This is a genomic window from Trabulsiella odontotermitis (genome assembly GCF_030053895.1).
In the GTDB taxonomy this organism is placed as follows: Bacteria; Pseudomonadota; Gammaproteobacteria; order Enterobacterales; family Enterobacteriaceae; genus Trabulsiella; species Trabulsiella odontotermitis_C.
On the sequence record NZ_CP125781.1, the window covers coordinates 4,018,028 to 4,133,370 of the forward strand.

A 115,343-nucleotide genomic window follows, 5' to 3' on the forward strand; every position below is an offset into this window, starting at 1 on the left:
ATCTCTGGCCTGATGTCGAACCACAATCCGCTGGCGCATGAGCTGATCGGCGCGTCCGAGCAGTCCGGCGATCGCGCGTGGCGCCTGCCGCTTGGCGATGAGTACCAGGAACAGCTGGACTCCAACTTTGCGGATATGGCAAACATCGGTGGTCGTCCTGGCGGGGCGATTACCGCCGGCTGTTTCCTGTCGCGCTTTGCCCGCAAGTACAACTGGGCGCATCTGGACATCGCCGGTACCGCGTGGCGTTCCGGTAAAACCAAAGGTGCTACCGGTCGTCCGGTCGCCCTGTTGTCACAATTCCTGCTGAACCGCGCCGGTTTTAACGGCGAAGAGTAATTGCCGTCTGATGCCCGGCAAGCGTAGCGCCACCGGGCATCGTATTTAAATTCAGACAAGAAGCCCCATATATGAAGAATGCAACGTTCTATCTTCTGGACAACGACACGCAGCAAGATGGCTTAAGCGCCGTCGAACAACTGGTGTGTGAACTTGCCGCAGAACGTTGGCGCAACGGTAAACGCGTCCTGATCGCCTGTGAAGATGAGGCGCAGGCAGTGCGCCTTGATGAAGCACTGTGGACGCGCCCACCCGACAGTTTTGTGCCGCATAACCTGTCGGGCGAAGGCCCGCGTGGCGGCGCACCGGTGGAGATAGCCTGGCCGCAAAAGCGCAACAGCAGCCCGCGGGATCTGCTGATTAGTCTGCGTACCGGCTTTGCAGATTTTGCCACCGCTTTCACAGAAGTGATAGACTTCGTCCCCTACGAAGATTCTTTGAAACAACTGGCCCGCGAACGTTACAAAGCGTACCGCGTAGCCGGTTTCAACCTGACCACGGCAACCTGGAAATAATGGAAAAGACATACAACCCACAAGATATCGAACAGCCGCTTTACGAGCACTGGGAAAAGCAGGGCTATTTCAAACCGAATGGCGACGAAAGCCAGGAAAGTTTCTGCATCATGATCCCGCCGCCGAACGTCACCGGCAGTTTGCATATGGGTCACGCTTTCCAGCAAACCATCATGGATACCCTGATCCGCTACCAGCGCATGCAGGGTAAAAACACCCTGTGGCAGGTCGGTACTGACCACGCAGGTATCGCGACGCAGATGGTGGTTGAGCGCAAGATTGCCGCCGAAGAAGGTAAAACCCGTCACGATTACGGTCGCGATGCCTTCATCGACAAAATCTGGCAGTGGAAAGCGGAGTCTGGCGGCACGATTACTCGTCAGATGCGTCGTCTGGGTAACTCCGTCGACTGGGAGCGCGAGCGCTTCACCATGGACGAAGGCCTTTCCAATGCCGTGAAAGAAGTCTTTGTCCGTCTGCATAAAGAAGATCTGATCTACCGCGGCAAGCGCCTGGTCAACTGGGACCCGAAACTGCGCACCGCCATTTCTGACCTCGAAGTGGAAAATCGTGAGTCCAAAGGCTCGATGTGGCACATCCGTTACCCACTGGCCGATGGCGCGAAAACCGCAGACGGTAAAAATTATTTAGTTGTCGCCACTACCCGCCCGGAAACCCTGCTGGGTGATACCGGCGTGGCCGTTAACCCGGAAGATCCGCGTTACAAAGATCTTATCGGCAAATTTGTGATGCTGCCGTTGGTTAACCGCCGCATCCCGATTGTTGGCGACGAACATGCGGATATGGAAAAAGGCACCGGCTGCGTGAAAATCACCCCGGCGCACGATTTCAACGACTATGAAGTCGGCCGTCGTCATGCGCTGCCAATGATCAACATCCTGACTTTTGACGGTGACATCCGTGAAAGCGCGCAGGTGTACGACACCAATGGCGTAGAAACTGACGCATATTCCAGCGATATCCCGGCAGAGTTCCAGAAACTGGAACGTTTTGCCGCGCGTAAAGCTGTTGTTGCCGCCATCGACGCGCTCGGTCTGCTGGAAGAGATTAAACCGCACGATCTGACCGTCCCGTACGGCGACCGTGGCGGCGTGGTAATCGAGCCGATGCTGACCGATCAGTGGTACGTCCGCGTTGCGCCGCTGGCGAAACCGGCGATTGAAGCGGTTGAGAACGGTGATATCCAGTTCGTTCCAAAACAGTACGAAAATATGTATTTCTCCTGGATGCGCGATATTCAGGACTGGTGTATCTCTCGCCAGCTGTGGTGGGGTCACCGCATCCCGGCATGGTACGACGAGCAGGGCAACGTGTACGTTGGTCGTAGCGAAGCGGAAGTTCGGCAGGAAAACAACATCGCCGCCGACGTCCCGCTGCGTCAGGACGAAGACGTACTGGATACCTGGTTCTCCTCTGCGCTGTGGACCTTCTCCACCCTCGGCTGGCCGGAAAACACCGATGCGCTGCGTCAGTTCCACCCGACCAGCGTGATGGTTTCAGGCTTCGACATCATCTTCTTCTGGATCGCCCGCATGATCATGATGACCATGCACTTCATCAAAGATGAAAACGGCAAGCCACAGGTACCGTTTAAGACCGTCTACATGACCGGTCTGATTCGTGACGACGAAGGCCAGAAGATGTCTAAATCCAAGGGCAACGTGATTGACCCGCTGGATATGGTTGACGGCATCTCTCTGCCGGATCTGCTGGAAAAACGCACCGGCAACATGATGCAGCCGCAACTGGCGGAAAAAATTCGCAAACGCACCGAAAAACAGTTCCCGGAAGGCATTGAGCCGCACGGTACCGACGCCCTGCGTTTCACGCTGGCGGCGCTGGCTTCCACCGGCCGCGACATCAACTGGGACATGAAACGTCTGGAAGGTTACCGCAACTTCTGTAACAAGCTGTGGAACGCCAGTCGTTTCGTGCTGATGAATACTGAAGATCAGGATTGCGGCTTCAACGGCGGCGAAAAAGTGCTGTCGCTGGCTGATCGCTGGATCCTGGCGGAATTCAACCAGACCGTGAAAGCGTACCGTGAAGCGCTGGATGGCTTCCGTTTCGATATCGCCGCCGGCATTCTGTACGAGTTCACCTGGAACCAGTTCTGCGACTGGTATCTGGAGTTGACCAAGCCGGTGATGACTGGCGGTACTGAAGCGGAACTGCGCGGCACGCGCAACACGCTGGTGACGGTGCTGGAAGGTCTGCTGCGTCTGGCGCATCCGATCATCCCGTTCATTACCGAAACCATCTGGCAGCGCGTGAAGGTGATTTGTGGCATTACCGCCAACACCATCATGCTGCAGCCGTTCCCGCAGTTCGATGCAGCGAAAGTTGATGACGCCGCGCTGGCCGATACCGAATGGCTGAAGCAGGCGATCGTTGCGGTGCGTAACATCCGTGCGGAAATGAACATCGCGCCGGGTAAACCGCTGGAGCTGCTGCTCCGTGGCTGCAGTCCCGACGCCGTACGCCGTGTGAACGACAACCAGAGCTTCCTGCAGACGCTGGCCCGTCTGGAAAGCATCACCGTGCTGCCAGCTGATGATAAAGGCCCGGTTTCCGTGACCAAAATCATCGACGGCGCCGAGCTGCTGATCCCGATGGCAGGCCTCATCAATAAAGAAGATGAGCTGGCGCGTCTGGCGAAAGAAGTGGCCAAAATCGAAGCGGAAATCGGCCGCATCGAAGGCAAACTCTCTAACGAAGGGTTTGTGGCCCGCGCCCCGGAAGCGGTGATCGCCAAAGAGCGTGAAAAGCTGACCGGCTATGCCGAAGCGAAAGCGAAGCTGATTGAGCAACAGGCAGTGATTGCTGCGCTATAATTCGTATCGTGAATAACACAGGCTGGAGGGGAAACTCTCCGGCCTTTTTATTATTAATTTAAAAAAGCTTTAACCGTCTATCAGGCATGACCATCCAGTAGTGTTCGCAGTCATAAAAAGTAAATTTTTCAGAACGCCCCTTGTCCAGATCTATACTCAGCAATAAATTTTTCTCCAGGCAATCAACACCTGTCTCTGTTTTATTAATGCAAATTAAATCCCCATCACTAGATTTATTTCCATCAATAAATCCGCTACCGATATCCCAAAAAGTAATATGGTAAGACGATGAATTGGGGATATGGTATTTTTCCTTCAGCACTTGCTTATGTTCAAGATACCAGTTTATGCGCCCCCACTCGGAGAGCGGCATATGATCCACCACGATATTGTAGAAATTATTGTCCGTAAAACCACGCAAGCTGTCACGATTAAGTCCGTGCATAAAGCGAGGGTCATATTCAAATGAGTCAACAGCACGAATAATAGTAACCGGTCGTTGCTCCCATAATAAGCAGGCGCAAAAGATCATTACCATACTGCTAAAAAAAACACTTCGTTTAGTTACTTTCATCTCGACATAGCCCCTTTAATATTTGCATGAGCACTAAAATTAGTAAGAAACGGTTTATATGCATAGTCCCTGTGACACTGAAGTAAAAACCAAATACGGAAAAAGCGAAAATTCTTGTAAACAGAGTCCGTAATATCTTCTTTACCAAGACCAAAATGATCTTGCGCTTTAAAAGAGAGTAAAGCATCCCATGATATGGCATAGCGATGAAAATTCACGAGTGAAATTTCCTGCGCATAAACATCATGTACGCTGATACCAAGGCCGTTATACTTATCTTCAAACCTAATAAATTTAGAGAGTTTTGTTTTATTAACTTTTTCCATCATAATAGTCATAAAATCAAAATCAAAACTTGCATTCTGTTTATAGATCAAATGATCATTTATTAATTTTTTTAGTAGCTGTAAAGTATCGTTCGTACCAATCCCTGTTAAAATATCCCGGTAGGCTAAATCAAGCTTTACATTACGCCATGGTAACCCATGCCCATAATGAAAATGATGAATTAACTCACCAATAATCGGTGCATATTTACCGTGGGCAAAAGTAGCCGACAATTCTGTCATCTCGTCAAAAAGTATATCGGCACAGCGTTGACGACTGATCCTTTTCCCTTTTGGAACCTGATTTTCAAAACCTAATGTGGGAGCACGAAAAGAACGATAAAAGTCATATTCTATTAAATTGAAGGGATCGACACGTGTCGATATATCATTAAGCCCTAACGCACTGAAATCATGATCGTCCATATCTCCATATTGCATATCGTCCGTATAGTAATTTTCAAACCGGTGAAATGTTGAAAAGATTACACTCGGCATATTCATTGACAGTGCCATACCAATGTTCATGACAAATAATCCTGATAAATAACTCATTAAATAACGAACTCGATCGTAACCAAATTTCCGGTCATAAATAATGACGTACCATCCACTTTGTGTTTATTATCATGTGTTATTTAGAGAATTATATGCATTGAACATATAAAATATTTACCAATAATTTCTCCGAATTATACTGCCAGAGATGGAACTCAATATCATTTTCACAATGTCATAAAACCGAGCCGTTAACCGTGTTACTGACCGAGCAGAACGGCAGGAATCCTGAACTTGCGCGCACAAAAAGAGAGTGGTATTACATATTCTTATGAACACTGATATTCAATTGAGTAAAACTATGAGTGCAACTACGCCGCAGCGGGCTTTGCTGCGTCGAATTTCTGTAGAAGATAATCAGGCCATCGCCAGTGTCATCCGTCAGGTTTCCGCCGAGTATGGGTTAACCGCCGATAAAGGCTATACCGTGGCGGATCCTAACCTTGATGAGCTGTATGAACTGTACAGCCAGTCTGGTCATGCCTACTGGGTGGTTGAGCAGGCGGGGAAAGTCGTTGGCGGTGGCGGTATTGCGCCGCTCTCCTGTAGCGAACCGGATATCTGCGAACTGCAGAAAATGTATTTCCTGCCGTCGATCCGCGGTCAGGGGCTGGCGAAAAAGCTGGCGCTGATGGCGCTCGATCACGCCCGTGAGCAGGGTTTCACCCGTTGTTATCTGGAAACCACCGCGTTTCTGAAAGAGGCGATTGGGCTGTACGAGCATCTCGGTTTTGACCACATCGACGCGCCGCTGGGCTGCACCGGTCATGTGGATTGCGAAGTGCGGATGCTGAAAACGCTGTAACCGGCCTGCTTTCACGCCGGTACGCCGCTGTGAAAGCGAAACTCCTCATCAGGCGTTGTGATCAACGACGCCTCCACCTCACCAAAGAATTTCACCCGTGGGGAAATGTCCTCTTTTGCCACCTGCTGCGCCAGCGTCAGGTAGTCCTGGTAATGACGCGCTTCTGAGCGCAACAGTGACAGGTAAAATTTCTGCAGATCCGCTTCAAGGTACGGCGCCAGCGCGGCGAATCGCTCGCAGGAACGCGCTTCGATGTACGCCCCGCAGATGAGCTTGTCGATGAGCGTTAGCGGTTCGTGGGTGCGCACCTCTTTCAGCATCCCTCTGGCGTAGCGGCTGGCGGTAATCTTCACGTAGGGGATATCGCGCACCAGCATCATTTCCCGCACCTGCCAGAAATGGTGCAGTTCCTCTTTAATGAGTAACACCATGCTGTCGATGAGCTGCCGCCCCCAGGGATCGTCGGTTTTCGGCATCACACTTTTGCCAATCAGCTTATGCAACGCGACGAAATCCGGCTCCGGCCCGTCGCGAAAGGTGAAGGCTTCGTAGGGTTTCAGCCACTCAAGCAGCGCTTCTGCACCCTGCTTATCGGCAATGTATTTGCGCACCAGCAGCATCGCGGTTTGCGCGGCTTTCAGTTCGCAGACCATATGATCAGTGAGCAGCAGCGGCAAGCGGGCGGGTTTGCGCGCTTCGGCGATCCACGCCGCGGGCGTCGGGCAAAGGAGGAAATCTAAAACGGGGGCGAGTTGTTGCGGGTAATCCATACCTGAATCCTGCCGTGCGGCGGAGAGCCCGCCGCACAGGTCATTACTTAGTGGCGAACGCCGTCATCATCTTCGTCGACGTAGTCTTCGTCATCGTCTTCGCCGTCTTCACCGTTGGGATCCTCATAGTATGTTCCCCAACCGTCGTACTCGACGTCATGTTTTTCCGCCAGGTTCATCAGCTGTTCAACCTGCGCATCAATCAGTTCTGCTTTCAGTGCGCATTCGCTGAGGATGTCACAGCAGATCACCACGTCGCCCTCTTCCACTTCCAGCTCTTCCGGCTCGGTCACTTCGTAACCCAGCTTGAAAGCCTCTACAGCCATTTTCTCCAGCGTTTCTAAGTCATCGGCGGAAAGATGGTGCTCGATGGTGTACAGCGCGTCCGGATCGCTACCGTCTTCCAGTAATTCTTCAATGATGAGACGCGTCTCTTCACGTTGCTCTTCCAGGTGTTCCGGGTTTGCCATTGCTCGTTCCTCATAATGTGCGGCAGTCACTCTTATTGTCACATACCGCTGACAATGCCTCCACCTTTGTGAAAAAGATTTGTGATGCAGGGTTGCAAGTGAATATTAATACATATAAAGTGAATTTTAATTCAACAAGTGGCATGAGCCATGAGAGGCAAACATGACGTCGTTACATCACAAGCATTTCCTGAAATTACTCGATTTCACCCCTGCACAAATCATCTCCCTCGTGCAGCTCGCTGCAAGCCTTAAAAAAGATAAAAAACAAGGCGTTGAGCAGAAAAAACTGGTTGGTAAAAACATCGCGCTCATCTTCGAAAAAGACTCTACCCGTACACGATGCTCTTTCGAAGTTGCCGCACACGATCAGGGCGCTCACGTCACTTATCTGGGGTCAAACGGCAACCAGATTGGGCATAAAGAATCAATTAAAGATACCGCGCGCGTACTGGGCCGGATGTATGACGGCATTCAGTATCGTGGCTGGGGGCAGGAGGTGGTTGAAACACTGGCGGAATTTGCGGGCGTGCCAGTGTGGAACGGGTTGACGGATGAGTTCCATCCGACGCAACTGCTGGCTGACTTGCTGACCATGCAGGAGCATCTGCCAGGCAAAGCCTTCAACGAGATGACGCTGGTGTACGCCGGAGACGCGCGTAACAACATGGGCAACTCGATGCTGGAAGCGGCCGCGCTCACCGGACTGGATCTGCGTCTGGTGGCCCCGAAAGCTTGCTGGCCGGAAGCCGGACTGATCACCGAATGTACCGCGCTGGCGAAGAAAAACGGCGGTAACGTCACGGTCACTGAAGATATCGCGGCTGGCGTGAAAGGCGCTGACTTCATCTATACCGACGTGTGGGTGTCGATGGGCGAACCGAAAGAAAAGTGGGCTGAGCGGATTGCGCTGCTGCGCGACTATCAGGTGAACAGCCAGATGATGAAGCTCAGCGGCAACCCGAACGTCAAGTTCCTGCACTGTCTGCCGGCGTTCCATGACGATCAAACCACCGCCGGTAAGAAAATGGCGGCAGAGTTTAATCTGCATGGCGGTATGGAAGTGACGGATGAGGTATTCGAATCACCCGCCAGCATCGTGTTCGACCAGGCGGAAAACCGGATGCACACCATCAAAGCGGTGATGGTGGCGACGCTCGGCGAGTAAATCAACATACCCGGCGGCACAATGTCGCCGGGCATCCGCTTTATTCCACCTGCATTTTCACCACGGCTTTGCGCACTTGCGCGGGCGCACCGACCGCACACAGCGGTTTATGCACTTCTCCCGGCCAGAACACCACGAAATCCCCTTCATTCAGGATCACCGTTTTTTCCTGCGCCCCTTCGGCCAGGAAAGCGATGTCTTTATCTGCCAGCCAGTCAGTTTCCGGCGTACCGTTCGGCAGAGTGCTAAACGTCATTCCTTCCTGACCCTTCAACAGGATCTGAATATCCAGGTAACGCGCATGAAACTCTGCCCGACGCGCGGCGAGCGGTTCTGTCATATCCTCTGAAAGCAGATAAAACAGGCGGCTGCCGTCGATATCATGCTTACCCGGCGGTGTGGCGGCGGTGACATTCGCTTTGACGAATTCGATAGCGTCGCGAAGCTCAGCTGGAAGCCAGGGCTGAAGGTGATGGATGTTGCCAACGATCATGATAATTCCCTCAATTAAAACGATGTTTCAATTTCATTGTTATACGCAAGACACTGCTGTCCTACCACCCCTTTGTGTCACACTTTTGCGCCAGCGCATGTTTATCGCTGAAGGTGTTAATTAACGGTTAACTCCCCGCCGCATCTTATGCAGTAAATATGCATAACCGCTGATTTTCTGCCTGAAAGGTCCCGCCTAAGCACCTGAATGCTCACGAATAAAGCAAATACTCCGCGCTCGCTCACAATTTAATCATCCGTCTGAAATGCGTGCCCATTCAATAATTATTTCGAGAAAATTCTTACCTGCAAAATAATAAAGTGATAATTATGCATAACCATACCAGATAAAAATAAAACCATCACTTATTCAATGAGTTATACAAAACAACATTAATTGAAATTATCTACACACTATTAACAATTAAAAATAACAACCTGCCCTTCTGCTTACTCATTCATTTAAGAAAGACGGCAAAATAAATAATCCCTGACCTTTATCATATAATCAGAATTTGTTTTATTTTCTCCAGGCCGCTGTGAGAGCAATCACATTTTACCGTCAAAAAAGCATCGACTATTAGCCGCGAAAGCATTCACCCAAACGACTACGAATTAAATTTCGCAGCCACCCTTTTTATTCTAAAAAAGTTAAAGGAATAATTATGGAAAAGCATTATGTCGGTTCCGAAGTGGGCCAGTTGCGCAGCGTGATGTTACATCGCCCTAATTTAAGTTTAAAAAGACTGACGCCCTCAAATTGCCAGGAATTGCTGTTCGATGATGTGCTCTCAGTCGAGCGCGCCGGGGAAGAACACGACGTTTTCGCCAATACATTACGCCAGCAAGGCGTGGAAGTTTTGCTGCTTACCGACCTGCTGACTGAAACGCTGGACATCCCGGATGCCAAGGGCTGGCTGCTGGAAACGCAGGTTTCTGACTACCGCCTCGGGCCGACCTTCGCTGCCGATGTGCGCGGTTGGCTGGCTGATCTACCGCATCGCGAACTGGCGCGGCATTTAAGCGGCGGCGTCACCTACGGGGAAATTCCCGCCAGCATTAAAAATATGATCGTGGATACGCATGATATCAATGACTTTATTATGAAGCCATTACCCAATCATTTATTTACCCGCGATACGTCATGCTGGATCTATAACGGGGTGTCAATTAATCCGATGGCCAAACCGGCCCGTCAGCGTGAAACAAATAATCTGCGCGCGCTTTATCGCTGGCATCCGAAATTCGCCAATGGTGATTTTATTAAATATTTTGGCGACGAAAACATTAATTACGATCACGCCACGTTAGAAGGCGGCGATGTGCTGGTGATTGGTCGCGGCGCGGTATTGATCGGCATGTCTGAGCGCACCACACCGCAAGGGGTTGAATTTCTTGCCAGCGCCCTGTTCAGGCACCGCCAGGCAGAACGCGTGATTGCGGTTGAACTGCCGAAACACCGCTCCTGTATGCATCTCGATACCGTGATGACCCACATCGACGTCGATACCTTCTCTGTCTACCCGGAAGTGGTGCGCAAGGATGTCCAGTGCTGGACGCTGACGCCGGACGGCCGCGGCGGCATCAAACGCCTGCAGGAGCGCGATCTGTTGCACGCCATCGAAAAAGCGCTGGGGATCACTCAGGTCAATATCATCACCACCGGCGGCGACGCCTTCGAAGCCGAACGCGAGCAGTGGAACGATGCCAACAACGTGCTGACGATCCGGCCCGGTGTGGTTATTGGTTACGAGCGAAACATCTGGACCAACGAGAAATACGACAAAGCCGGGATCACCGTCCTGCCCATTCCTGGCGACGAGCTGGGACGCGGACGCGGCGGCGCACGCTGCATGAGTTGCCCGCTGGAACGCGACGGAATTTAAGGAGATGAGCATGACGAAACCCACACTGGTCGTCGCCCTGGGCGGCAACGCGCTGCTGAAACGCGGCGAACCGCTCGAAGCTGACATCCAGCGCAAGAACATTGAACTTGCCGCAAAAATTATCGCCCGGCTGACGCAGAACTGGCGCGTCGTGCTGGTACACGGCAACGGCCCGCAGGTTGGCCTGCTGGCGTTGCAGAACAGCGCTTACGAAAAAGTCACGCCTTATCCGCTCGACATTCTCGGGGCGGAAAGTCAGGGAATGATTGGCTACATGCTGCAACAGGCGCTGAAAAATCAGTTGCCGCAGCGCGAAATCAGCGCGCTGCTGACTCAGGTGGAAGTGGATGCGAACGATCCCGCCTTCAGCAACCCCACTAAATACATTGGCCCGGTCTATGACCGTGGGCAGGCCGACGCCCTGAAAGCCGAAAAAGGCTGGGTGTTTAAGGCCGACGGACCGTACTTCCGCCGCGTGGTGCCGTCACCACAACCGCAGCGCATCGTCGAACGCGACGCCATCAGCGCGCTGATCGCCCGAGACCATCTGGTCATCTGCAACGGCGGCGGCGGTGTGCCGGTGGTGGAACAGGTCGATGGCTACCGCGGCATTGAAGCGGTGATCGACAAAGACCTGTCTGCGGCGCTGCTGGCGCGCCAGCTCAACGCCGATGCGCTGTTGATCCTCACCGACGCCGACGCCGTCTATCTCGACTGGGGTAAACCCACCCAACGCCCGCTGACGCAGGTCACCCCGGAACTACTGAACACGCTGTCGTTTGACGCCGGTTCGATGGGGCCGAAGGTCGCCGCCTGTCGCCAGTTTGTTGTGCAGTGCAACGGAATCGCCGGGATCGGCGCGCTGGCCGATGGCCCGGACATCCTGGCGGGCGAAAAAGGCACGCTAATTCGTAATGAACACGCCCCGGTGCTGCCGGTTTGCTGAGAAATACAAAGGATTTATTCATGACTATCAATTTGAAAAAGCGCAACTTTCTGAAACTGCTGGACTACAAACCTGCCGAAATTCAGTACCTGATCGATCTGGCGAGGGAACTGAAAGCAGCGAAAAAAGCGGGACGCGAAAAGAAAACGCTGGTGGGCAAAAACATCGCGCTGATTTTTGAAAAAACCTCCACCCGCACCCGCTGCGCGTTTGAAGTCGGAGCGTTCGATCAGGGCGCGCAAGTGACCTATCTCGGCCCAAGCGGATCGCAAATCGGCCACAAAGAGTCGATGAAAGACACCGCCCGCGTACTGGGCCGCATGTACGACGGCATTGAATATCGCGGTTACGGCCAGGCGATCGTCGAAGAACTGGGCGCGTTTGCCGGGGTGCCGGTCTGGAACGGGCTGACCGACGAGTTCCACCCGACCCAAATCCTCGCAGACCTGATGACCATGCTGGAGCACGCGCCGGGCAAAGCGCTGCCGGAACTCAGCTTTGCCTATCTGGGCGATGCCCGCAACAACATGGGCAACTCGCTGATGGTCGGGGCCGCAAAAATGGGAATGGACATTCGCCTCGTGGCGCCGCGCGCATTCTGGCCGGACGAAGCGCTGGTGAAACAGTGTGTCGCCATTGGTGAAGAGACCGGCGCACGCATTCTGTTAACGGAAGACATTGAAGAAGGCGTTCATGGCGTGGATTTCCTCTACACCGATGTCTGGGTGTCGATGGGCGAACCGAAGGAGGCCTGGGCCGAACGCGTCAGCCTGATGACCCCCTATCAAATCAACCAGCGCGTCATCACGGCGACGGGAAATCCGAACGTCAAGTTTATGCACTGTCTGCCCGCGTTCCACAACGCGCAGACCACCATGGGTCGCGAAATCGAAATCGCGTATGGCCTGGCCGGACTGGAAGTCACCGAAGAGGTGTTCGAGTCGGCGCACTCCATCGTGTTCGATGAAGCGGAAAACCGCATGCATACCATTAAAGCCGTCATGGTTGCCACGCTTGGCGAGTAATGCCTGAGAAGGGATGCCGCCGGGTGCGGCGCCCTTCCCTCTGCGCAACCAGACAGGAGGATAATACGATGACTGATTTAACGAAGGACGACGCAACAGCCGCCAGTACCGGCGAGAAAAAGCTTGGGCTGAGCGCGCTGGTGGCGCTGGTCGTGGGATCGATGATTGGCGGCGGCGTGTTCAGCCTGCCGCAGAACTTTGCTTCTGTTGCCTCACCCGGCGCGCTGATGATCGGCTGGGTGATCACCGGCGTCGGCATGCTGTGCCTGGCGTTTATTTATCAGAACCTGAGCGCCCGCTGCCCGGATCTCGATGGCGGTATCTACAGCTATGCCAGAGCCGGATTTGGTGATTTCATTGGCTTTCAGGCGGCATGGGGTTACTGGTTTTCGGCCTGGCTCGGCAACGTCTCCTACGCCGTGCTGCTGTTCAGCGCCGTGAGCTTTTTCATTCCTGTGTTTGGCGATGGCAACAACCTGGTTTCAATCATTGGCGCATCGGTGGTGCTGTGGCTGGTCCACACGCTGGTGCTGCGTGGCGTCAGGGAAGCGGCGTGGATCAACACCATTCTCACCGTCGTCAAAGTGCTGGTGCTGATTATTTTCATCATCGCCGTGCTGATCGCCTTCCGTCTGGGGGTGCTGACCGCCGATTTCTGGGGTCGCATGATGCGCGTCGATGGCACCGCGCCTGAGCTGTTCAATCAGGTGAAAAATACCATGCTGGTCACCACCTGGGTGTTTATCGGAATTGAAGGGGCAACGGTGGTTTCCGCGCGGGCGGCAAAACGCAGCGATATCGGTAAGGCGACGGTCGTCGGCCTGCTGGGGGCGCTGGCTATCTATGTGCTGGTTAGCGTGCTGTCGATGGGGATCCTTGACCAGGCGACGCTGGCAGGCTTAAAAAATCCCTCAATGGCCGGTGTGCTGGAAAGCGTTGTCGGGCCGTGGGGCGCGAAATTCGTTGCCGGTGGCGTGATCTTCTCGGTCGCCGGGGCGCTGCTGGCATGGACGCTGTTTGCGGCCGAACTGCCGAGAGTCGCTGCGCAGGATGGCGTTTTCCCGTCAGTGTTCGGTCGTGAAAACAGCCGCAATTCTCCGTCGGTCTCCCTGTGGATCACCAACGGTCTGGTACAGCTTTTCCTGCTGCTGGCGCTGTTTTACCAGGCGGGTTACCAGGTGCTGTTTTCCATTGCGACAGCGGCAATCCTGCCACCCTACCTGTTCAGCGCGGCGTATGGCCTGAAGCTGGTGATGACGCGGGAACATTATCAGTCTGACGAGAAAACCCTGCGCGATGGCATTATTAGCGTTATCGCCACACTGTATGGTTTCTGGCTCTGTTATGCCGCGGGCGATTCCATGTTGCTCAGCTCGCTGTTGTTTATTCCGGGTGCGGCAGTCTATATCTGGAAGAAAAAAACCAGCCAGCAGCGCTGCTTCAATACGCTGGAATGGGGCGTCCTGGCCTTGCTGGTGGTGGTGGCGTTGTATACCCTCATGCAGATCGCTGCGGGCACCATGTCTATCACCTGATGAATAACCCCGCCCCGAAAGGGGCGATTTATCTGGGTAAACAATAAATAACCAATAAAATCGGCACGTAAGTTATTGATTGTTCAAAAACGTTCGTTTTATCAACATGGAAACTGAAATCCGATGATGAAATTTGACCAACCCACCAGTGATAAAGAGCAACTCCAGCTCGCCGTTTGTCAGCGCCTGATAGGTGAAAAAAGTTATTTATCCCAGGAAGAGCTTCGCCGCGATTTGCAGCGCCACGGCTTTGACAGCATCAGCCAGTCGACGGTGTCCCGCCTGCTGAAATTGCTTGGCGTCATAAAAATAAGAAATGCCAAAGGACAAAAAATTTATTCTGTGAATCCCCAGTTACGTCCTGCGCCTAACGCGGCGCGTTCGATTGCCGAAATGGTGGTGAGCGTCGAGCACAATAGCGAATTTATCCTTATCTACACCGCGGCGGGATACGGACGTGCGGTGGCGCGAATTCTCGATTACCACGCTCTGCCTGAAATCCTCGGCGTGGTGGCAGGCAGCAGCATTGTCTGGGTCGCCCCGCGTGATGTTAAACGCACGGCGCTGGTGCACAAACAGATTAATTATTTACTTATGATGAATTGATATGCAGAGATAACCGTTTCCCCTGGCAAATTTGTGCATTAATCGCTTGATCCGAAAATGCAGCTGCGTATAATCCCGGACAATTTGCCGGGAGGAAGTATGGTTCAGTGTGTACGACAAACTGTCTCACCGCGTCTGAAAAAGGGCGCAGGCCTGCCGTTTTTCTTCCCGTTGATCATTCATTCTCAAAGCCCCTTATTTAAGGGGCTTTTTTTTGCCCAGCGATCAGGAGATAAACATGGCTAACCCGCTATATCAAAAACATATCATTTCCATAAACGATCTGAGTCGCGAGGACCTTGAACTGGTACTGGCGACCGCGGCGAAACTGAAAGCAAACCCACAGCCGGAGCTGCTGAAGCACAAGGTCATTGCCAGTTGCTTCTTCGAAGCCTCGACCCGCACCCGCCTGTCGTTTGAAACCGCGATGCATCGCCTTGGCGCGAGCGTGGTCGGTTTCTCTGACAGCGCTAACACGTCGCTGGGCAAGAAAGGGGAAACCCTCGCCGACACCATTTCGGTCATCAGCACCTACGTTGACGCCATCGTGATGCGTCACCCGCAGGAAGGCGCAGCGCGTCTGGCGACCGAGTTTTCCGGCAAGGTGCCCATTCTGAACGCCGGCGATGGCTCCAACCAGCACCCGACGCAGACGCTGCTGGATCTGTTCACCATTCAGGAAACCCAGGGCCGTCTGGAAAACCTCAGCGTGGCGATGGTTGGCGACCTGAAATATGGCCGTACCGTACACTCACTGACCCAGGCGCTGGCGAAATTCAACGGCAACCGCTTTTACTTTATCGCCCCGGATGCACTGGCGATGCCGCAATACATCCTCGACATGCTGGACGAAAAAGGCATTGCCTGGAGTCTGCACAGCGCCATCGACGAAGTGCTGGCCGAAGTAGACATTCTGTACATGACCCGCGTGCAGAAAGAGCGTCTCGATCCGTCGGAATACGCCAACGTCAAAGCGCAGTTTGTGCTGCGCGCCAGCGATCTGGAACATGCACGCAGCAATATGAAGGTACTGCACCCGCTGCCGCGTGTTGATGAAATCGCCACTGATGTCGACAAAACGCCGTACGCCTGGTACTTCCAGCAGGCAGGCAACGGGATTTTCGCGCGCCAGGCGTTACTGGCACTGGTACTGAATAGCGATCTGGTTCTGTAAGGGGGAAACGACAATGACACACGATAATAAACTTCAGGTTGAAGCCATCAAATGCGGCACCGTAATTGACCACATCCCCGCGCAGATCGGCTTTAAACTGCTGACGCTGTTCAAACTGACCAAAACCGACCAGCGCATCACCATCGGTCTGAACCTGCCATCCGGCGAGATGGGGCGCAAGGACCTGATTAAAATCGAGAATACGTTTCTGACCGACGAGCAGGTGAACCAACTGGCGCTGTACGCTCCGCAGGCCACCGTCAACCGTATCGACAACTATGAAGTGGTCGGCAAATCACACCCGAGCCTGCCGGATCGCATCGACACTGTGCTGGTATGCCCGAACAGCAACTGCATCAGCCACGCAGAGCCGGTCAGCTCCAGCTTTGCCGTGAAAAAGCGCAGCAGTGATATCGCTCTGAAATGCAAATATTGTGAGAAAGAATTCTCTCATCATGTGGTACTGGCTAACGATTTCTGACTGGTAATGACGGTCCCGGTCCTTATAATGACCAGGACCCTAATTACCGCTGTATTCAGGAGATAACATGAGCAAAATTATCGCGACGGAAAATGCACCCGCAGCTATCGGCCCGTATGTCCAGGGCGTTGATCTTGGCAGCATGATCATCACTTCCGGTCAGATCCCGGTGGATCCAAAAACCGGCAGCGTACCGGATGCCGTTGCCGCACAGGCGCGTCAGTCACTGGAAAACGTGAAAGCGATCGTTGAAGCAGCAGGTCTGAAAGTGGGCGACATCGTGAAAACGACCGTTTTCGTCAAAGATCTGAATGACTTCGCGACCGTTAACGCCACGTATGAAGCCTTCTTCACTGAGCACAACGCCACTTTCCCGGCGCGCTCCTGCGTTGAGGTTGCGCGTCTGCCGAAAGATGTGAAGATCGAAATCGAAGCTATTGCGGTTCGTCGCTAATCGCTGTGCCGGGTCACGAAGACCCGGCAAGTGTTTTCACCGCATCAGGCTCATGGCGCATCAGTAGAGCGTCACCCTTTCAAGAATTTCCCGCGTTTGCGGTGCCGCGTCCGGCCATGGCTGGCTACTGCCGAGCATGATGTTAGGTTTGTTTTTGCCGTGGAAGTCGCTGCCACAGGTCGCCAACAGCGAGTTATCCAGCGTGTACTGATAAAGCTCGCGGCGAAGCGCCTCATCATGATAGCTGGAGAACACCTCCACTCCCTGCACGCCGAGCGGCAGCATCTGCTCAATCACCGACAGATGTTTTTCTTTCACGTTGGCACCGATATGCGCAATCACCGGAATGCCGCCGTTATCGATAATCAGCGCCGCCATTTCTGCCATCGGCGGGAGTTCAACCGTCACATGACAGGGTTTGTCTCTGCCGAAAAAATCCCAGAAAAAGTTTATCAGCGGCATATCGCTGCGCGCATTCCCGGCCCGATAAGGCAACAGTAGATCGTGGTTCGCGTTACGCGCATCCTCTAAAATCAGCTCTGCCATCTGCTCTTCCTGCGGGATGCGGTCACCCGCCATGGCGTACAGGCGCACTTCATCGAGATGGAATCCGAGCGCCCGTAACTTGCTGAGTTTCAGCGGCGTCGCCGCACGTTCCAGTTGCTGAAAGTTCTGCTCGACAGCGGCAAAATCGCGACTGTCACGACGAAAGCCGTAGCCCAGCAAGTGGTAATTATTACCGGCAAACGCACAGTCAATTTCGATTCCCGTCATCACGCTGACGCCATTCGCTTTGCCGCCACAAATGGCCTCTTCCACTGAACGCGCGGAGTTGTGGTCGGTGATCGCCAGCACCGCAAGATCTGCCGCTTTCGCCATCGTTAACAGGTCACCGACGGCGAAATCGGCATCGTCGCTGTACGCCGAATGGGTATGTAAATCAATACGTTCCATCACCTTCTCCTTAAGCTGATAATCATGTACTGACAGGCACTATACCGGACGGCGTACCGGGAAAAATTGCGCTCGAATAATAATTACTGCCAGCCGTAACGACGGCTGTAAAACCCTTTCACCAGTTGCGTCAGCGTCATGTAGCCAACGAGAATCGCTACCAGCCACGGGAAATAGCTCAGCGGTAACGCCTGCAACTGCAAGTACCCCGCCAGTGGCGAAAACGGCAGCGCAATGCCTGCGACCATCACCACCAGCGTCATCGCCAGCAGCGGCCACGCGGCACGACTCTGGATGAACGGAATGCGGCGCGTGCGGATCATATGCACAATCAGCGTCTGCGACAGCAACCCGACCACGAACCAGCCGGACTGGAACAGGGTCTGGTGTTCCGGCGTGGTGGCGTGGAATACAAACCACATCAGGCAGAACGTCAGGATGTCGAAGATCGAGCTGATCGGCCCGAAGAACAGCATGAAGCGCCCCAGATCTCGGGGGTTCCAGCGCTGTGGTTTCTGGATCTGTTCGTCGTCCACGTTGTCGAACGGGATCGCCACCTGCGACACATCGTACAGCAGATTCTGAATCAACAGGTGCAGCGGCAGCATCGGCAGAAACGGCAGGAACGCGCTGGCGACCAGCACGCTGAAGACGTTGCCGAAATTGGAACTGGCGGTCATCTTGATGTATTTCAGCATGTTGGCGAAGGTACGACGCCCTTCGATCACCCCGGCTTCCAGCACCATCAGGCTCTTTTCCAGCAGGATGATATCCGCGGCTTCACGGGCGATATCCACCGCGCCATCCACTGAAATACCGATATCCGCCGCACGCAGCGCAGGGGCGTCATTAATGCCATCCCCCATAAAACCCACCACATGCCCTTCACGCTTGAGCAGTGTCACGATGCGCTCTTTGTGCATTGGCGTCAGGCGGGCGAACAGCGCCGTGTTGCGGGCAAGCCGCGCCAGTTCATCGTCGTCAAGACGCTCAATGTCGCTGCCGATCACCACCTCGCCAGGATCCAGCCCGACGTCGTGGCACACTTTGGCAGCCACCAGCTCGCTGTCGCCGGTGAGGATTTTGACATTGATCCCGCTGGCCTTCAGCGCATTCAGCGCCGGAGCGGTGCTCTCTTTCGGCGGATCGAGAAACGCGATGTATCCTTCGAGGATCAGATCAGATTCATCAATGCGCTGATAATCCCCTTCGCGAGCCGGCAGCACTTTACTGGCCACGGCCACCACGCGCAGTCCCTGACGATTGAGCATGTCGGTCACCCGCGTAATACGGCGCAGCATGGTGTTATCCAGCGGTACGATATCGCCGTTATGACGCACCTGCGTGGAGACGCTGAGGATCTCCTGTAGCGCGCCTTTGCAGATCAATTGATGGACGTGTTCCTGTTCAGCGACCACTACCGACATCCGGCGACGCTCAAAATCAAACGGGATCTCATCCACTTTCTGCCAGCGCTCGGCCAGCCCGCGCGCGGCATCCTGCCCGACCCCTTCCAGCACCGCCGTATCGAGCAGGTTTTTCAGCCCGGTCTGATAATGGCTGTTGAGCCAGGCGCAGTGCAGTACGCGCTCGCTGACCTTGCCGGATACATCGGTATGGTTTTCCAGCACGATTTTATCCTGCGTCAGGGTGCCGGTTTTGTCAGTGCAGAGGATATCCATCGCGCCGAAATTCTGGATAGCGTCCAGATGCTTGACGATCACCTTTTGTTTCGACAGTTTCACTGCCCCGCGCGCCAGCGTGGAGGTGACGATCATCGGCAACATTTCCGGCGTCAGGCCCACCGCCACGGAGAGCGCAAACAGCGCCGCTTCCCACCAGTCGCCCTTGGTATAGCCGTTAATCAGCAACACCACCGGCGTCATCACCAGCATAAAACGGATGAGCAACATGCTGACGCGGCTGATGCCTTTCTGGAACGCGTTCGGTTCGCTCTCCTGCTCGCTGACACGCCCGGCCAGTTGCCCGAACCAGGTATTGCCGCCGGTGGCGAACACGACAGCCTGCGCCGTGCCGCTGACCACGTTAGTGCCCATAAAGCAGAGCGTGTCGCACTCAAGCGGGTTGCTTTGCTGCGGTTCACGACTACGCACCACCTTCTCAACCGGGATGGATTCGCCGGTCAACGACGCCTGGGCGACGAACAGATCGCGGGCCTGAAAAATGCGCAGATCAGCGGGGATCATGTCGCCTGCCGACAGCTTCACCACGTCGCCCGGCACCAGTTGATCGAGCGGAATTTCGCACCAGCGGCTTTCGCCCCGATCGTTAACCACCCGCAGTACGGTGGCGGTATTGCTGACCATCGCCTTCAGCGCATCCGCCGCCCGGGTGGAGCGCGCTTCCTGAATAAAGTTCAGCAGCGTGGAAATGCCCACCATCAGAGCGATCACCACCGCCGCAAATAAGTCTTCGGTGGAGTAGGAGATGATCCCCAGCGCCGTCAGCAGCAAATTAAACGGGTTGCGATAGCACAGCCACAAATGTCCCCACCACGGCACCGGTTTCTGCGCCGGAATGGTGTTTTCACCGTACTGTTCGCGATGATCCTCAACCTCCATCACGTTCAGCCCTTCCGGGTGGCTGTCGAAAGCGCGCCAGATTTCGTTTTCATCCATCGCAGCGATGTTCAGACAATGGCGGGCAAGCGAGTCCGGGACTGGACCGCTGGCAAGCGTTTTCTCTGCGGGCATCGGATCGCGCTGAACGAGACGGCGCGGCAAGCGGCGGCCAAGCTGTGCAAGCAGCTGCCGGGTAATAGTTTTCCACATAAAAAAGTCCCTCCACGCCCATAGCAGACGGGCGCAGTATGGTTTTCAGGCAGAGCAAAGCCATACCTGAAAGGCACAAAAATTGACTACAGGGACATCAACGACGTCACTGCCTCACCGCACCGGTAAGACAGCAATCACAGCCTTACCGGAGCGAAAAAAATCCCCATCGATGGCGGGGAGTGGGATCGGGATCCATACAGCCTCCGGTAAGTGAAAGAAGAGATACCGCGCAAGTCAGCCAGATAAACAATGAAGCTTGTGCGAGGTTGGCGTTATCATACGACCGCGCAACTAAACCGGGCATCAACCAGATTTTACCCATTGCGGTTTGGTTGAATAACAGTAGTCTCTGTTTATTCTGCAGCACTGACTGACTACGGGAATTGAGGATGCAAAACCGGCTGACCATAAAAGACATCGCTCGTTTAAGCGGGGTGGGCAAATCCACTGTCTCCCGCGTGCTGAATAATGAAAGCGGCGTGAGCGAACGCACCCGGGAACGTATTGAAGCGGTCATGCTTCAGCACGGATTTTCCCCTTCCCGCTCGGCGCGCGCCATGCGAGGGCAGAGCGACAAAGTGGTCGCCATTATCGTCACCCGTCTCGATTCCCTCTCTGAAAACCTCGCTGTACAAACGATGCTGCCCGCCTTTTACGAACGCGGTTACGATCCCATCATGATCGAGAGTCAGTTTTCCCCGGCGCTGGTGGAAGAGCATTTAGGCATGCTGAGCCGCCGTAACATTGACGGTGTGGTGCTGTTTGGCTTCACTGGCGTCACCGACGCGATGCTCGCGCCCTGGCAATCGACGCTGGTGTTGCTGGCACGGGACGCCAGCGGGTTTGCTTCGGTCTGTTACGATGATGAAGGCGCCATCGAGATGCTGATGCAGCGCCTGTACGGTCAGGGGCATCGCCATATCAGCTTTCTCGGCGTGCCGCACAGCGACGTCACCACCGGCAAACGCCGCCATGCCGCCTATCTTGCCTTCTGTAAAAAACGCAAAATCAACCCGGTTGCCGCGCTGCCAGGTCTGGCGATGAAACAGGGTTATGACAACGTCGCGAAAGTCATGAACGCTGACACCACCGCCCTGCTCTGCGCCACCGACACCCTCGCCATTGGCGCCAGCAAATATTTGCAGGAACAACGCATCGACACTATCCAGCTGGCGAGCGTCGGCAACACACCGCTGATGAAGTTTCTTCACCCGGAAATTATCACGGTTGATCCCGGCTACGCCGAGGCGGGAAGCCGCGCGGCGCAACAGTTGATCGAGCAAATCAGCGGTCATGCCGAACCCCGTCAGATAGTGATCCCCGCCCGGCTCGCGTAACCCTCGCCTGTATAAAATGTGTGATCTTCGCTGCGTTTCGGGAACGTTCCCATTTACCGGATTTGAGGAAAGGCTCAGGATGCTCATCAGGTCATTACGCAACATCCTTCATCTGCCATGAGGCTTCATGATGAGCAAAGTCAATCAGCAGGATATCGACAACCTGATCGATCTGGTGGGCGGGCGCGAGAACATCGCCACCGTCAGCCACTGTATTACCCGTTTGCGCTTCGTCCTGAACTCGCCCGCGAAAGCCAACCCGAAGGCCATCGAAGCATTACCGATGGTCAAAGGCTGCTTTACCAACGCCGGGCAGTTCCAGGTGGTCATCGGCACTAACGTCGGCGATTACTACCAGGCGCTGCTGGCCACCACCGGCCAGGCGTCTGCCGATAAAGAACAGGCGAAAAAAGCCGCGCGCCAGAACATGAAATGGCACGAGCAGTTGATTTCCCATTTCGCTGAGATCTTCTTCCCGCTGCTACCGGCTCTCATCAGCGGCGGCCTGATCCTTGGTTTCCGTAACGTGATTGGCGATCTGCCGATGAGCAACGGCCAGACGCTGGCGCAAATGTACCCGTCGCTGAAAACGATCTATGACTTCCTGTGGCTGATCGGCGAAGCCATCTTCTTCTATCTGCCGGTCGGCATCTGCTGGTCTGCAGTAAGAAAAATGGGCGGTACGCCGATCCTCGGCATTGTGCTGGGCGTCACGCTGGTCTCGCCGCAACTGATGAACGCTTACCTGCTCGGTCAGCAGGCGCCGGAAGTATGGAATTTTGGCCTGTTCAGCATCGCCAAAGTGGGCTATCAGGCGCAGGTCATTCCGGCGCTGCTGGCAGGTCTGGCGCTCGGGTTTATCGAAACGCGCATGAAGCGCATCGTGCCTGACTATCTCTATCTGGTCATCGTGCCGGTCTGCTCGCTGATCCTCGCCGTGTTCCTCGCTCATGCATTGATCGGCCCGTTCGGGCGTCTGATTGGCGATGGCGTGGCCTTCGCGGTGCGCCACCTGATGACCGGCAGCTTCGCCCCGGTTGGCGCTGCGCTGTTTGGTTTCCTGTATGCGCCGCTGGTGATCACCGGCGTGCATCAGACCACGCTGGCAATTGATATGCAGATGATCCAGAGCATGGGCGGAACGCCGGTGTGGCCGCTGATTGCGCTTTCCAACATCGCGCAGGCCTCGGCGGTGGTGGGCATTATTATTGTCAGCCGCAAACACAACGAACGTGAAATTTCCGTTCCGGCCGCTATCTCCGCCTTTCTCGGCGTCACCGAACCGGCGATGTATGGTATTAACCTCAAATACCGTTTCCCGATGCTGTGCGCGATGGTGGGTTCCGGGCTGGCGGGTCTGCTGTGCGGCCTCAATGGTGTGATGGCGAACGGCATTGGTGTTGGCGGCTTGCCGGGCATTCTCTCCATCCAGCCAGCCTACTGGCAGGTTTACGCGCTGGCGATGGCCATCGCGGTAGTGGTTCCAATTGTACTGACTTCAGTGGTTTATCAGCGCAAGTTCCGTCAGGGCTCGCTGCAAATTGTGTAATGATGTTGGGGCGCGGGGCGCCCCTTTTTTAGCAGGAAAGCATAATGAATACCCTTCCCCACTGGTGGCAAAACGGCGTTATCTACCAGATTTACCCCAGAAGCTTTCAGGACACGACCGGCAGCGGCACCGGCGATTTACGCGGCGTCACCGCCCGTCTCGACTACCTGCAGACACTCGGCATTGACGCCATCTGGCTGACGCCGTTCTACGTCTCGCCGCAGATAGATAACGGCTACGACGTGGCGAACTACACTGCCATCGATCCCACTTACGGCACGCTGGACGACTTCGACGAACTGGTGGCTCAGGCCAAATCGCGCAACATTCGTGTCGTGCTCGATATGGTGTTCAACCACACGTCAACGCAACACCCGTGGTTTCGTGAATCGCTGAACCCGGACAGCCCTTACCGGGAGTTCTACATCTGGCGTGATGAGCCCAACAACTGGCGGTCGAAATTTGGCGGCAACGCCTGGCAGTGGCACCCGGAGAGTAAACAATACTTTCTGCACCTGTTCGCACCAGAACAGGCGGATCTCAACTGGGAAAATCCGGCGGTACGCGCAGAGCTGAAAAAAGTGTGCGAGTTCTGGGCCGATCGCGGTGTGGATGGTCTGCGCCTTGACGTCGTCAACCTGATCTCCAAAGACCAGGCCTTCCCGGACGATGATCGCGGCGATGGCCGCCGTTTCTACACCGATGGCCCACGCGCACATGAATTTTTGCAGGAGCTGAGCCGTGATGTCTTCACGCCCGGCTACCTGATGACGGTGGGCGAAATGTCCTCCACATCACTCGAACACTGCCAGCAATATGCCGCCCTCGACGGGCGCGAGCTGTCGATGACCTTTAACTTTCATCATCTGAAGGTCGATTACCCCGACGGCGAAAAGTGGACGCTGGCAAAACCCGATTACGTCGCCCTGAAAGCGCTGTTCCGCCACTGGCAGCAGGGCATGCATAACGTCGCCTGGAACGCGCTGTTCTGGTGTAATCACGACCAGCCGCGCATCGTCTCACGGTTTGGCGACGAAGGCGCGCTGCGCGATACCTCGGCGAAAATGCTGGCGATGGTGCTGCATGGCATGCAGGGCACGCCGTACATCTATCAGGGGGAAGAGATCGGCATGACCAACCCGCACTTCCGTCAGATAACCGAATATCGCGATGTGGAAAGCCACAACATGTACGCTGAACTGGGCGCTCAGGGGCGTAGTGGCGATGAGCTACTGGCGATCCTCGCCAGTAAATCCCGCGACAATAGCCGTACGCCAATGCAGTGGTGCGCGCAGCCGCACGGCGGTTTCACCACCGGCGAGCCGTGGATCGGGCTTTGCGACAATTATCGCGAGATCAATGTCGACGCTGCGCTGCACGATCCGGATTCGGTGTTTTACACCTATCAGCGGCTTATCGCTCTGCGTAAGTGTGAACCGATCCTGACCTGGGGAGATTATGACGATCTGTTGCCGGAGCACCCGGCGTTGTGGTGCTATCGCCGCCAGTGGCAGGGGCAGACGCTGATGGTCATCGCCAACCTGAGCAATCTGTTCCAGCCATGGTCACCCCAGAACACAGACGGCGCCTGGAAAACCCTCATCAGCAACTATACGGAAACCGCACAAAAACCCGGCGATATGACGCTTCGCCCCTTTGAAGCGGTCTGGTGGCTGCAATAAATCACCTGGATCCAGGCAGGGTAGAAACCTGATCCGGTTTTTACCCTGCCGGTTGTCGTTAAGTGACGTGAGTCCGTGTTTTTGTTGAATATTTACTCAGAAAATTCTCATCAACATTTACATTCCCACCGATTCCCTGCTGATGCCCGTCTACTGCGCCACGCGCTTTTTACTTTGTTCTGAATCAATAAAAATGCAAACTTGTTTGATGCAAATCACTATATATAGAATTTAGAATGCACCTCGACCCAACATATAGTATTAATCGTCTATTATGTCATCAGCTCCCATCGAATTATGGCGGTGATGGGTGTGGATAAAACGGGTCATGGCCGAAGGAAGTGTTTGGTTGCACTATGAATAACGCCTTCCGCCATCGTTCCGCCTCTGTGGATAACCTGTTCTTTTATATGGAGTGATCATGACACCGCATGTGATGAAACGAGACGGCTGTAAAGTGCCTTTCAAATCAGAACGCATTCAGGAAGCTATTCTGCGTGCGGCAAAAGCAGCGGGAGTCGATGACGCAGATTACTGCGCCACCGTCGCGGCAGTGGTGAGTCAACAAATGCAGGGCCGCACGCAGGTCGATATCAGCGAAATTCAGACAGCCGTGGAAAACCAGCTGATGTCTGGCGCCTACAAGCAAATGGCGCGTGCTTATATTGAATACCGACACGATCGCGACATCCAGCGCGAGAAGCGCGGTCGTCTGAATCAGGAAATTCGTGGGCTGGTCGAGCAGACCAACTCCGCGCTGCTGAACGAAAACGCGAACAAAGACAGTAAAGTGATCCCGACGCAACGCGATCTTCTGGCCGGTATTGTCGCCAAACACTATGCCCGTCAGCATCTGCTGCCGCGCGACGTGGTGCAGGCGCACGAGCGTGGCGACATTCATTACCACGATCTCGACTATTCCCCTTTCTTCCCGATGTTCAACTGCATGCTGATCGATCTGAAAGGCATGCTGACGCAGGGCTTCAAGATGGGGAACGCGGAAATCGAACCGCCAAAATCCATCTCGACGGCAACGGCGGTTACCGCGCAGATCATCGCGCAAGTGGCAAGCCACATTTATGGCGGCACCACCATTAACCGTATTGATGAAGTGCTGGCGCCGTTCGTTACCGCCAGCTTCAAAAAGCATCGTAAGGTCGCTGAAGAGTGGCAGATCCCCGATGCCGACGGCTACGCCCATGCGCGTACCGAGAAAGAGTGCTATGACGCGTTCCAGTCGCTGGAATATGAAGTCAACACGCTGCATACCGCCAATGGTCAGACGCCGTTCGTTACCTTCGGTTTTGGCCTCGGCACCAGTTGGGAATCGCGCATGATCCAGCAGTCGATTCTGCGCAACCGCATCGCGGGTCTCGGTAAAAACCGTAAAACGGCGGTCTTCCCGAAACTGGTCTTTGCGATCCGCGACGGCCTGAACCACAAGTTTGGCGATCCGAACTACGACATCAAACAACTGGCGCTGGAATGTGCGAGCAAGCGCATGTACCCGGATATTCTGAACTATGACCAGGTGGTGAAAGTCACCGGCTCGTTCAAAACCCCGATGGGCTGCCGCAGCTTCCTTGGCGTGTACGAAGATGAAAACGGCGAGCAGGTTCACGATGGCCGTAACAACCTCGGCGTCATCAGCCTTAACCTGCCGCGCATTGCGCTGGAAGCGAAAGGTAACGAAGCCGTGTTCTGGAAACTGCTCGACGACCGTCTGCAACTGGCGCGTAAGGCGCTGATGACGCGTATCGCCCGTCTGGAAGGGGTGAAAGCCCGCGTGGCGCCGATTCTGTATATGGAAGGCGCTTGCGGCGTACGTCTGAAAGCGGACGACGATATTTCCGGCATCTTCAAAAACGGTCGCGCGTCGATTTCACTGGGCTATATCGGCATCCATGAAACTATCAACGCGTTATCTGGCAACCAGCACATTTATGACAGCGCTGCACTGCGTGAAAAAGGCGTGGCGATTGTCCAGCGTCTGCGCGATGCGGTAAACCAGTGGAAAGACGAGACCGGTTATGGTTTCAGCCTCTACAGTACGCCGAGTGAAAACCTCTGCGACCGCTTCTGCCGTCTGGATACCGCAGAATTTGGCATCGTTGAAGGCGTGACGGACAAAGGCTATTACACCAACAGCTTCCACCTCGACGTGGAGAAAAAGGTTAACCCGTACGACAAGATCGACTTTGAAGCACCGTACCCGCCGCTGGCGAGCGGGGGCTTCATTTGCTATGGCGAGTACCCGAATATTCAGCACAACCTGAAAGCGCTGGAAGATGTCTGGGATTACAGCTATCAGCACGTGCCGTACTACGGTACCAACACGCCGATTGATGAATGCTACGAGTGCGGTTTTACCGGTGAATTCGAGTGTACCAGCAAGGGCTTTACCTGCCCGAAATGCGGCAACCACGACGCTTCTCGCGTGTCGGTCACCCGCCGCGTTTGTGGTTACCTCGGCAGCCCGGACGCACGTCCATTCAACGCCGGTAAGCAGGAAGAGGTGAAACGCCGCGTTAAGCATTTAGGTAACGGGCAGATTGGCTAATGCACTTTCATCAATACTATCCCGTCGATATCGTCAACGGGCCTGGTACGCGATGCACCCTGTTTGTGTCAGGGTGCGTCCATGAATGCCCCGGGTGCTACAACAAAAGCACCTGGCGGCTCAACTCCGGACAGCCGTTTACCCAGGCGATGGAAGACCAGATCATCAACGACCTGAACGATACCCGCATTCATCGTCAGGGCGTGTCGCTGTCGGGCGGTGATCCGCTACACCCGCAGAATGTGCCGGACATTCTGAAGCTGGTACAACGCGTACGCGCCGAATGCCCGGGCAAAGACATCTGGGTATGGACGGGCTACAAGCTGGACGAACTCACCGACGCGCAAATGGCGGTGGTCAATCTGATCAACGTGCTGGTTGATGGTAAATTCGTACAGGACTTAAAAGACCCGGCGCTGATCTGGCGTGGCAGCAGTAACCAGGTAGTGCATCACTTGCGGTAGTTCTTACTCATCCAGCCGTTTGTCCGCACTAGCGTAGACGGCTGATTTCTCTCGTTTTCCCACCGCAATGACCATCACCACAACAATTTCCTCTCTGACTTGATAAACCAGTCTGTAACCTGCTGTTTTTAATTTTATTTTATAGCAGTCCGGCAAATCATGCAGTCTGGCGGATTCAACGTGCGGGTGAACAAGCACCTCAGCCAGTTTCTTTTTGAACTGTGAACGGACGGTACTACCCAGCTTTTTCCACTCTTTCAAGGCGCGGGGATCAAACTCCAGTTCATAGCTCATCCAGCCTGACCTTAATGCCCTTTTGGGGATTAGCCAGCCGTTCACGCACGGTGCGCAGTAAGGCGTCTTCGGTATCGCTGACAGTCACCGTTTTCACCGGCATGCGACCGTTTTCCGCGAGGTATTGAAACAACAACCGAACGGCTTCTGTTGGGGTGAGATTGAGTTTATCCAGCACGGCGTATGCCTCTTCCTTAAGTTTGTCATCAAGTCTGACGTTAAGTGTGGCCATTATGCCTCCGGAAAAAGAAAAGATGTAATGCATTATAGCATTACATCTGCATTACATTCATTTCTGGAAAGCGGCTCGCAGAACTTATCCCGCACTCAGAAACGGCTTACACACTCCATTGCCACCGCTTTAAATTCGCTAAAGCTTTGACAGGCGGAGAGTCTCTGCATGGCGCGCTCGCGCAGGAAGGTGACGAAAATGTCGTAAATCGCCATCGCTTCTTCGTATTCGCTTTTACTGATCGCCAGCAGGAAAATCGCGTGCGCGGTTTCATCTCCCCAGCGGATACCCTGCGGCGCCAGCACGGTATAGACCACCGTTTTTTTCGCCAGCAGGCCAAGGGCGTGGGGCAACGCAATCCCTTCACCGAGCATGGTACTGACGATAGCCTCACGCTCGACCACCGAGGCATGGAATTCGGCATCGACGAAACCCTCTTCGCAAAGGCTGTCACACAACTCACGGAACAACGTTTGCTGATCCATCGGCGTGTTGATCACCCGGAAATGAGAGGCATCAAAGAATTTTTCCAGCATCCACGGGCGCGTTCTGTCCACCAGCACCAGCTTGCCGATTTGCTCCAGTTGATAATCGGTCGGGAATGGCGCAATCGTCACCACCGGCTTGTCTTTTTCGCTGATACGAACGGTCGATATCACAAAGTCTTCGGCGATGCTTTCGCGGTCTTCATAGTCGCGCAGTGAAAGCGTATCGGTAATTTCAATCTGCGGATATTTTCGCAGCAGTACCGCTTCGATCATTCTGACCATCGCATTGCCGGCGTCGCACACCAGCAAGACGCGCGGCTGCCGCTGGTAACCAATGTTGTAATGGCGCTCAAGCCCGACGCCGATATGCAGCACCAGGAAACCGATCTCGTTTTCGCTGATGACGTACGGCGTGTATTTCCCCCAACTGGAGACTGCCGCCAGCGTCATGTCCCACGCCATCGGATAGTGCTGTTTGATGTTATCGAGCAGCGGATTGGGGATCATGATCTGGTAGCGCACCCGGGTGATCATCGTTTTGATATGGGTGAGCAGATCGGCGTGTAGTTGCGCATCGTTCAACAGGTTGTAGTTATATTGCGTGTTGATATAGCGAAGAATGTAGTTCACCAACGCTTCGTCATCGTCGGCGCTAATGGTTTCCGGATCAACATCCTGTACCTGGCGTGCAGCGATGTGCACGCACAGCCACTCCTCTTCCGCCGGTGATAACGTCTTCCCTGCCAGTTGCTGCAACGATGCCGCGATATCCTGTGCCGCATCGCGCACGTTCTGCGCAACATCTTCCGCGCTGAATTCTGACAGTGGGTAACCTTCGCTGATGCGGCGAACCGCCACCGCGCAATAGATACGCACAAAGCGCTCGCCTTCCGCCGTCAGGCGCACATGGTGGCGAGTAAACGCCTCCTGTAATACTTCCGCCAGCCGCTCCGGGACCCCGGCGTTGAGCGCCTCTTCGGTGATCAGCGGGTTGGCGCTGTCGGTTTGTGCCAGCTCCCATAACAGGTCCGTCAGACAGGCGCGAATGGACACTTCGCTGCCAAACAGTTTCATGCCATGACGCGGGCGGGTTTCCAGCGTCAGTTGATAGCGCTGAAAACGTTCGCGTACGTCAACCATATCGCTTTGCAGCGTGGCGCGGCTGACAAACCATTCATCGGCTAAATCTTCCAGCTTGAGGGAAAAGGCAGAGGTGAGAAAGCGTACGGATAAGTAATTCACCCGCTCATGGGCAGTGCGCGGAATGCGCAACGCTTTCGGGCGTGAGGCATCCAGCGTCTGGTAACGTGAGGGGTCATCGATTTTCAGCTGATAACCACTGCCGCGCGTCAGAATAAACTGCGCGCCATAGTGCAGCAGCAGTGAATTCAGCGCGGTAATATCAGCGCGAACGGTACGGGTGGAAACCGACAGTCGCTGCGCCAGTTCATCCTGCGGCAGCGTTTCGTTTTGCAGCAAATCAAACAGTTGCGCTAAACGTTGGTTGGGGAATCGCACGTCAGTTTCCTCTCTGATTGGCGGGCACCTCGCGCACCCGCCTTACCACTTAGGGTTTTGATGATATGACCATTTGCGATGGGCTTCCCACCGCCGTGTAGTCCTCTGCAAAGGTTAACTTGCCATCAGTCGGCGACACGCTGAAACGGGTGATATTGTCGCTGCGCTGATTCATCACATACAGCCAGCGGCCTTGTGCGTCGAGCGTCAGCGTGCGCGGATAGTCGCCGCGCGTCCAGATATCCTGCTGGTGTGTCAGTGTACCGTCGGCCGTTACAGTAAAGTGACCAATACTGTTATGCAAACGGTTGGCAACATACAGCTGTTTTCCGTCCTGGCTTAACACCAGACCCGCAGCAAAACTGGTGCCTTTGTAACCGTCCGGTAATGCCGAAATCGTTTTACCCTCGCGCAGTGTGCCGGTGGCCGTATCCAGTTGATAGTAAGTTAGCGTAGAAGCTTCTTCGTTAATCAGCCACAGGCCGTTACCTTTCGGGGTAAAGACAAAGTGGCGCGGACCGGCGCCGTTAGAGGAAGCTGCCACAAACGGCGGATCGTTCGGCGTCAGCTTGCCGCTCGCGGCGTCAAAGCGGTATTGATAGACGCGATCCAGCCCCAGATCGGTAGAAAAAACATATTTCCCGCTGGGATCAGCGGCGATCATGTGGGCATGCGGGCCATTATGATCACTAATAGCAAAACTGCCTTCGACAGCGCCTTCAGGCTTTGCCGCGCCCGCCGGACCTTCGTCCTGATGCGTATCGCTCGCCTCGCCCAGGCTGCCATCCGCCTTCACCGGCAACACGGCAATCGAACCGCTGACGTAGTTTGCCACCAGCAAATGTTTGCCATCCGGGGTCAGCGAGAGATAAACCGGCCCGGCACCGCCAGAAGCGGCCTGATTCAGCTCGCTCAGTTCACCCTTTTCATTAATGCGCCAGGCCTGCACGACACCTTTTTCAACTTCGCTGGCGGCATACAGCGTTTTACCATCTGCGGAGACGGTGAGCTGTGCAGCGTTAGGTAGCGTGCTGACCAGCGTTTTGTCGCTGAGTACGCCGGTTTGTGGATCAACCGAAAAACGGTACAACCCTTCACCATTCGGATTGTAGGTGCCCACCCAGGCAAACTGCGTTTGCGCCGTGGCGGCGGTGGCGAGCAGAGAAAATGAAGCAACAAGCAGATGACGTGCGCAAAGCATATTAACTCCTTGATGGATCGACAGAGATTATTTTCCCTTCACTCCGGCCCTCCCCTTACGGGAGAGGGCGAAGGGGCAGGTTATTTAACCCGTTGTTTGGTCATCGCCAGCAACTGGCGTACATCGTCAGGGCGGGTATCACCACTGGCTTTATCAATGATTGAGCTATAGATGTGCGGAATGATTTTGCTGACCCCGGCGTCGAGCGCGATCTGCAGGATCTCGCCGAAGTTTTCCAGATCAATCCCCCCGGTTGGCTCCAGCCAGAAATCATGACGGGCGCAGGCTTCCGCCACGGCTTTGTATTCGTCACGGCACTTGAGGCCACCCATCGGGAAATATTTCACCGAGCTGCCGCCCATGTCTTTCAGCAGGGCGATAGCGGTGTCTACCGGCACAATACCGTCCGCTTCAGTGCTGCTTAGCGGGCCGGTGGAGATCTTCACCTTGCCTGGCGTGCCGGTCGGTGAAATCAGACCATTGACCACGGTCTGGTTCTGTCCCAGCAGCGCGCGGCTGGTCGCCACGCCGGTGAACACCTGGTTCACGTGCTGCGGCTGTACCTGACGGGAGATTTCACTGACCATTGCCGACTGATTCGGATCGCCCGCGCCCAACCCGACGGACAGCGCGTTATCGATAAGCGCCGCATAGTCACGCATATCCGCCACCGCCGTGGCGACATCCGGGTAATTTTTGGAGAGCACACCGACCAGCACGTGGCCTTCTGCCGCTTCATAAATAGCGCTGGCATTCGCTTTGCTTCCCGCCAGCACGTTCAGGCAGACACGGTCACGATAGAAATTCGGGGTCAGTTTCATGCTTTTTTCTCCTTATTTAGTACTTCGGCAATACGGCGAGCGACAATTTCAAGCTGATCGGCGTTAACGCTACGCACATCGGCTTCGATGATCCCTTCGTTCGCTTTATAACCACGGAAATAAATCGCGTACTGCCCTTGTTTGAGGGCGTTGACCAGATCGCCGGTCGCTACGTTGGTCACGGCTTCATCAAATTTGATTTCAGTACGGGCAATGTCACGTCCGGCGCTGTCCCATACCACACGGGCAGTCACCCCATTCAGGGTATTGAGCTGGTTGATGAATGGCGTCATCTTCGCCACCATCTCATCGCCGCTCTCTTTGCTGGCGGTGAGGTAATGTTCGATGGCGCAGGTCAGACCGAGAATGCCCTCTTTCCCGACTTTCATCGCCCGGCCAATGCCCGCCGTCTGGCGTTTCACCCATTCAACGTACTGCGTTTTGCCGATCACCAGACCGCTGGTTGGCCCTTCAATGGCTTTCGCGCCGCTGTAGATCACCAGATCGGCGCCCATGCGGTAGTAGCACTGCAAATCTTCCTCAGCGGCAGCGTCGACAATCAGCGGCAGATTATGCTTACGCGCCACAACGGCGGCCTGCTCAACGCTGAGCATGCTTTTCTGTACGCAGTGGTGAGATTTGATATACAAAATGGCGGCCGTGCGCGGGGTGATTGCCGCCGCCAGTTGATCGGCTGAGCATTCGTTGGCATAGCCCGCTTCCACCAGCTTACCGCCGCCGAGTGCGACCATCGTGCCCACCGGCGCGCCAAAGTTGACGTTATGCCCTTTTGGCAGCACGATTTCGTTATTTTCAATCGGTGTGACGTGCAGGTTTTCCAGTAGCCAGTCGCTGTCTTTCACCAGCACCGCCGCCACCGACTGCGCGATCCCCGCAGAAGCGCAAGAGACCACCGTCGCCCCTTCCACTTCCAGCAGTTTTGCAATGTATTCCCCGGTTTTGTTGACCAGATCTTTCATTTCAAAGTAATGGTTCATGCCGCTCATGACGGCCTCGACCACTTCCGGACGCGGCGTGGAAACCCCCAACGCCGTCATGCGGCCGGACGTATTAATGACTTGTTTTAAATTATATTTTTCAAAAATCGAAGGCATGTTCCGTTCTCCCTTGTTCGGTCATATAGCCCTTGCCCGCGCGAATGGCGGCCAGCGGCAGCAGAATGTTGTCAACCTGCAGGCTTTCGTTTTCGGCATCCACCATCACCGTGGCCTGATGTTTCAGCGTGAAGAGGGTCAGATCAGCGTCAAAGCCCTCGGCCAGACGCCCTTTGCGCGTTAAGCGCAGCCCTTCAGCCGCATGGTCGGTCACACAGGCGATCACCTGCGGTAGCGACAGACCAATGGCAAGAAATTTCGACATCACGCTCGCCAGAGAACGTACCGGGCCGTCGATACGGTTACGGCAGTAGATATCCGAGCTGATGGTGTGCGGCAGAATACCCATGCTGATGGCGCGTCGCGCTACTTCAAAGCTGAAACTGGCGGTGCCGTGGCCTACATCAAGGCGTACACCGCGCTGAATGGCGCGAGTAATAGAAGCTCGCAGTTCGCCCGCGGGCGTCAGAATGCGGTTTGGTTTGCCGTTATAGCAGTGAGTAATGATATCGCCGGAGGTCAGCAGCTCCGCGATTTCATCGAGATTCGGCGGATTGTTGCCGATATGCACCATCAGCGGCAGGTCGCCATTCTCTTTCTGGATACTTTTGGCGTGCTCCAGCGGCGTGATGCCGTTTTCGCCGACCACGCTGCTGCTCATACGCGCTTTCAGCCCGACGATAAAATCCGGGTGGCGTTTAACCGCGTCGCGAACCGCAGCGGCATCGATGTTCGCCATGTTCGACAGTTCGTTCTGGGCAATCAGCCCGACGCGGGAGATATTCAGCAACGCATAAACTTCGGTGCTGGCCTGACGGGTCAACTGGTAGAAATCGTCAATGTCGTCCGCGCCAGTGCTACCAGCGTCGATGACTGTGGTGACGCCCGTCGCGATGCCGACACTGTCAGGTTCATCATGATAAATCGGGGATTTCGGGTAGCAATGAACGTGGGAGTCAATCCAGCCTGCGCTGACATAAACCTCGCCGTGAAGCTCTACCGTCTTTTTCGCGGGTGCGGTGATGTCGCCCAGCGCGGCAATTTTACCGTCCAGAATGGCGATATCGGTCAGGGTATCGTCGACAAGGCGCGCACGGCGCAGGAGTAAATCAAACATGTTTTTCTCCTGTGAGAATGAGTAAACCTTTTGCCGGATGGCGGCGAAAACGCCTTATCCGGCCTACAAAATCGCACCGACTTGCAGGCCGGATAAGCGCTTAACTAATAGCTATCGGGAACAGGGAACCGAGGATCATGGCGCCAAGAATGGCTCCCCCGGTGATCGGCTTCTGCCAGAGGTAAAACAGCAGCGCGCCAATCAGTGAACCCACGCCAATCGGAATGGACGCGGTCATCGCGCTCAGGATAATCAACGGACCGAGGAAGCGGCCTGACGCGTTACCGGCACCCATCATGACATCGGCACCATAGGTGGAGTCGCTCTGGTTGATGGTGAACTTACGCGCCAGAATGATGACGTAACCAATCGCCAGACCAATCACCAGACCGGTCACCAGCGACGCAATAAAGTTCGTCACCGGGAACATAATCCCCGCGCCCAGCAGCAAGGCCGGAACCCCAAGACCGACACCGGTCTGAATGGCGCCGCCGATATCGAGGATCCCCACCAGAGAACCTTCGATGATACGGGCAAACAGGAAGCTCGCGCCAAACGCCGCGACCGCACCGTATACGCCGGTATCAATCCCCGCTTTCAGCATGGCCACGAAGGCCACTTCGTTAAACGCGCCGATACCGTAGAGGTAATACATGTGCGTCCCGGCGAACACGCCGGAGGAGAGCAGGCCAACAAAGATCGGGAACGACCAGTCGGCATACCAAAAACCTTTTTTCTCTTCCATTTCAGGCTCCTGTTATTTACCGCTGAGAGAGTTATGGATCACATCCAGCCAGTTCGGGACGGTCAGATGGAAAGATTCGATCATTTTCATGTCGAAGCCGCGGAAGAAGCCGCTCAGGACGAACAGCGCCACAATCGCCACCATCATCACTTTGGTCACGCGATGCCAGCCACTCTCTTCAACGCCTTTACCGATGAGAATACCCAGTACCAGACCCGGTACGGCGTTACCCATGATCAGCTGCGCTGCGCCGCCGAAGACAGTTGCCCAGAAGCCGGATTTTTTACCCGCATCGATAGCCGCCAGCCAGAAGATCACCGGCATCACGGTATTCACCAGCAGGTTTGCCGCCGGCACCAGAACCTTCACCGCCGTCACCTGCAGCGCTTCCGGTACGGACGAGGCGGTCAGGTTAAGGAAGGTCACCACGATCATGCCGATCACGCCGCAGGCGATCGCCATTTTCTTCGGATCGTGCAGTGTTTCGCCGACATTGCGGTTTTTCAGCATCAGCGCTGCCGCACCCCAGTTAGGAATAATGCGGTGGTCGACGTCCTGTGTGAAAGAGCCCGCCGCAACAGAAGAGGCCCACGCGTTGAAGAAAAAGCCTAACCCAAAGGAGAAGTGAGACGCCGGGTCCCCTTCGCAAGAGTTCAGTTCCCCCAACGTACGAAACGCGCCCATCCCCTGTGTGGTGGGCGCATGAAACATGCGTGCAGCCCCAGCACCCACGCCGACGCCCACGAGGCCACCGATGATGAGTGATTTTATTAAAATTATCAGGAACATTAGTCTGCCCTTTTAGTAAGAATCAGCGTTGCGTGACAAAATCTACCCTGTCGAGGTTGATGGCGGTCACGTTGACGGTGACATCCAGCTCCACGCTGTACGACCGTCTTTCCCGGCGCAGAAAGAAGAACAAAAATGCTTCCTTACGCACCGCTTCACGCGCATGAACAACTTGCACATCCTGTGGCTCAATACGCAGTAAAATGTGCGGTGAACTCTTCATCACCGCTGATTGCACCTGGTTAAGCGCATCGGCAAAAGCGCGTGCTTTTGAGTCGCCTTTGCCCTTAACCCTCACCGTGGTGGTGAACTGCTCTTTCATAGTTATGCGCCGTATTTCTTTTTCCAGGCTTCCACCAGGCGTTCGCCCAGCTCTTCTTTATCCATAAAGCCAAAGCCCAGAACATTGCAGCCTTCATTGATGGCCGTTACGCCCTCATCCACAGAACGCATGCCGTATTTCGCTTTGTAGCCATATTTGTTTTGCGCCGTAATGGCGCCAGCGCCACCACTACCGCAGAAAGAGATACCGAAGGTGGCGTTTTCCGCTTTCATCACATCGCCAAGCTTCATATCTGCCGCCACACCCGGAACAACCACGGCACGGCCACCGGCTTTCTCAACGCCTGCAGCCACTTTCTGTCCTTTGCCAAGGCGATCGCCAATTACAACGGTAATCTGTTCCATCATTTGCTCCTTAAAGGTTGTCTTTCGCTACTTCGAAGTGAACGGAGAGCAGCCAGGCTTCTTCCTCAGGGAGGTTGCCAAACTGCGCGACCACTTCTCGGGCAAGCGTCATTGAATCTTGTGAAATTTCTTCGAACAGGCTGGCATCCACTTCGGGCAGCGGTTCACCGGTCACTGACCGATGCGCCATCGCGCGGACATGAGAGGTCAGCATCTGCTCCTGTACTGCATTGGGGAGGATGTTGTGGCGGCTGAGCAGCGCAAAGGTCTGCTTCAGCATGGTATCGGCAAGTTTCTCTGTCTGAACTGCCTGGTCCCCAACGTCGTTCATTACCGCTCCGTTAATCACTCGTCTTACCCCGTTAATGTCTCTGAGATAAAAGTAGCGTTGGGCAACCGGAGTTTGTAGACAGTTGTTTTCCACTTCGAAGTGGAAAGGAAACAGGCAGCAGTGATCTGTGCCACATTATTGCGGTGAATAAGTTCAATTGACTGGAATTACGTGATGAATATCACAGGGATTGGTGGCAAATCATGGCGCACGATAGAGAAAAACCTTGCGAGGCTTCTCGTAAAAATGTGATGTCGATAAGGTTTGCTTATGAAAAATCGCTAAGATGCTTGCGGGTGCTTGAGACTTTCCGTCTCAGGCATGGGACGGAAAGTGGAAAGCCCCACCTGACTATAAATCAAGGTTGTGTACTGCACCCATTTTGTTGGACGATGAAATGGAATAGTCCCTGATATGTCAAAGCCAAAATACCCCTTCGAAAAGCGCCTTGAAGTCGTGAATCACTACTTCACAACTGATGATGGTTACAGGATCATCTCTGCACGTTTTGGTGTGCCTCGAACCCAGGTCAGGACGTGGGTTGCCCTCTATGAAAAACATGGAGAAAAAGGTTTAATTCCCAAACCTAAAGGCGTTAGTGCTGATCCAGAGTTGCGCATTAAGGTCGTGAAAGCCGTGACCGAGCAGCAGATGTCCCTCAATCAGGCTGCTGCTCACTTTATGCTTGCTGGTAGTGGTTCTGTAGCCAAGTGGCTGAAAGTCTATGAGGAGCACGGAGAAGCTGGTTTACGCGCACTCAAGATCGGCACCAAAAGAAACATTACAATGTCAGTTGATCCAGAAAAAGCGGCGTTAGCATTGGAGCTGTCGAAAGACCGACGTATTGAGGATCTTGAAAGACAAGTTCGATTCCTTGAAATGCGGCTTACGTATCTAAAAAAGCTGAAAGCCTTAGCTCATCCCGCGAAAAAGTGAAAGTACTCAACGAGCTAAGGCAGTTTTACCCTCTTGATGAGCTTCTCAAGGCAGCGGAGATACCGCGCAGTACGTTTTATTACCATCTAAAGGCTCTCAGCAAGCCTGATAAGTATGCGGATGTTAAAAAGCGTATTGGTGAGATTTATCACGAGAATAAAGGTCGTTACGGATACCGTAGGGTAACGTTGTCTCTCCATCGAGACGGGGAACGGATTAACCATAAAGCCGTTCAGCGCCTGATGGGAACCCTCTCGCTTAAGGCAGCGATTAAGGTCAAGCGATACAGCTCCTACAGAGGAGAGGTAGGGCAAACCGCCCCCAATGTTCTCCAAAGGGATTTCAAGGCTACACGGCCAAACGAGAAGTGGGTTACCGACGTTACTGAATTTGCAGTCAATGGGCGAAAGCTGTATTTGTCTCCAGTAATAGATCTCTTCAACAACGAAGTTATTTCTTACAGCCTGTCGGAAAGACCTGTGATGAACATGGTCGAGAATATGCTCGATCAGGCATTCAAAAAGCTTAAGCCTCACGAGCATCCTATTCTGCACTCTGACCAGGGATGGCAGTATCGTATGAGAAGGTATCAAAACATCCTTAAAGAACAAGGCATTACACAGAGCATGTCCAGAAAAGGCAATTGTCTGGATAATGCAGTCGTGGAATGTTTCTTTGGAACCTTAAAGTCGGAGTGTTTTTATCTTGACGAGTTCAGTAATATAAGCGAACTGAAGGATGCTGTTACGGAATATATTGACTACTACAACAGCAGAAGAATTAGCCTGAAATTAAAAGGTCTGAGTCCAATTGAATATCGAACCCAGACCTATGTGCCTCGTGTTTAACTGTCCAACTTTTTGGGGTCAGTACAAGGTGGGGCCCTAAACTTCACGTCGCACCGTGGAGGTTAGTGCCTTACCTGCAGAAGCAAGGAGGCATCCATGAAACGACCGCAACCAATTATACGGGCGCTGCTGATAATTGCCATAACAATCATCGCAGTGACTCTGATTACCCGGCGATCGCTTTGCGAAATTCGATATCGCAACGGTTCGCAGGAAGTTGCAGCACGTCTGGATTGCAAATCTGACAAGTAAGGAGCTATACCGGGGGGAGTTCCGAACTCCCCCCGCCCCACACAATGAGGGCGTAAGGCTCAAGCACCTATTTTAACGATACTTTTTGTGATAGGTATTGCGCGTTGTCACAAAGCCGTCAGCCGCAGCCTGCGCCTCTTTGACTTTACCTTCGTTCGCCAGCTTCAGCGCACCGTCGATTTGCCCGACCAGCGTATCCAGGCCGTGGCGGAAATCTTTCATCTCAGCGCTGTCTGCCGCTTTACCTTCCAGCTTCGGCGGCGTCTGTTTCTGCGCATCCAGTGCGGCGGCGCGCATTTTACTCAGCGCGTCCTTCATGTCTGCGGCGTTATCGGTCTTCTGAACAATTTTCAGGTTTGCGTTGAGGGTATCCATATCGTCTTCAAGATCGGCGGCAAAAACGTTTGCCGAACTGAGGACAAGGGAAGACACCGCTAACATCGCGAGGAGTTTTTTACGCATTGCTCACTTCCTTTTTTGTTATTAACGGCGCGGCAGGTCGCGCCAACAAGTGAATCATTGCCCGGCGATTTTCATCTCCGGTAACAGCACGGAACCACACTGTATATTGCTACGTGTTTCAATATCGTCGGCGATGGTGACAATATTACGCCACATGTCTTTCAGGTTTCCGGCAATGGTGATTTCACTCACCGGGTACTGAATTACGCCATTCTCGACCCAAAAACCTGAAGCACCGCGCGAATAATCCCCCGTTACGCCACTGACACCCTGCCCCATCAGCTCGGTCACCACAAGACCCGTGCCCATTTCTTTTAGCAACTTTTCAAAACTCAGGCCGCGCCCGGCAATGCGCCAGTTGTGAATACCGCCTGCGTGCCCGGTACTTCTGAGGCCCAGTTTGCGGGCTGAATAATTGGTCAGTAGCCATTGGGTGAGAATGCCGTCTTTAATAATATCGCGGCGCTCCGTGCGTACACCTTCGCTGTCGAACGGCGTCGAGGCCAGCCCTTTACGCAGATGTGGATGTTCCTCGATGGTCAGCCACTCCGGCAGGATCTGTTTGCCAAGGGAATCCAGCAGGAACGTGGATTTGCGGTACACCGCACCACCGGCAATCGCGCCGACCAGGTGACCGAACAGCCCGGTCGCCACTTCGTGGGCGAAAATCACCGGCGCTTTCATGGTCGACAATTTACGTGGCGCGAGGCGAGCCAGAGTGCGGCGCGCGCATTCTTCACCAACCCATTCCGGTGATTGCAGATCCTCAATCGCCCGGCCGATGGTATAGGCGTAATCGCGTTCCATTTCACCGTTTTCTTCCGCAATCACGCAGCTGGAAAGCGAGTGGCGGGTCGAGCAGTAGCTTTGCAGCATGCCGTGACTGTTGCCGAACACTTTGATGCCATAGTGGCTGTTAAAACTGCCGCCTTCGGTGTTGGTAATGCGCTTATCGGCCTTGAGGGCGATTTGTTCGGCACGTGCCGCCAGCTCGATGGCTTCGTCGGGTGAAACTTCTGTCGGGTGGAAGAGATCCAAATCCGGCGCGTCAAAGGCCAGCAGGTCTTTATCTGCCACCCCGGCGTAAGGATCGGCAGACGTGTAGCTGGCGATATCCAGCGCCGCCTGCACAGTGCGGGCAATCGCCTGCGGGCTTAAATCAGTCGACGAGGCACTGCCTTTGCGATTCTGGTGATACACCGTAATGCCGAGCGCGCCGTCGCTATTGAATTCGACATTCTCCACTTCACCGTAACGCGTGCTGACGCCAATACCGGTGGTTTTCGACACCGAAACTTCAGCGCCATCTGACTTGCCTGACGCCAGTTCCAGCGCGGTAGAGACCGCTTCTTCCAGTGCTTTACGCTGCTCTGCAACTTGAGTGATTACTTTCATCGTCAATGCCATAATGTAAAGAGAGTTTCAATGAAGTCTAACAGAGAACCGTTTTCCAGTGCGCGCCTTAACTGGTAACATGTGCCTCTTTTTTTAAGGAGCCTGAGATGACCAAGCAGCCCAAAGACTGGCTCGACGATGTTCCCGGTGATGACATCGAGGATGAAGATGATGAAATCATCTGGGTCAGTAAAAGTGAAATTAAACGCGACGCCGAAGAGTTAAAACAGCTTGGCGCGGAAATGGTCGATCTGGGGAAAAACGCGCTGGATAAAATCCCGCTCGACCAGGATCTCCGTGACGCCATTGAGCTGGCACAGCGTATCAAGAAAGAAGGTCGCCGCCGTCAGCTACAGCTGATTGGCAAACTGCTGCGTCAACGCGATGTCGATCCGATTCGCCAGGCACTGGATAAGCTGAAAAACCGTCACAACCAGCAGGTTGTGCTGTTTCACAAGCTGGAGCAACTGCGCGATCGCCTGATCGACGAAGGCGACGATGCCATGACCGACGTGCTGAATCTGTGGCCGGATGCCGATCGCCAGCAGATGCGTACGCTTATCCGCAATGCGAAGAAAGAGAAAGAAGGGAATAAGCCGCCGAAATCTGCGCGCCTGATATTCCAGTATCTGCGCGAACTGGCAGAAAACGAGCAGTAACCGTTTTGCCGGATGGCGCTGCGCTTATCCGGCCTACAGAATCGTAGGCCCGGTAAGCAATGCGCCACCGGGCAATAAACTACTCTTCTACCGCGTCCGCTTTTTTCGCCAGACCGTCCAGCAGTTTCTGATGGATCCCACCAAACCCGCCGTTGCTCATTACCAGAATGTGATCGCCTGGCTGCGCGGATTTGACAATCATCTCCACCAGCGCATCGACGTCCGCACTCCAGAAAGCCGGCTGGATGCAGGCTTCCGCCACTTCCGCCACCTGCCAGGGAATATGCTGCGGCTGGAGCAGATACACTTCATCCGCACGCCCCAGCGACGGCGCCAGATCGTTTTTGCTGATGCCCATTTTCATGGTGTTGGAGCGTGGTTCCAGCACCGCGATAATGCGCGCCGTGCCGCCCACTTTGCCGCGCAGCGCCTGCAACGTGGCGAGGATCGCTGTCGGGTGATGCGCGAAATCGTCATACACGCAAACACCATTCGCTTCACCACGCAGTTCAAGACGGCGACGGGCGTTGATAAACGATCCCAGCGCATTCGCGGCATCGGCAGGCGTGACGCCCACATGACGCGCGGCGGCAATCGCCATCAGGCCGTTATTCATGTTGTGTTCGCCAACCAGCGCCCACTTCACCTGACCGACAACCTCGCCATCCAGCAGCACTTCCCATTCAGAGGCGTCTGCGTTCAGCTTCTTCGCCTGCCAGTGCCCCTGCTCGCCCACCAGTTCCTGCTCGCTCCAGCAGCCCATCGTCATCACCTGTTTCAGGTTAATGTCATTTTCCGGCAGGATAATACGGCCCTGACCCGGCACGATGCGCACCAGATGGTGGAACTGCTTCTGAATCGCTTTCAGGTCGTCAAAGATGTCCGCGTGGTCAAACTCAAGGTTGTTGAGCACCAGCGTACGCGGGCAGTAATGAACGAATTTGGAGCGCTTGTCGAAGAAGGCGCAGTCATATTCATCGGCTTCGATGACAAAGAACGGGCTGTCACCGAGACGGGCAGATACATCGAAATTGCCCGGCACGCCGCCGATCACAAAGCCTGGCTTGTAGCCGCAGACGTCTAAGATCCAGGTCGCCATTCCAGCGGTGGTGGTTTTGCCGTGAGTACCGGCAATCGCCAGCACCCAACGGTCGCGCAGCACGAAATCATGCAGCCACTGCGGACCGGACATGTACGGAATATTCTTCTCCAGCACCGCTTCCACGCACGGGTTGCCGCGCGTCATAGCATTGCCGATGATCACCAGATCCGGCTGCGGATCAAGCTGTGCAGGATCATAACCCTGAATTAAATCAATACCTTGTTTTTCCAGTAACGTGCTCATTGGCGGATACACGTTGGCGTCCGAACCCGTCACGTCGTGGCCCAGGGTGCGCGCCAGCATCGCCAGCCCGCCCATGAAAGTGCCACAAATTCCTAAAATATGAATGCGCATACGTTACGTCCTTTCTTTTCGCTGGCGCGTATTTTACTCATATGTTCGACGGCAGCGAAACGCATTTCAGTTAAATCCGTATTTTGCTGGCGCGATTCACCTGTGCGCTACTATTTGAATCTTTGTTAAGATTGTTGCGGTCGCTTTACTCCACATAAAATGCAGGGAAAGTGTTATGAAAACGTTAGGTGAATTTATTGTCGAAAAGCAGCACGAGTTTTCTCATGCTACCGGTGAGCTCACTGCTTTGCTGTCGGCAATAAAACTGGGCGCCAAAATTATCCACCGCGATATCAATAAGGCCGGTCTGGTCGATATCCTGGGTGCCAGCGGTGCTGAGAACGTGCAGGGCGAGGTTCAGCAGAAGCTCGATCTGTTCGCGAACGAAAAACTGAAAGCTGCACTTAAGGCGCGCGACATCGTCGCGGGTATCGCGTCGGAAGAAGAAGACGAGATCGTCGTCTTTGAAGGCTGTGAGCATGCGAAGTACGTCGTGCTGATGGATCCGCTGGATGGCTCATCCAACATTGATGTTAACGTTTCTGTTGGCACCATTTTTTCAATCTACCGCCGCGTGACGCCGGTAGGCACCCCGGTTACCGAAGAGGATTTCCTGCAGCCGGGCAACAAACAGGTTGCTGCCGGATATGTGGTTTACGGCTCCTCCACTATGCTGGTGTACACCACCGGTTGCGGTGTTCACGCCTTTACCTATGATCCGTCGCTGGGGGTGTTTTGCCTGAGCCAGGAACGCATGCGCTTCCCGGAAAAAGGCAACACTTACTCCATCAACGAAGGCAACTACATTAAATTCCCGATGGGTGTGAAGAAGTACATCAAGTTCTGTCAGGAAGAAGATAAGGCAACCCAGCGTCCGTATACGTCACGTTATATCGGTTCTCTGGTGGCTGATTTTCACCGTAACCTGCTGAAAGGCGGGATTTATCTCTACCCGAGCACGGCCAGCCACCCGCAAGGTAAACTGCGTCTGCTGTATGAGTGCAACCCGATGGCCTTCCTCGCCGAGCAGGCGGGCGGTAAAGCCAGCGACGGTAAAGGGCGTATTCTGGATATTATCCCGGACAGCCTGCACCAACGCCGTCCGTTCTTCGTCGGCACCAATCATATGGTGGAAGATGTCGAGCGCTTTATTCGCGAGTTCCCGGACGCGTAATGTCTGCGTTTCTGACCCTCTTCCCGGTGGGGAGAGGGTCAGTGTGGCGCATCAGACCGCGCCTGCACCCTGCAGTCTGAACGAAGCCATTGCTTCAATCAGCTCCTGCGACTGCTCTTCGAGCGAGCGCGTCGCCGCAGAGGATTGCTGCACCAGCGCGGCGTTCTGCTGAGCGGTTTCATCCATCTGGCTGACGGCGATATTTACCTGCTCAATGCCACGACTCTGCTCCTGCGACGCACTGGCGATTTCACGCATCAACTTAGTCATTCGCAGCACTTCGGTAGCGATCTCATCCATCGTTTCACCTGCCTGCAACGCCAGGTCACTCCCCTCGCCTACGTGACTACGGGAATCGCTAATCAACTGACGAATCTCTTTCGCCGCATCCGCACTGCGGCTCGCCAGAATTCGTACTTCGCCTGCAACCACCGCAAACCCACGCCCCTGCTCGCCTGCACGCGCCGCTTCTACTGAGGCGTTGAGCGCCAGAATGTTGGTCTGGAAGGCGATGCCGTCGATAACGCTAAGGATGTCGGCAATACGATCGGAACTGCTGGAGATATCACGCATTTTTTCAATGACGTAGCAAACCATTTCACTGCCGCGATCGGCGGTATCAGAGACCGCTTTCGCCAGCTGGTGCGCCTGCTCTGCGTTTTCGGCGTTCTGTTTCACCGTGGCGGTGATCTCTTCCATACTGGCCGCCGTCTGTTCAAGGGAGGTCGCGGTGGATTCCGTCCGCTGCGCCAGGTGCATGTTACCCGCTGCCAGTTCGCGGCTGCCGGTATCAATTTGTGAACTGGCGTCACGCACGCGCAGCACGGAGGACATCAGCGACTGGCGCATGTCGTCAATGGCCGCGTTGAGGCGGTTAATTTCGTGGCTCGCCTGTTTGTCAGTTTCCCAGGTGAGATCCCCGGCGGCGACATGTTCCAGTTGAGCGATAGAGGCATTCAGTGGTTTGAGCAGCATCTGACGCAGCGCCATCCATGCCAGGACGATCACCCCGGCTGTCAGCAGCGCGACAATGACGATAAACATCATCACCCGCGTTTTACTGCTCTGCACCGCGCTGACCTCTGCTTTTCCGCGCTGATCGACCCACTTCTGATACGCCTGCATATTGTTGTCAAACTGACGGGAAACCGGGATCAGGCTCTTCTCAAGTAGATCGTAATAACCATCCGCGCTCTGTTTATTCAGCGCCTCCAGCATCGGCTTGATACCCTGTTCGTTATAGACGGCGTAACTGTTCGCCACCGTTTTCAACAGATTATCGCCCTGCTCGTCCTGCATCGGCGTGCTGAGTGCCGCAGCTAACACTTTCTGCGCCTGCGCCACTTCCGTATTGATATTTTTGACCGCTTTGGTGGCGTCATCCAGCATCCCGATCTCCATCAGACGCACCGCCTGACCGGCTTCGTTACGCGCGCGCAAAATCAGGGTATAGCCTTCGTTGAGATGCACCATCTGCTCGCCCTGGAGCTGGTTGATGCGCTGCAAAGAGGAAGAACTTTGAGAGAGGGCATAAATGCCCATGCCGCTCACCAGCAGGAGCAGGAGCGTCATCACGGCGAGTACAGAAAGCAGGCCGGTTCGAATCGATAGCGTTTTTAGCATGATGTTATTTCCGGTAGCAGGGGACTTTCGGCATAAAATAAATTTATCGGCTGCTACCGGAAAAAGTTTAGTTTTAATGCAATTTCAACATGTTACCGGGTTGTTGCGTTATTAACCCTTGTGACCGGCGAACTCTGACGATTTTCCCATAGCACTGTCAGGCCGCGCTGCAGGGCAATGAAAATGAACAATAAAATGCCGATGGCGATCTTGGTCCACCACGAGCTGAGCGTGCCGTCAAAGTTAATATAGGTCTGAATCAGCCCCTGAATTCCCACACCGAACAGCGTTCCCAGCACTGTACCGACGCCGCCACTGAGCAGCGTACCGCCAATCACCACCGAGGCGATCGCGTCCAGCTCCACGCCAACACCCGCCAGCGCATAACCCGCCTGGGTATACACCGAGAACACAATGCCCGCCAGCGTCGCCAGCCCGGTGGAGAGCATGTAGATGCGAATGGTGGTGCTGCGTGTTGAAATCCCCATCAGGTTGGCCGATGTCGCGTTGCCGCCGATGGCATACACCTGATTGCCAAAACGGGTACGGTGGGCGAGGAAAATCCCTATCACGACGACCAGCAACATCAGAAGCCCCATCGCACTGAGACGACCGCCGCCGGGAATCGTCCAGGCGAGATCGGAGAGGGTGTCGTACACCGGATGGTTAATCGGGATCGACTCTTCAGAAACCAGATAGCTGACGCCGCGCAGGAAGAACATCCCGGCAAGGGTGATGATAAACGCCGGAATTTTAAGCGCGTCGATCAACAACCCCATAAACGCGCCAAACGCGCAGCCCATCACCAGCACCAGCGGAAACGCCAGCAACGGCGGGATCCCCCAGAAACCGATCGCTTTCGCCAGAAAAACCCCGGTGAAAGCGATCACCGAGCCGACGGAAAGATCGATACCCCCGGAGAGGATCACAAAGGTCATACCGACGGCGATGATCCCAAGAAACGCGTTATCAGTCAGGATATTGCAGATGACGCGCGTCGAGGCGAACCCCGGGAACTGCGTCAGGCAATAGAGATAGCCAAGGATAAACACCCCGAGCGTAATCATCAGCGGTAAATTACGTTTGATCATGGCGGCGGATCCTTTTCAGTATGCTGATAAAAGACGGTGACTGGACGATCAGGACGCAGAGCACCACCACCGCTTTCACCACCTGGTTGAGCTCCGGCGGGAAGCCGGAAAGCAGGATGCCGGTATTCATACCCTGAATAATCAATGCCCCGACCACCGACAACAGCAGGTTAAAACGCCCGCCCATCAACGAACCGCCACCGATAACCACCGCCAGGATGGCGTCCAGCTCCAGCCAAAGCCCGGCGTTATTGGCATCAGCGCCGCGAATATCGGCGGCAACGATAGTTCCGGCAATCGCCGCACACACGCCGCTCAGAACATAGGTCAGCATCACCACAACGCGCGTATTCACCCCGGCGTTTTTGGCGGCGCGAATGTTGATGCCGACCGCTTCAATAAACATCCCCAGCGCAGTTTTGCGGGTGAACAGCCAGAAGACGATCAGCGTCACCAGGGCGATGATCACCGGCGTCGGGAACAACAGGAATTTGCCGCTGCCGATCCACGCCAGGTTCGGCGCATCAAAAGTGACGATCTGCCCGGCGGTGATCAGTTGCGCCACGCCGCGTCCGGCGACCATTAAGATCAGCGTGGCGACGAAAGGCTGGATTTTCAGTATCGCCACCAGAATGCCGTTCCACAGCCCCGCCAGCACGCCTGTTGCCAGCGTCGCCAGCAGAATAACCGGCAGCGAGTGTCCGGCGACGGCCATGGATGCCGCCGTGGCGCCCGCAATTGCCATCACCGCACCGACGGAAAGATCGATACCGCCGGTGGCGATCACCAGCGTCATACCAATGGCGAGCAGCGCAACCGGGGCGGCGCGGTTAAGAATGTCAATCGGGCTGCCAAACAGGCGCCCGTCCTGCAGCACCACCTGGAAGAAATGCGGCGCCACCAGGCTATCAACCACTAGCACCAGGATCAGCGCCGCGAGTTGCGGCATCCCGGTGGGCCAGCGAAAACGGCGCTTTGCGGCGTCCGTTTGCGGAAGGGATTGAGGCATCACGGTTTACTCCTTATGCCGCAATAGCATTCATAATCGCCGGGACCGAGAGTGCATCCAGCGGGATCTCCGCGACCTGCTTGCGATCGCGCATGATAATCACCCTGTCGGCGTAGCCCACCAGCTCCTCCAGCTCAGACGAGATAACCAGCAGCGCCAGGCCATCGGCACACAGGCTTTCTATCAGACGGATAATTTCTGCGTGTGCGCCCACGTCGATACCGCGCGTCGGCTCATCAAGAATGAGAAACTGCGGGCGGGTCAAAAGCCAGCGGGAGAGCAGCACTTTTTGTTGGTTGCCGCCGGAGAGAAACTCAATCGGCTGCTCCCCGCTGGGTGTACGGATGCCAAGCTGGCGAATAAAACGTTCGGTGATCTCATGTTGTTCGCGCCGTGGAATCGGTTTTAGCCAGCCACGCTGCGCCTGCAATGCCAGAATGATATTCTCCCTGACCGATGCCGCCGCAATAATGCCATCGGTTTTCCTGTCTTCCGGGCAAAAACCGATGCCGAGACAGGAGGCCTGATGCGGTGACCGCAGGAGCTGTTTTTTCCCTTTGATCCACGCCGTACCGCTGTCGGCTGGCTTAATGCCGAAGATCACTTCTGCGGTTTCGGTGCGACCGGATCCTAACAATCCCGCCAGCCCGACGATTTCTCCGGGACGAACCTGCAAATCGAAGGGGTCGATGGTACCTTTCTTGCCGAAGCCTTCAAACGCCGCCACCGGTTTTTCACTCAGCAACGTACGCCCGGCACGCTGCAATGCCTGATGCTCAAGCTCACGGCCCAGCATCATCTTCACCAGCTCAATCTGCGGCAGCTCGTGGGTTTCCCGGCAGCCGACGAAACCACCGTTTCGCAACACGGTAATACGATCGCTGACCTGATAAACCTGATCGAGAAAGTGGGTGACGAAGATCAGGCTGACGCCCTGATCGCGCAACTGGCGCATCAGGCCGAAGAGCATGTCGACCTCTTTGGTGTCGAGACTGGCCGTCGGTTCGTCGAGGATCAGCACTTTGGCGGAGAGATCGATCGCGCGACAGATAGCGACAATTTGCTGCATCGCCACCGAAAAGCGGTTAAGGGGTTCGCGCACATCGAGGGAAAAACCGTAAGACGCCATCAGTTCGGTGGCGCGTTTTTCCATCTCCTTGCGCCGCAGAAAGCCGAAACGGCGCGGTTCGCGACCAATAAACAGGTTATCCGCCACCGACATGTTCGGCAGCAGGTTCACTTCCTGGTAGACGGTGCCAATACCCAGTTGCTGAGCATGTGCGGTATTCTTCGGTGAGATTGGCTGACCTTCCAGCCAGATGGTGCCGCGATCGGCATGATAAACCCCGGTCAGGGCTTTGATGAGCGTTGATTTCCCCGCGCCGTTTTCACCCAGCAGCGCCATGATTTCACCGCGCCGCAGACTAAAATCGACATTATCTAATGCCTTCACGCCGGGGAAGTATTTGCTCAGGCCTTCTGTACGCAGGACATCCTGATGATGGATTGATTCGGTCATTATCGCCTCCCCCAAAGGTTCCCTACCCTGACCCGCTTCCTAAAAGGGAGAGCGCCTGCGACGCCTCTCCCCTCAGGGGAGAGGGCCAGGGTAAGGGGTGATCCATTATCAGTAACCCATATTTTTTTTCTTCTCTAACTCTTCTTTTGCCGTGTCAGGCAGGTAGAGCGTGGACTTGGTCAGTGTCACTTTCTGCGGCATGGTGCCGTCTTGCTTGAATTTCTCAAGCGCATCAAACGCCGGACCGGCCATGTTCGGGGTAAGCTCAACGCTGGCATTCGCTTCGCCGGCAATCATCGCTTTATAGATATCCGGCACGCCATCGATGGAGCCCGTGAGGATATCTTTGCCCGGTTTCAGGCCCGCTTCTTTGATGGCCTGAATCGCACCGATCACCATGTCATCGTTATGGGCGTAAACCATGCAAATGTTTTTGCCGTTGTTTTCTGCCTTGATGAAGCTCTCCATGACTTCTTTCCCTTTACTGCGGGTAAAGTCGCCAGACTGAGAACGGATGATCTTAATGTTCGGGGCTTTAGCGATCGCTTCCGCGAAGCCTTTTTTACGATCGATCGCGACACTCGCGCCAACCGTCCCCTGCAGTTCCACGACGTTACACGGCTTACCATTAACGGTTTTAATCAGCCAGTCGCCAATCAACTGACCTTCCAGCACGTTATTGGCCGTCACCGTGGTCATATAGAGAGAATTGTCTTTTACATCAATAGAACGGTCGAGCAGGAACACCGGGATTTTTGCCTCTTTCGCTTCTTTCAGTACCGGTTCCCAGCCAGTTGCCACAACTGGGGCGATAAAGATGGCATCCACGCCCTGAGCGATAAAGGAGCGCACGGCTTTGATCTGGTTTTCCTGTTTTTGCTGTCCGTCAGCGATTTTCAGCGTGATGCCGCGTTTCTGGGCTTCACTCTTCGCGACGTTGGTTTCAGCGGCTCGCCAGCCGGACTCAGAACCGACCTGCGAAAATCCTACGGTCAAAGGAGCAGCCATCACCATAGACGACATGGCTGCGGAAACTGCTGTGACAAGAAGTAAGCGCTTCCACATAAAGGTATCCTCGTAGGGTTATTGTTGGATAAAACTTCACCTGCGGGATAAATATAGACAAGGCGGGATGTAACAGAATGCGTTACATCACACTTCAGAAAAGTGGATAAAATGTTAATCACAAATTTGTAATCGTTTCCACTTTACTATGAAAAAAGCGGCTGAGTTTATGGATTTTCCAGTTATGAAATTCGTCTGAAAAGAACAATATCAACACGATGAACAGGAAAACAGGAAAAGACATTCTTTGTGAGTTGGCTATAATACCGGGCACCAGATTGCCACACATTTTTAAGGAAACAGACATGAGCTTACTCAACGTCCCGGCGGGTAAAGATCTGCCCGAAGATATTTATGTTGTCATCGAGATCCCGGCTAACGCAGATCCTATCAAATACGAAATCGACAAAGAGAGTGGAGCACTGTTCGTTGACCGCTTCATGTCTACGGCGATGTTCTACCCGTGCAACTACGGTTACATCAACCACACCCTGTCTCTGGACGGTGACCCGGTAGACGTTCTGGTTCCGACCCCGTACCCGCTGCAGCCGGGCTCCGTTATTCGCTGCCGTCCGGTTGGCGTGCTGAAAATGACTGACGAAGCCGGTGAAGATGCGAAACTGGTTGCTGTACCGCACACCAAGCTGAGCAAAGAATACGATCACATCAAAGATGTAAACGACCTGCCGGAACTGCTGAAAGCGCAGATCGCTCACTTCTTCGAGCACTATAAAGATCTGGAAAAAGGCAAGTGGGTGAAAGTGGAAGGCTGGGCCGACGCTGAAGCGGCAAAAGCGGAAATCATCGCCTCCTTCGAACGCGCTAAGAAGTAATTCTTACCGCCGCTGAACGTAAAACACCGCCTGATTGAGGCGGTGTTTTTGTTTTATGGGCTTATTCAATAATTGCCTGCACACTCCCACCTGCGCTCGCAAAAAACAACGCCACCCGAAGGTGGCGTGGCTTTTCAGTCCTGGTTTCTGTCTAACCAGTTTCCGCTTTCAATCAGCGTTAACCCGTCGACCGGACGTTGGTACACGTACATCCATGCGCTTCCGTACGGTGTCTGAATTAAATGACGAGCGTACTCTCCGCCCTTGGTGCGTAGCGCATCAAGCTCGGCAAGGGTCGAGGCGTCGATACGATAAACTTCACCATGTACTGTGCCCTTTCCCGGCACTGCGCCTGGATAGTGGCCCAGACTGTACAGCTGATAATCATCGACACTGTGCGCACCCAGCCACTGAGCGTTGGTCATCCAGTGGCTGTTGCCTTGTTTGCGTCGTAAACTGCCGTAAACAAATATTCGCATTGCTAAAACTCAAACTGATAGAGCAAATCCAGTGCCTGATCGACGCCAGACACGGCTTCCAGATATAGCTTAGGCATCAGGCGATAGCGTAACGTGAGCGTTGCCAGTGAGTCAAAAATACCCACGCCATATTTCACCTGTAGACCCGGCAAGACATAGCCACTGACCACCACTTGTGAGGAGTCACCGACCCCCTGGGTGTCCAGCGCCAGATTGCTTACGCCAAACGTCTCGCCGATTTTACCCACAACCTGACCACTTTGTGCAACCCCCAGACCCACAAGCATTGATGTCATTGCTGCACTATCGCTCTGTTCGCTGTCCAGACCCTGCCCGCGGAGCAGGTAGGAAAGCGCTTGCTGCTGCGACATCGCCGGATCGGAGAACACTTCCGCTTTTGGCTGATCGGCAGTTCCGGTGACGCGAACGCCGGCGATCACGTCGTTTTCTGTGGCTTCCGGGTTGCGAATAGCTTCGATGTTCAGCAATGGCTGATCCGGCGGGCCAGAGAACAGCAGTTCACCTTTGCGCACAATCAGATCCTGGCCATAAGCATGGAAGCGGCCACTCGGGATATTTATCTGCCCGTTCAGCCCGAGCCCCTGTTTATCCTGCGCGACTTTAAGATCGCCCGTCAGGCGCGCTTTCAGGCCAAACGCATCCAGACGCACGTTGTTGCCGACGTGGATATTCAGGTTGCTGTTGATGGGGATCGACGCCGTCTGCGGTTTTTCCGGCTGCAGATCATTATTCAGCATCACCTCGTCGCTGGAGACGCCAACGGCGCTTTCCGGCAACTCGTGCACCACAATACGTGCCCACGGCACATCCACGTTGCCGTCCAGCGTAAACAGGCTTGGCGTGGCGGTAAACACCACGTCCGGCGAGACATCCAGACGCACCATTGGCGGCACGGTGATCCGCACCCGGCTGCCTTTGGCGGCGATGTTGGCGCGCCAGTTATCAATCTGGCTCCAGTCCGCATCGCCGCTGAGGTTGATCTGCCCCTGCTGCGTCAGCACTGAGCCCTGTAGCGTAGAACTCGTACCGTTGAAATTCATCGCTAAATGGCTCGGCTGCATATCGAACGGCATAAAGTTGCCGTCAATATCGACGCCACTCAGTTGCATCTGACCAAACAGTTGCGGCCCCTGCAGATTACCGCCCAGGCGCAAATTCGCGCTGAGCTTCCCGGCGGCTTTCTCGCCTCGCGAGAAGATCGGGTTGATCATCGCCAGCGAGAAGTCGCGGATGTTAACGTTGCCGCCGAGATTACGGCGTCCCTGCGGATCGGTCACCTGCACCTGACCATCCAGTTGACCATTATTGGTGAGACGAATCAGCCAGCCCAGTTCCGCACGATTGTTGCGCAGTTCTGCGTTCAGATTCAGCGTGTCGAACGCCACCGGTAGCGGCGCATCGTTCACCACCTGCATCACTTTGACGTTGCGCCCGGAGAGCGTCACACTCCCCTGCGGCAGCCCTTCTTTGGTAGTGTCCCAACTGACATCGGCTTTGCCGCTAAAGACCCCGCTGGCCTGCGTCGCTTCTGGCATAAACGGTTTCAGCATCGCGAGGTCGAAACGGTTGAGATTAACGACAGCGCGGCCTTCCGCGCCGGCATCAATAGTTTGCGGCACGCACAATTCAGCATCCGGGTTGTTCCAACAGTGTGGCCCGATGCTGATTTTTTGCGCCTGATTGCGGTAATCCAGCGCAATGGCGCGGCTCAGCGACCACGGCCCGACCGGCGTCTGGAAACGGGTATTGCTCAGCTCGCCTTTCCAGCGTTCCTCTTTACGGTCAAAACTCCCTTTCAGCGCCAGTTGACCCGACACCGGCTCGCCCTGGAGGCGCAGTTGCAGGTCATGCTGCTTCTCGTTGCCTTTGGCGTCCAGTTGCACGAGGCTCATGTTGACGCCCGGCTGGACGATGTTATCAACGCGAACCTTCAGGTTGCCGCCAATTTGATCGGTCGATTTAACGTCGCCTTCCACGCGTACCTGCGTAACGGAAAGTTCCTGCCAGCGCAGGTTCCGCGCGGTGATATCTGCCAGCAACTGCGGAGCGTCGATCGTTCCGCGAACCTTCAGCAGACCTTTCGCCGTGCCGCCCAGCCCCGGAAGGGCGTTATCGAGATTGGGGGCGTCGACGGTGGCATCCAGATTGAGATCCTTCACGCCCAGCTCGCCCTTCACGTCGGCGCTGTTGCGCCCCAGCGCCAGATGCAGCCCTGGAATGGTCCACTGCATATAGCTGTTGCCTTTCAGCGAGCCTTCAACGTTGACCTTGTTCTGTTTCACATTGCCGGTGATTTTCAGTTCCGGCACGTCCATCTGCCAGCTGCCGCCGTAAAGGCTGCCGCGGGTTTTAATCAGCCCGTCCAGCTTCGACGGCCAGTCAGGCACCTCTTTCGCGGTGTTAATGCCTTTCAGCGTTAATTCGCCGTTCCAGCTGATCGCCTGCTGCCAGTCCAGCAGCGCCTTGAGTTCGGTGGTGCCTTCCAGCGCCGCCACGACGAGCTTGTCGAGATTTACCTGTTTTTCGTTGCCCTTCGCATCCAGCGTGATGGTGGCGGGCGGTACGCCCTGCCCCTTCACGGAGGTACGGAACGACAGGGTGTAATCGGTCATTTTGCCGCTGAGTTTCAGCGCCAGGTCATCGGCCTGATACTGCTTCTCGCCGGTAAAAGGCCAGTACAATTGCTGGCTCTGTACCTCGACATTCAGCGGCAACCCGACCTCCGCCAGTTGCGTCTGCGCGCGAAGCGACATATCCACCGGACCGGAAAGATTCACGCCGACGTCCAGCTGTTTACGCAGCTCACCGCCCACTTTCAGTTTGATCTTTTCACCCTTCAGCGGATCAATATTCAGTGTACTGTTGAGCGTAATGTCGACCGGCCAGTTATCCTGCAACTGCGCGGTGCCGGTGGCGTTTACCGTTCCCTGATTCGAATCGATATCCAGCGCGTCCAGCCGGGTATTGCCGTCAATGCTGCTCACTTTCAGCAGCATATTAAAGATCGTCAGGTCGGTATCCCCGGTCAGGCGCAATTGCTCACCACGGAATTCCTGAATGTTGAGATTCAGCGGCAGATGAACGTCGGTCATCTCCGGCAGTACCGGTTTCGAGAACAGTTCGGTCAGCGTTTCACCCAGCGGTTTCTCTTCCGGCTGCGGATTTTGAATTTTCGGCTCGACCACCTCTTCCTGCGCCACCTTCGCCACTTTCGGCAGGGCAATCAGCAACCCCTTAAGCGTCGTCGGCGTCAGGGTCAGATCTTTCTCCTGCCAGTTGAGCCCGGTGGAGAAATCCATCACCGACACGGTGGTATCGTCGATGTTGATATTGACGTTATTCAGCGCCACGTGGCTCAGGGTGATGGGATACGGTGTGGAAAGATTAAGCGGGCCGCTCGCTTCTTCTTCGACCGGCGCCGCCGGCGGCATTTTCTTGCTGTCGATGGCGACGTTAATGTCGCGCAACGAAATGTCATTCACGCACAGCGCGCTGCTCCACAGGCAATCCAGTTTCACCGCCAGATGCAGTTGCCCGGCATCCACCGCCACGCCGGGCTGCTGATAGCGCACGTTTTTCAGCGTCAGATCACGCCAGCCGCCAGTCACCTGGCCGATTTCCAGCCCCGGCACCCAACGGTTCGCCGCCTTGAAAATCAGATGTAACCCGGATGTGGTGCCCACGAGATACGCCACCGCCCCCAGCAGCAGCACAATAACTATCAGTACGCCGAGGCTTATTTTCTTCCATAAACTCATAATTCAGGCCCCAGACCGATGTAAAACTGCAAACCGTGCTCTTCTTTGTCGCCGACCGGTACAGCGAAATCGAGTTTGATCGGCCCGACCGGTGACTGCCAGCGAACGCCGACACCCGCGCCAGTTTTGAAATCACTCTTGCGGATATCACTGACCGCTTCACCACCGTCGACAAACATCGCGCCCCACCATTTGCCGCTTACGTTGTACTGATATTCCAGCGAGCCGGTCGCCAGTTTTGACGCACCGATCAGCTTGCCATCGTCATCTTTTGGTGCGATGGATTTATATTTGTAGCCGCGAATGCTGCGGTCGCCCCCGGCGAAGAAACGCAGATCCGGCGGCACTTTGTCGAAATCGCCGGTTTCTATCCAGCCGAGGTTGCCACGCGCCACAAAACGATGGCGATCGTAAAGCGTACGGATCCAGACGTTTTGCGCCTGCACGACAACGAAATCAACATCAGAGCCCCAGGCAGTGTTGGAATAATCCACAGAATAACGCTGCGAATCACCCCAGTTCGGCATCAGGCCGCCGCGTGAACGGGTGCGGCTAATCATCACTCCCGGGTAGAGCAGCATCGTGGTATTAGTGACGTCAGCCTGGGTAAAGTGGTCGAGACTCCAGCGCAAATTGATAGCACGCTGCCAGCCGCTGGAAAGATCCCAGTAACGTGAGACGGCGAGCGTCGTGGAGTCTGATTTGGTGTCGTTAAGATCGGTACGCTTGAGGCCGCCCTGCACCAGGTAATACTGCTCCAGCGGGTTTTTCAACAGCGGCATTTTATAGCTGAAATCGAGTTGCTGTTCCGGTGCGGAAATACTGGCGCTGGAGGTCAGGCTGTGACCGTAGGAGTTGATCCACGGTTTTTTCCACGTCGCCTTCACGCGCGGCCCAACGTCAGTGGAATAACCGACCCCGGTTTCAATGGTATTTTCACTGCGGGGAGACACCACGCCATGCAGCGGCAGCACTTTGGTTTTCCGGGATTTATCAAATTCAGGCGCCACCACTACGGAGTTAAACCAGCCAGTGGCCGACAGGCGGCGGTTCAGTTCGGCTAAATCGGCGGAGGTGTAGTAATCCCCTTGTTTGAACGGCACCAGATGCTGCAGGTAGCGATCCTGAATCTGCGAGCCTTCAAAGGTGACCGCGCCGAAGCGATAGCGTTCGCCGCTGTCGTAGTCGATGTCCCAGAAAGCCTGGTGCCGGTCGGGCGCCACGCCAAGCTGGCTTTTGTTGAATTCGCTGTCGAAGTACCCTTTGCGCAGCGCCACGCTGGTGAGATCTTTCTTGAAGCCGTCATAATCGCCATGATTCAGCACTGTGCCAACCGCCGGACGCTTCTTTAGCAGGTCGAGATAGTCCCTGTCGGTACGCGCACCGCCACGCAGGATCACCCCGGTACCGCCGATACGCACCGGCTCGCCGGGAGTGACTTTCGCCAGCAGCACCTGGCGGCCTTTTGCCGGTGGCGGCTTGAGTTCGAAATCGATCGTCGGTTCGTAATACCCCAGCGCTTTCAGGCCTTCGCGGATGGCGTCGTCCACACGCGCCTGAAAGCGGCGGTCAGGCGTCACTTCATCGCCCTGAATGGTTGAAAGCTGGGCACGAACGTTTTTTTCCAGGTTTCCTGAGAGTCCTTCAACCTGCAAACGTACATTCGCTGCACTGGCAACCCCGCTGACCATCACCAGGCTGGCCACACATAACTGGCAGATTTTTGGCACGTTTTCTCCTGAATTTCCTTGTTTCCTCCCCTACAGGAAACACAAGCGTCGATCCACGACGTAACAATCCATTATCATTGGACTGAAAAAAAGACAACTTAGCTATATTCTCGTATGTTTAAATCTAGTTGCTTATTGTGTTAAAAGACGCAGCCTGTGACAACCTTAACCACAATTTCCTTTTCCCGGAGGCCAAATCGTGAGTCTTTTCGATAAAAACCATCTTGTCAGCCAGTCGGATGCGTTACCCGGTCGCAATACGCCAATGCCAGTGGCGACGTTGCATGCTGTTAACAATCACTCCATGACCAACGTACCGGACGGCATGGAAATCGCGCTGTTTGCCATGGGATGCTTCTGGGGCGTGGAACGGCTGTTCTGGCAGTTGCCGGGGGTGTACAGCACCGCGGCGGGCTACACCGGCGGTTTTACGCCCAACCCGACGTACCGCGAAGTCTGCAGCGGGGAGACCGGCCATGCGGAAGCCGTGCGCGTAGTGTACGATCCGAAAGTCGTCAGTTACGAACAACTGCTGCAGGTCTTCTGGGAAAACCACGATCCGGCGCAGGGCATGCGCCAGGGCAACGATCACGGTACGCAGTATCGTTCAGCGATTTATCCGCTGACGCCGGAGCAGGAAACCGCGGCGAAAGCCAGCCTCGGGCGTTTCCAGGCGGCGATGCGCGCCGCGGGGGATGACCGCCAGGTCACCACGGAGATCGCTGCCGCAAAACCGTTTTATTACGCGGAAGACGATCACCAGCAGTATCTGCACAAGAATCCGTACGGCTATTGCGGCATCGGCGGCATTGGGGTTTGCCTGCCGCCACAAACGGCATAATCAGGCGTCAAGCGCCACGCGAGCCGCGTGGCGCGTGGCATTCATCACCGAACCAAAATCCCGCATTTGCCCCTGCAACAGCAGATTAAACACCGGCGCCTGCGGCCGGTTCAGACGTTGCTGTAGCAAATGCACCGCCTCAATCCCCAGATCGCGACAGGGTACCGCAATCCCGTTGACCGGCGTCGCCAGCCCATTTTCCAGATTCCACATTACATCGGTGGTAATAAGCGAAATGTCTTCCGGCACGCGGAGATTGTGCCGCGCCAGCACCCGCAATACCCCCGTGGTCATATCGCTGCAGCCAGGGAAAATCACCTCGGGCCAGAGTTCACGTGGTCGTGCGGCCAGCCACGTTTCCAGCGCCTGCTCTGCCTCCCTGGCAGAAAAGCCTTCGGTCACCAGCAAATCCTGTTGTGGATCAAACGGCACATGGCAGTCGCGGTACGCTTCTTTGATGCCGTTCAACCGCTCATACAGCGTCTCCCGGCGCAGCGTGGTAATAGACAGCACCCGCCGGTGTCCCTGCCCGAAGACGTAGCGCAGCGCGTAAAAGCCGATGGCGCGGTGATCCGGCGAAACCGCATCCAGCCGCATTTCGCGATCATGAGTATTAATTAATACGCAGGGTTTGTTCAGCGTGGCGGCAACGTTAAACAGCGTGTCGTCATCACAGCCAATGATGATGATTGCATTGATATCTTTATGATTCGCCTTTTCCAGAAAGAGCTTAACATCTGCCCGCTGCTCTTCCAGCCCACAATAGCTCAGCCAGACGTTGTGCGGTTTCAGCGCCTGCGCGATCCCGCGCGTCACTTCCAGATAAAAGATATCGCCCCGGGCGTTGAAGGTTCTGCCGGGCGCGAAGACAGCAATGCCGTTGATCAGCAGCCGACCGGACGCCAGCTCATCCAGCACGCCCAGCTCCCGCGCGCAGCGCACGATGGCCTCACGGGCTTTGTCGCTGCTGTAGGACTTACCGCTTAATACCCGGGACACGGTACTGATGGAGTAGCCGGTGAGCGCCGCAATTTCCTCCATTTTCAGCTTACCTGGCATTATGTGACCTCCCTCGCAATCAATTTCTGCAATTATTTGCAGACCCAGCGTTCTGTTTTTTAAACCAAATTTTCTTCGCGTAGTGATTTTCTTATCCGCCCTGCGAGCGTTCTCACAAATTCTCATTGTCGCTTTTTTCTCTGTTTTTTATGTTCCGCACATTCCCCTCTGACGCTGAATGAAGGTAAGAAATGGAGAAGGTACGTTTTGGCATTATTGGTGTCGGTAATATCGGTACAGTCCACGCGCGTTACCTGCTGGCAGACCAGATTGAGGGCGCCAGCCTTACTGCTGTCTGCGATCACAACCCCGAAAAACATGCCGCGATCCGCCGTCTCACCGGCACCGACGTTCCGCTGTTTGATAATGCAGAAGAGATGATCAACAGCGGTTTAATTGACGCGGTGATTGTCGCCACGCCGCACTATGACCACCCGGCGCTGTCAATGATGGCCATGCGCGCGGGCATCCACACGCTGTGCGAAAAACCGGCAGGGGTCTACACCGCCCAGGTGCAAGAGATGAACGCCTGTGCCCGCGAGTGCGACGTACAGTTTGGCATCATGTACAACCAGCGCCCGAACCCGCTGTATCAGAAAGTGAAGGATCTCATCGACAGCGGCGAACTGGGCGAGATCCGCCGTTCCAACTGGATCATCACCAACTGGTATCGCTCGCAGAGTTACTACAACTCCGGCGGCTGGCGCGCCACCTGGAAAGGCGAAGGTGGCGGCGTGCTGCTGAATCAGGATCCGCATCAACTGGATCTCTGGCAGTGGCTGGTCGGCATGCCGGTGCGGCTGCGGGCCTTCTGCCAGTTCGGCAAACACCGGGATATCGAAGTGGAAGACGAGGTGACCGCGTATGCGGAATACGCCAACGGCGCCACTGGTGTGTTCATCACAACCATTGCCGAAACGCCAGGCACCAATCGTCTGGAAATTGTCGGCAGTCGCGGCAAAGTGGTGGTCGAAGCGGGCCAGCTTCGCTTCTGGCGGCTGCGTGAATCCGAAACCGACTTCAACGCCCGCTGGCAAAACGGCTTCGGCGAGCCAGAATGCTGGGAAGTGTCGATTCCCTGTGCGCCGGAGTGCAGCGATCACCAGGTCATTACCGCCAACTTTACCGCTGCTATTCTGCGCGGCGAACCGCTGATTGCTCCCGGTTACGACGGCATTCACGGCCTGACGCTCTCCAACGCCATGCATCTTTCCACCTGGACCGACGACTGGGTCAGTCTCCCCTTTGACGAACAGCACTACTACGCCCTGCTGCAACAGCGCATCGCGGCCTCCGTCGAAAAACCGGTCGCCAGCCGCACGCTGGACGCCTCCGGTAGCTGGTAATCACAGGGGAAACAACATGCTCAATATCGCCATTGTGGGAACCGGAAACATCTCACACCACCATATTCAGGGCTATTTGCAGTTTCCAGAGCGCTGTCGGATCGTCGCGCTGGTGGATATCTATCCGGAGAAAGCGCGGGATAAAAAAGCCCGCTACGGGCTGAGTCATGCCCGCGTTTACGCCAGCCACCAGCAACTGCTGGAGGACGGCGCGAATATCGATATTGTCGACGTCTGTACGCCGCCGTATGTGCATGCGGAAATCAGCATCGCTGCGCTGCGTGCCGGAAAACATGTGCTGTGTGAAAAGCCGATGGCCGCGTCACTGGAAGAGTGCGATGCCATGATAGCGGCGCAACAGGCCAGCGGAAAACAGCTGTCGATTATTGCCCAGAACCGTTTTACCGATGCCTTCTGGCGACTGAAAGCGGCGGTGAATTCCGGGCTCGCGGGGAAATTCTGCCATGCGCAAGTGGATTCACTGTGGTGGCGCGGTCACTGTTATTACGACCTCTGGTGGCGCGGCACCTGGGAAAAAGAGGGTGGCGGCTGTACGCTAAACCACGCGGTACATCACATCGACGCCATGCTGTGGTTGCTCGGTGTTCCCGATGACGTCAGCGCCATGATGAGTAACGTGGCTCACAACAACGCTGAAGTGGAAGATCTCACGTCTGCCATTTTCCGGTACCACAATGGCGCGCTGGCGCAGCTTACCGCATCGGTGGTGCATCACGGCAAAGAACAAAAAATCGTGATTCAGGGAGAGAAGGCGCGCATTTCCGCGCCGTGGAAAACCGTGGCCTTTCAGAGTGCGGACAACGGCTTTCCCGAAGACGCACACGACACCGACCGCGAAGCGCGCCTCAACGCCCTTCATGACGCCACACCCTCGCTCCCCTGGACGCTTCATGCCGGGCAGGTAGACAACCTGCTCAGCGCCATTGAGCACAATACGCCGCCACTCGTCGATGGCCTGCAGGGCAAACGGGCGCTGGAGGTGATCACCGCGATCTATGCGTCGGCGATTACTGGTCGCATCGTGTCATTGCCCATCCCTCCTGACGATCCTTTTTACTGTACCGGCGGCCTTACCGCCCTTGCCCCGCGCTTTTACGAAAAAACCGCTTCCGTTACCCGCTTTCGCGAAGTGGGAGCGATTCCCCTCGGCCAAAATCTGGATGAGAGAACCCCCGATGAACAAAAATGATGGCATGAATTACGCCCCGACAGGGAAACCGCAGCCGGTCGTCAAACCGGGCGAATTTGTCTTTGCTGCCGCAGCCCTTGACCACGGTCATATTTACGGCATGTGCAACGGGTTGCTGGAAGCTGGCGGCACCCTGAAATGGGTCTGGGACGCTAACCGTCAGAAATGCGAAGACTTTGTGCGCCAGTATCCGCAGGTGAAGATTGCCGATTCGCTGGCAACAATTCTGGCTGACGATGACGTGCAGCTCGTTGCCGGAGCGGCTATTCCCGCGCAACGCTGCGCGTTGGGGCTACAGGTGATGGCCGCCGGGAAGGACTATTTTACCGATAAAGCGCCGCTGACCACCCTTGCACAGCTGGACGACGCCAAAGCCATGGTGGCCCGATCCGGGCGGAAATATGCCGTCTATTACAGCGAGCGTCTGCACGTTGAAAGCGCGGTTTTCGCCGGACAACTGGTGAAACAAGGGGCGATTGGTCAGGTGATACAAACCCTCGGCACCGGGCCTCACCGGGAGGGCCAGGGCCGTCCGGACTGGTTCTATGAGCGCCGCGATTTTGGCGGCATTCTCTGTGACATCGGCAGCCATCAGATTGAGCAGTTTCTGTTCTTCACCGGCAATCACGACGCCACCATCGTCGCCAGCCAGACGCGCAACGTTAACCATCCCCAGTACTCCCGTTTCGAGGATTTCGGCGATGCCCTGCTGCGCGGCGAAAACGGCGCCACTGGTTATTTTCGCTGCGACTGGTTCACGCCGGACGGCCTCTCCACCTGGGGCGACGGCCGTCTGACGCTGCTCGGCACCGGGGGTTACATTGAGATCCGCAAATATGTCGATCTGACGCGCGGCGAGCAGGATGTGGTCTATCTGGTCAACCGTGACGGTGAATTCCGCTACCCGGTTGCCGGTCAGGTGGGTTTTCCCTTCTTTGGCGAGTTAATCCTCGACTGCCTGAACCGCACTGAACACGCCATGAGCCAGGCGCATGCGTTTAAAGCCGCCGAGCTGTGCGTGAAAGCGCAGATGCTGGCGAATGCTTCTGCCGGAGGCGCGCGATGACCTCGCTCAACGCCGCCATTATTGGCTGTGGCGCCATCCACCGTAACCACGTCGACGCGCTTCGCCTGCTCCCTGACGTGGATTTGCGAGCCATTGCCGAAGTAGATACGCCGAAAGGCGAGCACCTGGCGCAACGCTATGGCTGCCGGTTTTATCGCGACTACCAGGAGATGCTGCTGGCCCATGACATTGATGTGGTCCATATCTGCACGCCGCACTACCTGCACAAACCGATGATCATGGCGGCACTGGCGGCAGGGAAACATGTCTTCAGCGAGAAACCGGTTGCTATGTCTGGCGGTGATATTGCCGAGATCCGCCACGCCGCTTACGCCTCAACCGGGCGGCTCGGGGTCTGTTATCAGAACCGCGTGAACCCCACCAGCCAGACCATTGACGCATTGCTGACGGCGGGAACGCTCGGTGAGATGCACAGCATCAAAGCCATTCTGACCTGGTCGCGGAGTGACGCCTATTATCGCGACAGCGACTGGCGTGGCTGGTTTGCCACCGAAGGCGGCAGTCTGCTCATCAACCAGGCCATTCATACGCTCGATCTGATGCAGTGGTTTGGCGGCGGCGTCAGACGGGTTAAAGGCGTGGTGGATAACGCCACCCTGAACGAAGTCACGGAGGCGGAGGACAGCGCCATGGCGACGTTCGAATTTCATAACGGCGCGCGCGGACTGTTCTATGCCAGCAACGCTCACGTCACCGATTCACCGCTGCTGCTGGAGATCCACTGCCAGCATGGCACCCTGCGGCTACAGGACAACATTCTGTGGCTTCTCACCGGCGATGGTCAGCGCGAGCTGGCCCGTGACACCGCTCCGGATGGCGGCAAAAGCTACTGGGGCACAGGGCATCAACAGGCGATCGCACACTTTTACCATGCGCTTCGCCACCCCACGGCTGACGGCGTAATGGATCTTGACGCGGCGGCCTGTTCCTTACAACTGGTAGAGGCGATATACCGCTCATCCCAGTTACGACGATGGATAAATCTCACTGATGTAATCGATTAATTCCAGCCATAAAAACCCTACACACTGGAAAATAATATGACTAAACCTACTGAACGCAGAGTCGGTTACGGGATCGCTATTGGCTATGGCGTAACCGACCTTTTTGGCGGAGGCGCCTTCGCCATCATCGGCACCTGGCTTCTGTTTTTCTATACCACCTATTGTGGTCTGAGCGTATTAGAGGCCGGATCAATATTCGCGATTGCCCGCGTTATTGACGCGTTATTAAGCCCGGTAATGGGTTATATTACGGATAATTTTGGCAACACGTGGCTTGGCCGTAAATTTGGTCGCCGCCGTTTCTTTTTATTACTCAGCTCACCGTTAATGTTTTTATACGCCCTGCTGTGGCTGACTGACATGGGCTACTGGTATTACCTGGGCACTTATCTGTCTATCGAGCTGCTCTCCGCAATGGTGCTGGTGCCGTGGGAGACGCTGGCCGCCGAGATGACCAACCGCTACGAAGAGCGCAGCCGTCTTTCCGGCGTCCGCATGATCTGCTCCCAGCTCGGTGGTTTTCTCGCAGTTTCTGTGCCGGGGGTAATTATGCAATTTACCGGCAAAGATAATCCCTTTACCTATACGCTGACTGGCCTGTTGTTTTCCGCCATCTTTTGCATTGCGGTATTTATTACCTGGCGTTGTACCTGGGAGGCAAAAGATGTTCAGGAGGAAAATACGTTTCAGCCTGAAATACAGCGACGCGGCGGTTTACTGAATCATTTAAAATATCTGGTACTGGATCTGCTCTCCTCTTTCCGTATTCGCGCCTTTCGTCTGCATATTATTATTTATATCTTTTCGTTTACGGCGATGGATGTCTTTGGCTCCGTTTTCACCTATTACGTGGTTTATTGCCTGAGTCAGGATGCCGCCGCGGTTTCTGGCTGGCTGAGCATCGCCGCTTTTGCGTCAGTGCCTGGCACCTGGTGCTTTATGCAACTGCTTAACCGCTTTAATGTGACGCCATCCGCCGCGCTGCGCCTCTCTTACGGCTGCATTTTCTTCGTGCTGGCGTTTCTGTTTTATATCTACCTCACGGAAACCGCGGTTTCGAACCTGCTGTTTTCCGCGATTTTTATCCTGCTCGGGGCGGCGCGCTCGGGGTTGTATTACATACCGTGGAACATCTATAGCTTCATTCCCGACATTGACGAAATGGTCACCCAACAGCGTCGCGAAGGGATTTTCGCCGGCGTGATGGTGCTGACGCGCAAAAGTACCGTGGCACTGGCGATCCTGATCATCGGCCTGGTGCTGGAAGAGGCCGGTTTTGTGAAGGGTAGCGGTGTTCAGCCGGAAAGCGCTCTGCAGGCAATCATCGGCCTGATGATTTTTGCGACCGCCGGGCTGCTGGCTGTCAGCTTCTTTACCACGTACCGCTTTAAACTGACCCGCGACACGCACAAGCTGCTGCTCAAAGAGATCGCCCGCCGCAAGCTGGGTGGCGATTACCGCGACTGCGAGCCTGCGGCCCGTGAGGTGATTAAACAACTGACTGGCTATGCATACGATGAAGTCTGGGGCGGCACGCGTGCCGGTCATCGTCAACAGACCGTGCGCGTGTCCGGAATGGAGTAAGGAGCCCGTATGTATCAACAATGGAGTATCGAAGAGGCCCGGGCGTGGTATCAGCAACTGCCATGGGGTTGCGGTTTTAACTATCTTCCGCGCACAGCGGTGAACTGGACGGAAATGTGGCAGCAGGAGAGTTTTGATGCCGCCACCCTCGACCAGGAGCTGAGCTGGGCCAGCCGTTACGGCTATAACCAGTTGCGTACCAACCTGCCGTTTATCGTCTGGCAGCATGATCGCGACGGGCTGCTGTCGCGCATCGACCAGTTTTTAGCGATCGCCGCCCGCCATCAACTCCGGGTGATGCTGACCCTGCTGGATGACTGTGCCTTTTCCGGCGATGAACCGTTTCTCGGGCCGCAAAAAACGCCGCGCCCGGGCATTCATAACAGCCAGGCGGCGGCCAGTCCGGGGCGCCAGCAGGTGATGGATCGCAATCGCTGGCCGGAGATTGAACGCTACGTGCGTGACGTGGTGCGCCATTTCCGCGACGATCCGCGCGTATTGTTGTGGGATCTCTACAATGAGCCTGGCAACGGTGGGATTTTCACCGACGAAGGCGAATGCCATCAGTTCGACGATATGCTGGAGTTGTACGCCCTTTCACTGATGACCCGGCTGTTTCAGTGGGCGCGGGAAGAGCAACCGCAGCAACCGCTGACCGTGGGCGCCTGGCATATTGCCGATCGCCACGATTGTCGCCACGCCTTTATTCACCCCATTGATGCCGCCGCGCTGCACCTTTCCGATGTCATCAGCTATCACGCCTATGTGGATACGCCGGGGCAACTGGGGATCCTGAAACAGCTCTCCCGGCATCAGCGCCCCATTTTTTGTACCGAGTGGCTGGCGCGGCATGTGGGAAGCACGATGGTGGAACAATTGCCGTTGTTCAGAGCGCAGCGCGTGAGCGCTTTTCACTGGGGGCTGGTGCAGGGGAAAACCCAAACCTGGCTACCCTGGCCCGATATCGCGCGTGAAAACCCGCAACCGTCGTTGTGGTTCCATGACGTCCTGACGGCGGACGGGAAAGCGTTTAGCCAGACCGAAATGGCGCTGATCCGCCAGCTCAACAAAGCCTGAAGCGCCCTCTGGTGACTTTACAGCCCTTTACGCTATACTAACCTCGAAATCACCGGTCCATGGCCTTCGGACCGGTTTTTCTTGTCAAATCTCACGCTTAGTACACACGATCATTCATGAATGAGGTGTATAAAAGTGAGCAACTTCCCTTCCGAGGATCTGGCCTGAACGGCCGGATAAGATATGTTAAACAGTATTTTAGTAATACTTTGTCTGATTGGCGTCAGCGCATTTTTCTCGATGTCCGAGATTTCGCTTGCAGCCTCACGAAAAATCAAACTCAAACTGCTCGCCGATGATGGCGACATCAACGCACAACGCGTGCTGAAAATGCAGGAAAACCCCGGCACCTTCTTTACGGTGGTGCAGATCGGCCTCAACGCCGTCGCCATCCTTGGCGGTATCGTGGGGGATGCGGCATTTTCACCAGCGTTTTACGGCATCTTAAGTAACTATGTGTCACCCGAACTGGCAGAACAACTGAGTTTTATTCTCTCCTTCTCGCTGGTCACCGGCATGTTCATTCTCATCGCCGACCTGACACCGAAACGCATCGGTATGATTGCGCCCGAAGCTGTGGCTTTGCGTATCATCAACCCGATGCGCTTCTGCCTGTTCGTTTTCCGCCCGCTGGTCTGGTGCTTTAACGGCATGGCGAACACGATCTTCCGTATCTTCAAACTGCCGATGGTGCGTAAAGACGACATCACCTCTGATGACATCTACGCCGTGGTGGAAGCCGGTGCGCTGGCCGGGGTGCTGCGTAAGCAGGAACATGAGCTTATTGAGAACGTGTTTGAACTGGAATCACGCACCGTACCGTCTTCCATGACGTCGCGTGAGAGCATTATCTGGTTCGACATCAACGAAGATGAGCAGAGCCTGAAAAACAAAGTCGCGGAGCATCCGCACTCGAAGTTCCTCGTCTGTAAAGAAGATATCGACCACATCATCGGCTACGTCGATTCCAAAGACCTGCTGAACCGCGTGCTGGCGAATCAGAGTCTGGCGCTGACCGGCGGCGTGCAGATCCGCAATACGCTGATTGTGCCGGATACGCTGACGCTCTCCGAAGCGCTGGAAAGTTTCAAAACCGCCGGTGAAGATTTCGCAGTGATCATGAACGAATACGCGCTGGTGGTGGGGATCATCACCCTGAACGACGTGATGACCACGCTGATGGGCGACCTGGTCGGTCAGGGGCTGGAAGAGCAGATTGTCGCACGCGACGAAAACTCCTGGCTCATCGACGGCGGTACGCCGATTGACGACGTGATGCGCGTGCTGGATATCGACGAGTTCCCGCAGTCCGGCAACTATGAAACCATCGGCGGCTTCATGATGTTTATGCTGCGCAAAATCCCGAAACGCACCGATGCGGTGAAGTTCTCTGGCTACAAGTTTGAAGTGGTGGATATTGATAACTACCGCATCGACCAGTTGCTGGTGACGCGCATCGACAGCAAACCGACGGTGCTGACGCCAAAACTGCCGGATGCGGAAGAGCAGAAGAAAGGTGCCGCGTAAGGCCTGATAGATAACCATGGGCCGCTTTATTATCGTGGCGAGCAGTCTGTTTTTGCACTGACCATATTAGAAAGAAGTCCTGGCTTTTCAGTCAGGACTCTGTTAACAGCCTGAAGCGCCATGAGGGTGCTTTTTTGCTTTTCAGCCCCCTTCTCTTCAAAGTTAATTAAGCAATCTCTCCTTCACGGCTTTCGCCGCCTGCTTCATCTTTATAAGGTCTTCGCGTCGCTGCTGCATGTCGTCATTGTCTGGATCAACGTAATGCAATCGCCAGTAATCCAGGTGGTGCTGGTGCTCCCTCTGCCGATATCGAACCCGAGGCGGAGGAGCCTCAGCAGGGATCTCGCCACTGACAAAAAATAAATCTGGAAAGCTTCACACGAAATTCTTACACATTGAATAAATCCTTATTATTCAACAATAAATCATTCATTTAATAGATAATTTCTTTCGTGATGTAGATCACAGTTGCTTCTCTGCATACATGTAAGCATCCTTATAAAAATATCTAACTTATTGTTTTATTTGCTTTATTTATAATTTCTTAGCTTACATCATGTTAGTAAATAAATAAGAGAACAATAAACCATAGCAAAAGGATTTGACCATGACAGGAAAACCCGCCGCCCGACAGGGTGACATGACCGCCATCGGCGGCCCGATAGTACAGGGCTCCGCCGGGGTCTTCATTGGTGCCCCTACCGGCGTGGCCTGCTCGGTGTGTCCCGGTGGTATCACTTATGGTTCTCCAGTTAACCCGTTGCTCGGGGCTAAAGTGCTTCCCGGCGAAACCGATGTAGCGCTACCCGGGCCACTTCCTTTTGTGCTTTCCCGCTCATACAGCAGCTACCAGACAAAGACGCCCGCTCCGGTGGGTATCTTCGGCCCCGGCTGGTATGCCCCCTCTGATATCCACTTACAGATACGCGACGGCGAGATCGTCCTTAACGACAGCGGCGGACGCAGCATCCACTTTGACCCACTGTTTCCCGGCGAAACCGCCTTCAGCCGCAGCGAGTCGCTCTGGCTGGCCCGCTGCGGTACATTGAAACTGCATGAGAGTAACGTATTACACCGACTGTGGCAGGCTCTACCGGAGTCCATTCGGCTGAGCCCGCACATGTACCTGGCAACCTCCAGCCCGCAGGGGCCGTGGTGGCTGCTCGGTTGGGCTGATCGCGTGCCCGGCGTAGATGAAGCACTGCCCGCTCCGCTGCCGTCCCATCGGATATTGACTGGATTGGTGGATGGTTTCGGTCACGCTCTGACCTTTCACCGGGAGGCTCGGGGGGATTTCACCGGATACATCACGGCTGTGACCGACGGGGCCGGACGTCGCTTTCGCCTGGAACTTGCGCGAATAAGCGGCGTACCGCAGACCCACTACGGCGCGGATGAGGGCGTGCGCCTGGCGGCACTCTGGCTCACCCATGATCCTGAGTATCCGGATAAGCTGCCCCCAGTGGCTCTGGTGCGCTATGAGTATTCATCACGCGGCGAGCTGGCGGCAGTATACGACCGGGGAGATGCGCAGGTGCGATGCTTTGATTATGACCCGCAGCATCCAGGCCGGATGGTAGCCCATCAGTATGCCGGACGACCAAAAACCGTCTACCGCTATGATGCCGCCGGGCGTGTGGTGGAACAACATAATCCTGCCGACCTGAGTTATACCTACAGGTATGAGAAAAACACTGTCACCATTACCGACAACCTGAACCGCCATGAGGTGCTACACACCGAAGGCGAAAGAGGTATGAAGCGGGTTATAAAAAAAGATCTGGCGGACGGTAGTTCCACTCACAGTGAATTCGATCCAGCAGGCAGACTGATTGCACAAACGGATGCGGCGGGCCGCAAAACACAATATCGGCTGAGCCCAGGATCCGGCCTGCTGACGGAAATCGTCACTCCGGATGGTAGATCGCAACAATTTAACTATAACGGCCAGCACCTGCTTATCATCGCTACCGGCGCTGACGGCCTGAGCAGCAGAAAGGAGTATGATGACCTGGGCAGACTGGCGGCAGAGACCTCCCGTCGGGGCGATGTCACCCGCTATTTTTATGCTGACTCGCAGAGTGAATATCCTTCCGCCACCGAAGCCCCCTCAGGCAGTCGCAAACATATGACGTGGAGTCGCTACGGGCAGTTGCTGACCTTCACCGACTGCTCAGGCTACGAAACCCGCTATGAATACAACCGCTTCGGGCAGATCACGGCCATACATCAGGAAGAAGACCTAAGCCATTACTGGGCTTACGACTCACGCGGCAGACTGGTCAGTCGTAAAGATACACCGGGCCTTGAAACACGCTATGAATACAGCGTGGCGGGTGACCTGACGACGGTAGTGTCCCCGGACGGCAGCCGCAGAGAAACGCAGTACGACGCGGGGGGCCGACCGATCAGTATTACCGAAGGTGGCCTGACCCGAAAAATGAAATACGACGCTGCCGGGCGCATCACCACCCTAGTGAATGAAAACAACGCCACAACCACTTTCTCCTGGGATCCGATGGATCGTCTGGTGGCAGAACGCGGCTTCGACGGCAGGATACGGCATTACCACTACAGCGTTTCCGGGCATCTCATCCGCAGCGAAGACGAAGGCCTGGTTACGCTGTGGCACTATGATGCATCAGATCGCCTGACGCACCGTACGGTGAACGATGAAGAGGCCGAACGCTGGCAATACAACGAGTACGGCTGGCTGAAAGATATCAGCCATCACAGCAACGGCCATCGTGTGACCGTGCACTATGACTATGATGAGACAGGCCGGATGACTCGTGAGAGACAGACCGTCCATACCCCCGATGCCGGTGAATTGCAATGGGAGCATACCACCGCGTACGAATACCGGAACAGCCTGGTGTACCGGACCACCTCCGACCATTTACCGCCGGTGGAATGGTTGACGTACGGCTCCGGTTACCTGGCGGGCATGAAATTCGGTAATGAGCCCCTAATTGACTTCATCCGTGACCGCTTGCATCGAGAGACACTACGTAGCTTCGGAACTTACGAGCTGGCTAGCGCGTATACCGCAAGCGGACAGCTACAAGACCATACGCTGAGCCTGTCGGCATTCAACCGGGAGTACATATATAACAACAGCGGAGAGCTGGTACACATCCACGCCCCCCTGCAACAGCGACATTATCAGTACGACGCGGCGGGAAGGCTGAATCAGGAATACCAGACCCACACAAAGACCACAAAGGAATACTTCACCGACCCGGCAGGTAACCGGATTGCTGGTCAGCAACAGTACCCGGCACTGCCTGCACGCTTCCCCGATAACCGACTAAGTGAAGACGTGAACTGGTTTTACCACCACGACGCTCACGGCAGGCTGACGGAAAAGGATGAGCGCCGCGTTCGCGACGGCGGCAGCCATACCCATCACTATTCCTACGATAGTCAGCACCGACTGATACATTATGTTCGAACCCAACAGGGGCAGCCGCTGGAAGAAAGCCGGTATCTGTATGATCCGCTGGGCCGCCGCATCGCCGCAAAGACAATGCAAGGCACCACCTGGTACGGCTGGGACGGCGACCGGCTGACCACCGCGCAGACGGACAACCACCGCGTCCAGACGGTTTACCTGCCGGGCAGCTTCACCCCTCTGCTCAGAATCGAAACATCGATGGAAGAGCTTAAAAAAGCGGCACACCGCTCACTGGCGGAGAAGCTTCAGCAAGACGCAGGCATGACCTTCATGTCGGAGCTGGTAACTATGCTGGACGACCTGGAACAGGAGCTGCGACTGGGTAAAATCAGTGAAGCGAACCGCCAGTGGCTGGCACAGTGCGGACTGACTCCGGCACAGATGGAAAACCAGATGGAACCCGTGTACACGCCACTGCGTAAAATCCACCTGTATCACTGCGACCACCGCGGCCTGCCGCTGGCGTTGATACAGACCGATGGCGGAATCGCGTGGAGTGCAGAATACGATGAATGGGGCAACATGTTGCGGGAAGATAACCCGGATGATCTGGAGCAACTTATCCGTTTGCCAGGGCAACAGTACGATAAAGAGACGGGGCTGCACTATAACCGTCACCGGTATTATGACCCAACGCAGGGTCGGTATATTACTCAGGATCCTATCGGGTTGAGGGGGGGATGGAACCCTTATACGTATCCATTGAATCCTATCCAATTTGTAGATCCATTAGGCTTAGCTCAAGTTTGTTCAAGACCTCTCAAAGGTTCGCGAGGTATTAGAACAAATGGCATGACAGGTCTTGATCTTGGCGTTTTCCATGCACACATATTCTTCGATGATGGTACTAATATCGGCTTCGGGGGTGATAGTGGGTTATTTAGTGAGCCTAAAACTAATGATTACACCTGTAATAAAGAAAAATATAATGATGATATAATGAAAAAAGCAGTCGAGATAGTCAAAAACGAACCAGATAATTTATTGTTTCCGGAAGGAAGTAAGCAATATGGAAATGATAACTATAACTTCATAGTGAATAACTGTCAGGACTTTGTAAGCGATGTTCTGGATGAGTACAAAAAATTAGAAGGTGCGAAACAATGAGCCGTTTTCTAGTAAAAATTGTTATCGCTGATATATTTATATTATCAATTCAGGCGGCATTGCTACTTTATCGTCCATTTTATTCACAGAGAAATAATTTAATATCTGATTTGTTTATTCATTTAATTTTTACTATGAAAAATGATATTATACTCTTTTTAAACCTGCCTTTATTGATTTTTTTGTATTACGCATTATTTTTTTTAACACATAAAATGGATGGTTTGATACTGAGATTATCCCTGTTGGGAATTTTAAATTTTATTATTCTGTATTGTATTTCTTGGATTGAAATGCTTCTTTTAATAGCAAATGACGTTAGGGGATAGAAGTACGAATACGGTATGTGGAGACAGTGAAGCAAACCGGACGTGACTTGCGCAGTGCGGCAGACGCCGGAACAGATACAAAACCAGATGGAGCCGGACTACATGCCGCAGAGAAAACTCCACCTGTATCACTGCGACCACCGCGGCCTGCCGCTGGCGTTGATACAGACCGACGGCGGAATCGCGTGGAGTGCAGAATACGATGAATGGGGCAACATGTTGCGGGAAGATAACCCGGATGATCTGGAGCAACTTATCCGTTTGCTAGGGCAACAGTACGATAAAGAGACGGGGCTGCACTATAACCGTCACCGGTATTATGACCCAACGCAGGGTCGGTATATTACTCAGGATCCTATCGGGTTGAAGGGGGGATGGAATCTGTACTTATATCTGCTAAATCCAGTGACAGGTATCGATCCGTTGGGATTATCAGGTTGGGATTCCATTGGGAATGGTGGTCTTAGGGAAATATGTCAACAGGCTGGTTCAGCAGTGGTTTATTTACCACAGGAAGAAGCTATGAGTACAATACATAACATGGAAAATATGCATAACGCATACAACCCACTATCTGAATATGTTTTCGGGATATCAGCAGGTTCAGCTATTGCTGGTTTAACCGGTACGAGTTTTGGTGTAGCGACTGTAGCAGAAAAGGGTTCTGCATGTATTAAAGATGTGGCTGAATCCATGATAAAAGATAGAGAAAGGGACCCAACTAATTTGGCATTAACTTGTGTAAAAAGCTTTATAAATGAAGGAAACTCAAGCTTTCAGGGAAAAGCATCCGGCTATCTTATAGACTCTCTTTTTTCTTATAAACAAAAGCAGTAAACACTGCCATTAACAATATAAATTAAAATCGAAATAGTTCTTAATAACAAAAGAGAGAGATGACATGAAAAAAAACCTATCAATAATAGCATCTATAATAATCATTATATCTGCAGTTATTATCACTTCTTTTTGCCATTCAGATAGCGATATGAAAAGATTGAACGAAAATAGCGAATTAATAGTTCTAAAAAAATTAGCAACGCAGGGTGATGTGAAAGCACAAACAGCATTAGGATTTGCTTATGGAAATGGTAATGGTACAGCACGCAATTACATAAAAGCGAAATATTGGTATGAAAAAGCAGCGCAGCAAGATTACGCACCGGCGCAATTCAACTTAGGCCTTTTATATGAAAATGGCTGGACTGGAAACAATGACTTTATATTAGCAAGAGAGTATTACCGCAAAGCGGCAAACCAAGGCTTTGTTAATGCTCAAATAAATTTGGCAACTCTTTTTATAAATGGCAAAGGAGGAGAAGTCGATTATTATCAAGCGAGGGAACTTTTTCTGAAAGCTGCCGAATCCAATAATCCTGTTGCCATGTATAATTTGGGTTATATTTATAATTATGGACTGGGACTCCATAGAGATGATGTTCAGGCTGTAAAGTGGTATAGTCAAGCAGCAGATCTTGGTTCAATGAGTGCAAGAAATTCGCTTGCTCTATTCTATGCAAAAGGTTTAGGCAATCTTCCAGTCGATAAAACCAAGGCGTTGAAGCTAATAAGTACTTCTGCCTGCCAGGGTTACTCGGTAGCCCAAAATAATTTAGGTATATTGTATTTCGATGGCACAGATGAATTACCAAAAGATTATCTGCAATCCTACGCTTGGTTTTCAGTGGCTTTTCATAATGGTTTTAAAGAAGCAGGAGATTTACGAAACATAATTATGAAAAAATTAAAGGGACAGGAAATTGAAAAAGCTAAAGAACTTTCTAACCAATATATTAAAAATTACGCTCCTTCGCTTAATATGGATGGTACAGATAAAGAGTGTGAGGACTTACAATAAAAGTTAGTGCCGTATCATTGCAATAAATCACTTTTAACTTGTGAGGTTAATGCCTTAAATCAAATATGGAATGATGGTGATTGTAGCTTTAGCGATACATATATCGCAACTGAGGTAGGGATTCTAACTGAAGGTCGAGGCTTGATAGCCACAACAGGTAGAAATATTGCTGGATATTCAATCAGCGATATGATTAAAGGAACACTCAAACAGCACAGGGTATTGTTTCAACAATACTTGGTTCAGTATTCGGCTATGGAACAGGAAAGAGTTTAGGGGCCGTAACTAATGGGACTGTCGCAACAGCAGGTGGTGGGGATCATCACCCTGAACGACGTGATGACCACGCTGATGGACGACCTGGTCGGTCAGGGACTGGAAGAGCAGAAGAAAGGCGCCGCGTAAGGCCACCGCTTAAACATTAACGGCTCCCTATGGGAGCCGTTTTTATTTTATAAACTACTGCATAGCACAGCTGCTGGTTACGCCATCTCCGTTTGCAGACGCATAACCTGACGGTTGACTTCAGACATCACAGAGAGATGCTGTTTGTCCTTCACCTTCGGGATAAGGATTTTGCCCTTATCAAATTCGAAAGCCCCAACGTCCTTGATGTACAACCGTCCACGGAACAGGATCTTCACGTACTTCGCCACCTGAAGCGGGTTGTAGCGTTGGAAAATTTTCATTCTTTTCTCTCCTGCAGTATTGCGCTCCTGTGGTACCACAATCGGTCCAACGTGTCGGTGCGCAAAATTTAAAGCTCTTGAACTATAGTTCATAACCGGGAAGTTACCCAGTATGTATAAGTTTATTTACCTTTTGATTACAGTAATTCAGAATTTTCGTTTCAGCCATACGCAGAAGGCAGTATAAGTCTTCGTTTTTTCTCATATATGTGCGTTCACCCACAAACTGGCATCGGGTTTGCGGGTAAAGCGGCAAAATCGCATTTATGATTACTGTTCGGACCAAGTGGTCGGATCACCTGCATAAAATAAGGAAACCCCATGACCCTACGTAAGCTGATGGCGCTTTCGTGCCTTTTACTGCCGCTGATGGCCTCCGCACATGATTTTCAGGAGGGGCAGCGCGTCCCGCCAGTGGGGATTGCTGACCGCGGTGAGCTCATACTTGATAAGGATCAGTTTAGCTATAAAACCTGGAATAGCGCGCAGTTGCCTGGAAAAGTGCGCGTGGTGCAGCACATCGCCGGTCGCACCTCGGCAAAAGAGAAAAATGCTGCGCTGATTGAAGCGATCAAAGCGGCGAAATTCCCTCACGATCGCTATCAAACCACCACTATCGTAAACACCGATGATGCGATCCCCGGCTCCGGCATGTTTGTGCGCAGCAGCCTCGAGAGCAATAAAAAGCTCTATCCGTGGTCGCAGTTTATCGTCGACAGCAATGGCGCCGCGCGTAAGGCCTGGCAACTGGATGAAGAGAGCTCGGCTATCGCGGTGCTGGATAAAGACGGTCGCGTGGCGTGGGCAAAAGACGGTGCGCTGACGCAGGATGAGGTGCAGCAGGTGATTGCCCTGCTGCACAAGCTGCTGAAAGATTAATAAATAGAGACTCTGAAGCCGGGGTTGAGGAACGATTCACGCGGGGTGTAATCCAGCGGTTTCCCTTGCCAGTCGTGAACGTGCGCCCCGGCGGCAGCGGCGACTGCGTGCCCGGCGGCAGTATCCCAGACATTGGTCGGCCCGAAGCGCGGGTACAGTTGCGCCTGCCCTTCCGCCACCAGGCAAAACTTCAGCGATGAACCAATCGACGTGGTCTGGTGATCGCCCAGTTGTTGCAAATATTCCTTCAGTTCGCCATCGGCGTGCGAGCGGCTGATCACCACCAGCGGCGGCCTGGCGTCACGCACCTGAATCTGCTTGCGCACGCCGCACTCTTCTTTCCATGCCTTGCCGTCGGCGGCGCTGTACATCATCTTCATCACCGGGGCATATACCACGCCTAACACCGCTTTCCCTTTATCAATCAACGCGATATTGACGGTAAATTCGCCATTGCGTTTGATAAATTCTTTGGTGCCATCAAGCGGATCGACCAGCCAGTAGCGCTGCCAGTGCTGACGCACGTCCCAGGCCGGAGGATCTTCTTCCGACAGCACCGGGATTTCCGGCGTCAGCGCCTGCAGCCCTTTCAGGATCACCGCGTGAGCCGCGATATCCGCCGCCGTCACCGGGGAGTCGTCCTGCTTGCTGGCGAGTTCCATCGGTTGTTTTCCGTCGTACACCTGCATAATGGCGTCGCCTGCCTCCCGTGCAAGCTGGCAAATTTTATCTAACATACCCACCTCTCGTGGTCGCGTTTGCGTTAACTCATTGTTTTAGTTATATCGTATCGCGGCGAAATCCGCTATCTGTGAGACGTTGCCAGTTTCCTGACTTTCTTTTATGGCAAGATTCACAGTTCTGTAAGCAACACGCTGTAATTACATTTATTTCTGCCGATCAGATCAACAAAAGGATGCCTCTGATGATTAAGTTTAGCGCAACGCTCCTGGCGACGCTGATTGCCGCCAGCGTACAGGCCGCCACCGTGGATCTCCGCATCATGGAAACCACGGATTTGCATAGCAATATGATGGACTTCGATTATTACAAAGACAGTGCGACGGAAAAATTCGGACTGGTACGTACTGCCAGCCTGATTAACGCCGCCCGTGGCGAAGTGAAAAACAGCGTGCTGGTGGATAACGGCGACTTAATTCAGGGCAGCCCGCTCGGCGATTACATGGCCGCAAAAGGACTGAAAAAGGGCGATGTCCATCCGGTTTATCAGGCGATGAACACGCTGGATTACGCCATCGGCAACCTCGGTAACCATGAATTCAATTACGGTCTCGACTACCTTCACAAGGCGCTGGCCGGCGCGAAATTCCCCTATGTGAACGCCAATATTATCGACGTAAAAACCGGTCAGCCGCTGTTCACGCCGTACCTGATCAAAGAGACGCCGGTGCAGGACAGTGACGGCAAAACGCAGACCCTGCGTATCGGCTACATCGGTTTTGTGCCGCCACAGATCATGACCTGGGATAAAGCCAATCTCGACGGTAAAGTGACGGTAAACGACATCACCGAAACGGCGCGCAAATACGTACCCGAGATGCGGGCGAAAGGCGCCGATCTGGTGGTGGTGGTCGCCCACTCAGGCCTCTCTGCCGATCCTTACCAGACGATGGCAGAAAACTCGTTGTACTACCTGAGCCGCGTTCCCGGCGTTGACGCCATTCTGTTTGGTCATGCGCATGCGGTATTCCCGGGAAAAGACTTCGCCAGCATCAAGGGCGTGGACGTCGATAAGGGGCTTTTGAACGGCATTCCGGCGGTGATGCCGGGTATGTGGGGCGATCACCTCGGGGTTGTCGATCTGGCGCTGAACAACGACAGCGGCAAATGGCAGGTGACGCAGGCGAAAGCCGAAGCGCGGCCGATTTACGACGCGGTGGGCAAGAAGTCACTGGCGGCAGAAGACGCTGACTTAGTGAAAATCCTCAAGCCTTCCCACGACGGCACCCGCGAGTTCGTCAGCAAACCGATCGGCAAAGCGGCCGACAACATGTACAGCTATCTGGCGCTGGTGCAGGACGATCCGACCGTGCAGGTGGTGAACATGGCGCAGAAGGCCTACGTCGAGCATTTCATTCAGGGCGATCCGGATCTGGCAAAACTGCCGGTGCTGTCGGCGGCGGCGCCGTTCAAAGTCGGCGGGCGTAAGAACGATCCCGCGAGCTTCGTCGAAGTCGAGAAAGGCCAGTTGACCTTCCGTAACGCGGCGGATCTTTATCTCTATCCGAACACGCTGATTGTGGTGAAAGCCAGCGGTAAAGAGGTGAAAGCGTGGCTGGAGTGCTCTGCCGGGCAGTTTAATCAGATAGACCCGACCAGCAGCAAGCCGCAATCACTGATTAACTGGGATGATTTCCGTACCTATAACTTCGACGTTATCGACGGGGTGAACTATCAGATTGATGTCACGCAGCCAGCCCGTTATGACGGCGAATGCCAGACCATCAACGCTAACGCTGAACGTATCAAAAACCTGACGTATAACGGAAAACCGATTGATCCGAACGCCACTTTCCTCGTCGCGACAAACAACTATCGTGCCTATGGCGGTAAATTCGCGGGTACCGGCGACAGCCATATCGCCTTTGCCTCGCCGGACGAAAACCGTTCCGTGCTGGCGGCATGGATTGGCGAGCAGTCGAAGAAAAACGGTGAAATCCACCCTGCAGCCGACAACAACTGGCGTCTGGCACCTGTCCACAGCAGCACGCCGCTGGATATCCGCTTTGAAACTTCGCCGTCGGCAAAAGCCGCCGCGTTTATCAAGGCAAACGCGCAATATCCAATGAAACAGGTCGCCACCGATGAGATCGGTTTTGCCGTTTATCAGCTGGATTTGAGCAAATAAGGCGTGTTGTGCCGGGTGGTGCTGACGCTTACCCGGCCTACCGTTTGTAGGCCGGGCAATCAGGCCGCACGGTCGTTCCGGTTTGCCAGTACCTGTGGCAAATTCACTTCGATCCAGTCTGCCAGCGCCGCGACTTTCTCGCTGATCTGCTCACCGAGCGGCGTCAGGCTATATTCAACATGGGGCGGCACGACAGGGTAAGAGACGCGGTCAACAAAACCATCCTGCTCCAGCGCCTGCAATGACTGCGCCAGCATCTTTTCGCTCACCCCACCCATTTTGCGCCGCAGATCGCTGAAGCGATGCGTGCCGTCGCGCAGGGCGACCAGAATCAACACGCCCCAGCGGCTGGTGACATGCTTCAGCACATCCCGCGACGGACACTGTTCGGCAAACAGGTTGCCGTCGCGCATCTGCTCGCTCAGGGTCGGCATGGTCATTTTCATACTTACCTTTTTGTACGTACTTACTAAAAGTTAGTTAAGGTGTTAGCGTAGCACAACACATGACGAACACGAAGGAGAAAACCATGATTGCTATTACCGGAGCGACCGGCCAACTGGGCCAGCTTGTGATCGCTGAACTGTTAACCCGCGTTGCCGCCAGCCAGATTGTGGCGATTGTCCGTAACCCGGCGAAAGCCGACGCCCTTCGCCAGCAGGGAATTGTCGTCCGCGAAGGCGATTATAACGATCCGGCGGCGCTGACAGCGGCGTTGCAGGGCGTTGATAAACTGCTGTTGATCTCATCCAGTGAAGTGGGCAAACGCGCTACGCAACACCGCAACGTGATTAACGCCGCCCGCACGGCAGGGGTGAAATTTATCGCCTACACCAGCCTGCTGCATGCGGATACCTCGCCGCTCGGTCTGCACATTGAACATGTCGATACGGAAAAACAGCTGGCGGCGTCTGGCATTCCGTATGCCTTGCTGCGCAACGGCTGGTATACCGAGAACTATCTGGCCAGCGCGCCGCCAGCAATAGAGCATGGTGTGTTTATCGGCGCGGCCGGAGACGGCAAAATCGCCTCAGCCACCCGCGCTGACTATGCCGCCGCCGCTGCCCGCGTCATCAGCGAGGACGGCCATGCCGGTAAAATCTATGAACTGGCCGGCGACAGCGCCTGGACGCTGAGCGAATTGGCTGCGGCACTCAGCAAACACAGCGGTAAACCGGTGACCTATCAGAACCTCAGCGAAGCCGATTTTGCCGCCGCGCTGAAAGGCGTTGGCCTGCCTGCGCCCCTCGCCGACATGCTGGCCGATTCCGACACCGGCGCTGCAAAGGGCGGTCTGTTTGATGACAGCCACACCCTGAGCCGCCTGATTGGCCGCCCGACCACGGCGCTTGAGAAAAGCATCGAACGCAGTCTGTAATTGTTAACAACTGGTTATTTTTTGTGGCGCTCCACCGGGTCATCTCTGATAATGGAAAAATGACCCGCGTGGAGGACACCGTGCAAGGCGTACCCGAACAATTTACCGATGAAACCGACAGCGCCCGCTTTCGCCATCTGGCGCAGGTGCCTGGCGTTGAGCTTTATCATGCCCATATCTCCCGCTACGCGTTTGAACCTCATACTCATGAAGCCTTTGGTATCGGCGCTATTGAGCTTGGCGCGGAGCGTTTTCGCTATCGCGGTACCCAGTACGTGGCGCCGGTTAATTCCGTGGTCACCATGAATCCCGACGAGCTGCACACCGGCGAGGCGGAAACGGCGGAGGGCTGGCGCTACCGGATGGTTTACCTGGAGCCGGATCTGCTCGAAGAGGTGACAGGCATCCGCCACTGGTGGTTCAGCGATGTCCTGCGCATGGACCCACCGCGCGCCCGGCAAATTGGCTCGCTGATTTATGCGATGTGGCATACCGACGATCCGCTGGCGCAAAAAGGGCTGCTGCTCGATCTGGTCGATACCTTTCGCCCCTTCGCCCGCCATGCGCCGCACGCGCAGGAAAGCGGTCACCGTTTCGACCGCGTGCGTGACTATCTGCACGACAACTATATGCACGCCGTTACACTGGATGAACTCGCGCAGGTGGTATCACTCAGCCCATATCATTTTCAGCGCCAGTTTAAGGCTCACTTCCACGTTACGCCCCACCAGATGCTGATGGCGATCCGCCTCTGGCGCGCGAAAAACTTTCTCACCCACGGTATGCCTGCCGCCGAAGTCGCCGCCGCAACAGGGCTGGTCGATCAATCGCATTTGACCCGCGCGTTCACCCGCCGCTACGGCATCACGCCTGTCCGCTACCAGAAACAGGTTGCCCGGCGCTGATGCGCAATCTCATACAATACGCCGCCCCCTTCCCTGCCTACACTTTGAGTTCAACAAACGCTAAGGGCTAAAAGATGATAAGCGGTGTACTGTACGCTCTGCTGGCAGGGTTAATGTGGGGATTAATTTTCGTCGGCCCGCTGATCGTGCCGGAATACCCGGCGGTGTTGCAGTCGATGGGGCGCTATCTGGCGCTGGGATTCATCGCCCTGCCTCTGGCGTGGCTGGGGCGCAGACGGCTAAAACAACTGACGCGCCAGGACTGGCTGACCGCGCTCGGCCTTACCATGATGGGCAATCTGATTTATTACCTGTGTCTCGCGAGCGCCATTCAGCGTGCCGGGGCACCGGTGTCGACGATGATTATCGGCACCCTGCCGGTGGTGATCCCGGTGTTTGCCAACCTGCTCTACAGCCGACGCGACGGTAAACTGCCGTGGTCACGCATGATCCCGGCGCTGGTCTGTATCGCCTTCGGCTTGCTGTGTGTGAATATCGCCGAATTGCGCTACGGGTTGCCTGATTTTAGTGGGTGGCGCTACGGTTCCGGGATCGGACTGGCGCTGATTTCGGTGGTCTGCTGGGCGTGGTATGCGCTGCGTAACGCGCGCTGGCTACGGGAAAATCCGGATAAGCATCCGATGATGTGGGCGACAGCGCAGGCGCTGGTGACGTTGCCGGTGTCGCTGGCGGGCTATCTCGCGGCCTGCGGCTGGCTGAGTGTGCAGGACGTGGCGTTCCCGCTGCCGTTTGGTCCGCGTCCGATGGTGTTTATCACCCTGATGCTGTCGATTGCAATTCTCTGTTCATGGGTGGGCGCACTGTGCTGGAATATCGCCAGTCAGCGGTTACCGACAGTGATCGTCGGGCCGCTGATTGTTTTCGAAACGCTGGCAGGACTGTTCTATACCTTTATGCTACGTCAGAGTATCCCGCCATTGCTCACGCTGAGCGGCATTTTGCTGCTGGTCATCGGCGTGGTGGTGGCTGTCAGAGCGAAACCGACACGCCCGGCAGTAACGCCAGTGACTGAGCAAGGGTAATCGTCAGAAGGTTTCCCAGTTGCCTTCTGCCGTCGCCAGCGCCGGAGCCGGTTTTTTTACCGACGGCGCAGGGCGGACTGGCGCGGTTTTTAACGCGTTACTGCGGGGGATTTTGAACACCGCAACGGTCTCGTTCAGACGCGCAGATTGTTCTTCCAGCGCAGCGGCCGCGGCAGCGGACTCTTCCACCAGCGAGGCGTTCTGCTGCGTCACGCGATCCATTTCGGCGATGGCCTGACCGACCTGATCAATGCCACGGCTCTGCTCGTCAGACGCAGAAGCGATTTCCGCCATGATGTCATTCACGCGCGTTACCGAGGTCACGATTTCCGCCATGGTTTCACCCGCTTCGTGAACCAGCCCGGAGCCGGTGCTGACGCGCTCAACCGAACTTTCAATCAGCCCTTTAATTTCTTTGGCCGCTTGCGCGCTGCGTTGCGCCAGCGTGCGGACTTCACCTGCCACCACCGCAAAGCCTCTGCCCTGTTCACCGGCGCGCGCGGCTTCGACCGCCGCGTTCAGTGCCAGAATGTTGGTCTGAAAGGCGATGCCGTCGATCACGCTGGTAATTTGCGAAATCTGCCCGGAACTGCGAGCAATTTCGTCCATCGTGCGCACCACGCCATCCACCACCTCACCGCCTTTCTGCGCGGTTTTTGAGGCGGTCAGCGCGAGGCCAGACGCCTGGCGGGCATTGTCGGCGTTTTGCTTCACGGTGGCCGTCAGTTGTTCCATGCTGGCGGCGGTCTCTTCCAGCGACGCAGCCTGCTGCTCGGTACGGGAAGAGAGATCGTTGCTGCCCGCGGAGATTTCACCTGCGCCGGTGTAAATGGTATCGGCACCTTCACGCACCGTAGTGACGGTTTTGGCCAGTGCCTGCTGCATGTCACGCACGTTACCCGCCAGCAGCGCCATTTCGTTACGGCCTTCGGCATCGATGGGGTGCGTCAGGTCGCCTGCGGCAATTGCGCGGATATGATCCATGACCTGATGCAGTGGTTTCAGCAGCACGCGCTGCATCGCCACCCAGCTCGCCACAATCACCACGACAACGACCACCATAATAGTCGCGAGGATCCACAGAATATGCGAATAGTCGTCGTTATTGTCCTTGATACCGGCTTCGCTCAGTTGTGTCTGCATGGCGCGCCATTCACGGTAAGTCTTCTGCATCGCCTGTTGTTTCTGTTCGGCGTTCTCTTTAAACATGTCCTCCAGCTTGCCCTGATCCAGCAGGACGTTCATGCGGGCGAGCGTGGCGGAATAGATGCCGTATTGCGTTTCCAGATTTTCCGTCAGGTTTTTGTCGATCCCTGGGGTATTTGGTAGCTCGTGGTAGCGGTCGTAATGGCCTTTGGCTTCCGCCAGCAGAGTGTTGGTTGTTTTCACCAGTTCGCTCAACTGGCCGCCGTTAATTTGGGTTCCCATGCTGCTTTGCAGGCGCAGCATCCCACGGTTGAGGGTGACGCGCGCCTGGTTGAGGCTGATCCAGGCATCGGTAAATGCAGCGACGTTCTGGCTGGAGAGCTGGGCGACGCTGAAATTGTGTTTATCGTTATTGAGCGCCTTAATAAAAATCCCCGCAGAAAAGAGTTGCATTGCGCCGAGCACAAGCAGCACCGAAATCAGCAGGGTGATGACTTTTATACGTTTAAACATGAGTAGCCTTTTTTTTATGTGCAGGTAATGAGCACTATCTATCGGCAGCCGTTTACGGTTATTTAACGCCCTTTCGTTCAGAAGAATTGCCAGATGGCAATTTTTCAATACGGGTCAGGATCTTAACGCGCAAAAAAATTTTTGTGACAGGAGTCGCAAAATCCTGCCCCTCAAAAGGGGTATAGCGTTATCTTAAAGATGCATTTAATATGCACTTTATATTATTAATGATGAGGTAACTGCTATGGCCTTCCGTGACCAACCTTTAGGTGAGCTGGCGCTCTCTATTCCACGCGCCTCTGCGTTGTTCCGTAAATACGATATGGATTACTGCTGTGGTGGCAAGCAGACGCTCGAGCGTGCCGCGACCCGTAAGGCGCTGGATCTCGATGCCATCGAAGCAGAGCTGGCAACTCTGGCTGAACAGCCGGTGGAAAAAGACTGGCGCGCCGCGCCGCTTGGCGAAATCATCAATCACATCATCGCGCGTTACCACGATCGCCATCGCGAACAGCTTCCTGAGCTGATTCTGCAGGCCACTAAAGTGGAACGCGTTCACGCCGACAAACCCACTGTGCCGCGCGGTCTGGCGAAATACCTGACCATGCTGCATCAGGAGCTTTCCAGCCACATGATGAAAGAGGAGCAGATCCTGTTCCCGATGATTAAACAAGGTATGGGAAGTCAGGCGATGGGGCCCATCAGCGTGATGGAAAGCGAGCATGATGACGCGGGTGAACTGCTGGAAGTGATTAAGCACGCCACCAATAACGTCACCCCGCCGCCGGAAGCGTGCACCACATGGAAAGCAATGTACAACGGCATTAACGAGATGATTGATGATCTGATGGAGCACATCAGTCTGGAAAATAACGTGCTGTTCCCGCGTGCATTAAACGGAGAGTAATACCATTGCCCGGTAGCACTGTGCTACCGGGCAAACAATTAACGCAGACCTGCCATCCGTTTCTTACCGATAAACAGCCAGCCCAGCCCCAGCGCGATAAACCACAGCGGTGTCACGATCAGCGCCTGGCGGGTGTCATCTTCCAGCGTCAACAGCACGATGACGAAGACGAAGAACGCCATGCACACCCAGCACATCACTTTACCCAGCGGCATCTTGTAGATTGATTTCTCATGCAGTTGCGGACGCTGTTTGCGGTACACCAGGTACGAGCAAAGGATAATCGTCCAGACGAACATGAACAGGATCGCCGACACGGTGGTGATCATGGTGAAGGCAGTAATTACACTCGGGTTAACGTACAGCATCACCACGCCGCCCAGCAGGCAGATACAGGAGAAGGTCAACCCTTTCGCCGGTACCGCGCGCTTAGACAGTTTGGCAAAGGCTCTCGGCGCCACGCCGTCCTGCGCCAGACCGAACAGCATACGGCTGGTAGAGAACACGCCACTGTTGGCCGAAGAGGCCGCAGACGTCAGCACCACGAAGTTGATGATACTGGCCGCAGCCGGGAGACCGACCAGCACGAACAGCTCAACGAACGGGCTCTTGTCCGGTACCACTGAGCTCCACGGAGTGACTGACATAATAACGATCAGCGCAAACACGTAGAACATGATGATACGAATGGGAATGGAGTTGATGGCGCGCGGCAGGGATTTCTCCGGATCTTTAGTTTCTGCCGCCGTGGTACCCACCAGTTCGATACCGACGAAAGCAAACACCGCTATCTGGAAGCCCGCAAAGAAACCGCTAAGCCCTTTCGGGAACCAGCCGCCGTCATTCCACAGATGAGCAAATGAGGCTTCAACCCCGGTTGGTGACTGGAAGTGCGTCAGCACCATCACCAGACCCACGATAATCAGCGCCACGATGGCGACGATTTTGATCATCGCAAACCAGAACTCCATCTCGCCGAACATTTTTACCGTGGCGAGGTTCAGGCTCAGCAGCAGAACCACTACCGCCAGCGATGCCACCCAGTCGGAGAGCCCGGGGAACCAGAATTGCGCGTACGCCGTGATGGCGACAACGTCGGCCATACCGGTGACAACCCAGCAGAACCAGTAGGTCCAGCCGGTGAAATAACCCGCCCAGGGGCCAAGCAGATCGGCCGCGAAATCGCTAAAGGATTTGTACTCGAGATTCGACAGCAGCAGTTCGCCCATCGCTCGCATGACGAAAAACAGCATGAAGCCGATGATCATATAGACAAAAATGATCGATGGCCCGGCAAGACTGATGGTTTTCCCGGAACCCATAAACAGTCCGGTACCGATGGCGCCGCCGATGGCGATAAGCTGGATATGACGGTTAGTAAGATTTCGCCGTAGCGATTGTTCAGCCGGATCCTGCTCTTCAGCAGCGACTTTAACCTGATCTACCATGTGATTTTCTTCCTGTGTTCCTGTTGTGTTGTGCTGGCTCTGCGGCCTTTTATGTTCTGGCCCCTGTGCAGGGATTTATCGATATTAGGTAAGAATCGGCGGGTTGAATACCTGGAAATGAATTAAATGTTAATTTTATGTTTAAAGTGAGTGTTATATCACTCTTAAAACGCGAATTACTTCACAATAAAACGCACAAAAGCGATATTGATAGCATTAAATTTCAATAAATGGATAACTTGAGGATTTTGCTCTGTTTTTGATCATCCTCTCCCCGAATGAGGAGAGGATTCGTCCTGCCTTACAGAATTTCCAGCAGCTCGACGTCAAACACCAGCGTGCTGAACGGCGGAATGGACGCACCTGCGCCACGCTCGCCATACGCGAGGTTATGCGGGATAGTCAGTTCCCACTTCGAACCTACCGGCATCAGAGTCAGCGCTTCAATCCAGCCAGCGATAACGCCGTTTACCGGAAATTCGGCCGGTTCGCCGCGGGCAACGGAGCTGTCAAAGACGGTACCGTCGATAAGCTTACCGGTATAGTGAACGCGAACGCGGTCGGTACGCGCCGGAATAGCGCCCTCGCCCTGGTTAATCACGCGGAATTGCAGACCGGATTCGGTGCTGTTCACACCCTCTTTCTCACGGTTTTCTTCGAGGTATTTCACACCATCGGCGGCCATCGCTTCAAAACGCTCACGGCGAACGGCATCGGCACGTTCGTGGATTTCACGCAGCGCACGATGCACCACATCAACCGGAACCTGCGGCTGTTTGCCTTCCAGCGCGTCGGCGATACCCGCTACCAGTGCTTCCGGCAGAAGCCCCTGCAAACCGGATTCGCTAAGCTGTTGTCCTACCTGTAAGCCAATACCGTAACTTGCCTGCGCTTCAATCGTGTCAAAAGTCGGGGTTGCCATCGTCTTTCCTTTCATCGGGTATAAAGTAGCGGGCAGCATAGCAGCCATGCCGTTTCGGGTAAAACTTTGTGTAACGTGAAGATAGTAAATGTGGCCCCGAGAAAATTATGTATATACTGAGGGCACAGGAACCTGGAACGCGGAGCAGGAGGAAAGCCATGCCCGGGCGAAACCCGTTACAACAGACGTTGCTGAAAATCTGGCACGCACCGGATGACATTCGTCTGATGGATCCGCTGCCGCCGCTGCACCGCCGCGGTATTATCATCGGTGCTCTGTTGGTGGTCATTGGCGTACTGCTTCCATCAGGGGATGACAACCCATCCTCGCCGCCTGTAACGCGCGACGCGCAGTTAACTATCCCGTCCTCATCCCAACCGCAAAACACGCAACCGCAACTGGTGACCCCGTCAGCCAACGATCCGCAGCAGGTGGCACCTGTCGCGCCGGAACCGGTGCAGGAAGACGATCCACAAGCGCAGGCACAAACACCACCGCCTTCGTCGCAAGCGACACCGGGCATCGAGCAGCAATGGCGCTCGTATCGCGTGGAGTCAGGGAAAACCCTCGCCCAGGTGTTCCGCGACCATAATCTGCCGCCGACCGATGTCTACGCGATGGCGAAAGTGGAAGGCAACGGCAAGCCACTGAGCAACCTGCAAAGCGGGCAGATGATCCAGATCCGGCAGAATGCTAACGGTGTGGTGACCGGGCTAACGATCGATACCGGAAACAACCAGCAGGTGCTGTTTACCCGTCAGTCCGATGGCAGCTTTATTCGCGCACGATAAACGACACCGCTCCGGTAGCGTAGGCCAGACCAATAAAGAAAGGTCTGACGCAGAAAAGCAAAACGCCGGCACAAGGCCGGCGTTTCGATATTGATGCGAGTAATGAATTACTCAGCAACAACGTTTACAACCAGTTTAGCAAACACTTCGCTGTGAACCTGGAAGTTCACTTCGTGCTCACCAGTAGTACGCAGAACGCCGTTCGGCAGACGAACTTCGCTCTTAGCCACTTCAACGCCAGCTGCAGAAACAGCGTCAGCGATGTCGCGAGTACCAATGGAACCGAACAGTTTACCTTCGTCGCCTGCTTTAGACGCGATGGTTACGCTGCCCAGCGCGTTGATTTTCTCAGCGCGAGCATTAGCAGCCGCCAGAACGTCAGCCAGTTTAGCTTCCAGTTCAGCGCGACGTGCTTCGAAATATTCAACGTTTTTCTTGGTTGCCGGGACAGCTTTGCCCTGCGGTACCAGGTAGTTACGAGCGTAGCCCGCTTTAACGTTAACCTGATCACCCAGGCTGCCCAGGTTTGCTACTTTATCAAGCAGAATAACTTGCATTACCTTATCCTCTCAAAGTCGTATTAATGGACCGTGACCGATTACTGATGACGATCAGTGTACGGCAGCAGGGACAGGTAGCGAGCGCGTTTGATAGCGCGTGCCAGCTGACGCTGATATTTTGCACGGGTACCGGTGATACGGCTCGGGACAATCTTACCGCTTTCGGTGATGTAGTTTTTCAGCGTAGCGATATCTTTATAGTCGATCTCTTGAACGCCTTCCGCGGTGAAACGGCAGAACTTGCGACGACGGAAATAACGTGCCATTTGGCTAGTCTCCAGAATCTATCAATTCAATCTGCTCGGCATGCAGAACCATTTTGCTCAGGCCGTTCTTTGCCTTGTGGCAACTGATGAACCCCTGAACGGTGACTGCGCTACCGACCGTTATACTGTGAGTAATGGCCTGGTTGTCGTGTCCGCTAATAATAACGGGCATCTGGCACCACGCCTGCCGGTGAAAACCGGCTTCCTCCTGGACAGAACGATGCTCAAGCACGAACTGGCAGTGAGGAATTCCTGATGGGCTGACCTTACGAAGTGGCGTCCTGCACACGGTACCGGACAACACCAGACGATTGGTCATCAGGATTACTCTTCAGAATCCCCAGCATCTGCATCATCTGCGGTTTCGTTGGCGAAATCATCGCGACGCTCACGGCGCTCGTCTTTCGCTTTAACCATCGGAGATGCTTCGGTAACAGCGTGTTTAGTACGCATTACCATGCTACGGATAACGGCATCGTTGAAGCGGAAGCTTGTTTCCAGCTCATCGATCACTTCCTGCGGCGCTTCAACGTTCAGCAGAACGTAGTGCGCTTTGTGCAGTTTGTTGATCGGGTAAGCCAGCTGACGGCGGCCCCAGTCTTCCAGACGGTGGATCTTGCCTTCTGCACCAGTGATTGCACCAGTGTAGCGCTCGATCATGCCCGGAACCTGTTCGCTCTGGTCAGGATGGACCATAAAAACGATTTCGTAATGACGCATCGAATTGCTCCTTACGGATTATTCAGCCTCCTGTCTGGGTCAGCCGCGGCCCATGGAGGCAAGGAACGTGATTAAAGGGCGGCTGAAAAATTGACGCGTCATTCTACTTGCGGTGCCCGGTAAAGACAAGGTGATTGTCTAAATAATTCGCACAAAGCGAGAAGCGGGTTTAAGTCGGTGATTTAAAATTAATCAGTAACGGATGCGGCATTTTTTTGAACAACTGCATCAGAAATGGTCGCTATTTAACCTGCGTGGAGGCATTACACTTACATCATACCCCATCCGGCAAGAAAGGAGAGGGTGTAAGGAGTAGACATTATGAAACGCATCGCACTGGCTGTACTGGCTGCGTTATTGCTTAACGTGAATGCGATGGCAGCCGTGAAAATTACCGGCTCACAAGCCAAAAATATGGATGATGTGCAGAGCTTAGGCGTTATTTACATTAATCATAACCTCGCCACTGAAAGTGAAGCGGATCAAGCCCTTAAAGAAGAGAGTGACGCGCGAGGCGCAAGGTATTTCTACCCGATTCTGCTGCATGAACCGGAGAGTAATGGCCTTATCCACGCCAGCGCCGAAATTTACCGCTAGCACCAGGAATATCCCAACGAGAAGTTAACCATCCCCTTTATTTTTGCCCCCATGTCCGGGGGCTTTTTTTTGGTATTTACCACAGGCACCACAGACCGCTTATTTTTGACCGTAATACGCATCCGGCCCATGCTTACGCTGGAAATGTTTATGCATGAGTGCCGGATCAATCGCGTTCAGTAACGGATTAATCCCGCGCGCAATCCACGCCATCTTCGCCACCTCTTCCATGACGACGGCGTTATGGACAGCGTCGTGGGCATCTTTTCCCCAGGCAAAAGGCCCGTGCTGATATACCACGACACCCGGGGTATGCAGCGGTTCACGTTCGCCGAGCGTTTCTATTATCACCGTGCCGGTATGCAGCTCATACTCTTCGGCGATCTCTTGTTCGCTGAGCGCGCGGGTGCAGGGAATATCACCGCAGAAGTAATCGGCATGCGTAGTCCCCAGCGCGGGAATGGCGAGCCCGGCTTGCGCCCAGGCTGTAGCGTGTGTTGAGTGGGTATGCACCACTGCGCCGATCGTCGAAAAACGGCGATACAACGCCAGATGCGTGGCGGTATCGGACGACGGGCGCCATTTACCTTCAATGACCCTGCCGTCCAGATCCGTCACCACCATGTCGTCAACCGTCATGGTGTCGTAAGCCACGCCGCTGGGCTTGATCACCACCCGGCGACGCTCGCGATCGATAGCACTGACGTTGCCCCAGGTGAAGGTCACCAGCCCGTAGCGCGGCAAATCCATATTAGCCTCAAAGACTTGCTGTTTAAGCTGCTGCATCATGCGGCCTCTCCCAGTCCGGCGCGAGCCATACATTCACGCACCCAGTCGCGGGCTTTAACCACTTCGGCGACGGGATCGTCTGCGGTTTCGCTCCACATTTCAATCAGATAAGGGCCGCAATAGCCGCTCTGTTTGAGTGTGCGGAAACAAGCCTCGAAATCCACCACCCCGCTGCCAAACGGCACGTTTTTAAAGACGCCCGGCCGGGTATCTTTAACATGTACCGCCACGATGTGCCCCATACCGGCCTGCAGTTCCATCTGCACGTCGTTATCCCACGCCGATAAATTACCGATATCAGGATAGAGCTGAAACCACGGGTTATTCAGATAGTGCGCGTAGCCCAGCGCTTTGCTGATGGAGTTCATCAACGGGTAATCCATGATTTCCATCGCCAGTGTCACCTGCGCCCGGCTGGCCATGTCGACGCTCTCCCTGAGCCCGTTGCGAAAACGGCGACGCGTTTCGTCATTGGCCTGCTGGTAATAAACGTCATACCCCGCCAGTTGGATCACGCGGATGCCAACATCCTGCGCAAAGTGAATGGCTTTTTGCATGATCGCCAGCCCCTGTGCGCGAACGTGGTTATCTTCGCTGCCGAGCGGGAAACGGCGGTGCGCGCTTAAGCACATCGATGACACCCGCACGCCGGTTTCGGCAATCGCTTTTACCAGCGCCAGCTTTTGTTCCGCCGTCCAGTCAAGGCGCGCCAGCCGTTCATCAGTTTCATCCACCGACATTTCAACAAAATCAAACCCCAGTGATTTCGCCAGCCGCAGCCGTTCCAGCCAGCATTCCCCGGCAGGGAGCGCTTTTTCATAGATGCCGAGCGGCACCGGATTCACCGTCATAACCGCTCCTTAACCCCATAACTGGGCGATAGCGCGTTTAAACTGGCGCGCAGCTTCCACCGGGCTTGCGGCGTCGCGGATGCTGCGACCGGCAATAAAGACGTGAACAGGAATGCCTTTGAACAGCGGCAGATCCTCCAGCGCCAGGCCGCCAGTGACGGTCACTTTAAAGCCCATCTCTGCCAGTCGTTTAATCGCCGTAATATCGGCTTCACCCCATGCGACGCCGGCTGCTTGAGCATCACGGCTGCGGTGATAAACCACCTGGGCGATGCCGGCATCGCGCCACGTCTGCGCCTGTTCCCAGGTCCAGTAGCCGGTCAGTTCGATCTGCACATCGCCATTGAACGCTTTAGCCACCTCCAGCGCGCCTTTGGCGGTATTAATGTCTGCGCAGCAGATCACCGTGACCCAGTCGGCCTGCGCTTCAAAGCACATACGGGAAAGGATTTTTCCGGCATCGGCGATTTTGGCATCCGCCAGCACGATTTTATGCGGATAGAGCGCCTTCAGGTCGCGCACGGCGCGTACGCCTTCGCCAACACATAAAATGGTGCCGACCTCAATGATATCGACCTCTTCAGCAATCAGGCGCGTGGTGGCGTAGGCATCGGCCAGCGTCTGGTTATCCAGCGCCACCTGAAGCATCGGTAATGAATGAGACATGTGTTTTCCCTCTTAAATAGCCGCTGCGGTGGCGCGGTCGATTAAATCCAGTACGTCCTGCTCGCTGCGGCAGGCGCGAAGTCGGTCAAAATTGGCATCATCTTCAAATAAATTAACGATCTGCATGATGCCTTCTTCCTGATGGCTTCTGGCGTCAACCGCCGCCAGGGTGATCAGGATATCGACCGGGTCGTTATCCTCATGGTTAAACACCATGGGGGTTTTCAGGGTCACCAGCGCAAAGCCGTTCTTTTTCACCCCTTCTTCCGGGCGGCCGTGCGGCATAGCCAGCCCCGGCGCGATGACGAAATACGGGCCGAAACGTTCGACGCCATCAAGAATGGCCTGGTAATAACGCGGCTCGACGACCTCCGCGTCCACCAGCAAATCAACGCCGATTTTCACCGCCGCTTGCCAGCTATCGGCTTCGGCCTGCAGCCGAATGGAATGGTTCTCCGCCAGCGAATCACGTAATGTCATGGCATGTCCTTATTTCATGTCCTTCGGGAAATGCGCACCGATCACTTCCATCAGCTTTGGTCCGAAATCCGCAGCGGAGAGCATGTTGCGCACGCCCACTACATACTTATTGCCTGACACACTGATTTCGCTGGCCACATGGGTCGAGGCGATAATAATGTCCGCGCCGCTCAGCTCGCTTTTGTACTCCCCTACCGCACAGCTGTTGACGGTGTGGTCAACGCCCTGCTGCGTCAGGAACTGATCGACTTTCATTTTCATGATCATGGAACTGCCCTGCCCACAACCACAGACGGCAAGAATACGTACGGTCATAATCGGAACTCCTTATTGCGCAGAGTGTTCTGCCAGTTGTTTTTCTGCGTCCTCTTCGGCGCGCAGCGCGCGACCCGCGAAGAACATGTAAACCAGGGCGATGAGGATCATGACGGACATAAACGCCAGTCCGACGGACGCCAGCCCCTGCATCATCGGCGGCGCCAGAATCGACCAGTCCGCCATGCCCATCCAGGCGCTCATACCGGTGAGTTTCACCGCCCAGACGCAGCCAAAGATTTCAATCACGCCCATCACCAGACAAATTTTCAGCGCCGCCCGCCAGCCGCCAAAGTGATTGGCAAAGACACCAATGGTGGCGTTGGAAAAGAACATCGGGATAAAACCGGGGATAATCAGAATGGAAGAGCCGCAGGCAATCAGAATGCCGACCGCAATCAGCTGACCGATGGTTCCCCACATGAACCCCCACACCACGGCATTCGGCGCAAAGCTGTAAATGGCGGCACAGTCAATCGCCAGCACTGCGCCCGGGATCAGACGCTGAGAAATCCCGTTAAACGCTTCCGAAAGCTCGGCCACAAACATGCGAACACCCTGTACGATGATGAAAATCGCCACCGCAAACTGGAAACCGGTTTGCAGGATGTATATCGTCCAGTGGGTTTTCCCGGCCATCGCCTGCACCGTGCTCGTTCCGAACGAAAGCAGAATCGCGCCGAAAAAGAGCGTCATGACGATCGCCGTGGAGACGATGTTGTCGTGGAAGATGTTCAGCCAGCCAGGCAGTTTGAGATCTTCAACGCTCTCCTCTTTTTTACCGAGGTACGGTGCCAGCTTATACGCCAGCCAGGAGGCGAACTGTTGCTGATGGCCGATGGAAAAGCCGCAGCCTTCCGTCACGTCCTGCGTGGGTTTGTACATCATGTTGGAGGTAATGCCCCAGTACAGCGAGACCAGTACCGCGGTGCAGATGATGGTGGTCCACATCGGGTAGCCGAGGATGTAAAAAAACACGGCGATAAGCCCGGCCTGCTGGAACATGATGTGGCCCGTCAGCATGATGGTGCGGATCCCCGTCACCCGGCGCAGCAGCACGTAAACGATGTTTAACGCCAGCGCCAGCAATACGGCGTACCCGACCCAACTGTAGGCTTCCCCCATTCGCTCGATAGTCGCCATCATCGAGGCGTAGGTATCCGAGATGGCGCCGTTGATGCCGTACACGTCGGACATTTTCGCCACGACCGGTTTGAAGGTACTGGTCAGGATGCCGGACCCCGCCTGCAGCAGCATAAAACCGATGATCGTTTTGATCGTTCCCTTGATGATGACGCTGACGCTTTTGCGCAGCAGGATGTAGCCCAGGCACGTCACGATACCCAGCAGCAGCGGGGCGTTGGTCATTACCTGGTTAAAGAACACGGTAAAGATGTCGTAAAGGATCTCCATAACGCTCTCCATAAGGGGACAACGCCGGACGGATGACCCGCCCGGTTTCGTTTGTGTCCACACTCTAATAATCAAAAGTAATCACAACAAGATTAAATTTGATTAAATGTGATTCGCGCCGCAATTTATTTCCTCGCGTTTCATACGGGTTTGCGGCGAGGCTATATTTCCAGAGAAAATGAATGACAACTTGTTGATTAAATTATAATTATAAATAAATTCAATGTATTACTCTTACGTATCAGCAGCCTGAGCATAGATGCAAAAGAGGCGAAACCGGTTATTGCATTCAGGTAAAAACAATGTCAGGATAAATCAAATTCAATCATTTTATGATTCAAATTGATTAAACATGAAGGAAGAGACGATGAGTAAAGTGAACACCATCACCCGTGAATCCTGGATTTTGAACACCTTTCCGGAGTGGGGAAGCTGGCTAAATGAGGAAATCGAGCAGGAACAGGTAGCGGCAGGCACTTTCGCCATGTGGTGGCTAGGCTGCACCGGGATCTGGTTGAAATCAGAGGGCGGAACCAACGTCTGTGTCGATTTCTGGTGTGGCACCGGCAAGCAAAGTCACGGCAATCCATTGATGAAAAATGGCCATCAGATGCAGCGCATGGCGGGAGTAAAAAAACTGCAGCCTAACCTTCGCACGACGCCGTTTGTGCTTGATCCATTCGCTATCCGTCAGATCGACGCTGTGCTGGCCACCCATGATCACAACGATCATATCGATGTGAATGTCGCCGCCGCCGTAATGCAAAACTGTGCGGATGATGTTCCCTTCATTGGGCCGCAAACCTGTGTGGATCTGTGGACTGGCTGGGGCGTACCGGCATCGCGCTGTATCGTCGTCAAACCCGGCGATGTGGTAAAAATCAAAGACATCGAAATCCATGCGCTGGATGCGTTTGACCGTACCGCGCTGATAACGTTACCCGCTGACCAGAAAGCGGCGGGCGTATTACCGGATGGCATGGATCAACGCGCCGTTAACTACCTGTTCAAAACCCCTGGCGGCACGCTCTATCACAGTGGGGATTCTCACTACTCAAACTACTACGCGAAACACGGCAACGATCACCAGATTGATGTTGCGCTCGGCTCCTACGGTGAAAACCCGCGCGGCATTACCGACAAAATGACCAGCGCCGATATCCTGCGGATGGCGGAAGCGCTGAATACTCACGTGGTGATCCCTTTCCATCACGATATCTGGTCAAACTTTCAGGCCGATCCACAAGAGATCCGCGTGCTGTGGGAAATGAAGAAAGATCGGCTGCAATATGGTTTTAAGCCGTTTATCTGGCAGGTAGGCGGTAAGTTTACCTGGCCGCTGGATAAAGACCGGTTCGAATACCATTACCCGCGCGGATTTGACGACTGCTTTAGCCAGGAGCCGGATCTGCCGTTTAAATCATTCCTGTAAACTGTCGGGCGGGAGGCTTTTCGCTTCCCGCGCCACACGAAATCTTAGTAATTTCATGCCGTTTCAAATATCATCTTTATCCATCATTTTTTATCGGATCAGCTCATGACGGAAGCACAACGACATCAAATCCTGCTGGAATTACTGGCGCAAACGGGCTTCGTCACGGTCGAGCAGGTGATTGCCCGGCTGGGGATTTCACCGGCAACGGCGCGCCGGGATATCAATAAGCTGGATGAAAGCGGTAAGCTGAAAAAAGTGCGCAACGGTGCGGAAGCCATGAACCAGCCGCGCCCACGCTGGACGCCGCTGAATATTCATCAGGCGCAGAATCACGATGAAAAAGTGCGCATTGCCAGAGCCGCCTCACAACTGGTGACGCCCGGTGAAAGCGTGGTGATTAATTGTGGTTCAACGGCGTTTCTGCTCGGGCGGGAAATCTGCGGCAAGCCGGTGCAGATCATCACCAACTATCTGCCGCTGGCGAATTACCTTATTGATCAGGAACATGACAGCGTGATCATCATGGGCGGCCAGTACAATAAAAGCCACGCCATCACGCTGAGCCCGCAGGGGAGTGAAAACAGCCTCTATGCCGGGCACTGGATGTTCACCAGCGGCAAAGGGCTGACCACCGAAGGGTTATATAAAACCGACATGCTGACAGCGATGGCCGAGCAGAAAATGCTCAATGTGGTGGGCAAACTGGTGGTGCTGGTCGACAGCAGTAAAGTGGGCGAACGCGCCGGCATGCTGTTCAGCCGTGCCGACGAAATCGATATCGTGATCACCGGTAAACAGGCCGATGCGGAAATCCTGAAAAAACTGGACGCGCAGGGTGTTAAGGTGATCCTCGTTTAGAGGTGCTTTTTGAAGAAATCCACCGCACACGCCAGGGCTTCCGGGGTAATGCGATGACGAACGTTGGCCTGCCAGGCGCAGGTCAACCGGGTGTCCAGCCCCTGCCGGATAAGCGCCTGTTGCAACCGGAACGACTCTGCCGCCGGAACGACATCATCCTCTTCGCCATGCCATAACAACAGCGGTCGGTTCGCCAGCGACTCCAGATGAAGGCTGACGTCCCACTCTGCCAGTTGCTGCTGCGCTTGTGGCGTCCAGCCATCAGTGGAAGGAAACAGCGTTCGGGACAGGCTGCTGAAATACCCCGAGCCCATCAGGCTGGCGACACAAGCAACGTCAGGATGGTGTGTCATAATGCCCAGTGCCGTCATGCCGCCCATTGAAGCACCGGCCACCGCCAGACGGCCTTCACTCACCCAACCTTCCGCCACCAGGGCATCACGCAACGCCGGAAACTCGTGAAAGTTTTGCATCAGGATCGGCCAGAAGCGCGCCATTCGGCCCTGCTCATCACCGTTGAACCGCGCGCCATGTTCAGCGGCATCCGGCATGATGACGCGAAACCCCGCCTGTGCCAGCGCAACGGCAAAATAGCTGTACACCAGTTTTGATGACGTAAAACCGTGATAAAACACCACGCAAGGAAGCGCATCCGTTGCTGCATCTTTCGGATAAGCATGAAAAATTTCGCCGCCAGCGAGGGTGCGTGTTTCAAGTTCGATCATTTATCATTTCCTTCTTTTATGCTGGTATGCCACGCGAAGTGATATTCCGCAAGCATCGGGCGAAAGGAATGATTCATAATGTTGCGATGTGGATTACGCTTTCGCGACGTTTTCATTCGAAAATCGCGTTTGAGATAACACTTCGGGAACATTCCCCCAAATGGGAATAAATTACCCACTACACTAAGACTATCAGGAAACGAGATATGGCTATGCGACGGTTTGCGCCCTTGATGCTGGCAGTATTACTGAGTGGTTGTACCCTGCTTGAAGGCACACCCGAACCACCTCCACCACTATCCGATCATCCGCAGGAAATCCGCCGTAATCAGACGGAGGGTTTGCAGCGAATGGGTACCGTGAGCGCGCTGGTTCATGGTTCGCCGATGGACGTTGAAGCGGCCATCAAAGAGAAAGTCGTTGCAGCCAAAGCGGATTACTACGTCATTGTAATGATTGACGATACGCAGTTCCCGGGTCAGTGGTATTCACAGGCCATTTTGTATCGTAAATGACATTCAGAATCTTTTCAGTCGCTTTACATGGCTTTGCGCCTCTTCACGTTTCCTGGGACATAATGCGCAGTATCTGATAAGGAGAAGCGCCTGCGATGGAATGCCCTGGTTTACCGCAGGGTAAAGTGAAATGGAGCTGACGATGAAACGATCAATGGCCTTATCCCCGTTCCTGCTTTGCGCAGGAATGAATACCACCTTCGCGCAATCTGCAGAGTTTGCCAGCGCGGATTGTGTCACCGGGTTAAATGAAATTGGACTGATCTCCGTCAACAGTATTTTTGGTAGTCAACAGGATGTTGAACGTGTTATTGCGTCCAAGGCAGACGAACAGGGTGCATCCTGGTACCGCATCATCCAGATGTACGAAGACCAGCAGCCCGACAACTGGCGCGTAAAAGCGATCCTGTACGCCTGATATTTCGGGCAGACATCACGCCGTCTGCCCGCTCAGCACTAGCGTCCGCCCCCTGTTGCCCGCAGCAGTAAATCGTCTTTGACCTGTTCACTCAACAGTGATCCCCCTCGCGTATCCAGCATCATCCGACACCAGGCCTGCGCCATCGGTGGCGACGCATAACGCAGCATTTGTGCACCCACGCCCAGCCGCCAGAGTTGCTGCGTTATTTCACGCCCCTGCGCCTCTGACGGTTTATGTAACCGTTGCTGGAGCTGACGCCAGGCGCGATCGAAATGGCGGTCCTGTCCTTTTACCTCTGCGCACTCTTCGCTCAGTAATTCGATGGCGCCAGGCTGTTTACTCAACACGCGCAGTACGTCAAGGCACATGATATTGCCGGAGCCTTCCCAGATACTGTTGACCGGCATTTCGCGATACAGACGCGGCAGTTCGCTCTCCTCGCAATAACCCACGCCGCCCAGCACTTCCATCGCTTCAGCGACAAACGGGATCCCGGCTTTACAGACGGCAAATTTCGCCGCGGGAGTGAACAACCGCGCCCACAGCATTTCCTGTGCATCCTGCCGGTGGTCCCACGCACGCGCCAGACGGAACAAAAAGGCAGTTTGCCCCTCCAGTTGCAGCGCCATGCGAGCCAGCACTTCACGCATCATTGGCTGATCGACCAGGTTTTTGCCGAACGCCTGCCGCTGGTGCGCATGGTACAGCGCCACCGACAGCGCACGCCGCATCAGCCCGTGACTGCCCAGCGCACAGTCAAACCGCGTCAGCGCCCCCATTTTGAGGATCTGCCGCACGCCATCGCCCTCTTCACCAAGCAGCCAGGCCGACGTGTCGAGGAATTCCACTTCGCTGCTGGCATTCGAACGATTGCCCAGTTTATCTTTCAGCCGTTCAAGGCGAATAGCGTTTCGCTGGCCGTCCGGCAGAAACCGCGGGACAAAGAAGCAGGATAATCCCCCTTTCGCCTGCGCCAGCACCAGATGCGCATCGCTTTGCGGCACCGAGAAAAACCATTTGTGCCCCACCAGCCGCCAGCTGCCGTCATCGGTTTTTTCCGCCCGCGTGGTGTTGCTGAGGACATCCGATCCCCCCTGTTTTTCCGTCATCCCCATACCAATCAGCAGGCCGCGCTTCTGGGCGCCGGGGAGCAGGTGAGGGTCATAGCGATCGCTCAGTAGCGGCGTCATCCACTCAGAAAAGGGCGCGGGCAGCGATTGCTTCAGCAGCGGCAGTGCCGCAAAGGTCATGGTAATCGGGCACAGCGTTCCCGCTTCCACCTGCGCATGCAGCATGAAGCGGGCGGCGCGGGCGGTAAACGATCCGGTACGGGCTTCATCTTCCCACGCCAGATTATGTACCCGGTTAGCGCACAATCCCTGCATCAGCAGATGCCAGGCAGGGTGAAAACGGACATCATCGAGGCGCGCGCCGGTAGCATCATAGCGCAGCAGTTCGGGGGGATTGACGTTCGCCAGCCGCCCCAGCTCCAGCGATTCCGCGGTACCGAGCTGTTGCCCGATGCTGGCCAGCAGTTCGCTGTCCCAGCCAGCGCCTTCACGCTGTATCGCTTCCCGTAACGCGGTATCGGAAAGGAAAAGGTTACTGTTATTGAGCGGGGTCGGTTGATTAAAAACGGTATGCGTTTGCCAGTGCATTGCGTTTCCCTCCTTCAATGGCTGTCCTGATAAGTATGGTTAGCCTTTGTCGGTCACGCCTGAAATGCGGGCAAAAAAAACCATCCCGCAGGATGGTTTTGTGAGGTCACCGGCGATCAGCCACGCTGGCGTACGGCTTCAAACAGGCAGATGCCGGTTGCCACCGAGACGTTCAGCGATGAGACGCTGCCCGCCATTGGAATGCTGATGAGTTCATCGCAATGTTCGCGGGTAAGACGGCGCATCCCCTCGCCTTCCGCTCCCATCACCAGCGCCAGCGGGCCGGTCATTTTGCTCTGATGCAGCGTATGGTCAGCTTCACCCGCGGTTCCGACGATCCAGACGTTCTCTTCCTGGAGTAAACGCATAGTGCGCGCCAGGTTCGTCACGCGGATCAACGGTACGCTTTCCGCCGCGCCACAAGCCACTTTTTTCGCCGTCGCGTTCAGTTGTGCGGAACGATCACGCGGGACGATCACCGCATGCACACCGGCGGCATCAGCACTGCGCAGGCAGGCACCAAGGTTGTGCGGATCGGTAACGCCATCGAGGATCAGCAGAAACGGCTGATCGAGCGAGGCGAGCAGATCGGGCAGATCGTTTTCCTGATACTGACGACCCGGCTTCACGCGTGCAATGATCCCCTGATGCACCGCCCCCTCGCTTTTCTCGTCGAGATACTGGCGGCTGGCAACCTGGATCACGACGCCCTGCGCTTCCAGCGCGTGGATCAGCGGCAGCAGGCGTTTGTCTTCGCGCCCTTTCAGAATAAAGACTTCCTGAAAGCGTTCCGGGGCGCGCTCCAGCAGGGCCTGCACCGCATGGATGCCGTAAATCATTTCACTCATTAAACGTACTCGGTTTGGGCGGTATGCGCCGGGTTAAATTAGGCCGTGTGGCAAATCACTGGCGCCTATTATAACTGACCCGGCGTTCAAATCGACCCTGTCGCACGTTTCCGCTAACGTAAGTGTCGCTTCGCCTCCTGGCGCACCCGATGCAGAACGCGGTGTTTGATCTCACTGTAAGCGGGATGTTCGGCGAGTGTTTCGATATCCCGCTGCCGGCCAAAGGGCAGCACGATCTCATCGACGATTTTTCCAGGTTTTGCTGACATGATCAGAATGCGATCGGCAAGAAAAAGCGCCTCTTCTACATCGTGCGTAACGAAGAGCAGCGTGGTGCCGGTGGTCAGCCAGGCCTCACGCAGCAGTTCCTGCATCATCAGCCGGGTTTGCGCGTCCAGCGCGCCGAACGGCTCATCCAGCAGCAGCACTTCCGGGCCGGGAAGCCAGGCGCGAGCCAGCGCCACGCGCTGTTTCATACCGCCAGAAAGTTGCCAGGGAGCGTGATGTTCGAAGCCTTTCAGGCCCACGCGTTCCAGCCACGCCTGTGCCTGCGCGTTGGTTTCGTCCTTGCGATGTTTACCCAGACGCGGGCCAAAGGTGACGTTTTCCAGTACCGAAAGCCACGGGAACAGATTGGGCTGCTGGAAGATCATTCCGCGGTCAGGCCCGGGTTGTCGTACCGTTTTTCCGCCGGCCGCCACCCGTCCGCGATCCGGTTTAGTAAATCCGGCGACCAGGTTCAGGATAGTGGATTTCCCGCAGCCAGACGGCCCGAGCAATACCACAAACTCCCCACGGTTCAGCGTCAGGTTGATATTTTCCAGCACCGTAAACGGCTGCGGTTTCGCCGCAAAAGAGAGCGACACATTTTCCAGGGTGATAGCGCTCATTATTCTTTCCCCGCCCAGGGCACCGTCAGGCGTTGCAGCCCCAGCAGTAACAGATCCAGCAGATAACCGATGCCGCCCAGCAATAAAATGCCGAGCATGACGATATCGGTGCGCAGATAAGAGCTGGCGTTTATCACCATCCAGCCCAGCCCGGAACTGGCCGCAACCATCTCAGCGGCAATTAATGACGTCCAGCCAATACCGATGGAGAGCCTGACTGTGGTGAACAGATCCGGCAGCGCATCCGGCAGCACGACGCGCAGGAAAATCTGCTGACGTGATGCCCCGAGCGTCTGCGCGACACGAATACGCGAGCGGCCAATGCGCTCAACCGCCGCCGACGCGCCGACTACCACGCTCAAAAACGTAGCAATAAAAATCAGGAAGAACTTAGACGCTTCGCCAATCCCCAGCCAGACAACCGCCAGTGGGATGAGCGCAATTTTTGGCAGAGGACGCAGGAATTGCACGAAGGGGTTCAGCACCGCCGCCAGGCCGTCCGACAGCCCCATCAACAAACCCAGCGGAATACCAATGATAATTGCCACGGCAAACGCGCTCAGGGCGCGCGCCAGGCTCACTGCAATGTGTTCCCAGAGCGGCACCTGACGGTAACCATCCGCCAGTAGCTCTTCGGTAGTAAGGCCGATGTCGGTGAGCGACGGCAGCAGCAGCGGATCGACCCACTGCCTCGTCGCCGCCACCTGCCAGACGACAAAGAAAACCGCCACCGACAACACGCTGATGGCGATATGCTGACTTAATCTCATTGCGCCGCCACCGCCGCATCGCGAATGTAGCGGGAATCAATCGCGGTATCCCAGTTGGCTGGAATATCGCGCTTGCGGATCTCACCGATACTGGCGAGGAAATCGGAGGTTTTGGTTAACGCTTTGCCAATCCCGCTGTCGGTGGTTTGCGTGCCATTACCCAGCCAGTCAGCGGTACCCTGCTGGGCAAGTGTGGGATATTCCAGTCCTCCCAGGGTGTTCGCCGCTGTCGTGACCGGCGCACCGACCTCTTTGGCGACGATCGCCGACGCGCGTTCCGGATCTTTCCTGAACTCATCCACTTTCTGTTGATGTACACGCAGGAAGGCGGTGACCGTTTCCGGATACTGCTCGGCAAAGGCTTTACGGACCACATAGTTGTTGTAAATCAGATAGCCATCTTTTTGCAGATCTTTGGTGGCAAATACCTGATGACCGCCTGACGCTTCCAGTTCCTGCGCAAACGGTGCCCAGACATAACCGGCATCAATGTCGCCACGTTTCCAGGCGGCTACCATTTCAGCAGGACGCAGCGGCAACAGCGTAATTTTGCTGCGATCCAGCTTATTCACACTGATCGCGGCTTCGAGGGCGTACTGCGCTGTTGAATTTGGCGGATACGCCACGCGTTTACCTTCGATATCCTTGATGTTCGCAATGCCATCTTTGCCAATCAGCCGTTCATAACTGGCAATCACCCCCGAAACGCCAATAATCTCGACCGGTAACTTACGCACAATGCCTGCTGTCGCCGGGCTTGAACCAAAATTGGCAATATCAATTGCATTGCTGGCAAAATAATTCAGGGCATCCGCGCCAGAAGCAAATTGCACCCATTTCACTTTGCTGTTTAACGCTTTATCCAGCGAACCGTCCGCTTTCGCCAGCATTAATACCTGAGAACCACCGCTATATGCCACGCGAACTTCAGCAGGCGTATCGGCAAAACTCATATTTGCCCATAAACCACCCGCTGCAATTAATAAGCAGAGACTTTTTTTCATTTTATTTTTCCTTTGATGGAACCGAATATTTCGCCCGATACCGTCTCGGGCAGCTTATCTATTTAAAACGCCACAGGTTTGCCATAACCGCGAACATCGCTCCGCCAGAGCCTGCGCCGGATCCCAGGCGAGATGAAGAAACGGCGCATTGACGGCCTCAAGCGCAACAGGCACTTCGGTGCAGGCCAGTACCAGTTTTTGCGCACCGCGGGCAAACAGCGCGTTGGCCTGCCGTGACAGCAACGCGCCCCCTTCAGCCAGCGCCCCGCGTTTTACCGCGTAGCAGCCCGGCACAAACCATTGCGCCAGTTCCTCTTCCGTCGGCGTGACAACTTCTATGTCCTGCAAAGCCAGCCGGCGCTGATACCAGCCCGCATCCAGCGTGCCTTTGGTCGCAATCACGCCAACCCGCTGCGGTCTTTCAGCAGACTGCGCCAGCGCTTCCAGCGTGGCATCCACGATATGCAGAATGGGCGCCTCACTCACCTCGCTGAGCGCGTCGTACCAGTGGTGTGCCGTATTGCAGGGGATGGCGATATGGCTTGCGCCAGCCTGATTCAGCGTCGTAATACCGTGGATAAGCTGCGGTAAAGGCGACGGCCCTGTGCCCGCCAGCGCTTTCTGGCGATCCGCGATTTGCGGCACATTCCAGACCACCGTAGGCAGATGCTGCTGATCGCTTTGCGCGGGCGTGGCGTCCAGCAGGCGACGCTGAAAATCCAGCGTCGCAAGCGGTCCCATGCCGCCAAGTACGCCAAGCAGAAAGGGCTTAGCCATGCTCCAACACCTGACGATAACCAAACAGCCCCGCCGAGCCGCCGGTATGGATAAAGACGATATTTTCATCCTGACGGAAATGACCTTTACGGATGAGATCGATAAGTCCGGCCATTCCTTTTGCTGAATAGACCGGGTCAAGCAGGATGCCTTCATGGCGAGCCAGCAGCGTCAGCGCTTCCAGCGTCCCTTCCGTCGGTAAACCGTACCCGTCGCCGACATAATCGCTATTGGCTACCACCGCATGCCGTGACAGTTCTCCCGGTACGCCGAGCAGTTCCAGTGTCCGCGAGGCGAGATTCCAGACGTTCTCTTCCTGTTTCGCTTTTGGCGCACGCACACTAATTCCCAGTACCGGAATATGGCTGTTCGTGGCGGTAAAACCAGCCACTAACCCGGCCTGCGTACCGGTGCTGCCGGTGGCGTGTACAACATGATCGATGCGCAGACGGCGTTCAGATGACTGATAAAGCAGCTCTTCGGCGCAGGCCACGTAGCCCAACGCACCTGTCGGGTTCGAGCCGCCGCCGGGGATGATATACGGATTGTGTCCCTGCTCGCGTAGCGTCGCGGCGTACACTTCCATCGCCTGCTGCATATCGGTGCCGCCCGGCAGATGAGCGACGATGTCGCCGCCCAACAGGTTATCAAGCAACACGTTGCCTGAACGCTGATAATCCTCTCCAAAATCGGTGACGCGTTTTTCCAGCAGCGCTTTCGCTTTCAGCCCGAGACGCGCGGCACCTGCGATAGTCTGGCGCACATGGTTTGACTGCGTTGCCCCCTGGGTAATGACCACATCGGCCTTTTTCTCCAGCGCATCCGCCAGCAGAAATTCCAGCTTGCGGGTTTTATTTCCGCCCGTTGCCAGACCGGTGGCGTCGTCACGTTTAATCCATATTTTAGGTCCGCCTAATAACCGGGTTAAATTATTCAGTGGCTCCAGCGGAGTCGGGAAATGACCAAGTGAAAGGCGGGGAAACCGGGCCAGATGCATAAACGCTCCCTATTCATCAAGAGGGTTTTATAAAAGTGAAATTCACTATACACATCTGCCTGATTTGGCTAATAAAGAATAATAAATATTGATTACTGAAAAACGAATAAGCAGGAATAAAGAGGGAGTAAGACGACTCGTTATTCTGTTCCGGAATGGCTTGCAGCGAAAAAGAATAACCCCTTCCTGACGGAAGGGGTTATTGGGGCGATATTACTGCGCGGTATTTTTTTTCGCTGCACGCTTTGCTTTGGTCGCGGCAGCAATTTTCTGCGTTTTAGCCGAAGGCTTTTTCGCTTTTCTGGCGTCTTTCTTCGCCGCCTTTGGTTTCTGTTTCTTCTCACCTCGGAAAGCGCTGTCCGGTTCGAAATTCACCTTTTTACCCGCATTCCGGCGACGGCTCGTCGGTTTGCCACTGGTGGATTTTTTCGCTTTTTCGCGCGCGGTTTTACCGACGTTGCGCGGGCCGCGCTCGCTGGAGATCAGCGTGAAGTCGATCTTACGCTCGTCCATATTGACCGCTTCGACACGCACTTCAACGCGATCACCCAGGCGATAAGTCTGACCGCCGGATTCACCGATCAGTCGCTGCCCGATCTGGTCAAAGCGATAGTAGTCGTTATCCAGCGTGGAAACGTGAACCAGACCATCGATAAACAGATCGTCCAGTCGAACGAAGAAACCAAAACCGGTGACGCTGGCGATGACGCCAGGGAAGACATTGCCGACCTGGTCCTGCATAAAGTCACACTTCAGCCAGTCGGAGACTTCACGGGTGGCTTCATCGGCGCGACGCTCGGTCATCGAGCAGTGCTCGCCCAGTTGCAACATCTCTTCCATGCTGTAGTGCCAGCCGCCGGTCTCGGTGCTGTTGCCTTTGTGCCCCTGCTCTTTCGCCAGCAGATACTTGATGGCGCGGTGCAGCGACAGGTCCGGATAACGGCGGATCGGCGAGGTAAAATGCGCGTATGACTGCAACGCCAGGCCGAAGTGACCACGGTTTTCCGGGTCGTATACCGCCTGCTTCATGGAGCGCAGCAACATGGTCTGCAACATCTCATGATCAGGACGATCAGCAATGGATTCCAGCAATTCAGCGTAATCACGTGGCTCCGGTTTATTCCCGCCTGGCAGTTCCAGCCCCAGTTCGGCCAGCACCGAACGGAAAGCGGTGATCGCCTCGTTGCTCGGCTTGTCGTGAATACGGAACAGTGCGGGCTCGTTGGCTTTTTCCACGAAACGCGCCGCAGAGATGTTCGCCAGAATCATGCACTCTTCAATCAGCTTGTGCGCATCGTTACGCTGAGTTTGCTCGATGCGTTCAATGCGGCGCTCAGCGTTGAAAATAAACTTCGCTTCTTCGCTCTCAAACGAGATGCCGCCGCGCTCTTCGCGAGCGCTGTCCAGCACTTTGTAAAGGGTGTGCAGCTCTTCAATGTGCTTCACCAACGGCGCGTATTGTTCACGCAGATCCTGATCGCCCTGCAGCATGTGCCACACTTTGGTGTAGGTCAGACGTGCATGAGAGCTCATCACTGCTTCGTAGAATTTATAACCCGTCAGACGGCCTTTTGACGAAATCGTCATTTCGCACACCATACACAGGCGATCCACTTGCGGGTTCAGCGAGCACAGGCCGTTGGAGAGCACTTCCGGCAGCATCGGAACGACCTGCGACGGGAAATAGACGGAGGTGCCGCGGCTGCGCGCTTCGTTATCCAGCGCGGTGCCTGGTCGCACGTAATAGCTCACGTCAGCAATCGCCACCCACAGGCGCCAGCCGCCACCGCGTTTTTTCTCGCAGTAGACCGCATCGTCAAAATCGCGGGCGTCTTCACCGTCAATGGTGACCAGCGGCAGACTGCGCAAATCAACACGCCCGGCTTTTGCCGATTCCGGCACCTGCTCTTTCAGTCCCGCGATTTGCTTTTCCACGGCTGGCGGCCAGACGTAAGGAATTTCATGGGTACGCAGCGCCATATCGACGGCCATGCCAGTACCCATGTTATCGCCAAGCACTTCGACGATTTTGCCTACCGCTTTGGTACGACGCGTCGGACGCTGGGTGAGTTCAACCACCACCACGTAGCCCATGCGCGCGCCCATGATTTCTTCCGGCGGGATGAGGATATCGAAGCTCAGGCGGCTGTCATCCGGCACGACAAAACCCACGCCGGCATCGGTAAAATAACGGCCCACGATCTGGCTGGTTTTCGGCACCAGCACACGCACAATGCGTGCTTCGCGGCGGCCTTTGCGATCGGCGCCCAGCGGCTGCGCCAGTACCACGTCACCGTGGATGCAGGTTTTCATCTGCTCGCTGGAGAGATACAAATCGTCCTTGCGTCCTTCGATGCGCAGAAAGCCGTAGCCATCACGGTGGCCAATGACAGTGCCTTTCAGCAGATCGAGGCGTTCCGGCAGCGCATAGCACTGGCGGCGGGTAAAGACCAGTTGTCCGTCGCGCTCCATGGCGCGCAGACGACGGCGCAGCGCTTCCTGCTGTTCTTCGCCGTCAATATTCAGTTCAACCGCCAGCTCTTCACGGCTGGCGGGTTTTTCGCGTTTAGATAAATGATCAAGGATGAATTCCCGGCTCGGGATAGGATTGGTGTATTTTTCTGCTTCGCGTTCCAGGAAAGGATCTTGTGACATCTCGGTTCCTCCGTTGTCATCTCTGGTGAAAGCCTTTTTTTGTCATTCTTCCACCAGCAATAATTTATAAAGCGGTTGATTCTCTTCAACCAAATCAGCCAGTGTGTAGTTATCCAGTTCCTTAAGGAAACTATTCACGGCATTAGAAAGTGCCTGTTTCAGACGACAGGCAGGGGTAATGTGGCAAAACTCACTGCTGCAATTCACCAGCGAAAGCGGTTCAAGTTCGCGTACAACATCTCCCACACGAATGGATGCAGCCGGTTTGCCTAAACGGATCCCACCGTTTTTTCCGCGCACAGCAGCAACGTAGCCAGCGCGGCTAAGCTGGTTGATTATTTTAACCATGTGATTACGGGACACACCGTACACCTCTGTCACTTCAGAGATACTGGTCATGCGTCCGTTGGGCAACGACGCCATATAGATTAGCGCACGTAATCCGTAATCGGTGAAACTCGTTAACTGCACATCAACCTCAAAACAGGGGAAAAGCGGAGATTATTACTATTGATGATAAACCAGCCAGATAGTAACGGGCTAATTAATTCGAACGGGGAAGTAAAAAAGCAGGCAGGAAGGGGGCACGGCAATCGTGCCCCGGCATGATTACGCGTCGAACGGATCGCGCAGGATCATGGTTTCAGTACGGTCAGGACCGGTGGAGATAATATCAACCGGAACGCCCGTCAGTTCTTCAATACGCTTAATGTAGTTCAGTGCTGCCTGCGGCAGGCCGCTACGCGTTTTCACACCGAAGGTCGATTCAGACCAGCCCGGCATGGTTTCGTAGACAGGCACAATGCCTTCCCAGTCATCAGCCGCCAGCGGCGTGGTGGTCACTTCACGGCCATCCGGCAGACGGTAAGCCACACAGATTTTCACCTCTTTCAGGCCGTCCAGGACGTCCAGTTTGGTCAGGCAGAAACCTGACAGAGAGTTGATCTGTACGGCGCGACGTACGGCGACGGAATCCAGCCAGCCGGTACGACGACGACGACCGGTAGTGGCACCGTATTCGTTACCCTGTTTGCACAGGAACTCACCGATGTCATCAAACAGTTCAGTCGGGAACGGACCTGCGCCCACACGAGTGGAGTAGGCTTTCAGGATACCCAACACGTAATCAACGTAACGCGGACCAAGGCCAGAACCTGTTGCAACGCCACCGGCAGTGGTGTTGGAAGAGGTCACGTACGGATAGGTACCGTGGTCGATATCCAGCAGCGTACCCTGCGCGCCTTCAAACATGACGAAATCGCCACGCTTACGCGCCTGATCCAGCAGATCGGACACGTCAACCACCATCCCGGTAAGGATGTCGGCAACTGTCATGACATCATCCAGCACTTTTTGGTAGTCAACCGCTTCCGCTTTGTAGAAGTTCACCAGCTGGAAGTTGTGATATTCCATCACTTCTTTCAGTTTGTCAGCGAAGGTGGCTTTGTCGAACAGGTCACCCACGCGCAGACCACGGCGTGCGACTTTATCTTCATAAGCTGGCCCGATACCACGACCCGTGGTGCCGATAGCTTTCGCGCCACGCGCTTTCTCACGTGCGTTATCCAGCGCAACGTGATAATCGAGGATCAACGGGCATGCTTCAGAGAGCAGCAGACGTTCGCGAACCGGGATACCACGGTCTTCCAGTTCTTTCATCTCTTTCATCAGCGCAGCAGGCGACAGCACAACGCCGTTACCGATGATGCTGGTGACGTTTTCGCGAAGAATACCTGATGGAATAAGATGGAGGACGGTTTTTTCACCGTTGATTACGAGAGTATGGCCTGCGTTGTGTCCGCCCTGGTAGCGTACAGCATATTTGGCCCGTTCAGTCAGAAGATCGACGATCTTTCCTTTACCTTCGTCACCCCATTGGGTGCCCAGTACGACGACGTTGTTACCCATTTTTCAAAATCACCGTTTGCTTAAAAATGGATTCTACCATCGCTTTTTCAGAGTTACAGCACTTTTTGACCCTAAAATCAGGCAAATCTGACTACAAATTGATCAGCCAATCGTTTTCCTCAACATGTAGTAGATCACAATCCCTGCAACCACAAGTCCACCGCCAAAGCGACGCAACAGGTTATCCGGTAACTGGCTCATAGTGGCAACCATCCGACGCCAGGCACGCGGATAGAGCATCGGGCCAAGCCCTTCAAGTACCAGCACGAGGGCCAGCGCCAGCCAGATTGTTGAATTCATTTCGCTACCTTATAAAAGAAAACCACCGCTTCCGAAGAGAGCGGTGGTTTGATGACTCAAACGCGGTTAAGTTTATCGCGTCGCATTACCCGGCGTCTTCATATAACGGAAGAAATCGCTGTCCGGGCTCATGACCATCACATCCTGGTTGCTGTCGAAACTGTTTTCGTAAGCGCGCAGACTACGGATAAAGGCGTAGAAATCCGGATCCTGACTGAAAGCATCAGCGAACAATTTCGCGGCTTCGGCATCGCCTTCACCACGCATAATGCGACCCTGGCGCTCGGCTTCCGCCAGCGTTTTGGTCACTTCATAGTCCGCGGTAGCACGCAGTTTTTCCGCTTCTTCCTGACCCTGTGAACGGTGGCGACGGGCAACCGCTTCACGCTCGGCGCGCATACGGTTGTAAATCGCTTCGGACACTTCCGCCGGCAGGTTGATCTGCTTGATACGCACATCCACCACTTCGATACCCAGTGCTGCCATACTGTTCGGGTTGATCACCGGCACTTTGCCGTTGGTCTCTTCCTGAACGCGTTCTGCGGCTTTGGCAATCGCGTCATCGGCGGCGGGCGTCGTCACTTCGTCTTCGGTGCCCGCAGAGCCGGAGTTCAGCGCATCACGCACTTCCAGCGTCAGACGACCACGGGAGTCGGTAACGATGTCTTTCACATCCAGACGACCAATTTCAGAACGCAGACGGTCAGAGAATTTACGCTTCAGCAGCACTTCGGCCTGGGAGACGTCGCCGCCGCCAGTCGCCAGATAGTAACGGCTGAAATCGCTGATACGCCACTTGATGTAGGAGTCAACGATCAGGTCTTTTTTCTCTTTAGTCACAAAGCGATCGGCCTGGTTGTCCATGGTCTGAATGCGCGCATCCAGCGTTTTAACCGATTCAATAAACGGCACTTTAAAATGCAGGCCTGGCTCGTACACCAGCGGTTTGTTGTCATCGTCACGAACGACTTTGCCGAAACGCAGCGTAATTCCGCGCTCGCCTTCTTTAACAACAAAAACAGACGTATACAGCCCTACCAGCACGATGATGATAATCGCAATAACTGACTTACGCATCGTTATTCCCCCTGACGCTGGTAGTCGTTACGCTGCGCGTTGGCGCGGCGTTGGTCCATAATATCGCCCTGGCTTGAGGACGATGTATTGCTCGCCCCGCTGCTGGATGAGGACGCAGGCGGCAGACGCAGCAGGTTGTTTGCGCCACTGCTGTCACTCTTTGCCCCGGCAGCGCTGCTGCCTTTCAGCATCTGGTCCAGCGGCAGCACCATCAGGTTTCCGCCTTTATCGTTAACCAGCACTTTGCGGGTATGGCTCAGCACTTTTTCCATGCTTTCGATATACAGACGTTCGCGAGTGATTTCTGGCGCGGCTTTATATTCCGGCAGGATCTTCGCGAAACGAGCCACTTCACCCTGCGCTTCCAGGATGGTCTGGGTCTTGTACGCGCGCGCCTCTTCGAGGATACGCTGCGCCTGACCGTTAGCTCGCGGCTGAACTTCGTTGGTGTACGCTTCCGCTTCACGGATGTACTGCTGCTCGTTCTCACGCGCTGCAATCGCATCGTCAAACGCGGCTTTCACCTCTTCTGGCGGACGTGCAGCCTGGAAGTTCACGTCGAGCAGGGTAATACCCATGTTGTACGGACGAATGGTCTCTTCCAGCTCACGCTGGGTATCGCTACGAATCACGGTACGACCTTCGGTCAGGATACGATCCATGGTGTATTTGCCGATAACGCCGCGCAGAGCGCTGTCCGTCGCCTGACGCAGGCTGTCATCAGCACTGGTCACGCTGAACAGGTAGCGCTGCGGATCGGTCACGCGGTACTGCACGTTCATTTCAACACGCACCACATTTTCATCAGAGGTCAGCATCACGCCGGACGCCGCCAGTTCACGCACCGCTTCAACGTTAACCGGCGTGACATTATCGATAAATGTCGGCTTCCAGTTAAGGCCCGGCTCAACCAGATGACTGAATTTACCAAAGCGCGTAACCACACCACGTTCTGCTTCTTTAATGGTGTAGAAACCTGTCGCGGCCCAAATGATGACCACAGCAGCGGCAACGATACCGACAATGCGACCGCCCATCTGAACGCGAGGTCCCTGCGGATTACTGCCGCCGCCCTGGCCCCCTTTATTACCACCGCCAAAACCACCAAGCTTTTTGCTCAGTTTGCGGAAGATATCATCCAGATCCGGCGGTCCCTGATCGCGACCGCCTTTGTTTCCATTTCCCCCAGAGTTGCCGCCTTGATTATTGCTGCTTCCCCACGGGTCGCGGTCCTGTCCGTTATTACCGGGCTGATTCCACGCCATGTTTATGCTCCATATTTGTTTTGGGTACCCCGAACGGGGTTAATATCTTCAGGCAAGCTGCACCGTCAGACGATGTAGTCAGACAGTGCCGGTTCTTGTTTACAGAGGCGACGCCAGTCGACGACAGGCATACGCACCTGTATGCCGACGCTACCGTCATCCTCCAACCACTCTTTTTCTATCGCCTGAAGCTGATAAAACCGGCTTCGCAGACGCCCCTCTTTCGGCGGCAAACGCAGCGTGTGCTGCGCGATTTGCCCGGAAAGACGCTCAGTTAAAGCCTGGAAAAGCAGTGGTACTCCCACTCCGGTCTGCGCAGAGAGCCAGACCCGAATCGGTTTATTCTCATCATCTCTGTCGATACGCGGTTCGAAATCGTCCAGCATATCGATTTTGTTCATCACCAACAGCGTCGGGATCTCGTGCGCCTCGATCTCTTCAAGAACCGTATTCACGGCATCAATGTTTTCCTGCACCCGCACATCGGCCGCATCAATGACGTGCAACAGCAGCGTCGCCTGCCGGGTTTCCTGCAGCGTCGCTTTAAACGCCGCCACCAAATCATGCGGCAGATGGCGAATAAAGCCGACAGTATCCGCCAGCACCGTTTCGCCGACGTCGGCGACATCAATACGGCGCAGCGTCGGATCCAGGGTGGCGAACAGCTGGTCTGCCGCGTAAACCTGGGCTTCGGTTATCTGGTTAAACAGCGTCGATTTTCCGGCGTTGGTGTAACCCACCAGCGAGACTGTCGGAATATCCGCTTTGGTTCGCGAACGGCGCCCCTGCTCACGCTGTTTTTCCACTTTTTCCAGCCGCGAGAGGATTTGCATAATGCGATTGCGCAGCAAACGACGGTCGGTTTCAAGCTGGGTCTCACCCGGACCGCGCAAACCAATCCCGCCTTTTTGCCTTTCAAGGTGGGTCCAGCCGCGCACCAGGCGCGTTGCCAGATGGCGCAGTTGCGCCAGCTCAACCTGCAACTTACCTTCATGGGTTCGCGCACGCTGAGCGAAAATATCTAAAATCAGGCCAGTGCGATCAATCACACGGCATTCGCAAAGGCGTTCCAGGTTACGTTCCTGGGCCGGAGTCAATGCATGGTCAAATAACACGACGGAAGCGCCCGTCGCTTTTACGGCGTCCGCAATTTCGACAGCTTTACCTTCACCAACAAAATACTTCGGGTGCGGTGCTTTACGGCTACCGGTAATCACCTGCATTGCTTCGACACCGGCGGAAGAGACCAGAGATTCAAACTCCTGGAGGTCTTCCATATCTTTGTCTTGCGAAAAATAGATGTGTACCAGTACCGCCTGCTCACCGGCGTCATAACGGTCAAACAAGCGTCAACCCTCAAAAAAGATCAGCGGGGAACGCAGAAACCTGGCTCCCCGACATAGAAAAACAGCCATCAACCTTATTCGGTTTCGTCGCTGTCTTGTGGCGCAGCAGAACCCTGCGCGTTACTGCCATGGTGGTAATTACTACCAGTAGTACCGCCACCTGCGTTGTTGCTGTGATGAGATACAGGGCGGGACGGAACAACGGTAGAAATCGCGTGCTTATAGACCATCTGGCTGACCGTGTTTTTCAACAGGATCACGAACTGATCAAAAGACTCAATTTGACCTTGCAG

General features: G+C 54.8%; 109 protein-coding genes and 3 pseudogenes (2 of these 112 running past the window's edge). 49 read left to right on the forward strand and 63 right to left on the reverse strand.

What is annotated here, in order from left to right; all coding sequences use genetic code 11:
• From pepA to QMG90_RS19045, 3 genes are all read left to right on the forward strand, one after another.
• On the forward strand, positions 1–339 hold the 3' end of the coding sequence (gene pepA / locus QMG90_RS19035) for a leucyl aminopeptidase (protein ID WP_283281252.1). The gene continues 1,173 nt to the left of window position 1, outside the view; only the last 339 of its 1,512 coding nucleotides appear in the window; its start codon lies off the left edge, out of view; its stop codon occupies positions 337–339.
• A gap of 71 nt (positions 340–410) precedes the next feature.
• Positions 411–854 (forward strand): DNA polymerase III subunit chi, encoded by a 444-nt coding sequence (gene holC / locus QMG90_RS19040; protein WP_283281254.1) that lies wholly within the window; start codon positions 411–413, stop codon positions 852–854.
• Complete coding sequence (locus QMG90_RS19045; protein WP_283281256.1) at positions 854–3,709, forward strand: valine--tRNA ligase; 2,856 nt, start codon at positions 854–856, stop codon at positions 3,707–3,709. The genes holC and QMG90_RS19045 overlap by 1 nt, the downstream gene beginning before the upstream one ends.
• 58 nt (positions 3,710–3,767) lie before the next feature.
• Here the strand turns inward: QMG90_RS19045 and QMG90_RS19050 are convergent, their stop codons facing one another.
• Both QMG90_RS19050 and QMG90_RS19055 read right to left on the reverse strand, forming a co-directional pair.
• Positions 3,768–4,283: a DUF943 family protein gene (locus QMG90_RS19050; RefSeq protein WP_283281258.1), complete on the reverse strand. Its 516-nt coding sequence runs from the start codon at positions 4,281–4,283 to the stop codon at positions 3,768–3,770.
• On the reverse strand, positions 4,280–5,137 hold the full coding sequence (locus QMG90_RS19055; RefSeq protein ID WP_283281259.1) for a DUF3289 family protein: 858 nt from the start codon (positions 5,135–5,137) through the stop codon (positions 4,280–4,282). Before QMG90_RS19055 ends, QMG90_RS19050 begins: the two co-directional genes overlap by 4 nt.
• 331 nt (positions 5,138–5,468) lie before the next feature.
• On the opposite strand from QMG90_RS19055, the gene QMG90_RS19060 reads away from it, so the two are divergent.
• Complete coding sequence (locus QMG90_RS19060) at positions 5,469–5,972, forward strand: GNAT family N-acetyltransferase (protein ID WP_283281260.1); 504 nt, start codon at positions 5,469–5,471, stop codon at positions 5,970–5,972.
• 11 nt (positions 5,973–5,983) lie between these two features.
• On the opposite strand, the gene miaE is transcribed toward QMG90_RS19060, so the two are convergent.
• Positions 5,984–6,742, reverse strand: coding sequence for a tRNA isopentenyl-2-thiomethyl-A-37 hydroxylase MiaE (gene miaE, locus QMG90_RS19065; RefSeq protein WP_283281262.1), 759 nt, complete (start codon positions 6,740–6,742; stop codon positions 5,984–5,986).
• Positions 6,743–6,789: 47 nt separating this feature from the next.
• The gene (gene rraB / locus QMG90_RS19070) at positions 6,790–7,212 is read right to left on the reverse strand and encodes a ribonuclease E inhibitor RraB (protein ID WP_283281263.1); all 423 of its coding nucleotides are present in this window, start codon (positions 7,210–7,212) and stop codon (positions 6,790–6,792) included.
• Between the two features lie 163 nt (positions 7,213–7,375).
• On the opposite strand from rraB, the gene argF (QMG90_RS19075) reads away from it, so the two are divergent.
• Entirely contained in the window at positions 7,376–8,380 is a 1,005-nt protein-coding gene (gene argF / locus QMG90_RS19075) for an ornithine carbamoyltransferase (RefSeq protein WP_283281265.1), read from the forward strand.
• A 40-nt stretch (positions 8,381–8,420) separates the two neighbouring features.
• On the opposite strand, the gene QMG90_RS19080 is transcribed toward argF (QMG90_RS19075), so the two are convergent.
• A complete protein-coding gene (locus tag QMG90_RS19080) occupies positions 8,421–8,873 on the reverse strand; it encodes a YhcH/YjgK/YiaL family protein (RefSeq protein WP_283281266.1) in 453 nt (150 codons plus the stop codon).
• A 664-nt stretch (positions 8,874–9,537) separates the two neighbouring features.
• Between QMG90_RS19080 and arcA the strand changes: the two genes are divergently transcribed.
• The 9 genes and pseudogenes from arcA to ridA all read left to right on the forward strand — a co-directional run bounded on the left by arcA (position 9,538) and on the right by ridA (position 16,979).
• A complete protein-coding gene (gene arcA, locus QMG90_RS19085) occupies positions 9,538–10,758 on the forward strand; it encodes an arginine deiminase (RefSeq protein ID WP_283281267.1) in 1,221 nt (406 codons plus the stop codon).
• 10 nt (positions 10,759–10,768) lie between these two features.
• Positions 10,769–11,704: a carbamate kinase gene (locus QMG90_RS19090; protein ID WP_283281268.1), complete on the forward strand. Its 936-nt coding sequence runs from the start codon at positions 10,769–10,771 to the stop codon at positions 11,702–11,704.
• A 20-nt stretch (positions 11,705–11,724) separates the two neighbouring features.
• Entirely contained in the window at positions 11,725–12,729 is a 1,005-nt protein-coding gene (argF, locus tag QMG90_RS19095; RefSeq protein WP_283281269.1) for an ornithine carbamoyltransferase, read from the forward strand.
• Between the two features lie 68 nt (positions 12,730–12,797).
• Positions 12,798–14,264, forward strand: coding sequence for an arginine-ornithine antiporter (arcD, locus tag QMG90_RS19100; protein WP_283281271.1), 1,467 nt, complete (start codon positions 12,798–12,800; stop codon positions 14,262–14,264).
• A gap of 126 nt (positions 14,265–14,390) precedes the next feature.
• Positions 14,391–14,870 carry an arginine repressor gene (locus tag QMG90_RS19105; RefSeq protein ID WP_419096672.1) on the forward strand — a complete coding sequence of 160 codons (480 nt, stop codon included), beginning with the start codon at positions 14,391–14,393 and terminating at the stop codon, positions 14,868–14,870.
• A gap of 99 nt (positions 14,871–14,969) precedes the next feature.
• Positions 14,970–15,106 (forward strand): annotated as a pseudogene (gene pyrL, locus QMG90_RS19115) (pyr operon leader peptide).
• Between the two features lie 2 nt (positions 15,107–15,108).
• Positions 15,109–16,044, forward strand: a complete 936-nt coding sequence (gene pyrB / locus QMG90_RS19120; RefSeq protein WP_283281272.1) for an aspartate carbamoyltransferase — start codon at positions 15,109–15,111, stop codon at positions 16,042–16,044.
• Positions 16,045–16,057: 13 nt separating this feature from the next.
• On the forward strand, positions 16,058–16,525 hold the full coding sequence (pyrI, locus tag QMG90_RS19125) for an aspartate carbamoyltransferase regulatory subunit (RefSeq protein ID WP_283281273.1): 468 nt from the start codon (positions 16,058–16,060) through the stop codon (positions 16,523–16,525).
• A 67-nt stretch (positions 16,526–16,592) separates the two neighbouring features.
• Positions 16,593–16,979 carry a 2-iminobutanoate/2-iminopropanoate deaminase gene (gene ridA / locus QMG90_RS19130; RefSeq protein ID WP_283281275.1) on the forward strand — a complete coding sequence of 129 codons (387 nt, stop codon included), beginning with the start codon at positions 16,593–16,595 and terminating at the stop codon, positions 16,977–16,979.
• 60 nt (positions 16,980–17,039) lie between these two features.
• On the opposite strand, the gene QMG90_RS19135 is transcribed toward ridA, so the two are convergent.
• Positions 17,040–17,933, reverse strand: a complete 894-nt coding sequence (locus QMG90_RS19135; protein ID WP_283281277.1) for a PHP domain-containing protein — start codon at positions 17,931–17,933, stop codon at positions 17,040–17,042.
• 83 nt (positions 17,934–18,016) lie between these two features.
• Positions 18,017–20,725, reverse strand: coding sequence for a magnesium-translocating P-type ATPase (gene mgtA / locus QMG90_RS19140; protein ID WP_283281279.1), 2,709 nt, complete (start codon positions 20,723–20,725; stop codon positions 18,017–18,019).
• Positions 20,726–21,117: 392 nt separating this feature from the next.
• Here mgtA and treR point away from each other — a divergent pair, with 392 nt between their 5' ends.
• The 5 genes from treR to nrdG all read left to right on the forward strand — a co-directional run bounded on the left by treR (position 21,118) and on the right by nrdG (position 28,320).
• A complete protein-coding gene (treR, locus tag QMG90_RS19145; protein WP_283281280.1) occupies positions 21,118–22,065 on the forward strand; it encodes a trehalose operon repressor TreR in 948 nt (315 codons plus the stop codon).
• 130 nt (positions 22,066–22,195) lie between these two features.
• Positions 22,196–23,614: a PTS trehalose transporter subunit IIBC gene (gene treB / locus QMG90_RS19150; RefSeq protein WP_283284008.1), complete on the forward strand. Its 1,419-nt coding sequence runs from the start codon at positions 22,196–22,198 to the stop codon at positions 23,612–23,614.
• A gap of 44 nt (positions 23,615–23,658) precedes the next feature.
• Complete coding sequence (gene treC, locus QMG90_RS19155) at positions 23,659–25,296, forward strand: alpha,alpha-phosphotrehalase (protein ID WP_283281281.1); 1,638 nt, start codon at positions 23,659–23,661, stop codon at positions 25,294–25,296.
• A 421-nt stretch (positions 25,297–25,717) separates the two neighbouring features.
• On the forward strand, positions 25,718–27,856 hold the full coding sequence (nrdD, locus tag QMG90_RS19160) for an anaerobic ribonucleoside-triphosphate reductase (RefSeq protein WP_283281282.1): 2,139 nt from the start codon (positions 25,718–25,720) through the stop codon (positions 27,854–27,856).
• The gene (gene nrdG, locus QMG90_RS19165) at positions 27,856–28,320 is read left to right on the forward strand and encodes an anaerobic ribonucleoside-triphosphate reductase-activating protein (RefSeq protein WP_038156163.1); all 465 of its coding nucleotides are present in this window, start codon (positions 27,856–27,858) and stop codon (positions 28,318–28,320) included. Before nrdD ends, nrdG begins: the two co-directional genes overlap by 1 nt.
• Before the next feature lie 3 nt (positions 28,321–28,323).
• On the opposite strand, the gene QMG90_RS19170 is transcribed toward nrdG, so the two are convergent.
• From QMG90_RS19170 to QMG90_RS19225, 12 genes are all read right to left on the reverse strand, one after another.
• Positions 28,324–28,614 (reverse strand): type II toxin-antitoxin system RelE family toxin, encoded by a 291-nt coding sequence (locus QMG90_RS19170; RefSeq protein ID WP_283281283.1) that lies wholly within the window; start codon positions 28,612–28,614, stop codon positions 28,324–28,326.
• The gene (locus tag QMG90_RS19175; protein WP_054179604.1) at positions 28,604–28,846 is read right to left on the reverse strand and encodes a type II toxin-antitoxin system RelB/DinJ family antitoxin; all 243 of its coding nucleotides are present in this window, start codon (positions 28,844–28,846) and stop codon (positions 28,604–28,606) included. The genes QMG90_RS19170 and QMG90_RS19175 overlap by 11 nt, the downstream gene beginning before the upstream one ends.
• Positions 28,847–28,941: 95 nt before the next feature.
• Complete coding sequence (locus tag QMG90_RS19180; protein ID WP_283281287.1) at positions 28,942–30,852, reverse strand: BglG family transcription antiterminator; 1,911 nt, start codon at positions 30,850–30,852, stop codon at positions 28,942–28,944.
• 49 nt (positions 30,853–30,901) lie between these two features.
• On the reverse strand, positions 30,902–32,053 hold the full coding sequence (locus tag QMG90_RS19185) for a lactonase family protein (RefSeq protein ID WP_283281288.1): 1,152 nt from the start codon (positions 32,051–32,053) through the stop codon (positions 30,902–30,904).
• Between the two features lie 80 nt (positions 32,054–32,133).
• Complete coding sequence (gene dagF, locus QMG90_RS19190) at positions 32,134–32,874, reverse strand: 2-dehydro-3-deoxy-phosphogluconate aldolase (protein ID WP_283281289.1); 741 nt, start codon at positions 32,872–32,874, stop codon at positions 32,134–32,136.
• Positions 32,871–33,989: a DgaE family pyridoxal phosphate-dependent ammonia lyase gene (locus QMG90_RS19195; RefSeq protein WP_283281290.1), complete on the reverse strand. Its 1,119-nt coding sequence runs from the start codon at positions 33,987–33,989 to the stop codon at positions 32,871–32,873. Before QMG90_RS19195 ends, dagF begins: the two co-directional genes overlap by 4 nt.
• Entirely contained in the window at positions 33,973–35,106 is a 1,134-nt protein-coding gene (locus tag QMG90_RS19200; protein ID WP_283281292.1) for an amidohydrolase/deacetylase family metallohydrolase, read from the reverse strand. The genes QMG90_RS19195 and QMG90_RS19200 overlap by 17 nt, the downstream gene beginning before the upstream one ends.
• Positions 35,107–35,206: 100 nt before the next feature.
• Positions 35,207–35,851 carry a DUF4310 family protein gene (locus tag QMG90_RS19205; RefSeq protein WP_283281293.1) on the reverse strand — a complete coding sequence of 215 codons (645 nt, stop codon included), beginning with the start codon at positions 35,849–35,851 and terminating at the stop codon, positions 35,207–35,209.
• 12 nt (positions 35,852–35,863) lie between these two features.
• Positions 35,864–36,640 carry a DUF4311 domain-containing protein gene (locus tag QMG90_RS19210; RefSeq protein WP_038156176.1) on the reverse strand — a complete coding sequence of 259 codons (777 nt, stop codon included), beginning with the start codon at positions 36,638–36,640 and terminating at the stop codon, positions 35,864–35,866.
• A 22-nt stretch (positions 36,641–36,662) separates the two neighbouring features.
• Positions 36,663–36,962, reverse strand: a complete 300-nt coding sequence (locus QMG90_RS19215) for a DUF4312 family protein (protein WP_038156177.1) — start codon at positions 36,960–36,962, stop codon at positions 36,663–36,665.
• A 2-nt stretch (positions 36,963–36,964) separates the two neighbouring features.
• A complete protein-coding gene (locus tag QMG90_RS19220; protein WP_038156178.1) occupies positions 36,965–37,327 on the reverse strand; it encodes an SFCGS family glycine-rich protein in 363 nt (120 codons plus the stop codon).
• Positions 37,328–37,337: 10 nt separating this feature from the next.
• A complete protein-coding gene (locus QMG90_RS19225) occupies positions 37,338–37,676 on the reverse strand; it encodes a glycine dehydrogenase (protein WP_156964111.1) in 339 nt (112 codons plus the stop codon).
• 396 nt (positions 37,677–38,072) lie between these two features.
• Between QMG90_RS19225 and QMG90_RS19230 the strand changes: the two genes are divergently transcribed.
• Positions 38,073–39,442 (forward strand): IS3-like element ISKpn8 family transposase gene (locus QMG90_RS19230; RefSeq protein WP_085949440.1). Its coding sequence is split into 2 segments (ribosomal slippage): positions 38,073–38,553 and positions 38,553–39,442, totalling 1,371 coding nucleotides; the frame shifts between segments, so codons are not numbered across the junction.
• 96 nt (positions 39,443–39,538) lie between these two features.
• The gene (locus QMG90_RS19235; protein ID WP_283281295.1) at positions 39,539–39,694 is read left to right on the forward strand and encodes a Hok/Gef family protein; all 156 of its coding nucleotides are present in this window, start codon (positions 39,539–39,541) and stop codon (positions 39,692–39,694) included.
• Between the two features lie 72 nt (positions 39,695–39,766).
• Here the strand turns inward: QMG90_RS19235 and cybC are convergent, their stop codons facing one another.
• Positions 39,767–40,156: a cytochrome b562 gene (cybC, locus tag QMG90_RS19240; RefSeq protein WP_283281297.1), complete on the reverse strand. Its 390-nt coding sequence runs from the start codon at positions 40,154–40,156 to the stop codon at positions 39,767–39,769.
• A 54-nt stretch (positions 40,157–40,210) separates the two neighbouring features.
• Positions 40,211–41,563 carry a metalloprotease PmbA gene (pmbA, locus tag QMG90_RS19245; RefSeq protein ID WP_283281299.1) on the reverse strand — a complete coding sequence of 451 codons (1,353 nt, stop codon included), beginning with the start codon at positions 41,561–41,563 and terminating at the stop codon, positions 40,211–40,213.
• A 95-nt stretch (positions 41,564–41,658) separates the two neighbouring features.
• Between pmbA and yjgA the strand changes: the two genes are divergently transcribed.
• Positions 41,659–42,210 (forward strand): ribosome biogenesis factor YjgA, encoded by a 552-nt coding sequence (gene yjgA, locus QMG90_RS19250; protein ID WP_283281300.1) that lies wholly within the window; start codon positions 41,659–41,661, stop codon positions 42,208–42,210.
• A gap of 79 nt (positions 42,211–42,289) precedes the next feature.
• Here the strand turns inward: yjgA and mpl are convergent, their stop codons facing one another.
• Positions 42,290–43,666: a UDP-N-acetylmuramate:L-alanyl-gamma-D-glutamyl-meso-diaminopimelate ligase gene (gene mpl / locus QMG90_RS19255; RefSeq protein ID WP_283281301.1), complete on the reverse strand. Its 1,377-nt coding sequence runs from the start codon at positions 43,664–43,666 to the stop codon at positions 42,290–42,292.
• Positions 43,667–43,841: 175 nt separating this feature from the next.
• Between mpl and fbp the strand changes: the two genes are divergently transcribed.
• The gene (fbp, locus tag QMG90_RS19260; RefSeq protein ID WP_038156190.1) at positions 43,842–44,840 is read left to right on the forward strand and encodes a class 1 fructose-bisphosphatase; all 999 of its coding nucleotides are present in this window, start codon (positions 43,842–43,844) and stop codon (positions 44,838–44,840) included.
• Between the two features lie 51 nt (positions 44,841–44,891).
• On the opposite strand, the gene QMG90_RS19265 is transcribed toward fbp, so the two are convergent.
• The 5 genes from QMG90_RS19265 to ytfQ form a co-directional block, all read right to left on the reverse strand.
• Entirely contained in the window at positions 44,892–46,463 is a 1,572-nt protein-coding gene (locus QMG90_RS19265; RefSeq protein WP_283281302.1) for a methyl-accepting chemotaxis protein, read from the reverse strand.
• A 92-nt stretch (positions 46,464–46,555) separates the two neighbouring features.
• Entirely contained in the window at positions 46,556–47,554 is a 999-nt protein-coding gene (gene yjfF, locus QMG90_RS19270; RefSeq protein WP_283281303.1) for a galactofuranose ABC transporter, permease protein YjfF, read from the reverse strand.
• Positions 47,541–48,566 carry a galactofuranose ABC transporter, ATP-binding protein YtfT gene (gene ytfT, locus QMG90_RS19275; protein WP_283281304.1) on the reverse strand — a complete coding sequence of 342 codons (1,026 nt, stop codon included), beginning with the start codon at positions 48,564–48,566 and terminating at the stop codon, positions 47,541–47,543. The genes yjfF and ytfT overlap by 14 nt, the downstream gene beginning before the upstream one ends.
• Positions 48,567–48,576: 10 nt before the next feature.
• Positions 48,577–50,082, reverse strand: a complete 1,506-nt coding sequence (ytfR, locus tag QMG90_RS19280; RefSeq protein WP_283281305.1) for a galactofuranose ABC transporter, ATP-binding protein YtfR — start codon at positions 50,080–50,082, stop codon at positions 48,577–48,579.
• 108 nt (positions 50,083–50,190) lie between these two features.
• A complete protein-coding gene (gene ytfQ, locus QMG90_RS19285; RefSeq protein WP_283281306.1) occupies positions 50,191–51,147 on the reverse strand; it encodes a galactofuranose ABC transporter, galactofuranose-binding protein YtfQ in 957 nt (318 codons plus the stop codon).
• Between the two features lie 305 nt (positions 51,148–51,452).
• On the opposite strand from ytfQ, the gene ppa reads away from it, so the two are divergent.
• Positions 51,453–51,980 carry an inorganic diphosphatase gene (gene ppa, locus QMG90_RS19290; RefSeq protein WP_054179622.1) on the forward strand — a complete coding sequence of 176 codons (528 nt, stop codon included), beginning with the start codon at positions 51,453–51,455 and terminating at the stop codon, positions 51,978–51,980.
• Positions 51,981–52,114: 134 nt separating this feature from the next.
• On the opposite strand, the gene QMG90_RS19295 is transcribed toward ppa, so the two are convergent.
• Genes QMG90_RS19295 through tamA form a run of 3 tightly spaced genes read right to left on the reverse strand, consistent with a single transcriptional unit; the run spans position 52,115 to position 57,968 of the window.
• Positions 52,115–52,459, reverse strand: coding sequence for a gamma-glutamylcyclotransferase family protein (locus QMG90_RS19295; protein WP_054179625.1), 345 nt, complete (start codon positions 52,457–52,459; stop codon positions 52,115–52,117).
• Positions 52,460–52,461: 2 nt separating this feature from the next.
• A complete protein-coding gene (tamB, locus tag QMG90_RS19300; RefSeq protein ID WP_283281309.1) occupies positions 52,462–56,238 on the reverse strand; it encodes an autotransporter assembly complex protein TamB in 3,777 nt (1,258 codons plus the stop codon).
• Positions 56,235–57,968 (reverse strand): autotransporter assembly complex protein TamA, encoded by a 1,734-nt coding sequence (gene tamA, locus QMG90_RS19305; RefSeq protein ID WP_283281310.1) that lies wholly within the window; start codon positions 57,966–57,968, stop codon positions 56,235–56,237. The genes tamB and tamA overlap by 4 nt, the downstream gene beginning before the upstream one ends.
• Before the next feature lie 199 nt (positions 57,969–58,167).
• Between tamA and msrA the strand changes: the two genes are divergently transcribed.
• Positions 58,168–58,809 (forward strand): peptide-methionine (S)-S-oxide reductase MsrA, encoded by a 642-nt coding sequence (gene msrA / locus QMG90_RS19310; protein ID WP_283281311.1) that lies wholly within the window; start codon positions 58,168–58,170, stop codon positions 58,807–58,809.
• On the opposite strand, the gene QMG90_RS19315 is transcribed toward msrA, so the two are convergent.
• Positions 58,810–59,868 carry a LacI family DNA-binding transcriptional regulator gene (locus QMG90_RS19315; protein WP_283281312.1) on the reverse strand — a complete coding sequence of 353 codons (1,059 nt, stop codon included), beginning with the start codon at positions 59,866–59,868 and terminating at the stop codon, positions 58,810–58,812. It lies immediately after the preceding gene.
• A gap of 191 nt (positions 59,869–60,059) precedes the next feature.
• Between QMG90_RS19315 and QMG90_RS19320 the strand changes: the two genes are divergently transcribed.
• From QMG90_RS19320 to QMG90_RS19375, 12 genes and pseudogenes are all read left to right on the forward strand, one after another.
• A complete protein-coding gene (locus QMG90_RS19320; RefSeq protein ID WP_283281313.1) occupies positions 60,060–61,214 on the forward strand; it encodes a Gfo/Idh/MocA family protein in 1,155 nt (384 codons plus the stop codon).
• Between the two features lie 16 nt (positions 61,215–61,230).
• Positions 61,231–62,424, forward strand: coding sequence for a Gfo/Idh/MocA family protein (locus tag QMG90_RS19325; protein WP_283281314.1), 1,194 nt, complete (start codon positions 61,231–61,233; stop codon positions 62,422–62,424).
• The gene (locus QMG90_RS19330) at positions 62,411–63,490 is read left to right on the forward strand and encodes a Gfo/Idh/MocA family protein (RefSeq protein WP_283281315.1); all 1,080 of its coding nucleotides are present in this window, start codon (positions 62,411–62,413) and stop codon (positions 63,488–63,490) included. The genes QMG90_RS19325 and QMG90_RS19330 overlap by 14 nt, the downstream gene beginning before the upstream one ends.
• Entirely contained in the window at positions 63,487–64,515 is a 1,029-nt protein-coding gene (locus QMG90_RS19335) for a Gfo/Idh/MocA family protein (RefSeq protein WP_283281316.1), read from the forward strand. Before QMG90_RS19330 ends, QMG90_RS19335 begins: the two co-directional genes overlap by 4 nt.
• A gap of 36 nt (positions 64,516–64,551) precedes the next feature.
• Entirely contained in the window at positions 64,552–66,099 is a 1,548-nt protein-coding gene (locus QMG90_RS19340) for an MFS transporter (RefSeq protein WP_283281317.1), read from the forward strand.
• Positions 66,100–66,108: 9 nt separating this feature from the next.
• Entirely contained in the window at positions 66,109–67,176 is a 1,068-nt protein-coding gene (locus tag QMG90_RS19345) for a glycoside hydrolase 5 family protein (protein ID WP_283281318.1), read from the forward strand.
• A gap of 183 nt (positions 67,177–67,359) precedes the next feature.
• Positions 67,360–68,703 carry a polyamine export protein PaeA gene (gene paeA, locus QMG90_RS19350; protein ID WP_283281320.1) on the forward strand — a complete coding sequence of 448 codons (1,344 nt, stop codon included), beginning with the start codon at positions 67,360–67,362 and terminating at the stop codon, positions 68,701–68,703.
• 607 nt (positions 68,704–69,310) lie between these two features.
• Entirely contained in the window at positions 69,311–73,267 is a 3,957-nt protein-coding gene (locus tag QMG90_RS19355) for an RHS repeat-associated core domain-containing protein (protein ID WP_283281322.1), read from the forward strand.
• Positions 73,264–73,596 (forward strand): hypothetical protein, encoded by a 333-nt coding sequence (locus QMG90_RS19360; RefSeq protein ID WP_283281323.1) that lies wholly within the window; start codon positions 73,264–73,266, stop codon positions 73,594–73,596. Before QMG90_RS19355 ends, QMG90_RS19360 begins: the two co-directional genes overlap by 4 nt.
• A 63-nt stretch (positions 73,597–73,659) precedes the next feature.
• Positions 73,660–74,433: pseudogene (locus QMG90_RS19365) on the forward strand (RHS repeat-associated core domain-containing protein); the annotation flags it as partial.
• A 64-nt stretch (positions 74,434–74,497) separates the two neighbouring features.
• Positions 74,498–75,454, forward strand: a complete 957-nt coding sequence (locus QMG90_RS19370; protein WP_283281325.1) for a tetratricopeptide repeat protein — start codon at positions 74,498–74,500, stop codon at positions 75,452–75,454.
• Between the two features lie 309 nt (positions 75,455–75,763).
• Positions 75,764–75,841, forward strand: a pseudogene (locus QMG90_RS19375) (hypothetical protein); the annotation flags it as partial.
• 95 nt (positions 75,842–75,936) lie between these two features.
• Here the strand turns inward: QMG90_RS19375 and QMG90_RS19380 are convergent.
• Positions 75,937–76,143 carry a DUF1107 domain-containing protein gene (locus tag QMG90_RS19380; RefSeq protein ID WP_003856054.1) on the reverse strand — a complete coding sequence of 69 codons (207 nt, stop codon included), beginning with the start codon at positions 76,141–76,143 and terminating at the stop codon, positions 75,937–75,939.
• A gap of 321 nt (positions 76,144–76,464) precedes the next feature.
• Here QMG90_RS19380 and QMG90_RS19385 point away from each other — a divergent pair, with 321 nt between their 5' ends.
• Positions 76,465–77,022 carry a YtfJ family protein gene (locus QMG90_RS19385; protein WP_283281326.1) on the forward strand — a complete coding sequence of 186 codons (558 nt, stop codon included), beginning with the start codon at positions 76,465–76,467 and terminating at the stop codon, positions 77,020–77,022.
• Here QMG90_RS19385 and cysQ read toward each other — a convergent pair.
• Positions 77,019–77,759, reverse strand: a complete 741-nt coding sequence (cysQ, locus tag QMG90_RS19390; protein WP_283281328.1) for a 3'(2'),5'-bisphosphate nucleotidase CysQ — start codon at positions 77,757–77,759, stop codon at positions 77,019–77,021. The genes QMG90_RS19385 and cysQ overlap by 4 nt on opposite strands.
• A gap of 188 nt (positions 77,760–77,947) precedes the next feature.
• Here cysQ and QMG90_RS19395 point away from each other — a divergent pair, with 188 nt between their 5' ends.
• Positions 77,948–79,891 carry a bifunctional 2',3'-cyclic-nucleotide 2'-phosphodiesterase/3'-nucleotidase gene (locus QMG90_RS19395; RefSeq protein WP_283281329.1) on the forward strand — a complete coding sequence of 648 codons (1,944 nt, stop codon included), beginning with the start codon at positions 77,948–77,950 and terminating at the stop codon, positions 79,889–79,891.
• 59 nt (positions 79,892–79,950) lie between these two features.
• Here the strand turns inward: QMG90_RS19395 and QMG90_RS19400 are convergent, their stop codons facing one another.
• A complete protein-coding gene (locus QMG90_RS19400) occupies positions 79,951–80,331 on the reverse strand; it encodes a winged helix-turn-helix transcriptional regulator (protein ID WP_283284009.1) in 381 nt (126 codons plus the stop codon).
• 89 nt (positions 80,332–80,420) lie between these two features.
• Between QMG90_RS19400 and QMG90_RS19405 the strand changes: the two genes are divergently transcribed.
• From QMG90_RS19405 to QMG90_RS19415, 3 genes are all read left to right on the forward strand, one after another.
• Complete coding sequence (locus QMG90_RS19405; RefSeq protein ID WP_283281330.1) at positions 80,421–81,269, forward strand: SDR family oxidoreductase; 849 nt, start codon at positions 80,421–80,423, stop codon at positions 81,267–81,269.
• A gap of 80 nt (positions 81,270–81,349) precedes the next feature.
• Entirely contained in the window at positions 81,350–82,174 is an 825-nt protein-coding gene (locus QMG90_RS19410; RefSeq protein WP_283281332.1) for an AraC family transcriptional regulator, read from the forward strand.
• A gap of 74 nt (positions 82,175–82,248) precedes the next feature.
• Positions 82,249–83,217 carry a DMT family transporter gene (locus QMG90_RS19415; RefSeq protein WP_283281333.1) on the forward strand — a complete coding sequence of 323 codons (969 nt, stop codon included), beginning with the start codon at positions 82,249–82,251 and terminating at the stop codon, positions 83,215–83,217.
• Between the two features lie 3 nt (positions 83,218–83,220).
• Here QMG90_RS19415 and QMG90_RS19420 read toward each other — a convergent pair whose 3' ends face one another.
• A complete protein-coding gene (locus tag QMG90_RS19420) occupies positions 83,221–84,876 on the reverse strand; it encodes a methyl-accepting chemotaxis protein (protein WP_283281334.1) in 1,656 nt (551 codons plus the stop codon).
• Between the two features lie 244 nt (positions 84,877–85,120).
• Here QMG90_RS19420 and ytfE point away from each other — a divergent pair, with 244 nt between their 5' ends.
• On the forward strand, positions 85,121–85,783 hold the full coding sequence (ytfE, locus tag QMG90_RS19425) for an iron-sulfur cluster repair protein YtfE (protein WP_283281336.1): 663 nt from the start codon (positions 85,121–85,123) through the stop codon (positions 85,781–85,783).
• A gap of 38 nt (positions 85,784–85,821) precedes the next feature.
• Here ytfE and cycA read toward each other — a convergent pair whose 3' ends face one another.
• Complete coding sequence (cycA, locus tag QMG90_RS19430; RefSeq protein WP_283281338.1) at positions 85,822–87,231, reverse strand: D-serine/D-alanine/glycine transporter; 1,410 nt, start codon at positions 87,229–87,231, stop codon at positions 85,822–85,824.
• Positions 87,232–87,532: 301 nt separating this feature from the next.
• Entirely contained in the window at positions 87,533–88,153 is a 621-nt protein-coding gene (gene bamJ / locus QMG90_RS19435) for a BamJ family beta-barrel-assembly machinery protein (protein ID WP_038156233.1), read from the reverse strand.
• A gap of 158 nt (positions 88,154–88,311) precedes the next feature.
• Between bamJ and QMG90_RS19440 the strand changes: the two genes are divergently transcribed.
• On the forward strand, positions 88,312–88,944 hold the full coding sequence (locus tag QMG90_RS19440) for a LysM-like peptidoglycan-binding domain-containing protein (RefSeq protein ID WP_283281340.1): 633 nt from the start codon (positions 88,312–88,314) through the stop codon (positions 88,942–88,944).
• A 107-nt stretch (positions 88,945–89,051) separates the two neighbouring features.
• Here the strand turns inward: QMG90_RS19440 and rplI are convergent, their stop codons facing one another.
• From rplI to rpsF, 4 genes are read right to left on the reverse strand one after another with little or no spacing between them, the layout of a single operon-like run.
• Positions 89,052–89,501, reverse strand: coding sequence for a 50S ribosomal protein L9 (gene rplI, locus QMG90_RS19445; RefSeq protein ID WP_038156237.1), 450 nt, complete (start codon positions 89,499–89,501; stop codon positions 89,052–89,054).
• Between the two features lie 41 nt (positions 89,502–89,542).
• Entirely contained in the window at positions 89,543–89,770 is a 228-nt protein-coding gene (gene rpsR / locus QMG90_RS19450) for a 30S ribosomal protein S18 (protein ID WP_000135199.1), read from the reverse strand.
• 4 nt (positions 89,771–89,774) lie between these two features.
• The gene (gene priB, locus QMG90_RS19455) at positions 89,775–90,089 is read right to left on the reverse strand and encodes a primosomal replication protein N (protein ID WP_038156243.1); all 315 of its coding nucleotides are present in this window, start codon (positions 90,087–90,089) and stop codon (positions 89,775–89,777) included.
• Positions 90,090–90,094: 5 nt separating this feature from the next.
• Positions 90,095–90,490: a 30S ribosomal protein S6 gene (gene rpsF / locus QMG90_RS19460; protein ID WP_283281343.1), complete on the reverse strand. Its 396-nt coding sequence runs from the start codon at positions 90,488–90,490 to the stop codon at positions 90,095–90,097.
• Positions 90,491–90,811: 321 nt separating this feature from the next.
• Between rpsF and QMG90_RS19465 the strand changes: the two genes are divergently transcribed.
• Positions 90,812–91,087 carry a YdgH/BhsA/McbA family protein gene (locus QMG90_RS19465; RefSeq protein WP_283281344.1) on the forward strand — a complete coding sequence of 92 codons (276 nt, stop codon included), beginning with the start codon at positions 90,812–90,814 and terminating at the stop codon, positions 91,085–91,087.
• 99 nt (positions 91,088–91,186) lie between these two features.
• Here QMG90_RS19465 and QMG90_RS19470 read toward each other — a convergent pair whose 3' ends face one another.
• The 6 genes from QMG90_RS19470 to QMG90_RS19495 are packed head-to-tail and all read right to left on the reverse strand — an operon-like array spanning position 91,187 to position 95,601.
• On the reverse strand, positions 91,187–91,873 hold the full coding sequence (locus tag QMG90_RS19470) for an L-ribulose-5-phosphate 4-epimerase (RefSeq protein ID WP_283284010.1): 687 nt from the start codon (positions 91,871–91,873) through the stop codon (positions 91,187–91,189).
• Positions 91,873–92,727: an L-ribulose-5-phosphate 3-epimerase gene (locus tag QMG90_RS19475; protein ID WP_283281345.1), complete on the reverse strand. Its 855-nt coding sequence runs from the start codon at positions 92,725–92,727 to the stop codon at positions 91,873–91,875. The genes QMG90_RS19470 and QMG90_RS19475 overlap by 1 nt, the downstream gene beginning before the upstream one ends.
• Positions 92,728–92,736: 9 nt before the next feature.
• Positions 92,737–93,393, reverse strand: a complete 657-nt coding sequence (locus QMG90_RS19480) for a 3-keto-L-gulonate-6-phosphate decarboxylase UlaD (protein ID WP_283281346.1) — start codon at positions 93,391–93,393, stop codon at positions 92,737–92,739.
• A gap of 12 nt (positions 93,394–93,405) precedes the next feature.
• Entirely contained in the window at positions 93,406–93,873 is a 468-nt protein-coding gene (gene ulaC / locus QMG90_RS19485) for a PTS ascorbate transporter subunit IIA (protein ID WP_283281347.1), read from the reverse strand.
• Between the two features lie 9 nt (positions 93,874–93,882).
• Positions 93,883–94,188: a PTS ascorbate transporter subunit IIB gene (gene ulaB, locus QMG90_RS19490; protein WP_283281348.1), complete on the reverse strand. Its 306-nt coding sequence runs from the start codon at positions 94,186–94,188 to the stop codon at positions 93,883–93,885.
• A 12-nt stretch (positions 94,189–94,200) separates the two neighbouring features.
• On the reverse strand, positions 94,201–95,601 hold the full coding sequence (locus QMG90_RS19495) for a PTS ascorbate-specific subunit IIBC (protein ID WP_283281350.1): 1,401 nt from the start codon (positions 95,599–95,601) through the stop codon (positions 94,201–94,203).
• Positions 95,602–95,968: 367 nt separating this feature from the next.
• Here QMG90_RS19495 and ulaG point away from each other — a divergent pair, with 367 nt between their 5' ends.
• Both ulaG and ulaR read left to right on the forward strand, forming a co-directional pair.
• Positions 95,969–97,033, forward strand: a complete 1,065-nt coding sequence (gene ulaG, locus QMG90_RS19500) for an L-ascorbate 6-phosphate lactonase (RefSeq protein WP_283281352.1) — start codon at positions 95,969–95,971, stop codon at positions 97,031–97,033.
• Positions 97,034–97,138: 105 nt separating this feature from the next.
• Complete coding sequence (gene ulaR, locus QMG90_RS19505; protein ID WP_054179653.1) at positions 97,139–97,894, forward strand: HTH-type transcriptional regulator UlaR; 756 nt, start codon at positions 97,139–97,141, stop codon at positions 97,892–97,894.
• Here ulaR and yjfP read toward each other — a convergent pair.
• Positions 97,891–98,619, reverse strand: a complete 729-nt coding sequence (yjfP, locus tag QMG90_RS19510; RefSeq protein WP_283281355.1) for an esterase — start codon at positions 98,617–98,619, stop codon at positions 97,891–97,893. The two genes, ulaR and yjfP, sit on opposite strands and share 4 nt — an antisense overlap.
• A 206-nt stretch (positions 98,620–98,825) precedes the next feature.
• Here yjfP and bsmA point away from each other — a divergent pair, with 206 nt between their 5' ends.
• A complete protein-coding gene (gene bsmA / locus QMG90_RS19515; RefSeq protein ID WP_038156262.1) occupies positions 98,826–99,134 on the forward strand; it encodes a biofilm peroxide resistance protein BsmA in 309 nt (102 codons plus the stop codon).
• Positions 99,135–99,264: 130 nt separating this feature from the next.
• A complete protein-coding gene (gene yjfN / locus QMG90_RS19520; protein WP_283281356.1) occupies positions 99,265–99,552 on the forward strand; it encodes a DUF1471 family protease activator YjfN in 288 nt (95 codons plus the stop codon).
• Between the two features lie 38 nt (positions 99,553–99,590).
• On the opposite strand, the gene QMG90_RS19525 is transcribed toward yjfN, so the two are convergent.
• The 15 genes from QMG90_RS19525 to hfq all read right to left on the reverse strand — a co-directional run.
• Positions 99,591–101,213, reverse strand: a complete 1,623-nt coding sequence (locus QMG90_RS19525) for an isovaleryl-CoA dehydrogenase (RefSeq protein WP_283281358.1) — start codon at positions 101,211–101,213, stop codon at positions 99,591–99,593.
• A gap of 116 nt (positions 101,214–101,329) precedes the next feature.
• Positions 101,330–102,061 (reverse strand): 23S rRNA (guanosine(2251)-2'-O)-methyltransferase RlmB, encoded by a 732-nt coding sequence (gene rlmB / locus QMG90_RS19530; protein WP_038156268.1) that lies wholly within the window; start codon positions 102,059–102,061, stop codon positions 101,330–101,332.
• A 113-nt stretch (positions 102,062–102,174) separates the two neighbouring features.
• Positions 102,175–102,951: an ABC transporter ATP-binding protein gene (locus QMG90_RS19535; RefSeq protein WP_283281360.1), complete on the reverse strand. Its 777-nt coding sequence runs from the start codon at positions 102,949–102,951 to the stop codon at positions 102,175–102,177.
• Positions 102,951–103,721, reverse strand: a complete 771-nt coding sequence (locus tag QMG90_RS19540) for an ABC transporter permease (RefSeq protein ID WP_283281363.1) — start codon at positions 103,719–103,721, stop codon at positions 102,951–102,953. Before QMG90_RS19540 ends, QMG90_RS19535 begins: the two co-directional genes overlap by 1 nt.
• A complete protein-coding gene (locus QMG90_RS19545; RefSeq protein ID WP_283281365.1) occupies positions 103,718–104,725 on the reverse strand; it encodes a taurine ABC transporter substrate-binding protein in 1,008 nt (335 codons plus the stop codon). Before QMG90_RS19545 ends, QMG90_RS19540 begins: the two co-directional genes overlap by 4 nt.
• 54 nt (positions 104,726–104,779) lie before the next feature.
• Entirely contained in the window at positions 104,780–105,502 is a 723-nt protein-coding gene (cuyB, locus tag QMG90_RS19550) for a cysteate racemase (protein ID WP_283281367.1), read from the reverse strand.
• Positions 105,495–106,499, reverse strand: coding sequence for a D-cysteate sulfo-lyase (cuyA, locus tag QMG90_RS19555; RefSeq protein ID WP_283281368.1), 1,005 nt, complete (start codon positions 106,497–106,499; stop codon positions 105,495–105,497). The genes cuyB and cuyA overlap by 8 nt, the downstream gene beginning before the upstream one ends.
• A gap of 213 nt (positions 106,500–106,712) precedes the next feature.
• Positions 106,713–109,154 carry a ribonuclease R gene (rnr, locus tag QMG90_RS19560; RefSeq protein WP_283281369.1) on the reverse strand — a complete coding sequence of 814 codons (2,442 nt, stop codon included), beginning with the start codon at positions 109,152–109,154 and terminating at the stop codon, positions 106,713–106,715.
• A gap of 42 nt (positions 109,155–109,196) precedes the next feature.
• Complete coding sequence (gene nsrR, locus QMG90_RS19565; protein WP_038156281.1) at positions 109,197–109,625, reverse strand: nitric oxide-sensing transcriptional repressor NsrR; 429 nt, start codon at positions 109,623–109,625, stop codon at positions 109,197–109,199.
• A 138-nt stretch (positions 109,626–109,763) separates the two neighbouring features.
• The gene (gene purA / locus QMG90_RS19570) at positions 109,764–111,062 is read right to left on the reverse strand and encodes an adenylosuccinate synthase (RefSeq protein ID WP_283281370.1); all 1,299 of its coding nucleotides are present in this window, start codon (positions 111,060–111,062) and stop codon (positions 109,764–109,766) included.
• Between the two features lie 102 nt (positions 111,063–111,164).
• Positions 111,165–111,362: a DUF2065 domain-containing protein gene (locus tag QMG90_RS19575; RefSeq protein ID WP_049848594.1), complete on the reverse strand. Its 198-nt coding sequence runs from the start codon at positions 111,360–111,362 to the stop codon at positions 111,165–111,167.
• Positions 111,363–111,434: 72 nt separating this feature from the next.
• Positions 111,435–112,439 carry a protease modulator HflC gene (gene hflC / locus QMG90_RS19580; protein ID WP_283281372.1) on the reverse strand — a complete coding sequence of 335 codons (1,005 nt, stop codon included), beginning with the start codon at positions 112,437–112,439 and terminating at the stop codon, positions 111,435–111,437.
• Positions 112,440–112,441: 2 nt separating this feature from the next.
• The gene (gene hflK, locus QMG90_RS19585; protein WP_283281373.1) at positions 112,442–113,704 is read right to left on the reverse strand and encodes an FtsH protease activity modulator HflK; all 1,263 of its coding nucleotides are present in this window, start codon (positions 113,702–113,704) and stop codon (positions 112,442–112,444) included.
• A gap of 65 nt (positions 113,705–113,769) precedes the next feature.
• Positions 113,770–115,050 (reverse strand): ribosome rescue GTPase HflX, encoded by a 1,281-nt coding sequence (gene hflX / locus QMG90_RS19590; protein ID WP_283281374.1) that lies wholly within the window; start codon positions 115,048–115,050, stop codon positions 113,770–113,772.
• A gap of 74 nt (positions 115,051–115,124) precedes the next feature.
• Positions 115,125–115,343, reverse strand: the 3' portion of a protein-coding gene (hfq, locus tag QMG90_RS19595; RefSeq protein ID WP_283281375.1) for an RNA chaperone Hfq. The gene runs 93 nt beyond the window's last position; the window shows 219 of its 312 coding nt (coding positions 94–312); the start codon falls outside the window, past its right edge; the stop codon is at positions 115,125–115,127.

Excerpts from the sequence above, each read along its gene's own strand:
- holC (WP_283281254.1), top strand. The coding sequence starts at position 411 with ATGAAGAATGCAACGTTCTATCTTCTGGACAACGACACGCAGCAAGAT.
- QMG90_RS19045 (WP_283281256.1), top strand. The coding sequence starts at position 854 with ATGGAAAAGACATACAACCCACAAGATATCGAACAGCCGCTTTACGAG.
- QMG90_RS19050 (WP_283281258.1), bottom strand. The coding sequence starts at position 4,283 with ATGAAAGTAACTAAACGAAGTGTTTTTTTTAGCAGTATGGTAATGATC.
- QMG90_RS19055 (WP_283281259.1), bottom strand. The coding sequence starts at position 5,137 with ATGAACATTGGTATGGCACTGTCAATGAATATGCCGAGTGTAATCTTT.
- QMG90_RS19060 (WP_283281260.1), top strand. The coding sequence starts at position 5,469 with ATGAGTGCAACTACGCCGCAGCGGGCTTTGCTGCGTCGAATTTCTGTA.
- miaE (WP_283281262.1), bottom strand. The coding sequence starts at position 6,742 with ATGGATTACCCGCAACAACTCGCCCCCGTTTTAGATTTCCTCCTTTGC.
- rraB (WP_283281263.1), bottom strand. The coding sequence starts at position 7,212 with ATGGCAAACCCGGAACACCTGGAAGAGCAACGTGAAGAGACGCGTCTC.
- argF (WP_283281265.1), top strand. The coding sequence starts at position 7,376 with ATGACGTCGTTACATCACAAGCATTTCCTGAAATTACTCGATTTCACC.
- QMG90_RS19080 (WP_283281266.1), bottom strand. The coding sequence starts at position 8,873 with ATGATCGTTGGCAACATCCATCACCTTCAGCCCTGGCTTCCAGCTGAG.
- arcA (WP_283281267.1), top strand. The coding sequence starts at position 9,538 with ATGGAAAAGCATTATGTCGGTTCCGAAGTGGGCCAGTTGCGCAGCGTG.
- QMG90_RS19090 (WP_283281268.1), top strand. The coding sequence starts at position 10,769 with ATGACGAAACCCACACTGGTCGTCGCCCTGGGCGGCAACGCGCTGCTG.
- argF (WP_283281269.1), top strand. The coding sequence starts at position 11,725 with ATGACTATCAATTTGAAAAAGCGCAACTTTCTGAAACTGCTGGACTAC.
- arcD (WP_283281271.1), top strand. The coding sequence starts at position 12,798 with ATGACTGATTTAACGAAGGACGACGCAACAGCCGCCAGTACCGGCGAG.
- QMG90_RS19105 (WP_419096672.1), top strand. The coding sequence starts at position 14,391 with ATGAAATTTGACCAACCCACCAGTGATAAAGAGCAACTCCAGCTCGCC.
- pyrB (WP_283281272.1), top strand. The coding sequence starts at position 15,109 with ATGGCTAACCCGCTATATCAAAAACATATCATTTCCATAAACGATCTG.
- pyrI (WP_283281273.1), top strand. The coding sequence starts at position 16,058 with ATGACACACGATAATAAACTTCAGGTTGAAGCCATCAAATGCGGCACC.
- ridA (WP_283281275.1), top strand. The coding sequence starts at position 16,593 with ATGAGCAAAATTATCGCGACGGAAAATGCACCCGCAGCTATCGGCCCG.
- QMG90_RS19135 (WP_283281277.1), bottom strand. The coding sequence starts at position 17,933 with ATGGAACGTATTGATTTACATACCCATTCGGCGTACAGCGACGATGCC.
- mgtA (WP_283281279.1), bottom strand. The coding sequence starts at position 20,725 with ATGTGGAAAACTATTACCCGGCAGCTGCTTGCACAGCTTGGCCGCCGC.
- treR (WP_283281280.1), top strand. The coding sequence starts at position 21,118 with ATGCAAAACCGGCTGACCATAAAAGACATCGCTCGTTTAAGCGGGGTG.
- treB (WP_283284008.1), top strand. The coding sequence starts at position 22,196 with ATGAGCAAAGTCAATCAGCAGGATATCGACAACCTGATCGATCTGGTG.
- treC (WP_283281281.1), top strand. The coding sequence starts at position 23,659 with ATGAATACCCTTCCCCACTGGTGGCAAAACGGCGTTATCTACCAGATT.
- nrdD (WP_283281282.1), top strand. The coding sequence starts at position 25,718 with ATGACACCGCATGTGATGAAACGAGACGGCTGTAAAGTGCCTTTCAAA.
- nrdG (WP_038156163.1), top strand. The coding sequence starts at position 27,856 with ATGCACTTTCATCAATACTATCCCGTCGATATCGTCAACGGGCCTGGT.
- QMG90_RS19170 (WP_283281283.1), bottom strand. The coding sequence starts at position 28,614 with ATGAGCTATGAACTGGAGTTTGATCCCCGCGCCTTGAAAGAGTGGAAA.
- QMG90_RS19175 (WP_054179604.1), bottom strand. The coding sequence starts at position 28,846 with ATGGCCACACTTAACGTCAGACTTGATGACAAACTTAAGGAAGAGGCA.
- QMG90_RS19185 (WP_283281288.1), bottom strand. The coding sequence starts at position 32,053 with ATGCTTTGCGCACGTCATCTGCTTGTTGCTTCATTTTCTCTGCTCGCC.
- dagF (WP_283281289.1), bottom strand. The coding sequence starts at position 32,874 with ATGAAACTGACCCCGAATTTCTATCGTGACCGTGTCTGCCTGAACGTG.
- QMG90_RS19195 (WP_283281290.1), bottom strand. The coding sequence starts at position 33,989 with ATGCCTTCGATTTTTGAAAAATATAATTTAAAACAAGTCATTAATACG.
- QMG90_RS19200 (WP_283281292.1), bottom strand. The coding sequence starts at position 35,106 with ATGTTTGATTTACTCCTGCGCCGTGCGCGCCTTGTCGACGATACCCTG.
- QMG90_RS19205 (WP_283281293.1), bottom strand. The coding sequence starts at position 35,851 with ATGGAAGAGAAAAAAGGTTTTTGGTATGCCGACTGGTCGTTCCCGATC.
- QMG90_RS19210 (WP_038156176.1), bottom strand. The coding sequence starts at position 36,640 with ATGTTCCTGATAATTTTAATAAAATCACTCATCATCGGTGGCCTCGTG.
- QMG90_RS19215 (WP_038156177.1), bottom strand. The coding sequence starts at position 36,962 with ATGAAAGAGCAGTTCACCACCACGGTGAGGGTTAAGGGCAAAGGCGAC.
- QMG90_RS19220 (WP_038156178.1), bottom strand. The coding sequence starts at position 37,327 with ATGGAACAGATTACCGTTGTAATTGGCGATCGCCTTGGCAAAGGACAG.
- QMG90_RS19235 (WP_283281295.1), top strand. The coding sequence starts at position 39,539 with ATGAAACGACCGCAACCAATTATACGGGCGCTGCTGATAATTGCCATA.
- cybC (WP_283281297.1), bottom strand. The coding sequence starts at position 40,156 with ATGCGTAAAAAACTCCTCGCGATGTTAGCGGTGTCTTCCCTTGTCCTC.
- pmbA (WP_283281299.1), bottom strand. The coding sequence starts at position 41,563 with ATGGCATTGACGATGAAAGTAATCACTCAAGTTGCAGAGCAGCGTAAA.
- yjgA (WP_283281300.1), top strand. The coding sequence starts at position 41,659 with ATGACCAAGCAGCCCAAAGACTGGCTCGACGATGTTCCCGGTGATGAC.
- mpl (WP_283281301.1), bottom strand. The coding sequence starts at position 43,666 with ATGCGCATTCATATTTTAGGAATTTGTGGCACTTTCATGGGCGGGCTG.
- fbp (WP_038156190.1), top strand. The coding sequence starts at position 43,842 with ATGAAAACGTTAGGTGAATTTATTGTCGAAAAGCAGCACGAGTTTTCT.
- QMG90_RS19265 (WP_283281302.1), bottom strand. The coding sequence starts at position 46,463 with ATGCTAAAAACGCTATCGATTCGAACCGGCCTGCTTTCTGTACTCGCC.
- yjfF (WP_283281303.1), bottom strand. The coding sequence starts at position 47,554 with ATGATCAAACGTAATTTACCGCTGATGATTACGCTCGGGGTGTTTATC.
- ytfR (WP_283281305.1), bottom strand. The coding sequence starts at position 50,082 with ATGACCGAATCAATCCATCATCAGGATGTCCTGCGTACAGAAGGCCTG.
- ytfQ (WP_283281306.1), bottom strand. The coding sequence starts at position 51,147 with ATGTGGAAGCGCTTACTTCTTGTCACAGCAGTTTCCGCAGCCATGTCG.
- ppa (WP_054179622.1), top strand. The coding sequence starts at position 51,453 with ATGAGCTTACTCAACGTCCCGGCGGGTAAAGATCTGCCCGAAGATATT.
- QMG90_RS19295 (WP_054179625.1), bottom strand. The coding sequence starts at position 52,459 with ATGCGAATATTTGTTTACGGCAGTTTACGACGCAAACAAGGCAACAGC.
- tamB (WP_283281309.1), bottom strand. The coding sequence starts at position 56,238 with ATGAGTTTATGGAAGAAAATAAGCCTCGGCGTACTGATAGTTATTGTG.
- QMG90_RS19315 (WP_283281312.1), bottom strand. The coding sequence starts at position 59,868 with ATGCCAGGTAAGCTGAAAATGGAGGAAATTGCGGCGCTCACCGGCTAC.
- QMG90_RS19320 (WP_283281313.1), top strand. The coding sequence starts at position 60,060 with ATGGAGAAGGTACGTTTTGGCATTATTGGTGTCGGTAATATCGGTACA.
- QMG90_RS19325 (WP_283281314.1), top strand. The coding sequence starts at position 61,231 with ATGCTCAATATCGCCATTGTGGGAACCGGAAACATCTCACACCACCAT.
- QMG90_RS19330 (WP_283281315.1), top strand. The coding sequence starts at position 62,411 with ATGAACAAAAATGATGGCATGAATTACGCCCCGACAGGGAAACCGCAG.
- QMG90_RS19335 (WP_283281316.1), top strand. The coding sequence starts at position 63,487 with ATGACCTCGCTCAACGCCGCCATTATTGGCTGTGGCGCCATCCACCGT.
- QMG90_RS19340 (WP_283281317.1), top strand. The coding sequence starts at position 64,552 with ATGACTAAACCTACTGAACGCAGAGTCGGTTACGGGATCGCTATTGGC.
- QMG90_RS19345 (WP_283281318.1), top strand. The coding sequence starts at position 66,109 with ATGTATCAACAATGGAGTATCGAAGAGGCCCGGGCGTGGTATCAGCAA.
- paeA (WP_283281320.1), top strand. The coding sequence starts at position 67,360 with ATGTTAAACAGTATTTTAGTAATACTTTGTCTGATTGGCGTCAGCGCA.
- QMG90_RS19355 (WP_283281322.1), top strand. The coding sequence starts at position 69,311 with ATGACAGGAAAACCCGCCGCCCGACAGGGTGACATGACCGCCATCGGC.
- QMG90_RS19360 (WP_283281323.1), top strand. The coding sequence starts at position 73,264 with ATGAGCCGTTTTCTAGTAAAAATTGTTATCGCTGATATATTTATATTA.
- QMG90_RS19370 (WP_283281325.1), top strand. The coding sequence starts at position 74,498 with ATGAAAAAAAACCTATCAATAATAGCATCTATAATAATCATTATATCT.
- QMG90_RS19380 (WP_003856054.1), bottom strand. The coding sequence starts at position 76,143 with ATGAAAATTTTCCAACGCTACAACCCGCTTCAGGTGGCGAAGTACGTG.
- QMG90_RS19385 (WP_283281326.1), top strand. The coding sequence starts at position 76,465 with ATGACCCTACGTAAGCTGATGGCGCTTTCGTGCCTTTTACTGCCGCTG.
- cysQ (WP_283281328.1), bottom strand. The coding sequence starts at position 77,759 with ATGTTAGATAAAATTTGCCAGCTTGCACGGGAGGCAGGCGACGCCATT.
- QMG90_RS19395 (WP_283281329.1), top strand. The coding sequence starts at position 77,948 with ATGATTAAGTTTAGCGCAACGCTCCTGGCGACGCTGATTGCCGCCAGC.
- QMG90_RS19400 (WP_283284009.1), bottom strand. The coding sequence starts at position 80,331 with ATGACCATGCCGACCCTGAGCGAGCAGATGCGCGACGGCAACCTGTTT.
- QMG90_RS19405 (WP_283281330.1), top strand. The coding sequence starts at position 80,421 with ATGATTGCTATTACCGGAGCGACCGGCCAACTGGGCCAGCTTGTGATC.
- QMG90_RS19415 (WP_283281333.1), top strand. The coding sequence starts at position 82,249 with ATGATAAGCGGTGTACTGTACGCTCTGCTGGCAGGGTTAATGTGGGGA.
- QMG90_RS19420 (WP_283281334.1), bottom strand. The coding sequence starts at position 84,876 with ATGTTTAAACGTATAAAAGTCATCACCCTGCTGATTTCGGTGCTGCTT.
- ytfE (WP_283281336.1), top strand. The coding sequence starts at position 85,121 with ATGGCCTTCCGTGACCAACCTTTAGGTGAGCTGGCGCTCTCTATTCCA.
- cycA (WP_283281338.1), bottom strand. The coding sequence starts at position 87,231 with ATGGTAGATCAGGTTAAAGTCGCTGCTGAAGAGCAGGATCCGGCTGAA.
- bamJ (WP_038156233.1), bottom strand. The coding sequence starts at position 88,153 with ATGGCAACCCCGACTTTTGACACGATTGAAGCGCAGGCAAGTTACGGT.
- QMG90_RS19440 (WP_283281340.1), top strand. The coding sequence starts at position 88,312 with ATGCCCGGGCGAAACCCGTTACAACAGACGTTGCTGAAAATCTGGCAC.
- rplI (WP_038156237.1), bottom strand. The coding sequence starts at position 89,501 with ATGCAAGTTATTCTGCTTGATAAAGTAGCAAACCTGGGCAGCCTGGGT.
- rpsR (WP_000135199.1), bottom strand. The coding sequence starts at position 89,770 with ATGGCACGTTATTTCCGTCGTCGCAAGTTCTGCCGTTTCACCGCGGAA.
- priB (WP_038156243.1), bottom strand. The coding sequence starts at position 90,089 with ATGACCAATCGTCTGGTGTTGTCCGGTACCGTGTGCAGGACGCCACTT.
- rpsF (WP_283281343.1), bottom strand. The coding sequence starts at position 90,490 with ATGCGTCATTACGAAATCGTTTTTATGGTCCATCCTGACCAGAGCGAA.
- QMG90_RS19465 (WP_283281344.1), top strand. The coding sequence starts at position 90,812 with ATGAAACGCATCGCACTGGCTGTACTGGCTGCGTTATTGCTTAACGTG.
- QMG90_RS19470 (WP_283284010.1), bottom strand. The coding sequence starts at position 91,873 with ATGCAGCAGCTTAAACAGCAAGTCTTTGAGGCTAATATGGATTTGCCG.
- QMG90_RS19475 (WP_283281345.1), bottom strand. The coding sequence starts at position 92,727 with ATGACGGTGAATCCGGTGCCGCTCGGCATCTATGAAAAAGCGCTCCCT.
- QMG90_RS19480 (WP_283281346.1), bottom strand. The coding sequence starts at position 93,393 with ATGTCTCATTCATTACCGATGCTTCAGGTGGCGCTGGATAACCAGACG.
- ulaC (WP_283281347.1), bottom strand. The coding sequence starts at position 93,873 with ATGACATTACGTGATTCGCTGGCGGAGAACCATTCCATTCGGCTGCAG.
- ulaB (WP_283281348.1), bottom strand. The coding sequence starts at position 94,188 with ATGACCGTACGTATTCTTGCCGTCTGTGGTTGTGGGCAGGGCAGTTCC.
- QMG90_RS19495 (WP_283281350.1), bottom strand. The coding sequence starts at position 95,601 with ATGGAGATCCTTTACGACATCTTTACCGTGTTCTTTAACCAGGTAATG.
- ulaG (WP_283281352.1), top strand. The coding sequence starts at position 95,969 with ATGAGTAAAGTGAACACCATCACCCGTGAATCCTGGATTTTGAACACC.
- ulaR (WP_054179653.1), top strand. The coding sequence starts at position 97,139 with ATGACGGAAGCACAACGACATCAAATCCTGCTGGAATTACTGGCGCAA.
- yjfP (WP_283281355.1), bottom strand. The coding sequence starts at position 98,619 with ATGATCGAACTTGAAACACGCACCCTCGCTGGCGGCGAAATTTTTCAT.
- bsmA (WP_038156262.1), top strand. The coding sequence starts at position 98,826 with ATGGCTATGCGACGGTTTGCGCCCTTGATGCTGGCAGTATTACTGAGT.
- yjfN (WP_283281356.1), top strand. The coding sequence starts at position 99,265 with ATGGAGCTGACGATGAAACGATCAATGGCCTTATCCCCGTTCCTGCTT.
- QMG90_RS19525 (WP_283281358.1), bottom strand. The coding sequence starts at position 101,213 with ATGCACTGGCAAACGCATACCGTTTTTAATCAACCGACCCCGCTCAAT.
- rlmB (WP_038156268.1), bottom strand. The coding sequence starts at position 102,061 with ATGAGTGAAATGATTTACGGCATCCATGCGGTGCAGGCCCTGCTGGAG.
- QMG90_RS19535 (WP_283281360.1), bottom strand. The coding sequence starts at position 102,951 with ATGAGCGCTATCACCCTGGAAAATGTGTCGCTCTCTTTTGCGGCGAAA.
- QMG90_RS19540 (WP_283281363.1), bottom strand. The coding sequence starts at position 103,721 with ATGAGATTAAGTCAGCATATCGCCATCAGCGTGTTGTCGGTGGCGGTT.
- QMG90_RS19545 (WP_283281365.1), bottom strand. The coding sequence starts at position 104,725 with ATGAAAAAAAGTCTCTGCTTATTAATTGCAGCGGGTGGTTTATGGGCA.
- cuyB (WP_283281367.1), bottom strand. The coding sequence starts at position 105,502 with ATGGCTAAGCCCTTTCTGCTTGGCGTACTTGGCGGCATGGGACCGCTT.
- cuyA (WP_283281368.1), bottom strand. The coding sequence starts at position 106,499 with ATGCATCTGGCCCGGTTTCCCCGCCTTTCACTTGGTCATTTCCCGACT.
- rnr (WP_283281369.1), bottom strand. The coding sequence starts at position 109,154 with ATGTCACAAGATCCTTTCCTGGAACGCGAAGCAGAAAAATACACCAAT.
- purA (WP_283281370.1), bottom strand. The coding sequence starts at position 111,062 with ATGGGTAACAACGTCGTCGTACTGGGCACCCAATGGGGTGACGAAGGT.
- QMG90_RS19575 (WP_049848594.1), bottom strand. The coding sequence starts at position 111,362 with ATGAATTCAACAATCTGGCTGGCGCTGGCCCTCGTGCTGGTACTTGAA.
- hflC (WP_283281372.1), bottom strand. The coding sequence starts at position 112,439 with ATGCGTAAGTCAGTTATTGCGATTATCATCATCGTGCTGGTAGGGCTG.
- hflK (WP_283281373.1), bottom strand. The coding sequence starts at position 113,704 with ATGGCGTGGAATCAGCCCGGTAATAACGGACAGGACCGCGACCCGTGG.